Source organism: Streptomyces sp. NPDC056987 (assembly GCF_042673865.1).
Classification (GTDB): Bacteria; Actinomycetota; Actinomycetes; order Streptomycetales; family Streptomycetaceae; genus Streptomyces.
Window position 1 is genome coordinate 57,672 of record NZ_JBHURV010000017.1, and the last position, 115,343, is coordinate 173,014.

Sequence of the window (115,343 nt, forward strand, 5' to 3'; positions counted from 1 at the left end):
GGCACCTCGACCGGGCCGCGGACGTCTACGCCCTGGGCGCGGTTCTGCTGTACGCGGCCACCGGCCACTACCCGTACACCGGTACGAGCTGGCAGGCGATCGCGCGCCGGATCGAGGATCCGGCCGTTCCTCCGGACCTGGACAGCCTGCCGGCCGAGCTGGAACCGCTGATCTCCGCGATGCTGGCCCTTGATCCCGCCGTCCGGCCGACGTTGCCCCAGGTCACCGATGTGCTCGTACGCGTCATCGAGGGGCAGGGGCTGACCGCCGCACGGGCCCGGCGCCGGCTGGCGGCGCTGACCCCCGGGTCGGCCCTGCCCGAGCTGCCGCTGCCGCCCGAGCCTCCGGAGGCGCACGAGCCCCCGCCCGGATACACCCCGACCGTGGTGGACGTCGCCGTGCGCGCGGACGACGAGGTTCCGCCACCGCGGCAGGACGCTCCATGGGACGCGGAAGTGGACGAGGCCGGAGACGAGGCCGTAGAGAGGGAAGCCGAGCCGGAGGCGGCCCGGGACGAGGCCGGGGAGAGGCCTTCGGACGGCGATACCTCCCCGGGGGAGGACGGAGGGGTGCGGGCCGCGCCGGCCGGTTCCAGGAGTCCGGAGGGGAGCCGTCCCCCTCGGCCGGGTGTCCGGCTCTCGGCGCCGTTGCGGATCGCCGAGGAGCTGCGGGCGGCCTACGCGAGCGATGCCCGCTTCTGAGGAGCGGCCCTGTCCCCGTGCGTGACCCGCTACCCGTGCGCCGACCGTACCCGCGAGGCGCCCGTACCCGCGAGGCGCCCGCACCCGCCGGTGACCCGCACCCGACTCTCCGCGACGTCCGCCGGTCACCGGGATTCCCCGGTGACCGGCGGTCACCTCGTGAAAGACTCGGGGCGTACGGAGCAGACCACGTATTCCCGGCATGGACAACGCATGGACAACGGAGTGACCACGGGTGGCAGAGCAGGTGCGGAATCGATATCCAGCCGGGGCCCAGATCCTTGTCCGGGACGAGGAGTGGCTGGTCAGGAACGCGCGCTGGACCGAGCGTGAGGGCGACCGCATCGAGGCCATCGGTGTGTCGGAGTTCGTCCGTGACGAGGAGGCCGTGTTCTTCACCGGCATCGACACGGTCGAACTCCTGGAGCCGGAGAAGACGCGTCTGGTCGCCGACACCTCGTCCTATTTCCGGCGCGGGCGGCTCTTCCTCGAAGCGGTCCTGCGTAAGACGCCGCTGCCGCAGACCGAGCGCGGGCTCGCCCTCGCCGACCGCTTCCTCCTCGACCCGCTGCCCTACCAGCAGCGTCCTGCGGAGCTCGCCCTGTCGATGCGCAACCTCCGCCCCCGCATCCTGATCGCCGATGTCGTCGGCCTCGGCAAGACCCTCGAAATCGGTCTCACCCTCGCCGAGCTGATCCGCCGGGGCCGCGGCGAGCGCATTCTCGTCGTGACCCCGCAGAGTGTCCTGGAGCAGTTCCAGCACGAGTTGTGGACGAGGTTCTCGATTCCGCTGGTGCGGCTCGACTCACTGGGGATCCAGCGCATTCAGCGCGAGATCCCCGCGGGCCGCAATCCGTTCACCCACTACAAGCGCGTGATCATCTCCGTCGACACACTCAAGAACATCGGCCAGTACCGGCACCACCTGGAACGTATCCAATGGGACGCGGTCGTCATCGACGAGTCGCACAACCTGATCAACCAGGGCAGCCAGCGCCGCGCCCTCGCCGAGACGCTCACCCCGCGCACCGACGCCCTGCTCCTGGCCAGTGCCACCCCGCACAACGGTGACAAGCGCTCCTTCGCCGACCTGGTGTCCCTGCTGGACCCGGCCGCGATCGTGGACCGCGACCGCTACGACCCGGCCGAGGACCTCGGACACCTCTTCATCCGACGCACCAAGATCAGCCCCGAGGTCCGCAACGGTATCGGGACGGAGTGGGCCGACCGCGGCCCCACCCGCTCGCTGCGCTGCCCCGCCAACGAGGCGGAGGAACGGATCTTCGCGGAGCTCGCCGAGCACTGGCTGCCCACGCCCACCGCCAGTACCGAGTTCGGCACGGCGGACCACGAGCCGGTCTCGGTCAGCACCGACCCGCTCTTCGCCTACAACGTCCTCAAGACATTCCTCTCCTCCCACCAGGCACTCGGCGAACTGGTCGACCGGCGCGTCGCCTCCCTGGCCAAGCGGGTGCGGGACGCGCGGAGCGCCGGACGGGCGCACGACCCGGCGATCGACGGCGAGCAGACGGCCCTGGCCCGGCTGCGTGACCTCGTCGACTCGATGGGCGACGGGAGCGCGCCGGGCGACTCCACAAAACTGGACGCCCTCGTCGAGCAGTTGGAGCAGATCGGCGTCGGACCGCGCAGCGACACGCGGGCGGTGATCTTCTCCGAGCGGGTGGAGACCCTCAAGTGGCTGGCCGAGCGGGTGCCCGCCCGCCTCGGCTTCACCCCGGACAGGAACGGCGGCCACCAGGCCGTGCGGATCATGCACAGCGGGGTCGTCGAGGAGCAGCAGCGGGTGATCCGCGAGGAGTTCAGTCTCGCCGGCGCCCCGGTGCGGCTGCTGTTCGCCGGCGATGTCGCCTCCGAGGGCGTCAACCTGCACCGCCAGTGCCACCATCTGATCCACTACGACATTCCCTGGTCGCTGATCCGCATCGAGCAGCGCAACGGACGCATCGACCGGTACGGGCAGCGCCACGAGCCGGAGTTCCGGGCGCTGATCCTCACCTCCGCACAGCCGGGCGCCAAGGACGACCGGACCGTCGCCGAGAAGCTCCTCGTCCGCGAGGAGGAGGCCCACAAGCTGAGCGGCACGGCGGAGGCGGAGACCGGGTACTACCGCGCTGACGAGGAGGAGCGCCGGCTGATCAGGGAACTGATGGAGGGCGGCACGGTCGAGGAGTTCCTCGCCTCCGCGCCCGCCGCCGACGACGCCGACCTGGCGGGACTGTTCGGCCAGGTCGACACCATCACCGAGGAGGAGCTGCCGGACCGGGCCGAGGTCCCCTCGCTGTTCGACGGCGACACGGCGGCCTTCGTCGACACGGCGCTGGCGGAGCTGTACGAGGACCACGCGGAGGAGGCCATCGGCCTGTCCCGGGGCGAGGACGCCCATCAGCGCCCGTACTTCTCGCTCTCCCCGGACCTCGCCCCCGACCTGCTGCGCCGCCTCAAGGCCCTGCCGCCCTCCTATCTGAAGGAACAGGGCGTGGCCGAACGGATGATCCTCTCCTTCGACCGGGGCCTCGCCCAGGACAAGCTGACCGAGGCCCGGGAGGCGACCGACACCATCTGGCCCACGGTCTCCTACCTGAGCGACATCCACCCCGTCGTGGAGTGGCTCACCGACAAGGTGCTGGTGCAGTTCGGGCGCCAGGAGGCGCCGGTGATCACCTCCCCGTACGTGACGCACCCGACCTTCCTGATCCAGGGCATCTGCTCCAACGCGCTCGGCCGCCCCACGGTCGTACGGTGGATGGCCGTCAGCGCCGACCCCGACGCCCCGGTGGGGGAGATGACCGACGCCCTGCGCGCCGCGCAGGTCCGTCCCGACCTCGGCCGTACCGGCGACCCGCGCGACCTCGGGCATCTCCAGTCGCTGGTGCCCGCCGCCGTGGCGCGGGCCCGGGAGCACCTGGAGAAGTCCCGGGACGACTGGGCACGCCAGATCGGTGTGCCGCTCGCCGAGTACCGCGAGCGGCTGGCCGAGTGGCGCCAGGAATCCCTGGACTCGCTCTCCGGCGAGAGCGTCCGGCGCAGGCGGCAGGTCGAGAAGACCGCGGGCGACCAGGCTGATCTCCTCGACCAGCTGAACACCGTCGGGCTTCCCCTGCTGCGGGTCCTCGCCGTCCTGGACCGGCCCGCTCAGGACCACGCCCCGGACGGGGCCCCGCACGACACGCGGCACGGGACCCCGGACGGTGCCCCCGGGCACCTGACCGCATCCGACGACGCCTTCGACCCGGCGGAGAACTGACGTGACGTACGACTCGCTGATCAACCACGGCGACTACCTCTCGGCGCACTATCTCGCCGAAGTCCTCCCCAAGGATCTCAAGGCCAAGGACGGCCTGCTGGCCCGGTGGGCCGAGACCGAGGAGCGGGAACGGCGCGCCCACGCCGCCGCCCTCGCCCGGGCCGCCACGGAAGGGCGCGACCCCGCGACCGTGGCACCGCGTCCCCGCACGCCCCGCGAAGGGCTGCGGGCCCTGCACGGCCCCTACTTCGCCTCCCGGGCCGACTTCGCCCGGGACGCGGAAGCCCTCGCCGTACCGGACGCGCCGGTCCCCGCCGACTGGGCCAAGCGTCTTACCGGGCTGCACCTGGACACCCTGCGGGCACTCGGCTTCGGCGACGCCCACGAGCAGACCGTCACGGTGCACCGCTCGGGCCGTGACCACCCCGTCCAGGTCCTGCACACCGAGCCCGGTCTGACCGCCGTCTCGTGCGGCTGGACCGACGAGCCGGACGCGGCGCTCGACCCGGACGGCGCGGGCCGTCTGCTGCACCCGGTGGAGCTGGAGGCGTCGGCCCGCCTCACCGACGCGAAGGCCCTGGCGGACTTCCTCTTCGAGTGTGACGAGCCGCCCCGCTACGTCCTGATGGCGGCCGGCGGTGTCGTCGTCCTCGCCGACCGTCTCGCCTGGCACGAGGGCCGCTACCTCGCCGTCGGCCTGGACGCCGCGCTCAACCGGCGCGACGTCCGTAACGGCGGCGAACTCGACACTGTCGCCGCGCTGTTCGGCGCGGACTCGCTGCGCGTCCCGGAGGAGGGCGGCGCCGCGCCGCTGGCCGGTTTCGTCGACAAGTCCGGCAAACACGCGGTCGGCGTCTCCACGGAGCTGCGGGAGGGACTGCGGCTCTCCGTCGAGTGGATCGCCAACGAGGTCCTGGACCGGCTCCGCGACCAGGGCGTCCCCCCGGAACAGATCGACGAACCGGCCCGCCTCGCCAAGGAACTCGGCCGCGAGTCGCTGCGCTACCTCTACCGCGTCCTGTTCCTGCTGTACGCCGAGGCCCAGCCGGCGCTCGGGATCCTGCCGGCCGACGATCCCGAGTACGTCCGCGGCTACGGCCTCCAGCGCCTCGGTGACCTCGTCGTCCGCGACCTGGTCGGCGAACGGTCCCGGAGCGGTTTCCATCTGTACGAGTCGCTGGACCTGCTCTTCCAGCAGGTCCAGAAGGGGCACCGGGAGTTCGGCAGCGAGCCCGAGGACCTGGAGGCCCAGGCCGCCGACCGGGCGGCCGGCGCGGCCGAACGCGAGGCCGCCGCACTCCTCGCGGCCGGGACCATCACCCGGGACGAGTACACCGAGCGGGTCCGCGAGGCCGACCGCGCCCGCAAGGCAGCCGCCCGCAGCGCCGATGTCGGCCTGCGCTTCGAGCCGCTGCGCTCGGACCTGTTCAGGAAGGACGCGGTCCGCCTCATCTCGGCCGACCGGCTGGAGAACCCGGTGTACGAGGAGGGCTCGGGGCTGCCCGAGTTCCTGGACACCCGGCTGCGCAACGAGACCCTGCACAAGGTGCTGCGCCGGCTGATGCTCACCCAGGGCAAGGGGCGCGAACGGGGGGGCTTCATCTCGTACGCGCAGCTCGGCATCAACCAGCTGGGCGCGGTCTACGAGGGGCTGATGTCCTACACCGGTTTCATCGCCGGCGAGGACCTGTACGAGGTGGCCAAGGGCGGCGACGCGTCCGGCGGCAGCTGGATGATCCCCGCCGGGCGGGTCCAGGACTACCCGGACGACGTGTTCGTCGAGCGCCCCCACGAGGAGACCGGCCGCCCGCTGCGCGTCGTCCACCCCCGGGGCTCGTTCGTGTACCGCCTGGCGGGCCGCGACCGGCAGACGTCCGCCTCCTACTACACGCCGAAGTCCCTGACCGAGGTCACCGTCGAACTCGCCCTCAAGCACCGCCTCGACCAGGACGGCACCACGACCTCGGCCGAGGAACTCCTCGGCTGGAAGATCTGCGAGCCGGCCCTCGGCTCGGGCGCATTCCTCAACGAGGCCATCGACCAGGTGGCCGCCGAGTATCTGCGCCGCCGGGAGAGGGAGTTGGGCCGTCGGATCGACCCGGAGGCGCGGCCGGTCGAATTCCAGAAGGCCAAGGCGTACGTCGCCCTGCACAACGCGTACGGCGTCGACCTGAACGCCACGGCGGTGGAGCTGGCCGAGGTCTCCCTCTGGCTCAACTCCATGCACCCGGGCATGCGGGCCCCTTGGTTCGGCCTGCACCTCCGGCGCGGCAACTCCCTGATCGGCGCGGGCCGCAAGGTGTACGGGGCGGACGCGCTGCCCCACGGCCAGTGGCTGTCGAAGAAGCTACCCCTGGCGCCCACCGAACTCCCCTTCCGCGACGGCGACCTGCCCGAGGGCGCGGTGCACCACTTCCTCCTCCCGGCGCTCGGCTGGGGCGCGGTGGCGGGGGAGCCCGAGGCGAAGAAACTGGCGGAGGAGCAGGCGAAGGCGCTCGGCCAGTGGCGCAAGGGGGTGCAGAAGGCCCCCAAGTGCAAGCCGTTCGAGGAGAAGGACGGCGAACCCGAGGACAAGCGGCGGGCCCGCTACGACAAGTGGGCCAAGGCGGCGGCCGGCACCGAGCTGGGCCGGGTGGCGGCGGTGGCCCGGCGGGCGGAGTTCCTGTGGAGCCTGGTCGCCAAGCGCCTGGAGCTCTCCGAGCGGAAGGTGTCGCGCCGGATCGACGTCTGGGGCGCGGACTGGCTGACGGAGGCGACGGAGGCGGCGGACAAGCAGCGGATCCTGGACGACCTGACGGCGGCCGGCACGCCGTACTGGCGGCTGAAGACGGTCATGGACGCGTGGTGCGCGCTGTGGTTCTGGCCGCTGGACCGGGTGGGCCTGCTGGACGGCACGGACGCGGTGTACGCGACCGGCGCCGAGGTGGCCGGGGCCGTCTCTGTTCCGGCCGCACGGGAGGCGGAGTCGCGTGTACTGACCGTGCCGAGCGGTCCGGCGCCGGGTGATGTGGCCTGGCGGGCGGCCGGGCTGTTCGACGACCCGGACGGTGAGCAGGGGGAGTTGGAGGCCCAGGAGGAGAGCGGCAAGGGCCTGGAGATCAAGGGTCTGAAGATCAAGGGTCGCCGGGCGACCGGCCGACGGGCCGAGATCAACGAAGACGATCGGCGCTCGGTCATCCCGCTGAAGACATTCGCCGACTGGCTGGAGTTCCTGGAGCTGACCCTCGGCACGAAGGACGCGGACGCCGGTTCGTTCCTGGACGGCCTGGACGGCCTCCCGGTGGACGAGGCGCTGCCGGCTCTGGAGGCGTACGAGCGCAGCCTGGACGGTGTCCTCGGCATGAACTCACCCTTCAAGCTGGCGGAGCGCTTCCCGTGGCTGGACGTGGTCGAGGACCTCGCGGGCACGACGGAACGCGACATAAAGACGGAGGACGGGCACGGGTTCTTCCACTGGGAGCTGCACTTCGCGCACGTGTTCCTGGGCGAGCGGGGCGGGTTCGACTTGCAGGTAGGGAACCCGCCGTGGGTGCGGCCCCGGTGGGAGGAGAACCCGCTGCTCGCCGAGCACGAGCCGTGGTTCATGCTCACGGAGAAGCCGACGAAGGCGGAACGGACGCGTCGGCTGGACGCGCTGATGACGGCGGAGCCGGTGCGGAGGTCCTTGCTGAACGAGCTGGCGGCACACAGCGGAACGGGAGCGATGCTGGGCTCCGGGCTGCTGTACCCGCTGCTGCGGGGGACGCAGCCGGACCTGTACCGGGCGTTCATGTGCCGGACGTGGGAGCACACAGCGGCGGAGGGGGCGGTGGGGCTCGTCCACCCGGACTCCCACTTCAGCGGCGACAAGGAAGCGCGCCTGCGGGAGGCCGCGTACACCCGGCTCCGGGTGCACGGCGACTTCGTGAACGCCGGAAACCGCTTCTTTCCGCCGCCCGTGGGCCGGTCCAGTCACTTCGGCGTGCATATCTACGGGCAGGAAGGCGAGATCGGGTTCGACCACCTGTCGTGGCTGTTCTCGGTGGACGCGCTGCGCCTGTCGGCTCAGGACGACGGCACGGCGCCCGATCCCGGGGTCCGTTACGGGGACAGCTGGGACGAGCGCCCGCACAAGAAACGGATTGTGCGGGTGGACGAGGAGACGTTGGAGCGCTGGCAGCGTCTGACGGGCGACGAGGGACAGCCCGTACGGCAGGGGCGTTTGCTCTCCCCGGTGAGTACGGCCGAGGCGCAGGCGATCGAGGCGCTGGCCGACTACTCGCTGCGGCTTGCGGACTACGACCCACAGATCGCACGCGGGTACGACGAGAGCGGTGCCAAGGCGGCAGACCTCATCGACTACAACGTGCCCGACGCGACGGGTGCCGTGCGCCGGCCGGCCAACTGGTCCGAGGTGATCCTGAAAGGGCCGCAACTCGGTCTGGCGAACCCGATGTTCAAGCAGCCCAGTCAGGGCGCCGGTGAGGTGCTGGGGCTCAACCCGTTGACGCTGGCGGACGACGCGGTGCCGGAGTCCGAGTACGTGTATGTGGCGGAGCCCGCTGTCTATCGCGCCGCTCAGGATGTGTGGAGCGAACGCCGGACGCTGGATGAGTTGCGGGCTTCGGAGTACGAGGTGACGCGGGCGCGGGTTGCTGTGGCCGAGGCTCGGGAGATCGCGCCGGAGGAGGTCACGGCGGAGGAGGTGGACAGGCAACTAGTTGGACGCCTGCGGCGGCCGTACACCGATTTCTACCGGGTCGCGTGGCGAAGGCAGATTGCTCCTGATACAGAGCGGGCCCTTTATCCGGCGTTGGTGCCACCGGGCACGGCACACGTTGACCAGATTCAGACGATGGTTGCCAATGCCCCCCGAAGCACCTGCCTGGTAGCCGGATTCTGGTCAGCACTGCCTGTGGACTATTTTTTGCGTACGACGGGGCGTGGAGACCTCAGGGTGGCGGGTGCAAGAGTCATGCCCGCGCCAGCCGCCAACCACCCTCTGGCGTCGGCCCTGCTGCTCCGTACACTGCGACTCAACTGCCTGACCAGCGCCTACGCTGACCTGTGGCAGGACCTCTACGATCCCACGTGGCCTGGCTACGAGCCCTGGGCGCACAGTTGGTCCGGTCTTCAGCCCTTGCACAGCGTCACGTCCGACTGGAATTACGACACCCCATTGCGTACCGAGCGAGCTCGTCGTGCCGCGCTTGTGGAGATCGACGCGCTGGTAGCGGTCTGGGTGGGAGTCAGCGCTGATGCCTTGGCAGCCATGTACAAGTCTCGCTTCCCGATCATGCAGGACTTCGACGCGGTCACCTGGTTCGACGACAACGAGCGCAAGATCGCAGGAAACCGCTACACCTACGGCTTTGGCCAGACCAAGCAGGACTACGAGCAGTTCCTTGCCTACAAAAAGGGCGAGCGTCCCGAACCCCCCGAGGGCTACACCGCCCCCTTCTACAAGGCCAATCGTGAGGAGGAGATGCGGGCTGCACACGCCGTCTTCTCGGAGCGGCTGCGGAAGGCACGGGAGGGGCAGGTGTAATGAGAGCGCCCCGTGCGGGACATGCTTCCGGCGGGGCGCTCAGGGGGCCGTAACGGTGTCAGTTCTGGCTCGTGTACGAGATGAAGCTCTGCCACGGCCCCGGGGCGACCGCAAGCTGCGGGCTCTGCCGCAGCTTCGAGTCCCGTACGTGGACCGTCTCAGTCGGCTCCGCTGCCGCCCCGGACAGCGCCACCTCGACGCAACTGTCGCCGTCGGAGCCGCTGTAGCTGCTCTTGAACCAGGCCAGTTCGGACGTGTTCATAGCGCTCCTCGCATTCGCTTCAGCAGACCCTTGGAATCCTCGGGGGTGAGGGCCTGTGAGCGCAGTGTTGCATAGCGCTGGAGCATGATGCTGACCTCTTTGGGGTCTGTGATCAGCAGGCCTCCGCGCTGGCCTTCGGCGTAGCCGTACCACTTGTGCTCGGACGTCTCCAGCACCTGTAACGGCCCGTCGAACCCCGCATGGTCCGGCTGAACCAGCGGCATGATCTGCAACTCCACGTTGAACTGCCCGGCCCGGTCCAGCAGATGGTCGATCAGCTCCCGGGTCACCTCCGGGTTCCCGGTGCCGCGCTCGATCAGCGCCTGCTCGATGATGAAGCTGAAGGCGATCGGTGGCCGTCGCCGGAAGAGTTCCTGGCGTTCCAGGCGGGCCGCCACCTGCTGGTCGACCTGTTCCTCATCCTTGACCGGTGGGACGCTTACCGTCACCGCTCGCGCGTACGGCTCCGTCTGCAACAGGCCCGGAATGACTCGGCATTCGTAGGTCCACAGAGTGACCGCCTCCGCCTCGAACTTCGCCCACTGCCGGAACCAGCTCGCCAGCCCCGGCTGCCGCGAAAGATGCCGTGCCGCGCCCTTCAGCGTGCCGAACGCGTCCAGTGCCTCCTCCGCCCGCGCCACGAAGTCCGGTTGCGGAAAGCGGCGGCCCTGTTCGATCTTGGCTACCGTCTGGACCGAGTACGGGACCAGGTCCGCGAACTCCTCCTGGGTGAGGCCGGCCCGTCTGCGGAAGGCCTTGAGGACCTCGCCGAACGTCCTGAGACTGTCCGACACCTCCGGCTCGCTGCCACCCGGTGACCCGCCTGTACCGTCCGTGCCGCCCGTACCGTCCGTCATGCGAGGACTCCTCCCGTACGCCTGCCCCGCAAACCGCTTCCGACCCCGTCATGGTTACGGTCGACCACCACCCCTGTCCACTCTCCGTACTCGTACTCTCACGCAGAGTGCTAGTCGCCGATCTGGTGTCCGGCGCTCCGGGGCCGCCAATTTGGGGCCCATGACGCACAGTCCGACCCATCAAGCGCCGCCCACCGTACGTGTGTTCACCCAGCGCTTCAGTTCCACCCCGCGCGGGGCGCGCCTCGCCCGGCATCTCGCTCTGCACCGGCTGCACGAGTGGGGCATCCCGTACGGCTCCGACGCCTCCGACATCGCCTCGCTGCTCGTCGCCGAGCTCGCCGCGAACGCCGTCACCCATGGACGGGTGCCCGGCCGTGACTTCGAGCTGCGGCTCGGGCTCGACGCGGGCACCCTCCGGATCGACGTGTCGGACCCGCGCGGCGAGCGCCGTCCCGCCGGGCCCGGTACCGTCACCGCTCCGCCGGGCGAGGCGGTCGGCGGGCGGGGGCTGCTGCTCGTCGAGGCGCTGGCCGACCGGTGGGCCGTCCTCGACCGGGTGCCCGTCGGCAAGACGGTCCGCGCCGAGCTGGACCTTCCTCGCTGACGCGCCCCCTCGCCGTCTATAGGCTGGCGGGTGACCATGGTGGGCAGGGAACAACCCACGGTCATCAGCAGCGAGCCGGCGGAGGCGACGGGGAGTCATGGCAGGGCTTGAGGACAGTGGCAGCGGGCGGGCGACCGGGCGCGGGCGGGACGTGGGGTTCCGGCGCTACCAGTTCCCGCCGGAGGACATCGAACTGCTTCAGCCCGGACTCTTCCCCTCCCTGCACGCCCCCGTCGAGGTCGGCGGTGACGGGCTGCCGACCGGCGTGGAGCTGGAGCAGCCCGCCGACGAGGAGGGCGCGGAGGCGGGGGCGGGCACCGGCGACCCCGATGAGATCTCCGCGCCCTTCCGGCCCGAGAGCATCAAGATCGAGACCCAGACGACCACCGTCGATCTGCTCCTCTCCCGGCTGCGGGAGGGGATGATCGACCTCGCGCCCGACTTTCAGCGCCGGGCCGGCATCTGGACCGACGTACAGCAGAGCAGGCTCATCGAGTCGCTTCTGCTGCGCATCCCCATCTCGTCCTTCCACATGGCGCAGGACGCCGACGACGACTGGGCCGTCGTCGACGGCATCCAGCGGCTCACGGCCATCGCCCGGTTCATGGAGCCCGAGGCGGTGGGCATGCCGCCACTGACCCTGCGCGGCCTCGACTACCTGCGGGATTTCCACGGCATGGGCTACGCCGGGCTGACCGGGCGGCTGCGGATCAGGCTGCGGGAGACCCAGCTCGTCGTGCACATCATCCAGCAGGGCACGCCGGAGGCCGTGAAGTTCAACGTGTTCTCGCGGATCAACACCGGAGGGCTGCCGCTCACCCCGCAGGAGATCCGGCACGCCCTGGTCGACGGGCCGGTGCGCGGCTACCTCGCCGACCTCGCCGAGGACCCGGCCTTCGGGGACGCCACCGGGCACAGTGTGTCCAACGAGCGGATGGCCGACCGGGAGATGGTCCTGCGCTTCCTGGCGTTCCGGCTGAGCGACCCCGCCGAGCACACGCAGCGGGACTTCGACCAGTTTCTGGTCACCTCCATGCACTACGTCAACCGGCTCAGCGCGGAGCAACGGGAGCTGCTGGCCCTGGAGTTCCGCAAGGCGATGCGCTGCGCCTCCGACCTCTTCGGCGACCACGCGTTCCGGAAGTGGCGGGCCGGGAAGGGCAGCAAGTCCCCGATCAACAAAGCCCTGTTCGAGACGGTCGCGGTCAATCTCGCCACCCTCGACGATCACGAGCGTGAGAGACTGGTAACGTCGCGTGACAGGGTGCTCGAAGGGTTCTTCGGGCTGATGAAGGACTGGGACTTCGACCGCGCCATCTCCGTCGCGACCGGCGACACGAAGAAGGTGCGCAAGAGGTTCACCGCGATGGCGGAACTCTTCCGGGGGGTAGTGGGCCAGTGATCGACCAGCTGACGCTGACGAACTTCAAGGCGTTCCAGCACGTGGACCTCCCGCTCGGCCCCCTCACCCTCCTCACCGGTCTCAACTCCTCCGGCAAAAGCAGCGTCCTTCAGGCGCTCGGGCTGCTCCAGCAGTCGTACACCGCAGGCGACTTCGACGACGTACGGGACCTGGTGGAGGCGGCGGGATCCGGTGAGGTGACCACCGCCGACAACGGGTTTCTCCTCAACGGCGAGCTGGTGTCCCTCGGGACCGGCCACGACGTGCTGCACGAGGACTTCACCGGCGACGAGCCGGCGATCACCCTCGCCGTGAACGAGGGACCGTACCGCTACGCCTGGACCGTGGCCTACGACGCCGAGCAGAACCTGCTGCCCCTGATCCGTGTCGACCTTCCGCTCACGACGGAGGGTGGCACACCTCCGGCCAAGAACCCTGTCGTCGCGTCACGGACGCACAAGGTTGCGGCGACCGGGGACGCGGCTGTCGTTCCCGGCTGGCTCACCGCCGGATTCCAGTACCTGCACGCCGACCGCATCTCGCCCGCCGAGTTCTACCCGCGCGACCACCATGTGTCGATCGGCCGGGGATTCCTCGGTGTACGGGGCGAACACACCGTCAACTTCCTCCGGCACCACGCCAGGGAGGAGGTGCCGGCCGGTCCGCTGCGCCACCCGCGCGCGGCTTCCGCGCGGCTGCTCGACCAGGCCGCCGCGTGGATGGGCGAGCTGTGTCCTGGCGTCGACCTCACGGCCGAGCCCATCGACGGCACCGATTCCGTACGCCTCTCCTACGGCTTCGACGGCCCCCGCGGAACCCGGCGGCGCCCCACGAATGTCGGCTTCGGCCTGACGTACGCGCTGCCGGTCGTCGTGGCCTGCCTGACGGCCCGGCGCGGATCGCTGGTCCTTCTGGAGAACCCCGAGGCGCATCTGCACCCGCGCGGCCAGACCCGGATGGCCGCACTCGTATCGGCGGCGGCGGCCCACGGGGCACAGCTCGTCGTGGAGACGCACAGCGATCACGTGCTCAACGGGGTGCGCCTCGCCGTCAAGCGCGGGGTGCTGGCACCGGAGCGGGCCGTACTCCACTACTTCCGCGGCGGATCCATGGGCAGCGAGGTGACCAGCCCCCGTATCGACCGCGACGGCCTGCTCGACGAGTGGCCCGAGGGGTTCTTCGACGAGGTGGAGAACGCCTTGGACGAACTGCTGGCCTGAGAGCGCGTCGCTCCGCGCGCCGGGCCGGTCCCGGCTGCCGGGCGGGGACGACATCACGAGGGGGAAACGTGCCGCTGCTGTTCCTGAACGAGATCTCCTGTGCGACCAGATCCGATCCGGCGCGCGCGGAGCGGGCCATGACCGAGCTGGCCCGTGCGGTCCTCGCCGTGCTCCGGGCCGACCGGGCCGGCACCGTGCTGGTCAGCAAGGAACCGATCACCGGACTTCAGATCGCGGACGGGCACCCGATCGGCAAGTGGCACGGCAACCCCAGGAACCGTGACGCGTGGCGACGGCTCCTCCAGATGCAGAGCAAGTGGCCGCACCGCGCCGTCCTCCCCGACGGGCAGGACTTCTACGACGTCGAGTACCGGCACCGGGGCGAGCCGGCGGAAGGGCTCGGGACGGCCCACCTCATGGACGGGCTCGGCCTGTCCTTAGCCGTGGAGCCCTGCTGGGGTGCCGACCGGGTGTCGCTGGAACGTGAGCAGCTGGTCGAGGAAGCCGACGGCGGCCTCACGTCGCAGACCACCGCGGTCGAGCTGCGGCACGCGTCGAGCGGGGCGCACGTCGACGGGCATCTGCGATGGATCGCCCGGAAGGCCGAGCTCGCCCGCGGCGGCGGACTCGACGCCATCACCCGGGGGGCCGACCTCTGGGAACGGCGCGCGGCCCTCTTCCCCCGCCTGGAGTTCCTCCCCGGAGTGGAACACCAGCTACGGCACCTGCTCCAGGTCTGGGTACGCCCGGTCGGCAGGCGGCTGGCCGAACTCGACCGGGCCGTCGCCTCGTGGAACCCGGACACCGGACCCGGGGGACCCCGGTGGCACTCCTGGGTGACGGGCGAGGGCGAGCAGCGCGCCCGCGAACTGTGCGCGTTCACCGATCTCGACGGCCGGACGCGGATCTTCGACACGCATGCCCGCTTCACCCCGGGACCGGGGCGCGTGCACTTCCGGCTCGTACCGGAGAAAAGGGCCGTACGCGTCGCTCACGTCGGCCGCAAACTCGGCAGCTGACCCGCCGTAACGCGGCAGCTGACCGGGCGGACGCGTCTGCCCGGCCGGGCTTGTCGGACCCGCCCGTTACCGTGGGGCCCGGAGCCGCCGGCTGACGGCGCCCACGGACACAGGAACGCCACGGACAGAGGAACGAAGGAGAAGCGGTGCGACCGACCCTCGCCGCCGAGCAGGTACGCGACAGCCTGAGCCAGTACCTGTCGACGACGTACGCGCTGGCGGACGAAGGCACCCGCGGCGCTCTGGAACAGTTCCTCGGCGACGCCGACGACGGCATCTTCCGGGGCCCCTACCTGCGCATCCGTACGCCCTTCCGCTCCGCCGCGAACAAGGACTGGCAGCGGCACCTCACCTGGTGGCCGCGGACCAGGAACTTCACCCCCTACCGGCACCAGGAACGGGCCTGGGAGCGGCTGTCGACCCTGCACGGCCCGGCCAGGCCCACCCTGGTCACCACCGGCACCGGATCGGGCAAGACCGAGTCGTTCCTCGTCCCGCTCCTCGATCACTGCCGACGGGAGCGGGAGGCCGGAAGGGAAGGCGTCAAGGCCGTCCTCCTCTACCCGATGAACGCGCTCGCCACCGACCAGGCCCACCGCATCAACAACTACCTCGACAGCCCCCGCGACGCCCGGCTCCGGGACGCCGGGGTACGCGCGGCGCTCTACATCGGTGACAAGGCGTCCAAGGAGTTCAAACGGGCCAACCCGCGCGTCGCGGTCGACCGGGACGAGATCCGGCGCACCCGGCCCGACATCCTCATCACCAACTACAAGATGCTGGACCTGATGCTCCAGCGGCCCGAGGACCAGCGGCTGTGGCAGGAGCCGGGAGGCTCCGTGCTGGCCTACGTCGTCCTGGACGAGTTCCACACCTACGACGGAGCCCAGGGCACCGACGTGGCCATGCTGCTGCGCCGCCTCGGCGCCGTCGCCGGTCTGGCCGAGCCGGGCCGGCCCCTCGGCCGGGTCTGCCCCGTCGCCACCTCCGCCACCCTCGGCGAGGGCACCGCGGACCCGGCCGGCGGGTCGATGCTGGACGTGGCGGAGCAGGTGTTCGGCGTCCCCTTCCCGCCGGAAGCCGTCGTGGGGGAGGACCGGCGCAGCGCCCAGGACTTCGCGGGCGACAGTGATTTCACCCTTCCCTTCCCCTCCCCGCAGGAGGTGGTGGACCTCGGCGATCCCACCCGCGACCCCGGGGCGCTGGACCGGCTGGCCGCCGCCTTCACCGGGAAGAGCGGCCTGGACGCCGCACAGCTCGGCAGACATCTGCGCCGCCACCGGCTGACCGCCGCGGTCCTGGAAATCCTGGACGGCCGGCCGCGCACCATGGCGGAGATCATGGACATCCTGCCGCGCTACGCCTACCACTGGGGCGTGGCCGTTCAGCGGAGCCCGGCCGTCGCCGCCCAGGCACTCGCGCGCTACGTCGCCCTGCTGTCCACGGCCCGGGACCCCGAGCACCCCACCCGCCCCTTCCTCTCCGTCGAGGTGCACCACTGGGTGCGCTCCGTCTCCCGGGTACTGCGCGGCATCAGCGCGGCGAGGCCGGAGTTCCGGTGGGACGACGAAAGGATGACGCCGGGCGGCAGGCCGACCGCCCGGACGACCGCCCGGAGGGGCGCAGGCCGGGGCGCCGACGCTCTCGCCCCCGCCGGTGACGCCGGTCAGGCCCTCCCCGCGAACGACAGCGCGCCCCCACCCGCGCAGGTCTTCCTGCCCGCGGTCTTCTGCCGCGAATGCGGACGCTCCGGCTGGGCAGCGCTCTCCCCGGAGGTCGACCCGGCGGAACTCGACATGACCGCCACGAAGATCCGCCGGGCCTCCGTCGGCCGTGACAAGAGCCGCGTCCGCAACATGATCGCCGCGACCCCGCAACAGGCCTGCGACGCGGCCTTCGTGACCGGGAAACAGCGCGGCGGCCCCACCGTGATGGTGCTCGACGGGCTGAACGGACGGGTACGCCCGCTCTCGCCCGAGAAGGACTTCGACCCGCCGCGGAACGGCGAAGGCGCGGGCACCGCCAAGCTGCCGCACGACGCGGCGTTCGTCTGGGTGGACCTCGGCGACGACCGGGCCGCCCGGGGCGACCAGTGCCCCGCCTGCCGCACGTTCAACGCCATCCGCTACCTCGGGACCGGGCTCGCCGCGCTCGCCGCCGCCTCCATCACCCAGCTGTTCACCGGCGGTGAACTCGACGAGAACCTGAACGAGGACAAGACCCTCCTCTTCAACGACTCCGTCCAGGACGCCGCCCACCGCGCCGGATACGTGGCGAACCGCTCGTACACCTTCTCGCTGCGCTCCCTGCTCGCCAGCCGCATCGGCGAGGACGAGCCGATCGCACTGAGCGACCTGGCCGCCGACCTCATCGCCGACGTCGTGGACAGCGAGGCGGTCCGGGCCGCGGTGATCCCGCCCGACCTGCATGTCGTGCGCGGCGTCGACACCCTGCTCTCCGGACGGAGCCACGGATCCCGCGACACCTGGCAACTCATCGCCCAGCGGCTCGCCTTCGCCACGGTCATGGAGTTCGGGCTGAGGTCCCGGCGCGGCCGCACCCTGGAGCTGACCCGCACCATCGCCGCCGACGTACCGCTCCAGGACCCGGACGCGGTCGCCGAGATCGTCCGCGAACTCCTGCACACCACCCCGGGAGACATCGCGCTGCCGGACGGATCCCTGCCAGGACCGGACCACTGGACCGGGCACGTACGCGGCCTCCTGGAGCGGCTGCGCACGCGCGGCGCCGTCCGGCACGCCTGGCTCGACGGCTGGCTGGAGCAGGCGGGCGTCCGGCGCTGGCTGATCTGGGGCGGACGCGTGGCCGGCATGCCCGCGTTCCCGCCCGGCGTGTCCGCCCCGGCGTTCCTGCTCGGCAGCCCCAAACAGGGCAGCGACGACTTCGACGTCGTCACCGGCCGCCTCGGCTGGTACCAGGACTGGACCCGGCGCAGCCTCGGCCTGAGCCCCGACGCCGCCAACGCCTTCCTCGTCCGGCTGCTTCCCGCTCTGGTCGACGCGGGCGTGCTGTCCGCCCGCACCGCCAAGGACGGTTCCACGCGCGTCTACGGCCTCCAGCCCGGTCACGTACAGGTGCGCAAGCTGACCGACGGCCAGGTCGCCGAGGCCTCCGCGCACTGCCCGGTCTGCTCCTGGGAACAGACCGTCCACCCCGCCCTCGCCGACCAGTGGCACGGACAGCCCTGCCCCCGCTACCGCTGCGGCGGAGTGCTGCGCACCGGCCAGGACCTGGAGAGCGGTGTCCGGCGCAGGGACTTCACCCAGGACTTCTACCGCAGGATGTACCGCGACGCCGGCGTCTTCACCATCAACACCGCCGAGCACACCGGCACCCTCACCCGGCCCAAACGCGAAGCCGTGGAGAAGGCGTTCCGCGAGGGTGTCCGGACCCACTACGCCAACCCGCAGGTCCTGTCCTGCACCCCCACCCTCGAACTGGGCATCGACATCGGCGACCTGTCGGCCGTGGTCCTCGCCTCGCTGCCCAAGGGGCCCGCGAACTACGTGCAACGGGTGGGCCGGGCCGGCCGCGCCACCGGCAACGCCTATCTGCTGACGATGGTCGACCGGGGGCCCCGCGACCGCTACTACCTGGACGACCCCCGGCAGATGATCGCCGGGGACATCCAGCCGCCCGGCTGCTTCCTCTCCGCGAGCGAGATCCTGCGCCGCCAGTACCTCGCCCACCTCCTCGACCTGGCCGGCGCCGGACGCCTGCCCGCGCCGGACGGCGACGGGGACGCGCTCAGCCCGCTGCCCCGGCTGGCCACCGACCTGTTCGGGCCCTCGGCCTGGCTGTCCGAGTTCGAGCGGGCCGCACTGGCCGAGGGCGCCCGGCTCGCCACGGCCTTCCTCGGGCTGTTCCCGCCGTACGACGAGGTGAAGGGCACGGGCGTCTCGCCGCAGGCGGCCGAGGCGCTGCGCGCCTACGCGACGGGGGGTCTCGCCGACGTCCTGAAGGAGGCCCGCGACCAGTGGGAGGACCGGCGCGGCGAGATGCGGCGCCGCATCACGTCGATCGACGACGCCCTGAACGCACTGGTCGCCGGTGACCCCGAACACGACCGGCAGGGCAGGGAACTGCGGGCCGAACGACGAGCCGTCTCCCGGCACGCGGGCGAGATCAGCCGCACCACCGCACACGGCGCGCTCGTCGACCTCGGGCTGCTGCCCAACTACAGCCTCGTCGACGCGGCGACCGAACTCGAAGCCACCCTCACCTGGCGGGAGGACGGCAAGGACGGACGGCCCGAGCACCAGAGCAAGGTACTCAGGTACGAGCGGTCGGCGCGCCTCGCGCTCACGGACTTCGCGCCCGGCAACCACTACTACGTGCAGGGCTACAAGCACCGGGTCACCGGCCTCGACATCGGCAGCCCGAGCCGCCCCGCGTGGCTGTGGTGGCGCGTCTGCCCCGACTGCGGCCACATCCGCACCCGGCAGGCGCGGCAGGACGCCGGTCCCTGTCCGCGCTGCGGGTCCGCGGCCATCGGTGATGTCGGTTGTCTGCACAGGGTTCTGGTGCCCCACCGGGTGACGGCCCGCGACCAGCGGGACGACGTCCGGGTGCGCGACGACACCGACGAGCGGGAGCGGCGCCACTACACGGTGGTTCCCGCCGTGGACATCCCGCAGGAGCACATCGAGACGGGGTGGAAGCACAAGAAGGCCACCTTCGGCTGGGAGTTCACCCGGCAGGCGGTGATCCGCCACCTCAACGTCGGCGCCTCCCGGGTGGACACCGGGGCGGAGAGCGCCTTCGCGGGGCGCCAGGTACGGCTCAACCCCTTCTGGGCCTGCGACTCCTGCGGCTACGCCGACCCCGACGGCGGCCCCACCGCCGCACAGGCCGGACAGCAGAGTGCCTTCGGCGCGTTCCGCCCCTCGAAGTACCACCGGCCCTGGTGCCCCCGGCTGCGCGACGCGCCCGGCGAGACGCAGACAGCCCAGGCGGGCGTCAAACTGCTGCTCGCCCACGAGTTGCGCAGCGAGGCGCTGCGCATCCTCATCCCCGCGGTCACCGCCTACACCCAGGAGCGTCTCGCCTCCTTCAAGGCGCTGCTCCTCGCGGGCATCGCCCAGAGCTACGGCGGCGACCCCGATCACCTGGCCGTGGTCACCGACTCGATGCCCGAGCCCGGCACCGACATCCGCAGGCACTTCCTGGTCCTCTACGACTCCCTTCCCGGGGGTACCGGCTATCTGCACCGGCTCGCGGGACCGGACGGACTGCGTGATGTGCTGACCCGGGCCCGCCAGATCATCGAGCGCTGCCCGTGCGTCGGCGAGGAGCGGCCCGCCTGCCACCGCTGCCTGCTCCGGTACGTCTCCGACAGCGAGTACGAACTGGTCTCCCGGGAACACGCCCTCGACATGCTGGGCGAACTCCTGGGCAGCACCGGTGAGGCCTGGGCGACCGAGGAGACCGCGACGACCCGGGGCATCAGCCTCGACCAGCAGGTCGAGAGCGAGCTGGAAGCCCTGTTCCGGCGCGGGCTCCTCTCCTGGGCCGAAGGCGACGACGAGGTGAGCGTGCGCTCCGCGCAGACCCCCGACGGCGAGCGCGAGACGACACTGCGGTTCACCGCGCCCGACGGCAAGGTCAGCGGCTGGCGCATGGAGACGCAGACCGACCTGGGCTTCACCGTGCCCGATGTGGTCTTCCGCAGCCTCGACGACGACCGCAGGCGGGTCGCCGTCTACCTGGACGGCTACCGCTACCACGCGAGCCCCGACCACAACCGCGTCGCCTCCGACGCCGCCAAACGGACCCGGCTGCGCGCCCGGCACGGCTGGCAGGTCTTCCAGCTCACCTGGGACGACGTACGCGCCTGGACCGGAGACGCCAAACCCCCCACCGCTCCGGTGTGGGTGCCCTACCAGAACACGGCCCAGAAGACCGCGTCGGACATCCACCGGCGCCTGCACGGCGACGACCCACGTGATCTGCGGCGCTTCGTGTGGACCAACCCGGTCGAGACGCTGATCGGCTACCTGACCACCCCGGACCCGGCGGTGTGGCGGCGGCGTACCCAGAGCGCGCTGGCCGGCTTCGCCGCGGTGTCGGCGACCAGTCGCGCGCTGGCCGACGGCGCCGAGGTCGGACACCGTATCGCCGAGGCTCTGCACGGCAAACGGCTCGCCGGCGGCCAGGGAGCCGTTCAGGTCATGGCCACCCGGGACGGCAGCGGGTGCCCCCTGACCGTCGCCCTCGACCTGCGCGGGGGGCAGGCAGGAGCCGTATGGACCGCGCTCACCGTGCTCGACGACAGTCCGGACGTGGTGTCCCAGGACGAGAACGCCCACCGCCGGCGCTGGCAGGCCTGGCTGTACTGGACCAACCTGCTCCAGTTCCTCAACGACGGCGACGGCGACGGTGTCCAGTTGACGGCCGGTCAACTGGCCGGCTTCGACACGGCGGAGCTCGCCGTGACGGGCGGAGCCGGCTGGTTGGAGTCCTGTCGGGGGACGCCGTCCGGTCCGGCGGTGCCGGCGGTGCCCGTCACGGAAGAGGCCGGTCCGGCGACGGCCGCGGCGACCGATGGTCCGGCGCCGGCGACCGTGCGTGATCCCGCCTGGGACGAGGTCGTCGCCTACCTGGTGGAGGAACCCGGTCTCACCGAGCTTGTCGACGTACTGATCCGGTCCGCGGCGCCCGCACCCGAAGCCGGCTTCGAGCTCGGGAACGCGGCCTGGCCCGCCGAACTGGCCTGGCCCGGTCACCGCGTCGGCGTCGTTCTCGCTCCCGACCGGACGGACGAGGCCGCCGTCGCCGAGGCACGCGACCGCGACCGCGCCTACGCGGCGGCGGGGTGGACGGTGCGGACCGCGACGGAGTGGGACGCCCGTGAACTTGCCGCGGCCCTCACCCGGCCCACCGGGACGGACGGCCGCCCGGCCACGAACGACGACGAGGAGCACGACCGATGACCAGTACCGGCGCGCCGACCGCGGGCACCACCCTCCGCCTGCTCGACAAGGCGGACAAGGAGATCGTCAAGCTGGACCGGGCGATCGTCGGCGCGGTCTACAAGTTCCAGCACGAGTTCCGCAAGAACCCCGAAGCACCAGGGTTCGACCTCAAACAGCTCAAGGGGCACGAGCGGTTGTGGTCGGCGCGCGTCAACCGCGAGTACCGGGCACTGCTCGTGCGGCTCGGCGGCAACGACTGGCTGCTCGTGTCCGTCAAGCACCGCGGACACGTCCACCGCAACCTCGGCCGGCTCGCCTACGGCATCAACCACATCACCGGGGCGATCGAGTACGTGGACCTCCAGGTGGTGGAGGACGACATCCTCGGCCCGGAAGGCCCCCCGCTCCCCGCCGTGCCCGCCCCTCAGGAGCCCGTCGCCTCCGACCCCCCGCTGTTCGCCGCGTACTCTCCCCGGCAGCTGGCGGACCTGGGCGTGGCCGAACCGCTGATTCCGATCGTCCTCAAGCTCACCACGGACGACGAGTTGCTCGGACTCGCCGAATACGCCCCACGGCACACGGGCGAAGTCCTCCTGCGTCTGCGTGACGGCGTCCCGTACGAGCAGGTCATGGAGGAGGTGACCACACCGGTCGCCGTCGCGCCCGCGGAATCACCCGAGGGCGCCCACGGCGACGACTGGCGGGCGGCGGCCGACCGCTCGCAGGCCGTGGTGATCACTGATGACGAGTCGCTGCGGAGCATCATCGAGGAGGGCGACTTCGGCCGGTGGAAGGTGTTCCTCCACCCCACCCAGGAGAAACTGGTGGGACGCGCGTACTCCGGCCCGGCCCGCGTGGGCGGCGGCCCCGGAACGGGCAAGACGATCGTGGCCCTGCACCGGGTGAAACACCTTGTCGACACGTTGCCCCCGGGCCGGACCAAGCCGGTTCTCTTCACCACCTTCAACAAGAATCTCGCCGCCGACCTGCGGTCCCGGCTCCTCTCGCTCGGCGGTCCGCAGACACTCGCGCGCGTCGACATCCTGCATGTCGACCAATTGGCGACGCGTGTGGTGAGCGAGGCGGATCCGGGGAACACCAAGCGCAGGATCGACGACACACAGGTGCTGCGCGAGTGGCGCCACATGCTGGTGGAGGCAGACGAGACCCGCTGGGACGCCGAATTCCTCTGCGACGAGTGGAACCAGGTCATCCTCGGCCAGGCCGTGGGGTCACGCGCCGACTACTTCAAAGCCCGGCGAGCCGGCCGGGGCCGCAGCGTGAGCCGCACGGACCGGGCGGAGATCTGGCAGCTCGCGGAGCGGTTCACCCAGCGGCTTGAGGTGAAGGGGCTGGAGACCCACCGCCAAGTGGCCGAACGGGCGGCACAGCTGGAGATGGCCCGCTGCCACAAGATCGAGGAACGCCGGCGGCAGGAGGAGGAACGCGGCGGTCCGGGCAACATCCACGTGGAGTCGGGGACGGGCGCCTGGCTGCGCCACCGCTACCGGCATGTCGTCGTGGACGAGGCCCAGGACCTCGGAGCCGCCCATTGGAAGATGCTGCGGGCCATGGTGCCCCAGGAGGCCGACGACATCTTCCTCGTCGGTGACACACACCAGAGGATCTACGACAACCAGGTCACCCTGGGCAGCCTGGGCATCAACATCCGGGGCCGCTCGGCGAAACTGACCCTGAGCTATCGCACCACCCGCGAGATCCTGGGGACCGCGATCGGCATCCTCGAAGGGACCGACTACGACGACCTGGACGGCAGCACCGACGATCTCGGCGGATACCGGTCGGTCCTGCACGGCGGACGTCCGGCCCTGCGGAGCGCGGACAGCTGGGACGGTGAACTCGATCTTGTGGTCGAGCAGGTACAGGAATGGCACGACGTCCCGCGCGAGTCCGTCGCGGTCTGCGTCCCGACGAACGACATGGCCGACGAGGTCGTGGCCCGGCTCGGCAGACGCGGAATCATGGCCACGAAGATCACCGGTGACGGGGCGCGAGGCGTCGAGGGCGTGCACGTGGGCACCATGTACCGCTTCAAGGGACTTGAGTACCGTCGCATGATCATCGCCGGTGTGTCGGAGGGCTTGGTCCCCCGCTCGGCGGTGGACACCTGGGAACGGACCGACAAACCGCGCCACCGACGGGAACTGCAGCGGGCCCGCTCCCTCCTGTTCGTCGCCGCGACCCGGGCACGGGACGCGCTCACGATCTCGTGGAGCGGGGAACCGAGCCGTTTTCTTCGGCCGCTGGGGGCGCTGGGCCACTGAATCAGGGTCGGCCCCCGACGGGGCCGCGGTCAGCGGATCAAGCCGCGAGGACCTTGGCCTTGGCCCGTTCGAACTCTTCTGCCGTGATCTCACCGTGGTTCTTGAGATCGGCGAGCCGGGAGAGTTCCTCCGCCTGGTTGCCGACTCCGGCACTCTGGCGTACGTAGGAACGGAACTGCTCCTCGTTCCGGCGGGCCAGCTTCATCTCACGTTCGCCCATCCCTCGCCCGCGGGCGATCATGTAGACGAACACGCCGAGGAAGGGCAGCAGGATGACGAAGATGGTCCATCCCGACTTGCCCCAGCCGCTCAGCTCGTCGTCCCGGAAGATGTCGGCGATGACGCGGAAGAGCAGCATGAACCAGAGCACGCAGAGAAGGACCATCATCATGGTCCAGAACAGGTTCAGCAGCGGGTAGTCCACTGCCAGGTTCAGCATCGAGTCCTTCATGGTCGGCCTCCATGACAGTTCGCCTGCTGTACCGCCGTGCCGGTCGACGCCCGAATGCGGGCTCGGGACAGCAGGGAGCGGACGTGGTCCGCATCCGGCCCATCTCATTGTCGTCTCCTGCGCCGCGCATCGCCAGGCGGGTGAGGCACGCTCCGTGTCGCGGCCTGATTTCGCGGGCGTCCAGAACCTTGCCAGCCAGGCCAGGCCGCCCTATCCTCACCACCGGAAAGCGCTTTCTCCCTTCGTGATCCTCGTTCCGGTGAAAGTCAAGTCGCGGCAGACCACCGTGACTTCACGCACGAGCCGCCACCGGTCCGGCACGGGGCCGCGCCCAGGACGCCGACGCGTCGTGGAGCGAAGGGCGTACGCCATGACGAAGACGTATCGCGCCGTCCGGCACGGTTCAGTGGCGACGGCTTCCCGTGACGGGAGGCGGGTCGCGCAGGTTCGGGCCGTGGCTGAACGGCCGGCTTGATCGCACCGCAGAAAAGCATCCCGCAACTGGGCCGAGCAGGGCTTGACCGGAGAGGACCGGCAGCCCCGCCCGACGTGGATTTGGCATGAGCGTGTCACGTGTTCAGGCCCTGCTCCATGTCGTGCGCCGTGCCCGGTACGCCAAGACGAACGAGGAGAGCCGAGCATGAAGAAACCAGTCTCACTGCGCCTCTACGCGGCGCTGGCCACCGCGGCCCTCGCGGCCGCCACCGGTGTGGTGGTCTCGACGCCCACGGACGCGGTCGCGGTCGGCAGTGCCACCGGATACGCCACCCAGAACGGCGGGACGACCGGCGGGGCGGGCGGACAGACCGTACGGGCCACCACGGGCACCGCGATCCACCAGGCCCTGTGCGGCCGGGCCAGCAGCAGCACCCCGATCACCATCGAGGTCGAGGGGACCATCAACCACGGCAACACCACCAAGGTGTCGGGCAGCAGCTGCAACACCGCCGCCGGGGTGATCGAGCTCAAGGAGATCAGCAACGTCACGATCCTGGGCGTCGGTGGCGGAGCCGTCTTCGACCAACTCGGCATCCATGTCCGGGACTCCAGGAACATCATCATCCAGAACGTGACGGTGCGGAACGTCAAGAAGTCCGGCTCGCCCACCTCCAACGGAGGTGACGCCATCGGCATGGAGCGCAACGTCCGCAACATCTGGGTCGACCACACCACCCTGGAGGCGTCGGGCGGGGAGTCGGAGGGGTTCGACGGCCTCTTCGACATGAAGGACAACACCCAGTACGTGACCCTGTCCTACAGCATCCTGCGCAATTCCGGCCGCGGCGGGCTCGTCGGATCCAGTGAGACCGAGCTCTCGAACGGCTTCATCTCGTACCACCACAACCGGTACGAGAACATCGACTCCCGCGCGCCCCTGCTGCGGGGCGGCATCGCCCACATGTACAACAACCACTACGTGCGGCTCAACGATTCCGGCATCAACTCCCGTGCCGGGGCCCGGGCCAAGGTGGACAACAACTACTTCGAGGACTCCAAGGACGTCCTCGGCACCTTCTACACCGACACGGTCGGTTACTGGCAGGTCGCCGGCAACACCTTCGACAATGTGACCTGGTCCGCTCCCAGTAGCGAGAACAAGCCCGCCGGGCCCAACCCGCAGTCCAACACGACGATCAGCATCCCGTACTCCTACAGCCTCGACGCGACGGCCTGCGTGCCGAACATCGTGAGCCGGACGGCCGGAGCGGGCAAGGGGCTGCAGGTGTCGAACGGCAGTTGCTAGGACTCGGGCACCGCGTCGGGCTCGTCCGGGGTCGGGCTCGCGCGGTGTCGTCCGGTGACGCATTCGATGAGCGCCTGCCAGCTGTTGACGAGATGGCGGGCGGTGTCCGGGTCCGGTGGTGCGGTGGGTGCGGCCGCGGACACGTAGAGCAGCAGGGGGCCCTCCAGCGCCGCCGCGAGCTGGAGGGTGAGGCTGTCCAGCTCGGGCATGTCCCCGCGGGTCCGGCCGAGGAGCATACGGATGTGGAGCCGGGTCAGGTTGATCCCGCTCTCGGGCGTCGGCCCGCCCCGCTCCATCGCGGCCCGTGCCATGGCGTGGTGGTGCAGGAGGAAGGGGATACGGGCGCGGCCGTAGGCGATCAGACGGTCCTTGGGGTCGGCGCCCGGCCCGAGCGGCGGCGGGCCGGACATCACCTGCTCCTGAAAGCGCCGCTCGTCGTCCTCCAGCAGGGCGCGGAAGATTCCGGCGCGGGTGCCGAAGCGGCGGAAGACGGTGCCCTTGCCCAGCCCGGCGCGTTCGGCCAGGCCGTCCATGGTCAGCTTCTCCACGCCGTGCTCCGCGATCATCTCGCGCGCCGTCTCCAGCAGGTGCTCGCGATTGCGCACCGCGTCGGCACGTTCCCCACGCGGCTTCCCGAAGGGCACTACAGGCCGGTTCACATGGCCAATCTACCCTTCCGAAATATAACCGGGGTGAAGTCCGTTTATGCTGGCGAGTGTCGCACGGCGCCGGACGACAACCGGGCCGCCGTACCCCGCCATGCCCGCAGTCGCGGACCGCCGCCTCAAGGAGCCACGTACATGAACCTGTTCCGCCTGGACGCCAGCATCCTGCCCGGTGTCTCCCACAGCGCCCAGCTCGCCGACCTCGCCGAGGCCGAGTGGACCGCCGGGCACCCCCAGGGCACCATCACCCGGCGCCACCTGGGCACCGACCCGCTGCCCTCGGACGCCTGGGCCCACGCCACCACCGCCGGGTTCACCCCCGAGGCGGACCACACCCCGGGGCAGCGCGAGGCGCTCGCCCTCGCCGCCGAGCTGGCCGGGGAGCTGGAGAACGCGGACACCGTGATCCTGGCCGTGCCGCTCTACAACTACGGCGTCTCGCAGCACTTCAAGACCTGGGCCGACCTGGTCATCGCGGGCGCGGGTCCCACCACCCCGCTGCTGAAGGGCACCCCTACTCTTCTGGTCACCACCCTCGGCGGCGGCTACGGCCCCGGCACCCCGCGCGAGGGCTGGGACCACTCCACCCCGTACCTGGAGCGCGTGGTCGGCGACATCTGGCAGGCCGACCTCACCCTCGTCAAGCGTGAGCTGACCCTCGCGGCCACCAACCCGGCCATGGAGAGCCTGCGGGACCTCGCCGAGGAGCAGCACACCCAGGCCCGGGCCGCCGCCCGCGACGCCGGCCGGGCCCTCGCCGGCAACTAGTGCCGCGACCGGCAATGTTTGCCGGGAGGGGCAGTAGCCGTACCGGCAGGGTGGCCTGATCCAGCCTGCTCCTGACAGGGGCAGGCTGGATCAGGCGGGCAGCGGCAGACTCGGGCCTGCGAGCAGCGTCCACGAGCAGGGCACGCCCCGGCTCGTCCGGCGCATCCGCCCGGCCGCCGCCCCGCGCGGCGCGTCGGCGCCCGGGTGCCGACGGCGCTGCCAACCCGAACTCCCCCGGAAGGACAACCCATGCGGCAGGTATCACGACGGAGCATGGTCGGCGGCATGACCGCGCTCGCGCTCGGCGCGGCGACACGGGCGAACGCCGCCCCGCGTCCAGGCGGACCGGAAAAGGCCGCCCGCACCGTGCGTCACGTGGTCGAGAAGACCTGGCACACCAGGCAGCCGACCGTGATGTTCCCCGACCTGCCGCAGGAGTTCTGGGACGCGCACCCCGAGTTCTGGGACCCCGCCGAGGGCCGGCTGGTCACCCGGTCGCTGACCTGGGTCCTGCGCCGGAACAACCGGGTCGTCCTGGTCGACACGGGGATCGGCAACGACAAGGAGCGCCCCGGGTCCCCGGACTTCCACCAGCAGAAGTCCCGGTATCTCGAACTCCTGGGCATCCGCCCCGAGAAGGTGGACCTCGTGATCAACACCCACCTCCACACCGACCACGTCGGATGGAACACCCGGCTGGACAGGGGAAGGTGGGTGCCGACCTTCCCCAACGCCACGTACCTGTTCCCGGAGGCGGATTACGAGCACTTCCGCGACGACCCGGCCGTCGAGGACAGCGTCACGCCGGTGATCGCAGCCGGACAGGCGGTGCTGTGGCGCGGGAAGCGGCACCGTGTCGACCGCGACCTCGTCCTGGAGTCCGCGCCGGGCCACACCCCCGGCGCGTCCGTGCTGAAACTCCGCGACCGGGCCGTCTTCCTGGGAGACCTCCTGCACAACCCGGCCCAGCTGCTCGAACCGGCCACCAACAGCTTCTTCTGCCTCGACCCGGCGCAGGCCCGCGCCTCCCGCGCCCGCGTGCTTGACTGGGCCGCGGACACCGGCGCCGCCGTACACCCGACCCACTTCCCGGGCGGCCGTATCACCCGTACCGGCCACGGTTTCCGCCTCCTCGACTGAGGCACGGCCAGGAGAACCAAGGGAGCGGGCGCCGGGGCCGTAGCGGCCGGCGCCGTGCTCAGCTCAGGACGGCCGGCTCAGCTCAGGACGGCGGGCTCCCAGGCGCGGTCGACCACCCGGACCAGCCCCAGGTCCGTCAGTTTCACCTGCGGGGAGACCGGCAGCGTCATGGTCGAGAGGGACATGAACGCGTTCCGGTGCGCCCAGCCCCAGTCGTGCAGGGCGTCGCGGATCGCGGCCGCCCCCCGCGCGACCTCTTCGGCCGGGCGGTCGGAGAGGACCCCGGCCACCGGCAGCGGCAGATGCACCGGCTCCCGGCCCGCCGCGACCACACAGATCCCGCCGTGCGAGCCGATGACCCGGTTGGCGGCCTCACGCATTGCCGCGGCGGTCGTGGCGACCACCGTCAGGTTGTGGCTGTCGTGCGCGTACGTGGTGGCCGCCGCCCCGTCGGACAGGTCGAAGCCGACCACCGGCGCCGTCGCGCGCCGCCCGCTGCGGTGGTGGCGTTCGAAGACGGTGAGCACCGCCGTCCGGCCCTCCCAGCGCACGACGCCGTCGCGTACGGGCAGGACGACCTCGGCCGGTTCGGTGAAGGTGTCCACCGGATTGACCCGCAGGGCCCGGAAGGTGTGCTCGCCGTCCGGCAGGTCCACGGTCCACTCGTGGTCGTCCGCCGCCAGCGGGTCGAGGTGGACGGAGTCGGCGAACGGGTTGCCGGAGAGTTCGGCGGGGGCGCTCTCCTCGACCGGCTCACCGCCGCAGACGACCGTGACGGGGGTGAAGTCGGCCAGGTCGCGCAGGAGCACCAGGTCCGCGCGCCGGCCGGGCGCCACCACGCCCCGGTCGTCCAGGCCGAGGCGGCGGGCCGGGTGCAGGGTCAGCGCGCGCAGCGCCGTCATCGGGTCCATCCCGGCGCCGACGGCGACCCGCGCGATGTGGTCGAGGTGGCCGCGCCCGACGATGGCGTCGGCCGCGAGGTCATCGGTGACCAGGCAGAAGTCGGGCAGGACGGGCAGCGCGGCGAGGCTGCTCACCAGCTCCGGGGTGAGGCACTTCTCCTGGAGCATCAGCAGCATTCCGAGCCGGGCCTTCTCGACCGCGACCTCCGGGGAGTTCTTGGTGTGGTCGGAGTCGATGCCCGCCCACAGGTACTCGCCCAGGTCGTCACCGGACAGGTTCGGGCAGTGCCCGTCCAGCCGTACGCCCTTGGCGCGGGCCGCGGCGACGATCTCGCGCATCCGCTCGCCGCCGTCGACCACGGCCCGGTAGTCCATCACCTCGCCGAGCGTGGTGACTCCCTCCCAGTCCAGCATCTCGGCGATGTCGTCGGCGCCGAGCGCGGCCCCCGCCGTCTCGAACCCCTCCAGGGCCGGTACGCAGGAGGGCACCGCCCAGTGCATGGACTGCCGGGCGCCACGGCCCTGTTCGATCATCCACGCCATGGCCGCGCGCCCGGCGACGTTGACGATCTCGTGCGGGTCGGCGAGGACCGTCGTGGTGCCGCGGGGCAGCGTGATCCTGGCGAACTCGCGCGGGGCGAGCAGCGAGCTCTCGATGTGCATGTGCGCGTCGATGTAGCCGGGAGCCACCAGCAGCCCGTCGGCGTCGATGACGCGCGCGGCCTCGATCCGCGTGCCGGGACGGAGCAGGGCGCGGATCAGGTCGCCGGTGATCGCGACATCGGCGGCGGTCAGTTCCCCGGTGTGTACGGAGACCACGCGGGCTCCGCGGATCAGCAGGTCGCAGTGGCTGGGCGCAGGCATCGAGGGTTCTCTCGTTCGGTCGGCCGGCTTCGGTCGACAGCTTCGGTCGTCGGCTTCGGTGGGCGCGGGGGCATCGGCGCGGCGTGCGCAGGGGCATCGGCGCGGCGAGCCCGGGGCGTGCGCGGCGGATCAGGCCGGGGCGGCCGGCGGCCCGCTCCGGGGCGCGTCGGCCCCGTACGTACGCAGCAGCCGGGAGATCAGGAAGGCGCGGAAGGCGTCGGCGTCCACCCCGGTGGCCACCTTGGCGTTGGGCGCGAACCCGGTGCGGCCGTGCACATCGGCGATCAGCTTGCCGCGGGAGAACTCACCCCCGCACTCCACCGTCACCCATGCGTCGGTCCACTCGATCAGGTCCGGGCGTACGGCGGCGGCCACCGCCAGCGCGTCGTGGACCGCGCAGGCGTCGACGCCGTGGCGCCGCGCGTACCGCGTGGCCAGATGGTCGAGCATCCGGCCCGCCGCGCCGGTGACCGGCGCGCCGTCGGCCAGCAGCCGGTCGATGTCGGACCGCGTCGTCAGCGCCGCGCGGGTCACGTCGAGTCCGACGATCCGCAGCGGCACCCCGGCCTCGGTCACGAACCGGGCCGCCTCGGGATCGGCGAAGAAGTTGAACTCGGCCGACGGCGTGACATTGCCCGGGGCGAAGGCCGCCCCGCCCATCACCACGATCTCCTTGATCGCGGGGGCGGCCTCCGGGTGGGCGTGCAGCAGCGCCGCGACATTGGTGAGCGGCGCGGTGGCGATCAGCGTGAGGCCGCCGGGCGGACAGGCGCGCAACCGCGCCGCGAGCCAGGCGACGGCGTGGTCCGGGTGCGCCGTCCGCGCCGACGGGGGCAGCCGGACGCCGCCGAGCCCGCCCTCGCCGTGCACGGGTTCGTCCGGGACCCGGACGGCGCGGGCGAGGGGGCCCGCATGGCCGCGCGCCACCGGCAGGTCCGGCTCCGCGCCGATCAGATCACAGAGGCGCAGCGCGTTGTCGACGACCTGTCCGATGCCCACGTTCCCGGCGACGGTGGTGATGCCGGTGACGTCGAGTTCGGGCGAGGCGAAGGCCAGCAGCAGGGCGACGGCGTCGTCGATGCCGGGGTCGCAGTCGATGACGACGGGCTCCGGGCGCGTCGTCTCCGAGGTCTCCGGGAGGGCCGTCTCGGAGCGGTCCGTCTCGGAGCCGGACGTCTGCGGGTGGCTCATCCGGACACCTCGCGCTGGAAGCGGTCGACCCACTTGTCGTTGTTCTCGGCGGCCAGCTTCAGATCGGGGGTGGTGAAGCCGTTCGCCGCCGGGTCGGCGGCCGCCTCGCCCACCACCTCGGTGATCGCCGCCGGGATCGTGGCGTCCTTGTTGACCGGCTTGTCGTGGAAGGTGGCCGCGGCCTTCTCCTGGACCTCCTTCGACAGCAGGTAGTCGATGAACTTCTCCGCTCCCGCCTTGTTGCGGGCGCCCTTCACCAGCTGCGCGGTGTTGGAGACCACGTAACGCCCCTTGTCGAGGGGGGCCCAGGCGATCGGCTTGCCCGCCGTGACCGAGTCGATGGCGAAGAGGTCGAGGGCCGGGGCCATCTCCACCTCACCCCGGTCGAGCAGGCTGACGAGTTCGGTGCTGCGGTTGAAGTACTTCAGTACGTTGGGGGAGTTGGCGGCGAGCTTCTCGAACGCCGTGTCGGTGTCCCCGGGGCCGGAGCCGTAGGTCGCCGCGGTGCTGTAGAGGAAGGGCACCCCGGCGCTGGTCGAGATGTCGGGGAGGGCGATCCTGCCCTTGTTCCCGGCGTCCCACAGGTCCTTGACGCCGGGTGCCTTGTCGACCTTGTCGGTGCGGTAGAGCATGCCGAGCAACTGGTAGGTGTACGCGGGGGCGTAGCCGTCCTCGTCCTTCGCGAAGTCGTGGATCTTCGCCAGGTTGGGCAGGGCCGACGCGTCGACCTTGTCGAACAGCCCCTGCTCGCGGCCCATCCGGGCGAACAGGTCGGAGATCATGACGACGTCGACCGTCGGGTTGGAGCGGTTGATCCTGAGCTTGGTGAGCCGCTCGGCGTTGGCTCCGCTCTCGATCTCGACCTCGATGCCGGTCTCCTTCTCGAACGGTTTGACGATGTTCTTCTCGAACAGGTCGGCGCCGAAACCGAAGGTGGAGACGGTCAGCTTCTTGGGATCCTGCTCTCCGGCGGCGGAGCCGGCGCAGCCGGCCAGCGGCAGGATCAGCAGGGTGGCGGCGGTGGTGACGGCGAGTCGCCTCATGGCGTGGGAGTCTCCTGGCTCGGGGGGAGGTCCGCGGCGTGCGTCGCGGGAAGGTCCACGGCGTGCGTCGCGGGGACGTCCCCGGCGGGCTCGGCGGGGAGGTCTACGGCGTGTTCGGCGGGGAGGTGCAGGCGCACCCGGCGCCCGGCGCTCAGCCCGAAGTCGGTGCTGGTGGCCAGGACGGTGCGGCCCTGGGACTCGGCGGTGACGACACAGTCGGTGCCGCGGAACCGTACGGCGGTCAGGGTGGCGTCGACCGTGGTGCCCCCGGCGGGCGCGGGGGATTCGGGGGCGAGCACCTCGACGTGCTCCGGCCGGATGGTGACCGTACGGCCGTCCGGCAGCTCGACGAAGTTGTCGTAGCCGAGGAATTCGGCGACGAAGCGGCTCGCGGGGGCGCGGAACACCTCGCGCGGGGCGCCCTGCTGGGCGACGGTCCCCTGGTTGAGGATGACCATGCTGTCGGCCAGCTCCAGCGCCTCCTCCTGGTCATGGGTGACGAGGATCGCGGTGAGCCCGGTCTCCTGCTGGATACGGGCGAGCTCCTGGCGCATCTGGATCCGCAGCCGCGCGTCGAGGTTGGACAGCGGCTCGTCCAGGAGCAGGACGGAGGGGCGTACGGCGATGGCGCGGGCGAGCGCGATGCGCTGCTGCTGGCCGCCGGAGAGCTGCTTCGGCTTGCGGCCGGAGAGGTGGGAGAGGCCGACCATCTCCAGCGCCTCGCCCGTCCGGGTGCGCCGCTCGCCGTCCGGGACGCCCCGCATCTTCAGACCGAAGGCGACGTTCCTTTCCACGGTCATGTGCGGGAAGAGCGCGTACGACTGGAAGACCATGCCGATGTTGCGGCGCTCCGCCGGGAGCCGGGTGGCGTCCTCGCCCTCCAGCAGGATGCGGCCGGCGGTGGGCTCCAGGAACCCGGCGATCATGCGCAGGGTGGTGGTCTTGCCGCAGCCGCTGGGGCCGATGAGCGCGGTGAACTCACCGCGGCGCACGGTCAGATCGAGATCCCGGACCGCCGCGGTCCCGCCGAACTCCCGGTGGACCGATTCGAGTTGAACCACTGGCTTCATCGAAGTACTCCTGTCGCACCGGTCGCTCTGATCGCTCCGGTCGCTCCTGTTGTCGTCCGCCGCGCTCATCGGCCGAAGACCTTGTTGAAGCCGACGAGGCGTTCCGTCAGCAGGGCCGCGCCGACCGTGGCGGCGAGCAGCAGGGTGCTCACCGCGGCCACCACCGGGTCGTAGGAGAACTCGACGTAGTTGAGCATCTCGACGGGCAGGGTGGAGATTCCCGGTCCCTTGAGCAGCAGCGAGAGCGGGACGTTGTTGAACGAGGTGAGGAAGGACAGCACGGACGCCGAGACGATGCCCGGTGCCATCACGGGCAGGGTGATCGAGAAGAACGTCCGCAGCGGCCCGGCGCCGAGGCCGCGGGCCGCCTCCTCCAGGGCCGGGTCCGAGAGGGCCAGCGAGGCGCCGGTGACCCGGACCGCGTACGGCAGCAGCAGGACGGTGTGGCCGATCAGCAGCGCGCCGAGCGCGGTGATCCGCAGGGTCACCATGAGCTGCTGGAAGAGGGCGAAGCCCAGGACGAGTTCGGGGACGATCGCGGGGGAGAGGAAGAGGTTCTCCACCGCCTTGCGGCCGCGGAAGCGGTGGCGCTGCACGGCCAGGGCCACCGGGATGCCCAGCACCAGCGCGAGCAGGGTCGCCACCGCGGCCACCAGCAGACTGGTCAGCAGCCCCTGCTGGAAGGCGGCGTTGGAGAGCGCCTGCTCGAACCAGCGGGTGGAGAGCCCGGACGGCGGGAACTCGACGGTGTCCCCGGACGAGAAGCCGATGGCGACGACGAGCAGGATCGGCCCGAGCAGAAAGGCCATGGCCAGGGTGGCCAGGAGGGTGAGTACGGGGCGTCGGGGCTTCACGACGCGGCCACCTTGCTTCACGACGTGGCCACCTTCGCCGATATCCTGCCCGAGGCCCAGCCGACCACGAGCACCAGTACGGTCATGAGCAGGGCGACGGCGCCCGCCCCGTTCCAGTCGAGTTTCACGTTCGCGTAGTCGTACAGCAGGGTCGCCAGGGTCCGGTTACGGGAGCCGCCGAGCAGCAGCGGCGTGGTGAAGGCGGTGACCGCCCCGGCGAACACCAGCGTCGCCCCGACCAGGACGCCGGGCACCGCGAGCGGCAGCACGATCTGCCGGAAGGCCCGGCCGGGGCTCGCGCCGAGACCGCGGGCGGCGTCCTCCAGACCGGGATCGATGTGCGACAGCGAGCTGTACGAGGTCAGGATCATCAGCGGCATGAAGAGCTGGGTGAGACCGGCGACCAGGGCGAACTCCGTGTACAGCAGCTCCGGCGGGCTGTCGGTGAGCCCGGTCGCCAGGACGACATCGCTGATGATGCCGTTGCGGCCGAGGATGACCAGCCAGGAGAAGGTCCGTACGACCGTGCTGAGCAGCAGCGGGAAGACCGCGAGCGCGAGCAGCAGACCCTGGCGGCTCTTCGGGGCGCGGGAGATGAGATAGGCCGTCGGGAAGCCGAAGAGCAGACAGACGACGGTGACGGTGACGGCCACGCGCACGGTCCGGGCGAGGACGCCCAGGACGTAGCCGTCGGTGAGCAGCGAGCCCAGGGTGCCGACGACATCGGGGTCCTCGGCGGCGGGCGGCGCGAAGAGCGTGGTGACGAAGGGGAACGCGAAGCCGAAGGCCAGCAGGGCCAGGCCGGGCGCGAGCAGCAGCCCCAGGGTGGCCTTCCGGGACACGGCCACGCCTCCTCTCTGGATCTGTGTCGGATGTTTCTGCCGGATGTTTCTGTTCGGAGTTTCCTACAACCGGTTGCTGCAACCGGTTGCAGCAACCGGCAGTGGGGGACGATACTCACGCTGGAATCGAAGCGTCAACGCGCTCGTGTAAAGATCCCGTTACGCACACCCTGGGGGCGGAGATGGTGAGGCTGTCGGACGTGGCACGCGCGGCGGGGGTGTCCACGGCGACCGCGTCCCGCGCGCTGAGCAGGCCCGGCATGGTCGCGGCGGGTACGCGCGAGCGGGTACGGGCCGCCGCCGAGGCCATGGGGTTCGAGTTCAACGCCAGCGCCCGCGCGCTGACCACCGGCCGGACCGGCCTGACCGGCGTGCTCGTCCCGAGCCTCGCCAATCCCTACTTCGCCCCCATCGTGACCGGGGTGCAGCGGGCGCTGTCGCAGGACGGCGACAACATCCTGCTCGCCGTCTCGGAGGGCTCCCGGAGCAGCGAGGAGAAGCTGGCGGGGCAGCTCGCCTCCCGCGTCGACGGGCTCGTCTTCATAGCCCCTGTGAGCCCGGACCCGGTGATCAGGGCCTTCACCGCGAAGCTGCCGGCCGTCACCGTGGACCGTACGGTGCCCTCGGTGCCCGGCGTCCTGATCGACACCCCCGGCGGCGTCGCGGACATCGTGACGCACCTGGCGGGCCTCGGCCACCGTTCCATCGCTTATGTGGGCGGCCCGGAGGGCTCGTGGATGGCCGAACGCCGCACCACCGCCGTCGAGGAGGCGGCCGACCGGGGCGGCGTCGACCTCACGGTCCTCGGCCCCGTCGCCCCCCGGATCGACGCGGGACTGGCCGTCGCCGAACACATCGCCGCCGAACGGGCCGTCACCGCCGTGGTCGCGTACAGCAGTTACCTACTGATCGGCCTGCGCCTGGGGCTGCGCGACGCCGGGGTGCGGGTCCCCGGTGACATCAGTCTGGCCGCGTCGGACGATCTGACCGCGATCAGCACGGACCGGCCCGACACCACGGCGCTGCGGGTCCCGCTCGAAGAGGCGGGTACCGAGGCGGTACGCCTGCTCCAGGAGCCGAACCCGCCCAAGCGCGCCCGCCGGGTGCGCGTCGCCACCGAACTGATCGTCGGTGTCTCCACGGCACGGGTGGGCCTCTCCACGTGACCGGCCCGGTCAGCCGGCGGAGAGGCTCTGCTCCGCCCAGATCGTCTTGCCGGTGTACGTCTGGCGGGTGCCCCACCCCTGGGTGAGCTGCGCGACGAGGAGCAGTCCGCGGCCGCCCTCGTCGAAGGTGCGGGCCCGGCGCAGGTGGGGGGTGGTGCTGCTGCCGTCGGAGACCTCGATGACGAGGTCGCTGTCGCGGATCAGCCGGAGCCTGACGGGGGCGTCGCCGTACCGGACGGCGTTGGTGACCAGCTCGCTGACCACCAGCTCGGTCACGAACGCCGCCTCGTCCAGGCCCCAGGCGGCCAGTTGGCGGCAGGCGTTCTTCCGGGTCTCCGCGACGGCGGCGGCGTCGTGCGGAACCTCCCAGGTGGCGACATGGGCCGCGTCCAGGGCACGGGTACGGGCCATCAGCAGGGCCACGTCGTCGGCCGGGCGGTCCGGGAGGAGCGCGCGGAGCACGGCGTCGCAGGTGGCGTCCAGGGACGGGGCGGGACGGGCCAGCACCTCGCGCAGCGTGCCGAGGCTCTCGTCGAGGTCGCGGTCACGGGACGCGACGAGACCGTCGGTGTAGAGCACCAGGACGGATCCCTCGGGCAGCTCCAGCTCGGTGGTCTCGAAGGGCAGGCCGCCGAGGCCCAGCGGCGGGCCCGCCGGGACGTCGGGGAACTCCACGGCGCCCGCGGCGGTCACCAGCGCGGGTGGGAGATGGCCGGCGCGCGCCAGGGAGCAGCGCCGGGAGACCGGGTCGTAGACGGCGTACAGGCACGTCGCGCCGGTGTCGCCCGTATCGCCTGTGGCACCGGCGCCGTTGTCGCCGCCGGCCTCGGCGGAGAGGCGGATGACGAGGTCGTCCAGATGGGTCAGGAGTTCGTCGGGCGGGAGGTCGACGTCGGCCAGGGTGCGGACGGCGGTGCGCAGCCGGCCCATGGCGGCCGAGGCCCGGATGCCGTGGCCGACCACGTCACCGACGACGAGGGCGACCCGGGCGCCGGAGAGGGGGATCACGTCGAACCAGTCGCCGCCGACGCCCGCCTGGGTGCCGGCGGGCAGGTAGCGGGACGCGACCTCGACGGCGGCCTGCCGGGGCGGCCGGGCCGGCAGGAGGCTGCTCTGGAGGGTGAGGGAGGTCCGGCGCTCGCGGGCGTACCGGCGGGCGTTGTCGACGCACACCGCGGCCCTGGCGGTGATCTCCCCACCCAGGAGCAGGTCGTCCGGGGTGAAGGGCTCCGGGCGCCGGTGGCGGGTGAAGACGGCCACGCCGAGGGTGATGCCGCGGGCCCGCATCGGCACGGCCAGCACCGAGTGGATGCCGTACCGCCGCACCCGCGCGGCCCGCTCCGGGTCCTCGCGCTCCCACCCGGCCACCACGCGGTCGGTCAGCTCCCGGATCAGCGGCCGGCCCGTGGCCAGGCACTCCGCCACGGGTGAGCCGCCCGGGTATGTGGCCACCGCGCCGCGTGGGACCACGGCCTCGGGACAGCCCGCCAGTACGGAGCGGACGGCGACCCGGCGGAGCAGGACGGGGCCGCTCGGGGCACCGGCGCGCGGGTCGCCGCCGCCCTCGATGGAGGGGAGCAGGTCGACGGTGACGAAGTCGGCGAGCTGCGGGACGGCCACGTCGGCGAGCTCCTCCGCGGTGCGGGCGAGGTCCAGGGTGCTGCCGATCCGCAGGCTGGCGTCGTTGAGGAGCACCAGCCGCTCCCTGGCCAGGTGTTCCTCGGTCATGTCCCGCGCCGAGAGGAGCACGCCCCGCACCGTTCCCGCGGTGTCCCGCACCGGGACGAGGGAGAGCGCCCAGACGCTCTCCCGCTCGTGGCCCGCCAGCCGCAGCGCCACCTGCCCCTGCTGCGGCGCGCCGGTCGCCAGCACCCGGCGCATGAGCTGTTCCGTCCGGTCGCCCTGCGGATCCGCCACGATCTCCGAGACGCGCAGGCCCCGCATAGCCTCCTCGGGCAGACCCATCACGCGTTCCATGTCCTGGTTGGCCAGCCGCAGCAGCAGACCGGTGTCGTAGAGCGCCATCGTGGCCGGGGACTGGGTGAACGCCCACATCGCCAGCGCCTCGGCGGGCAGCGGCGCCGGCGGGCCGGCCGGCGCGGAGACCAGGAGCCATCCGCCGTCACGGCCGGAGCCTCCGCCCCTTCCGTCAGCCCCCTCGCCGCCCGCGCGGTCCGGCATCCGGTGGTGGGCCAGCAGGCTCACGGGGAGGGCGCGGCCGTCCCGGTGGCGGAGCGTCACCGTCCCGTTCCACCGCGGCAGCGCTCGCAGGGCGCGCACCGTCCCCGGGTGCGGTTCCGTGGCCAGCAGCCCGGCGGCGGCCCGTCCGACGACCTCTGAGGACCGGTAGCCGAGCAGCCGCCGCGCCGCCTCGTTCCAGCCGGTGACGATCCCGCGCGGATCCACGGTGACCCTCGCCGTGGCGGTTTCCGTGGCGGGATCCTCCGGCCACGCCGCCCGGTCGCCACCGGCGGCCTCCGATCGCGTCATCGTGCACAACCGCCCTCGCCTCGGTCCTTCCACCATGGGCCCGTGGGCCGGGCAGGAGCAACCGAGGGCGGCGGGAGCCGACGGGGATGGGCATCGACGGGGACGGGCGCCGAAGGTCAATCCGTCGCCGCAGACCCATTGACCCCGTGGGGCTCACCTCTCTAGCCTCTCTAGCCTCTGTTCTTGTACGTGGACGACGTCCTTATATAGAGACAAAGCACTGATCCCCGCTCCGCCGTGGGGCGCGGTCCGCCCGCGTTCACACCCCTTGCTCCACCGCACGGTTCATCCGCTTGCCCGGTGCACAGTTCGGCGCACAGTTCAAAGGGGAACTGACCCATGCCACTTGTCGTCGTAGGGATCAGCGTCCTGGTCCTGCTCTTCCTCATGACACGGCTCAAGCTGAACGGTTTCGCCGCCCTCCTGCTCGTCGCCGTCGGGGTCGCCGTCGTCCAGGGCATTCCCCTCACGGAGATCGCGGACGTCCTCTCCGAGGGCATCGGCGGACAGATCGGCGACACGATGCTCACCATCGGGCTCGGCGCGATGGTCGGCCGGGTGATGGGGGATTCCGGCGCCGCCCAGCGCATCGCCACCCGGCTCCTCGCCGTCTGCGGCACCCGCGGGGTGCAGGTGGCGATGGTGGCGACGGCCATGCTCATCGGCGTCACGATGTTCTACGAGGTGGCCTTCGTCATCATCGTGCCCGTCGTCTTCACGCTCGTACGCGTCACCCGGGCGAACCTCCTGTGGGTCGGGCTGCCGATGTCCATCGCCCTGTCCACCATGCACAGCTTCCTGCCGCCGCACCCGGGGCCGACCGCGGTGGCCTCGACCTTCCACGCCTCCGTCGGACTGACCCTGTTCTACGGTCTGTTCATCGCCGTGCCGATCGGCGCGGTCATCGCCCTGGTGTGGCCGCGGCTCGCGTTCGTCCGGGCCATGAACCCCTCCGTGCCCAAGGGCCTGGTGAGCGAACGCGTCTTCGAGGAAGAGGAGATGCCGGGCACGGCCTGGTCGCTGGCGGTCGCCCTGCTGCCCGTCGTGCTGATCGCGGGCGCCGCTGTCACCGACATGGCCACCTCGGCACAGACCCCGCTCACGCACTTCGTCGCCTTCATCGGCTCGGCCCCGATCGCCCTGCTGCTGACGTTGGTCGTGGCGATCTGGGCGTTCGGGCCGCGGATCGGCCGGAGCCTGTCGGAGGTCAGCGCCTCATGCCGGGGAGCGGCCCAGGCGATGGCGATGATCCTGCTGGTGATCGGCGCCGGCGGGGCCTTCAAGCAGGTCCTGGTCGACGGCGGCATATCGGACTACATCAAGGACGTCACCGACGGCTGGTCCATCTCGCCGGTCGTCCTCGCCTGGCTCGTGGCCGTGATCCTCCGGGTCGCCCTGGGCTCGGCGACCGTCGCCGTCGTCACGGCGTCCGGCGTGGTGCTGCCGCTGCTCGCGGGCAGCGGGGTGCCGCCCGAGGTCATGGTGCTGGCCGTCTCCTGCGGCTCGATCGCCTTCTCGCACGTCAACGACCCGGGCTTCTGGATGTTCAAGGAGTACTTCAACCTGTCGGTCGTCGAGGCGATCAAGGCACGGACCACCTATACGACCGTGCTCTCCGTCCTCGGACTCGGGGGCGTGCTCCTCCTGGAACGCGTCCTGGACATCCTCAACATCTGACATCCGCTGACATCCACTCTCCGGCATCTGCCCTCCGCCCCCTGCCCGTGCCCCTGCACCCCCGCTCTCGGAACCGCCCCGTACCATCCGGATCCTGGAAGGACTCGCCCCATGAGCCAGCCCGTCGTCACCGGCTTCTCCGTGTATCCGGTGGCAGGCCGTGACTCCATGGCACTCAACCTCTCCGGCGCGCACGCCCCGTACTTCACCCGCAACGTCCTGGTCGTCCAGGACTCCGAGGGCCGGACCGGTGTGGGCGAGGTGCCGGGCGGTGAGCGCATCACCCGTACCCTGCGCGAGGCCCAACCCCTCGTCGTCGGGAGCAGGTTGGGCGACCACAAGCGGGTACTGCGGGCCATGGGGGAGCGGTTCGGCGGCCGTGACGCGGGCGGGCGCGGGGAGCAGACCTTCGACCTGCGCACCGCGGTGCACGCCGTGACGGCCGTCGAATCGGCCCTCCTCGACCTGCTGGGCCAGCACCTGGAGGTGCCGGTGGCCGCGCTGCTCGGGGACGGCAAGCAGCGTGACGCGGTACGGGTCCTCGGCTACCTCTTCTACGTCGGCGACCCCGGCAGGACCGACCTGGAGTACGTCCGGGAACCCGGCGCGGACGTCGAGTGGTACCGCGTCCGCCGCGAGGAGGCGCTGACCCCGGAGTCGATCGTCCGGCAGGCGGAGGCGACGTACGAGCGGTACGGCTTCCGGGACTTCAAGCTCAAGGGCGGTGTCCTGCCGGGGGCGGAGGAGGTCAAGGCCGTACGCGCGCTGAAGGAACGCTTCCCCGGGGCGCGGATCACCCTTGACCCCAACGGGGCCTGGTCGCTGCGGGAAGCGGTCGAACTGTGCCGGCCCCTGCTCGGCACGCTCGCGTACGCCGAGGACCCGTGCGGAGCCGAGGACGGCTTCTCGGGCCGGGAGATCCTGGCGGAGTTCCGCCGGGCCACCGGCCTGCCCACCGCGACCAACATGGTCGCGACGGACTGGCGCCAGCTCACCCACGCGATGGCGCTCCAGTCGGTCTCCATCCCGCTCGCCGACCCGCACTTCTGGACCATGCAGGGGTCGGTGCGGGTGGCCCAGCTCTGCCATGCGACGGGGCTGACATGGGGCTGCCACTCCAACAACCACTTCGACATCTCGCTGGCCATGATGGCCCACTGCGGGGCCGCCGCCCCCGGCGAGTACAACGCCCTGGACACCCACTGGATCTGGCAGGAGGGCCTGGAGCGGCTGACCGTGGAGCCCCCGCGCATCGTCGCCGGCGAGGTCGCCGTCGACGACACCCCGGGGCTCGGCGTCGAACTCGACATGGACCGGCTCCTCGCCGCCCACGAGCTGTACCTGGAGAAGAACCTCTCCGGCCGGGACGACGCGGCGGCGATGCGATTTCTGGTGCGGGACTGGGAGTTCGACAGCAAGCGTCCCTGCTTGGTGAGATGAGGAATTGCCGCGCTCATGCCCCGCCTTTTGCAGCGGCGGAATGAGCATGCGGAGTGAACGAGGATGCGGTGCGAAGGCGTGCCGTGAGGCGACAGGCCGTCAGAAGAAAGAATCGCCCGGTGAATTCGGAGGCCTTCCGGTTCAATTCCCGCCGGGCGTTCCCAGTTGTCGGGGAGTCGGGTCGGAGGGCGATCGGATCCTCCCGCCCGACAGTGACCCATAAGGGCGTTTTGTCGGTATTTACCGTTAAGTGAAGTTGAGTGGCGTTAGGGGCACTTGTAGCCTCTGACGCCTTTTGCCTGTCCGATTATTCCGTTACGTTCGTGACCTGTGTCACCCCAGTGTCGATGGACGGGCGGGGCGAGGTGGCCGCTTTCTCTCCCGGGAGAGGAAAGTTGAGTTCCCGGGACGGCCTCGAAAGGGCTATTGACCCGAAAATTCGGAACTTGTGCCGTCCTGATATCTCGCTTACGTTCTCGTCCATCCGGATGGAACGCCCAATCCTGCCGCTGTCCGGAGACCCACACACCAATCCGTCACAAGGCAGGAGCGGGGGACCCAGGTAAGTCGCCGGTCCGGATTTCCGGAACGGCTCGGGGTGAAGCCGTACGCACCGCCGTACGGCCGGGCATCTCCAGCCCGAACCCGACAGCTCACCTCGCAGGCGACGGAGAGGAATTCGTCGTGCCCAGAAACGCCAAGCACCGCCGCCCCAGAACCGGCTCGCTCGCCCGTCGCCTCGTCGCGGTCGGCACCGGGGGCGCCGCTCTCGCGATTCCGCTGGTCACCGCGGCCACCGCCCAGGCGGCGCCCGCGACGGTGGAACACGTCCGTGCGGCCAAGGCCGCGGAGGCTCCCGCCGCCACGCCGAAGACCGCCGCCACGACCTATGTCGTGGTCGAGGGCGACTCCCTGTCGAAGATCGCGCAGGCCCACTCCGTCAGCGGCGGCTGGCAGAAGCTCTACGAGGACAACCGGAGCGCCGTCGGCGCCAACCCGTCGCTCGTGCACCCCGGCCTCAAGCTGACCGTCAACGGGAAGAAGGCGGCCGCCCCGGCGACCACCGCCACGGAGACGAGCACGAAGACGAGCACGGAGTCCGCCGGGACCGGCTCGGTCGAGCCGGCCGTCGCGAAGACGTACACCGACAACCTGGACGGCTGGATCCGCGAGGCGCTGGACGTCATGGCGCAGCACGGGATCCCCGGCAGCTACGAGGGCATCCACCGCAACATCATGCGGGAGTCCTCGGGCGACCCGAACGCCATCAACAACTGGGACATCAACGCCCAGAACGGCGTCCCGTCCAAGGGTCTTCTCCAGGTCATCGCCCCGACGTTCCAGGCGTACCACGTGCCCGGTACGGCGATGGACGCCTACGACCCGGTCGCCAACATCACGGCCGCGTGCAACTACGCCGCCGACCGGTACGGCTCGATCGACAACGTGAACGGTCCCTACTAGACCGGACCCGCGTCGCCCGACGGGTGACGAACGCACCGGGCCCCGGCCCCGCCGTCCTGCGACGGCGGGGCCGGGGCCCGTTCGCATACGTATCACCCGTGTCGTACGGTCACACCCGCCGCGCGCGCAGCTCCCGTACCCCCGCCACCGCCAGCACGAGCGCCGTCGCGCCCAGGGACCAGAGGAGCTGCGGGCGGGCCGCGTCGTCGAGGAGCATCAGCACGAACACCGTCGCCATCGCGGCGAGCGTCACCCAGGTCAGGCCGGGGAACAGCCACATCCGCAGGACCAGGCGCTCCGGCGCCTCCCGCTCGACGCGCGGGCGCAGCCTCAGCTGCGAGACGGCGATCATCGCCCAGACGAAGAGCAGCACCGCGCCGACCGCGTTGAGCATGTACAGGAAGACCGAGTCGGGCCACTTCAGATTGAGCAGGACGGAGACGAACCCGAACGCGACCGACGCCAGCACCGCCCGCCGGGGCACGCCCGACCCGCTCACCTTGAGCAGGGCCTTCGGCGCCTCGCCCCGCTCGGCCAGGGAGAAGACCATCCGGGAGGAGCCGTACAGGTTGGCGTTGAGCGCCGAGAGCAGCGCCACGAACACCACGATGTTCATGATCTGCCCGGCCGACGGGATACCGATCGCGTCGAGGACCGTGACGTACGGGCTGAGCCCCGCCTTCTGCGCCGTCCAGGGCAGCACGACCACGATGACCGCCATCGAGCCGACGTAGAAGAACAGGATCCGGTAGACCGCGCTGCGTACCGCGCGGGCCACCGAGCGCACCGGGTCGTCGGACTCGGCCGCCGCGATCGTGACGACCTCCAGTCCGCCGAAGGCGAAGATCACGGCGAGCACCCCAGAGGTCACGCCCTGCCAGCCGTGAGGGAGGAAGCCGCCCTGCCCGGTGAGGTTGGCGAGACCGGCCGGGCGGGTGTCGGGGAGCACACCGAAGACCGCGAGGAGCCCGAGGACCAGGAACGCGACGATCGCGAAGACCTTCAGGGCGGCGAAGTAGAACTCGAACTCGCCGAAGTTCTTCACGGCGGCGAGGTTCGCGCCCGTGAAGACGATCATGAAGACCAGGACCCACGCCCACTGCGGTACGGAGGGCAGCCAGCCGTTCGCGATCTGCGCCGCCCCCGTCGCCTCCACGGCGAGCACGACGACGAGCAGGAACCAGTACAGCCAGCCGACGCTGAAACCCGCCCACCGGCCGAGCGCGCGCTCGGCGTGCACGGAGAACGAGCCCGACGCGGGCAGCGCCGTCGACATCTCGCCCAGCATCCGCATCACGCACATCGCGAGCGCGCCCGCGATCAGGTACGAGACGACGATCCCGGGTCCGGCCAGCGCGATCCCGGCGCCGGAGCCGACGAAGAGCCCGGCGCCGATGACGCCGCCGAGCCCGAGCATGGTGAGATGGCGCTGCTTGAGCCCGCCGGCCAGCGGTTCGGCGGATTCGGTGGATCCGGCGGTCGGCGTGGCGGCGGGGCCGGAGGTGAGTCGGTCGTGCATGGGGAGGGCTCAGACTGCTTTCGGGGCCGGTGAGGGGGACGCGGTGGTGCGGTCCTCGCAGTCTCCCCGGACGCCCCCCGTCCAGGCAAAACGTTTCCGGACGCGACGACCGGCGCCGGCGCGCCCGCCCCGGTTCCCCGTCCGCCACCGGGCTCGGCGGCGGACGGGGCCGGACGGGCCTACGCGTCGAGCGGCGGCCGGTGGGTCGGGGAGCCGGCGATGCTGCCGCCGGTCCGGGTGACCGGGGCGTCGAACTCGGTGATCGTGAGCTGGAAGCCGACCGGGCGGCGGGCCGCGATCGGCTCCAGGTGCTTCTCCGCCGCCGCGAAGAGCTCGTCCGCTATCCGGCTCCTGAGCTCCTCGGGGCGGCCGGGCGCGATCGTCAGCCTGATCTGCACATGGCCGTTGGCGGGCCCGCTCCCCGGACGGTCGCCGACCCGGGCGGCGGTCGCCGGCATGGCGAGCGTGCGGGTGCCCCAGCGGGGGAAGACGCCCAGGCCGAGCGCGGTCTCGTGCAGGACGTCGAGGAGCGTCTCGACGTCCAGGTCCTCGGCCAGGTTCGGGGTGTACTCGACGATGATGTGCGGCACCTTCGGATCTCGCTTTCGTACGGCCGTACGGGAGACGCCGGGGCCCCGGCGCCACCGCGATTCTGCCCGGACCTCGTGCCGGACCGCCGCCCCGTCGCGTACCGGACCGCTCACCCGGCCGGAAACCGCACCGCTCAGGCGAACTTGTCGCTGACGGCGTCGTAGATCGCCTTCGCCCCCGGGCCCAGGTACGGACCCGCCAGCCAGGTCTGGGCGCTCGGGCCGATCGACGTGTTGCTCACCAGCGCGGGCCGCCCCTGCGCGTCCTCGATGAACCAGCCGCCGCCGGAGGAGCCCCCGGTCATGGTGCAGCCGACCCGGTACAGCGACGGCTGGTCGTCCCGGACCGAGAGCCGGCCGGGGCGGCCCAGGCAGGAGAACATCCGCTCCCCGTCGAACGGCGGCGCGGCCGGATACCCCCAGAGGCTCATCCCCGCGATCTTCGTCGCCGACGGCGCGTCGAACATGACGCGGGACGCCCCGCCGACCGTCTCCTCCAGCGAGGCGAAGTCGCTGCCCGCCGGCTTCTTCACATGCAGCACGGCGAAGTCGAACGGCGAACCGCTGCCGCCCGACGGGGTCCCCTCGGAGATCCACTGGGGCGAGGTCTGCGCCCAGTCCGCCCACCAGATGCCGAACGGCGAGAGCCGGCTCTTGCCCACCCCCACCAATTCCTCGCTCGACAGCCCCTTGTCGTTGTAGGACGGCACGAAGACGATGTTGCGGAACCAGCCGCCCTTCGCCCCCGCGTGCACACAGTGCCCCGCCGTCCACACCAGGTTGGAGGCGCCGGGGTTGGCCGGGTCGGACACCACCGTCGCGGAGCAGACCGAGGGACCCTCGGGGGTGTCGAAGAAGAGCTTGCCGACCACCGGGGCGCTGTCGCGGTACGAGACGGGCACCGGCCGCGCGGCGACAGGCTCCGGCTCCGGGTCGGAGACGCCCGCGTCCTCGAAGTTCCCGTCCACCGGCCGGTCCGGGCTGACGCCCTGGAGCATCCGGCCCGGGAGCCACAGCCCCTCGATGACCGGATTGAAGAACGCGGCGGCCTCCCGCGCCCAGTCCGAGGCGTCCCAGTCGCGCCAGCCGCCCTCACGCCACCCCTCCGGCGCGTCGGAGCCGACGGACCCGGCGGGCCCGGTGCCTCCCGCGGATCCGGCCGACCCGGCTGACCCGGCGGACCCGGCGCCCACGCTCCCGGTGGGCGCGGAGCAGGCGGTGGCGCTGATCGCCAGTAGGGCGAGCATGCAGGCCATGAGCATCACCGGGCGGTGCCTGGAGCGCATGGATCGTTCCTCCGGTCCTTCAAATGCGTCGAACGCTGTGCGCGCGGGGCCCGGGGAAGTACGGAGTCCGGCGACAACCTGTCTTGAGGAGGTAGTACGTGGGGGCGCCCGCCCCGGTTCAAGACACCGTGCCGCAGGCCCGCTTCAGGAGGCGGGCGGTTCCGTCGCCGGGGAGGACGCCGGGCGCGGGAACGAAGGACGGGACTCCTCCAGCCGTACGAACGCGATCCGCTCGCCGGCCGCCCGGTACGCCGCGAGGCGGGCGTCCGCGTCCGCGTCGGGTCCTGCGTCGGCCTCCGGGTCGAGGCCCAGGAACGCGCAGAGCGTCCTCGCCGCGCGGGGCCTGGCGCGCGCGTACCGCTCCATGATCAGGCCGCACTCCTCCGGGGCCGGGAAGCGGGCCGTGACCGCGTGGTAGCGGCGGCCGGTCTGGATGGTCACCTGGGGGGTGTGGCGCAGGTTCCGGTACCACTGCGCCGACGCGCCGGAGCCGGAGGTGACGGTCCAGCTCCGCGGCGCCCTTTCCTGCTCGACGACCCCGATCACGACCTGGCGCGACTGCCCCGTGAACCGGCCCGTGTGGATGAGCAGCAGCATCCGCCGGCCGAACAGCGGTCCGAGGCCCGCGCGGTAGAGGAGGATCGGCAGTCTGTCCACCTTCCGCCGCCATCCGGTGGGGGGCGTCACGCCCGGCGGCGGGGACGGCTGCTTCACAGCCCTGCACCTCCTGGCACCGCAGAGGCCGGATGACGGCGTCGATTCGATAACGACGGGACGTTCATGGAGCTTTCGCGATGCTTTGACAACAGAACCTTTGCATAGTCTAAACATGGGCGAGGCGGGAGCGGACATGCTGCGGGAGGACCGACCGGAAGGCCGGTCCGGCACGCGGCCCGGCGGGAAGCCGGGCACGGGACCCGGCGCGAGACCCGGCGGCGCCCCGGCCGCCGTGACCGCCGCGTTTCCGGGCGTGAACGCGGGCGCCCGCACCGGGGCGGGGGACGGCGCGCCGACCGGCCGCGGCACCCCGGGCGCGGATCTCTCCACCCCCGTTGTCCTGGGCGTTCTCCCGTTCGCGGCGCTCGCCGTCGTCGCGCTCGTGGAGCTGATCGCCGGGCCCAAGATCGGCTTCCTGCCGCTCTTCTCGCTCGGCCCCGCCTTCGCCGGACTCGTGGGCGGCTGGCGGCGCACCGCCTTCATCGGTGTCCTCGCCCTCGTGTGCTGTCTCACACTCGGGCTGTACGACGGGCTGCTGCAGAGCCGCCGCGGCTACACGGCGTTCGCCTCGGTCGCCGGGGTGACGGCGGCGAGCCTGGTCGCCGTCGGGATGCGGCAGCGCCGCGAGGCCGAACTCGCCAGCGTCCGCTCGATCGCGGAGGTGGCCCAGCGCGCGCTGCTCCGCCCCGTACCGGGCACGGCGGGGCCGCTGCGCGTCGCCGTCTCGTACACCTCGGCGGTGGCGGAGGCGCGGATCGGGGGCGACCTGTACGAGGTGGCCGTCGGCGCGGGGCGCGTCCGCGTGATCGTCGGAGATGTCCAGGGCAAGGGGCTCGAAGCGGTGGAGACCGTCGCGGTCGTCCTCGGTGCCTTCCGGGAGGCGGCGCACGACGAGCCAGGACTGACCGGCGTCGGCGCCCGGGTGGAGCGCGCCATGAGCAGGGAGCTGGACGGCGAGAAGTTCGTCACCGCGCTGATCGCCGAGATCGGCGAGGACGGTGGCGCCGTCTTCCTCAACTACGGGCATCCGCCGCCCATGGTGCTGCGCGCGGACGGCGCGGTGGAGTTCCCCGAGCCCGACCAGTACGCGCTGCCCCTCGGCCTGGAGGCGCACGGCACCGAGGGCCCCCGGCCCTTCCACGTGGCGTTCGCCCCCGGCGACCAACTCCTCCTCTACACCGACGGGGTGACGGAGGCGCGCGACGCGGCCGGGACCTTCTACCCGCTCGGCGAGCGGGCCGCGCTCCTCGCAGGACCCGATCCGGCGGCGGCGCTGGAGGCGCTGCGCAGGGATCTCGTACGCCATGTGGCGGGCCCGCTGCACGACGACGCCGCCACCCTGCTGCTCCGGTACGCACCGGAGCGGCAGGAGCCTCCGGAGCAGCGGGAGTTCAGCGGGCCAGCTCCTTCGTGACGCGGTCCAGCATCAGCGCGGACGACTCCCTCGCCCGCTCCTCCCACGCGAAGACGCAGACCGTCGCCACCCCGTCGAAGTTCATCTCCCGCAGGGTCGAGAAGAAGGTGTTCCAGTCCACCTCCCCCTGCCCGATGTCGAGATGCTGGTGGATCCGGGCGGCCGTGCCCGGCGGGTTGAGGATGTACCGCAGCCCGGACGAGCCCTTGTGGTCGAAGGTGTCCGCGAGGTGCAGGTGCCGCAGCTTGTCGCCCGCGTACCGCAGCATCCTCGCGATGTCCGCGCCCGGGGCCGCGCCGGAGAGGTGGAAGGTGTGCGGGGCGCAGTACAGGTAGTTCACATACGGTTTGTTGATCGCCCGGACGAGATCGACCGCCGGGTCGTTCTCCTCGCAGAAGTCGTCCGGGTGGGCCTCCAGGTTGAGCGCGATGCCCTCGCGTTCGAAGACCGGCAGCAGCTCCTCCATCGACCGCCAGAACGCCGCCTCGCTCTGCGCGGCGGCCTCCGGGCGGCCGTTGAACTCGGAGTTCATCAGCGGGCAGCCGAGCTGGGCGGTGATCTCGATCATCCGTTTCCAGTAGCGGACGGCGCTCTGCCGCTCCGTCTCGTCCGGGCTGGACCACTTGTAGAGCGGCAGCACGCTGGAGAGCTGCACCCCCGTCTCGTCCAGCGCGCTCCTCAGCTCGGCGACCCGCTCGTCGTCGGCGCGCGGGTGACGGAAGAAGGGCATGAAGTCGTCGCGCGGGGACAGCTCGATGTAGGCGTAACCCAGGTCGGCGACGGTGCGCACCATCTCCCTGATGGGCAGGGCGCGGAGCATGTACGGGTCGAGGGCGATCTTCACCGGGTGTCCCCTCCGTAGAAGGCGGGCCGCTTCTCCAGGGCGTCCACCCGGACGATCCCGCCGGACTCCAGGGCCTGGACGAGCGCGCCGGTGATGACGGTCGCGGCGTAGCCGTCCCACGCCGAGGGGCCGGTGGGCTCGGCGCCGTTCGCGACGGACTCGGCCCACTCGCGGAACTCGGTGTCGAAGGCGTTCTCGAAGCGGCCCTGCCAGTCCTGGAGGATTCCGGTGGAGGCGCGCCCCGCCGTGCGTACGGAGACGGCCGCCGGGTCGGGGAGGCGGACGAGCCCGTCCTCGCCGACGGTCTCGCACTGGATGTCGTACCCGTACTGGCAGTTGACGAAGACCTCCAGATCGATTCGGACGCCCTCGGCGGTCTCGAAGAGCATGATCTGCGGGTCCTGGAGGTGCGCGTGCCGCTTGCCGGTCCGGCGCGGCGTCACCACCTGTACGGAGCGGATCTCGTCGTCCAGCAGCCAGCGCAGCACGTCGATCTCGTGAACGGCGGTGTCCTGCGCGGCCATCGCCGAGGTGTAGGAGGCCGGGACGGTCGCGTTGCGGTGGGCGCAGTGCACCATCAGCGGGACACCGATGGCGCCCGACTCGATGACCTTCTTCATCTCGCGGTAGCCGGCGTCGTAGCGGCGCATGAAGCCGACCTGGACGAGCCGGGAGCCATGGGCGGTCTCCGCCTCGATGATCTCCAGACAGTCCTCGGCCTCCGTGGCGAGCGGCTTCTCGCAGAAGACCGGCTTGCCCGCGCCGATGGCGCCGAGGACGTGCTCGGCGTGGGTCGGGCCCCACGAGGTGACGACGACGGCGTCCACGTCGGGCGCGTCGATGACCTCGCGCCCGGTGGCCAGTGCGCGGGCGCCGACGGTGGCGGCGACCTCCTCGGCCCGCGCCGTGTCGATGTCGAACACCGCCGTGACCCGGGTGCCGGTGATCACATGGGTGAGCCGGCGGATGTGGTCCTGGCCGATCATGCCGGTGCCGATCACACCGATGCGCACAGTCATGGGGGGTTGCCCTTTCACAGGAAGCGGGAGGCGGGAGGCGGGAGGCAGGGGGACAGGAGGCGTCAGAGGTAGTGGCGCTGGGAGCGCTTCGCGTCGCGGTACGTCCCGTACGCGCGCCGGGTCGACTCCAGCTCGGAGACCTCGCCGACCGGGACGTCCCACCAGGCGCTGCCGGGCGGGTTCGGCCCGTACAGGTCCGTCTCGACATGGACGACGGTCGTCCGGTCCGCGTCCCGGGCCTTGGCCATCGCCCGGCCGAACTCCTCGGCGGTGGTGGCGGAGAGGACGTCCGCGCCGAGCGAGGCGGCGTTGGCGGCCAGGTCGACCGGCAGGACCTCGCCGTCGAGCTGCCCGCTCCCGGCGTCCCGGTAGCGGTAGCGCGTACCGAAGCGCTGCGAGCCCAGCGACTCCGAGAGCGCGCCGATCGAGGCGAATCCGTGGTTCTGGACGATCACGATGATGACCTTGACCCGCTCGGAGACCATGGTGACGATCTCCTGGGCCATCATCAGATACGAGCCGTCACCGACCAGGACGACGACCTCACGGCTCGGATCGGCCATCTTCGCGCCGAGCCCGGCCGCCACCTCGTACCCCATGCAGGAGTACGCGTACTCGACGTGGTACGCCTTCGGGTCGCGGGCGCGCCACAGCATCTGGAGGTCGCCGGGCAGCGAGCCCGCCGCGTTGATCACCACGTCCCGGTCGTCGAGCGACCGGCGCAGCGCGCCCAGGATCGCGGTCTGCGCGGGCAGCGGCCCGTGGTCGGCGGAGAGGCACTCCTCCGCCGTACGCCGCCACTCCCCGGCCAGCTCCGCCACCCGCTGCCGGTAGGCGTCGTCGGTCCCCCAGCCGGCCAGCTCCCGCTCCAGCGCCTGGAGTCCGAGCCGGGCGTCGGCGACCAGCGGCTCGGCGGAGTGCTTCACCGCGTCGAGCCGGGCCACGTTCAGGTTGACGAACCGCACGTCCGGGTCGCCGAACACGGTGTGGCTCGCGGTGGTGAAGTCGCTGTAGCGCGTGCCCACGCCGAGGACGACATCCGCCTCGGCCGCCAGCGCGTTGGCCGCCGTCGTCCCGGTCGAGCCGAGGCCGCCGACCGCGCCCGGATGGTCCCAGGGCAGCGCGCCCTTGCCCGCGTGGGTGTCCGCGACCGGGATGCCGGTGGCCTCGGCGAAGTCGCGCAGCGCGCCCTCGGCGCCGGAGTACACCACCCCGCCGCCCGCGACGAGCAGCGGCCTGCGCGCGGTGCGCAGCAGTGCGGCGGCGCGCGCCAGCGCGGCGGGCTCCGGCACGGGCCGGCCGATGTGCCAGACGCGGCGCCGGAAGAACCCCACCGGCCAGTCGTACGCCTCGGCCTGCACGTCCTGCGGCAGACAGAGCGTCACCGCGCCGGTCTCCACCGGGTCGGTGAGCACCCGCATCGCGGCGAGCGCGGCGGGCACGAGCTGTTCGGGCCGGCTGATCCGGTCGAAGTACTTGGACACCGGGCGGAAGGCGTCGTTGACGGAGACGTCGCCGCCCCGGGTGTCCTCCAGCTGCTGGAGGACGGGGTCGGCGGCGCGGGTGGCGAACATGTCGCTGGGCAGCAGCAGCACCGGCAACCGGTTGGTGGTGGCCAGGGCCGCGCCCGTGATCATGTTGGTGGAGCCGGGTCCGGTGGACGCGGTGCAGGCGTACGCGGAGAGCCGGTCGCGCATCTTCGCGAAGGCCACCGCGGCGTGCACCATGCCCTGTTCGTTGCGGGCCAGGTGGTAGGGGAGGTCCGCCTCGCCGGTACGGTCCGCCTGGAGCAGCGCCTGCCCGAGCCCCGCCACGTTGCCGTGCCCGAAGATGCCCCAGACACCGGGGATCAGCCGCTGCTCCTCGCCGTCGCGCTCGCTGTACTGGTTCGCCAGGAACCGTACGAGCGCCTGCGCGGTGGTGAGCCGTACGGTCTCCGTCGCCATCACAGCTCCTCGGGGGTGCCGGTGCCGGTGCCGAACGGCAGCCGGGGGTCGGTGGCCTGGTCCTCCCAGGTGGCGCGGACCCAGCCGTGGGCCGGATCGTCGCAGATCAGCCACGCGCGGTCCGGGCCGGGGCCCGCCATGACGTTCAGGTAGTAGAGGTCGTAGCCGGGGGCGGCGATCGAGGGGCCGTGCCAGCCGTGCGGGATCAGCACCGTGTCCCCGCTGCGCACCTCGGCGAGGACGTCGAGGGGCCGCTCGGCCGTCCCGTACACCCGCTGGTAGCCGAGGCCGGGGCCGGCCGGGCCCGGTGCCACCTCGAAGTAGTAGATCTCCTCCAGCTCGCTCTCGACCGGGGTGCCGTGCTCGTCGTGGCGGGCCTCGTCGTGCTTGTGGGGCGGGTACGACGACCAGTTGCCGCCGGGGGTGAGCACCTCGCAGACGAGGAGCTGGTCCGCCTCGAACGTGCCGGGCAGACAGTAGTTGTTGACCTGGCGCGAGCAGTTCCCGGCGCCGCGCAGCTCGGCCGGTACGTCCTGGGCGGGCCCGTACCGTACGGTCAGCCGGCGCTCGCAGCGCGCCGAGGGGAGGGCGAAGCGCCCGCCGCGCTCGCTGCGGATCACGGCGTCGGTGTCGCGGGGGAGGTACGCGAAGTCGCTGACCGCGTCGAAGACGCCGTCCCGGCCGGCGAGGAGAAGGGTCCTGCCGTCGGCGACGACCGTGCAGGACCCGCCGAGCGGCAGCACCAGGTACTCGCTGTCGCCGGTGCCGAGGGAGACCTGTTCGCCCGGGGCGAGTTCGACGACGCGCAGCCCGGAGTGGCCCCAGCGCGCCGACTCGGGGGTGACGACGGTGGTGTACGGTCCCTCGGCGGTGGAACCGGCGGGCAGATGCAGGGAGTGGTCACTCACCACGGACTCCTCGCGCTCCTTCGGTCGACTGGTGCGGGTGCGGGTGCTGGTGCTGGTGGTGCTGGTGGTGCGGGTGGCGGGTGGCGGGGTCGGCACCCGCGGGGTACACGATGTACGCGTCGGCGGCGGGGCGGCCGGTCACAGCAGGCTCACCGCGCGGTCCACGGCCCCGGCGACATCGCCGTCCGCGGGGTAGAGCAGCGACCGGCCGACGATCAGGCCCTGCACGGTCGGCAGGGCGAGCGCCTTCTGCCAGGCGGTGAACGCCGCCTCCGCGTCCTTGACCTCGCCGCCGAGCAGCAGCACGGGCAGCGTGGAGGAGGCGAGGACCCGCTCCATCTCCTCGACGACCGGCAGCTTCAGCCAGGTGTAGGCGCTGCGGCGGCCGAGTCCGGACGCGATGGTGATCGACGTGATCACCGCGTCGGGGGAGAGGTCGTTGCGGATCTTCCCGTCCACCCAGCGGGAGAGGAACGGCTCGATCATGGCGATCAGCGCCCGGTCGTTCAGCTCGTCCACGGCGTGCGCGGTCTGCTCCAGCACGGAGGGGGTGGCCGGGTCGTCCAGGCAGATACGGGTGAGCGTCTTGCCCCCGTCGAAGCGCATGGCGGCGATGGTCTCGGCGTCGTACCCGGTGAACCGGTCGTCGATCTCGAAGGCCGAACCGGCCAGCCCCGCGCGGTTCATGGAGCCGAAGACGCTCTTGCCGTCGAGCACGCCGAGCAGCAGCAGGTCCTCCAGGATGTCGGCGGTGGCGAGGACCCCGGTCACCCCGGGGCGCTCCAGCGCGGTGCACATCCGGTCCAGGAGCTGCCGGCGGTCGGCCATCGCGGTGGGGTCGGAGCCGACCGCGTTGGCGCCGCGCGCGGGGTGGTCGGCGGCGATGATCATCGCCCGGCCGTTCCCGCCGAGCGGCGAGGCGGCCCTGACCCGCCGGGCGGCGGCCTCGGCGATGGCGCCGGGGTTGGTGACCCGTGTCTCGACGATCCGCCGGATCCGGTCGGACAGGATCCGGTCAGACACCCTGGACTCCCTCGACACCCGTGCTCTCCTCCTCGATCGTGTTCCCGCCGAGCCGCGCCTCGACCGCCGCCGCGTCGGGCATGGCGTCCGAGCAGGCCAGCTCCCCGGCGACGATCGCGCCCGCGGCGTTGGCGAAGCGCATCGTCCGCGCCAGGTCCCAGCCGGCCAGCAGCCCGTGGCAGAGCGCGCCGCCGAACGCGTCGCCCGCGCCGAGGCCGTTGACGACCTCGACCGGTACGGGCGGCACCTCGACCGCGGTGCCGGACCGGTCCATCGCCAGCACGCCCTTGGGGCCCTGCTTGACGACGGCGGTCCCGACGCCGAGTGCGAGCAGCGCGCGGGCGGCGGCGTACGGTTCGGTCTCGCCGGTGGCGATCTCGCACTCGTCGCGGTTGCCGACGGCGACGGTGGCGTGGGCGAGTGCCTCGCGGTAGTACGCGCGGGCCTCCGCGACGGCCTCGCCGGGACGGACCTCGCGGCCGCCCGCGTACGCGCCCTCCCAGAACATCGGCCGCCAGTCGAGGTCGAAGACGGTGATGCCCGCCCGGTTCCGGTGCCGGAGCGCCGCGAGCGTCGCCGACCGGCTCGGCTCGGCGCTCAGCCCGGTGCCGGTCATCCAGAAGATCCGGGCCGACGCGACGGCGCCGAGATCCAGATCGGCGGGGCGGATGTCCAGGTCGGGGGCGAGCGGCAGCCGGTAGAAGTAGAGCGGGAAGTCGTCCGGCGGGAAGATCTCGCAGAACGTCACCGGGGTCGGCGCGACCGCGGAGACCCCGACGTGGCTGGGGTCGACGCCGTACTCGGCGAGCGCGCGCCGCACGTACCGGCCGAAGGGATCGTCGCCGGTCTTGGTGATCACCGCCGCGGTCCTGCCGTAACGCGCCGACGCGACCGCGACGTTGGTGGGGCTGCCTCCCAGGTACTTGCCGAACGAGGTGACATCCGCCAGACCGACGCCGGTCTGCAGCGGATAGATGTCGACTCCGACCCGTCCCATGGTCAGGACGTCCAGGACTGCCATGTAAGGGGACCTCCAGCACCTGGCACGCTCTACTAGCGCGCTCTAGTTGCTCGTACGATGCTCGATGTCCATATGTCCTGTCAATAGCTTGTTACGTGCGGCTTTCCGTGAGGAGACGGGGAAGGGAGCGAGGTGGTGGACGGCCTTCCGGGGCGTCCCTCACGCCCCGGAAGGCCGCCCTCGGCCCGCAGTTGGCGGCACGGCGAACGAGCGCGGCCCCGCCGACCGGGGTCTGATGGAACGGCAGGACCGGGAAGGCCGCGGCGGTGCTCAGGGCCCCACGCCGGCCGCCGTCCCCTTCGGCCGGCCTGCCTTGCCCTTCGCCTTCCGCTTCCGCGGGGTCCTCCCCTCGCCCTTCGCCCCGCGCTCCTTCTCCGCCGCGGCCTCGCGCATCCGTTCGCCGTGTTCACGCGCCCGGGTGATCAGCGCCCGCGCGTCGCACCCGGGCCGGAGCGCGGTCAGGAGCAGCAGCCACAGATCGTGCAGCCCCTCCTCGATCTGGCGGCGCCCCTCCAGCGCGTCCGAGACGGTGTGCAGCCCGAAGAAGGCGCAGACCAGTCCGTGCGCGGCCATCTCCGGGGCGATCCCCTCGGCGAGCGCCCCCTCCTCACGCGCCTCTTCGAGCAGTCCGGTGACCGTCTCCAGCCACCCCACGAAGGGGCGCGGCAGGGTGACGTCGATGGCGGAGCGCTCCGCCCAGAGCCGGGAGCCGGCGCGGATCACCACGTCGTCGCGGAAGGCTCTGGCCACGTCGAAGCTCAGGGCCACCAGTCGTTCGAGCGCCGGGAATCCGGCCGTCCGGTAGCGGCCGATCAGTTCGGGCCAGGCCGCGAAATGCTCCTCGACAATGGCCAGCGCCAGATTCTCCTTGCTGGCGTAATGGAAATAAATAGCACCACTGGTACGACCTGATTGTGTGCTGATATCACTGATGCTGGTTCCGACATAACCCCGTTCGTCGAACAGATGTGCCGCCGCCTCCAGCAGAAACCTCCGCGTCGCTTTCGCCCGTACCTGCTCCGCCCGTACCTGCACGTACACTCCGGATTGCCGTTCCGATAAATGACAGTACGCAATCTAGCGTCTTTGCCGGACGCCCCGTCGGTGCTCCGCGCGGGCCGGGAGAGGGTGCGTATGCAGAAGAATTAAGATGTTCTGGTCGCATGAACACATCGGGTGGTGTCGGCCGGTACGACGGATACGACCGACCGCTGTCCTGGTCGCGTACGGTGGCCCGCGAGCTCGTGCACCGCGCCTCCGTCGCGGAGGTGCTGCTCACCGACGTACGGCGGGCGAGGGGCGGCGGATTCGAGGCCGCGGCCTCCTGGCCGCGCTCCCACCCGACCTTCCCGCGCGGCGGCGGTGAACTGCACAGCCCGCTGATGATCGTCGAGACGCTGCGCCAGCTCGGCATCTACATCCCCCTGCGGTACTTCGCGGTCCGGCCGTCGGCGAACCTGGTCATCACCGACCTGTTCTACGAGATCGACCCGGCCGCCGAACCGCGGCTGGTCTCCGGGGCCACCTGCGTCCGCTGCCGCGTCGGCGTGAGCGGCCTGCGCCATGACGCGGAAGGGGAGGTCAGCGGCATCCGGCTGGAGGTCGACTACCTGGCCGGCGGGGTGTGCTTCGCCCGGGCCGGGGGTGGCGCCCGGTTCTTCCGGCCCGAGCAGTACGACGCCGTACGGGAGGGCCGTACGGCGGTCACCGCGCCCGCCGGAGCGGCGGACCGGACGCGCCCCGACCCGGCCGGGGTCGGGGTGAGCGGCGCGCACGACGTGGTGCTCGGCACCGACGGCGCCACCCTCCTGGTGGAACCCGCGGACATGAGGCATCCGTACTTCTTCGACCACGCGACCGACCATCTGCCGGGGATGATCGTTCTGGAGGCGGCGCGTCAGGCGGCGGCCTTCGTGAGCCGCGGCAGACTGCTCCGCCCTACCGCCGGTCGGCTGAAAACGGCGCGCTTCATCGAATACGACCCGCCCGCCCGCGTGTTGTGCGTTCCGCACCACGCGACCTGCGTTTTCCGCTTTTTCCAGGACGGTCTGCAGAAGGCTTTCGGGGTGCTGCGGTACCAATAAGCAGATAGCGATACTAAATGCGATCGCTTGACTGCTCAATGTTTCTCTCTCTAGCGTAGCGATCGTTATGTTCTTCGGTGGTCGCTGGATCCGGCCTCCATTCCGAGGCCGCGCCCGCCTGGAACCGCACCCGCTTCTCTTCGCGGGTGACCCTCGCGCCCGCGGTGTATTCACATCGATGCGGTGGCCAGCGCTACCGCTGTCAGGGCTCTCCTGAAACGGAAACAATCGGATGACAGCTCAACGCATCCTTTCCTGGACACCTGCCGCCATCGTCTTCGACTGTGACGGCACTCTCATGGACACCGAATGCCACTGGCAGGACGCACGCCTCCGCGCCCTGCGCGAGTTCGGATTCACCCCCGCGCCGGGCTTCACCGAGCGGGCCAAGGGGCTGCACTACACGGAGTGCGGCGTTCTCATGGCCGAGGAGGCGGGCCACCCGGAGCTGGGCGCGGATCTGACGGACCGGTTGCTCGGGCACTTCGGCGCCCTGGTCGCCGACCGGCCCCTGACCATGCCCGGCGCGCGCCAACTCGTCGAACAGGCGGCCCGGTTCGCCCCGCTGGCCGTCGCCAGCAACTGCCCGAAGGAGGTGGTGGAGTCCTCGCTCGGCACGGCCGGCCTGCTCGACCGCTTCGACCATGTCGTCGTACCCGACGACGACAACGGCATCAGACCCAAGCCGCACCCGGACGTCTATCTCACCGCGGCCCGGCTCTGCGGCACGGACCCGGCCGACACCCTCGCGGTCGAGGACTCCCACTGCGGGATCGAGGCCGCGGAACGGGCCGGGATGCGCATCCTGGGCGTCGGCCCGTGGCCGGCCGAACGGACCATGGCACTGGTCGACCTGTGGGTCCGTTCGCTGGACGAGCCGGAACTGCGGGGGTGGGCGGGCGACCGGGTGCCCGCCCAGATCCCGGGGAATCGTCCTACCATGAAGCCGTAGGGACATAACCCTGCAAAAGTCGCCCACAGGTCACCGCACGGGGAGATGGCCATCAGATGGATGAGGAACGTGCCGGCCGTCTCGTGACGTCGCTGCGGGCCCGGGGTGTGCCGGCCCATCTGGCGCATCTGGGCGTGTACCAATGCGGTGTACGGGTGGTCCTGTACGACGGCGGTGAGGCCGTCTGGGACATCGACGGGGAGCTGGGACTGCGGGCCGAGGTCGTCGAGGACGGGGTGCTCGTCGGCTTCGTCCCGCACGTACGGGACTCGGAGAGCTTCGACGAGGAGCGGCTCGTGGAGGTGATCGCGGCGACCCGGTACGACAAGGAAGGGCTGCGCCTGCCGGCCGACGTCGACAGCGGGCCCCTGCCTCCCCGCACAGGCCCCGTGCTGCCGCCGCCCCGCCCCCGGCGCGGCCCCCGCTGGCTGCGCCCCCGCTGGCTCCGGCGCCGGTGACCCCGGCGCCGGGACCCCGTCCGGAGGAACGGGCGGGGCCGGTCTCACACGGTGTCAGCAGCGCTCGTCGACATGGCCCGGCTCGCCCGCAGGGACGACGTCGAGGTCCCGCAGGACGATCGACAGCCGGTCGCCCCACTCCTCGCACGCGGCGGTGAAGTCCGGCCGCCGGTACTCCACCACCAGCACCTTGTCGTCGTACGCCTCGGCGTACTCCCCGCACTCGTCGTACCGCCCGCACTCCTCGGCGACCGCGAAGTCGAAGCCGATGGCGTCCCGCGCCCCGCTCATCTCCACCGCGTTCTTCTGGCCGATCGACAGCCCCGCCCGGTGGGCGCGCGCGGCCAGCAGCCGGGCGAAGGCGGTCGCCTGCTCGCGGTCGAGCAGGGAGTCCGACCGCAGGTACGAGTCGAGGTTGTCCGCCTCGACGGCGTCGAACCCGTCCCGCGCGCAGCCGTCGATCCACCCGCCGACGATGCCCGCCAGCCGCTCGCGGCGATCGGCGGTGGAGATGTCCAGCAGCGGCTCGTCCCAGTCCTCGTCGATGACGGTGTCGCCGTCCGCGTCCCGCAGCAGCAGGTCCGGATGGTTCTTCTGCCACCACCCCACGGCGTCCGGCTGCGTCTGGTAGGCGTTGATGTAACAGATGTTGAACACCCCGGGCGCGGGCTTCGCCGTACGGTCCCTGATGACCGTACGCACCCCGGCGGGCGGGTCGTACGCCCCGCCGAGCTGGTAGTCGAAGGGGTCGTTCGCCTTCGGCTGCCCGACCCGCTCCGGCGGGGCGGTGGAACTCCCGCTCCTGGCAGGGGCGTTGCCGGAGGATCCGCCGGGGGATTCCTGACCCGTGCCGCAGCCGGTCAGGGCGAGGACGAGCGCCAGGGAGAGGGCGAGCAAGGGGGCCGCCGATGCGCGGGCGGCCGGGACGAACGGCAAGGTGGTGCCTCGATCTCGGTGTGGTGCGGTGGGACCGCCCCAGTCTCCCACCGCCCCGGCTCACACCGTCAGGAGGCTCGGCTTCGCCGCCTTGTCGACCGGCAGGAACGCGTCCGGCACGGGGTATTCCCCCAGCACGAAACGGAGGATCGCCGCGTGCATCGCCTCCACGGGCGCGATCGTCGCCGCCGTCTCGATCCCCGACGCGCTCTTCACGCTGTACGTCGACAGCAGATACGTCTGCGCCGCCTGATCCTCCAGCCGCAGGGCGAGCGCGGCCACGTCGCCCGCGTTCCGGGCCTTGCCCAGCGCGGTCGTGACCTCCTCGCGGTCGGTGAGCGGCACCCCCGTGATCGCGGGGGTGCCCGCCCCGGTCAGCACCGAGTTCCACACCTTCGCGTGGTCGGTGTGCTGGGCCTTCGCCGTCGTGACGAAGGACGACACCGCGGGCGGTACGGTGCCCAGCCGGCCCGCCTTCGCCGCCGCCAGGGTCGCCCGGTACGCGTCGACCGCCTGGTTCTCCAGGGCCACCGCCAGCGCGACGTACCGCAGATCCCCGGTGTACGTGACCGTCTCCGCGACCGGGTTCGCCGGGCCGTCGGAGGACCCGCCCGAGCAGGCCGCCAGGGCGAACGCCGCCCCGGCGCCGCCCGCGCCCCGCAGGAACCGCCGGCGCCCGGGGTCCACGGGCCCCTCCCGCCCCGTACGGCCGGCACCCAGGCGCGCCGCCAGCGCGGCGGCCCGCGCCCGCATCAGGGGCAGGGTCTCCCGGTGCGCCTCGGTCATCTCCCGCGTGAGGCGGCCCAGCCCGTCCTCGCCGACGGGCAGTTCCCAGCCGCCGCGCGTGCCACCCGTACCTGTACCCGTGCTCGTACCCGTACGCGTGGTCATCGGATCGCCCCTTCCGAGACCGGCGACGCGTCTGCCGTCGGGTAGAACGCGTCGGGGAAGCCCACCGATCCGACCGCCGGGGGCAGCTTCGCGACATCGGTGGGGAGCGCGATCAGGCTCTCGTCCCCGGCGCTGAGCAGCGCCTGCACCGCCAGCAGCGTCGCGCGGTGCTGTGCCTCCACCGGCGCCACGGAGCCGAAGAGCCGGCGCAGCGGCCCACTGCTGACCTGGCCGACGTTCTTGGTGTACGTCTGCGCGGCCACGTCCTCCAGGGAGATGGCCAGCTTGACCACGTCCGCCGGGGTCTTCACGGTCGGCAGCGTCTTCCTGACCACGGCCGCGTACTTCGGGTCGGTCCCGGTCTGGGCCCGGCCGCCGGCCCGGGTGACCGCGGCGTTGAACGCCTTGGCGTGCTCCTCGTGCTGCCGCGTGGTCGTCGAGATGAACGTCACGAGCGTCTTGTTGCCGCTCCTGATGAACGGCAGACGGGCGGCGGTGCGGTAGACGCCGACCGCCAGATTCTCCAGTGACGCTGCCGTCTGCAGCGCCATGACGTCCTCCTCGGACGCGGTCGGCGCCATGGCCCGGCCCGTGATCCTCAGCGCGTCGCTGTGCAGGTCCTGGGACTGCTCGGTGAGCTGTGCCAGCTGCCGGGTGTCGATGTGCTCCCTGCCCATCGCGCCCCCTCTCTCCTCGGGGCCCGCACGGCCGCGGGCACGCCCCCGACACCTTCGCGAGCGGGACGCGGACGGGGCGGGGGACGGCACCGGAGGGCGGGGGTGTTTCACCGGATCAGCCGATCCCGCGACCCCGCCCCGCCGCCGTACGTCCCCCGCCCCGCTGTCCCCGGGACGCCGCGCTACTCCTTGACGGCCCCCGAGTTGGCGCCGTTGACGAAGTACCGCTGGAAGCAGAAGAACAGCGCGGCCACCGGCAGGGTGGAGAGCAGCGCCGCCGCCAGCTTCAGCGGGTACTGGGTGCCGCCGCCGAGCCCGCCGGAGGTGAAGCGCGCCAGACCCGTGGTGAGCGTCTCGTACTGCGCGGACTGCGTGGAGACGAGGAAGTGGGTGAACTCGTTCCACGACCCCTGGAACGACAGGATCGTCAGGGTGATCAGCGCCGGCCGTGCCATCGGCAGGACGACGGACCAGAAGATCCGGAACACCCCCGCCCCGTCGACCCGCGCCGCCTCCTCCACCTCACGCGGCACCGACTCGAAGAACTGCTTCATGATGAAGATGCCCGCCGCGTCCACCAGCAGCGGCAGGATCATGCCGGTGTACGTGTCGAAGATGCCGAAGGTGTTGAGCACCAGGAACTTCGGGATGAGCAGCGTCACCCCGGGCACCGCGATCAGCGCGACGACGAAGCCGAACAGCAGCGAGCGGCCCCGGAAGCGCAGCCGCGCCAGCGCGTACCCGGCCATCGAGTCGAAGAACACCCGCCCCGCCGTCACCAGCACCGCCACCAGCGCGGAGTTGGAGAGCCAGCGCAGGAACGGCACCCCGTCCTCCCCCTGCCCCAGCCCGAACAGCCGCTGATAGGCGGCGGTCGTCGGCGTCGTGGGCAGCAGCGACAGCGGATTGGCCGCGGCATCCGCGTCGGTCTTGAACCCGGTCACCAGCTGGAGCGCGAACGGCAGCAGATAGAGCAGCCCCATGCCCACCACCAGCACGTATCCCGCGGTGCGCAGCGGCAGCGGGAACCGGGGCAGTACGGGGCGGACCCGGTCGCGTACCCGCGTACCCGAGGCGGTCATCGGTTCCTCCTGGTACGTCGGTTCCCTTTGCTCCCCGTGCCGCGCTCGCGCAGCACCCAGCGCTGGAAGGCGGTGAAGAAGAGGATCAGGGCGAGCAGGATGAACGCGATCGCCGAGCCCTGGCCGAAGTCCGCGTTGTCGAAGCCCGCGGAGTACGAGAGGAACGCGGGCGTCAGCGTCGTGTTGCCCGGGGCGCCCTGGCCCATCACGTACACCTGGTCGAAGACCTGCCAGGTGGAGATCAGCCCCAGGGTGAGGACCAGGAAGAGCACGGGACGCAGCGCGGGGAGCGTCACGTACCGCAGGAGCTGGCGGCGGTTGACGCCTTCGAGCGCCGCGGCCTCCTCCAGCTCCCGCGGGATGTCCTGGAGCGCCGCGAGGAAGATCAGCATGAAGGTGCCGGACGTGGTCCACACCGAGAGCAGGATGATCGTGCACATCGCGACCGAGGGGCCCGACAGCCACTCGAACCACGAGAGCCCCATGGTGGTGTGCTCGGCCAGCATCCCGGTGGGCCGCTCCGGGTCGACGACGCCCAGGGCGCCGAGGAGCAGGGAGAGCACACCACGTGGATCGGAGAACCAGTTCGGCCCCTTGACCCCGATCCACGACAGCACGGAGTTGACGGCCCCGCTGCCCTGGAAGAGGAAGAGGAAGATGGTGGAGACGGCGATGGCGCTGGTGACCGACGGGAAGAAGAACGCGGTGCGCAGCGCACCGCGCCCGCGCAGCAGCTTCTGGTTGACGAGCAGAGCCATTCCCAGCGCCAGACCGGTCTGGAGCGGCACCGTCAGTACCACGTAATAGGCGTTGTTGCGCAGGGCGGTCGCGAAGAGCGTGCGGTCCAGGCCGTCCTGGGTGAGCAGTGCCCGGTAGTTGTCGAGACCGACGAAGTCGGCCTGGCCGGAGAACGGGTTGGACTGCCCGTCCCAGTTCAGCAGGCTGACCCAGAGCGCCATCAGGATCGGCAGGACCAGGAAGCAGCCGAGGCCGAGCAGCATGGGGCTGACGAACAGCCAGCCCCAGGCGCCCTCCCCGCGAAGGGCCCCCCGCCGGGCGCGGCCCGTCGCGGTCGAACCCGCCCCGCCCGGGGGGGGGCGGTGGGCCCGCGCGGCGGCGGGGCGGGGGGCGCGCCCCGCGCGCGCCGGGGGGGGGGGCGGGGGCCCCGCGTGGGGGGGGGGGGGGGGGGGGTCGCGATCGCCTGTTCGCCGTTGCGCTGGAGGTCGGCGAGAATCTTCTTCGGGTCGGCGGTGCGCAGCGACTGGAGGTCGGTGTTGAACTGGCTGAGGACCTTGTCGAACCCGGCGATGGTCACCGGACCCTGCGCGTAGGCGCTGCCGTCCACCCACGCCTTGGCGTGCGGCTCCTGCGCGGCGTACGTCTTCAGCGCGCTGGTGCGCGTGGGCATGACGCCGAACGCGTCGGCGAAGGCGAGCTGCTGGTCGGCGGAGGTGAGGTACTTCACCAGGTCGACGCCGGCCGCGCGGTGCGTGCTCTCGGCGGCGACGCCCCAGCAGTTGCTGAACGCGAGCGTGCCCTGCCCGGCCGGGCCCTCGGGCAGCGGGGCGACGGCGTACTTCACGTCCGGGTAGTCGAGCTTCATCCCGCCGTCGAGCCAGTTGCCCTCGATGGTCATGGCGGCCTTGCCCTTGCCGAGCGCCTCGCCGCCCCAGCTCGTGTCCACCTGCTTGGCGAACTTCATCGAGCCGGACTTGAGCAGCGACTGCACGTAGGAGAGCGCCTCGGCGTTCTCCTCGGAGTCGGCCGTCATCTTCGTCTGGCCCGGGTCGGTGATCCAGCCGCCCGACTGCCGCATGAAGACGCCGAGGCGCTGGAACTCGTCGCTGGTGACCAGGCCGGTGACGCCGTCGCCGGTGAGCTTGTCCGCGACGGTCTTCAGCTCCGCCCAGCTCTTCGGGTAGTCCTTCTCCGTCAGCCCGGCCTTCTTCCACAGCTCGGTGTTGATGGTGAGCGCGAGCGTGGAGGTGTCCTTGGGCAGGCAGACCAGCTTCCCGTCGTACGAGAAGGACGTGCGGAGCTGCTCCGAGAAGTCGTCCGCGTCGGATATCTGGTCCCCGTACGCGTACAGCGAACCGCCCTTGGCGTAGTTCGCGAACTGGTCCGAGTTGACGTAGAAGACGTCCGGCGGCTTGTGCCCGGCGAACGACTGGGCCAGCTGCTGGTTCATGTCCTTGGCGACCTGGACGTCGACCGTGTTGCCGGACTTCTTCGCGTACGCCGCGGCGGCCTTCTTGACGGCCTGGGTCTCGGCGTCCCCGGACGTGGCGATCAGAACGGTCAGGTTCTGCTTGGCGGTGGTGTCCTGGGCCGTTGCGTCGTTGTCGGCCTTGTCGAAACTGGACGAGCAGCCGGTGGCGGCCAGCAGCGCCGCGCAGGTGGCGAGGGCGGCGACGGCCGTACGGGTGACCATGTATTCCTCCAGAAAAGATGAGAATGCGGCTCGGGTTCGGGTACGGGCCCCGGCCGCCCGGTGGGGGCGGATGGCCGGGGCGTACGGGGAGAAGGACCCGGGGCGGTGACGGGGCGGGCCCGCCCCGGGGGTTCAGGGGCCGGGGGCTCAGCCGCCCGGCGGGGGCGTGCTGTCCCGGATGACGAGGGACGGTTCGAGCAGGACGCGCTCGGGCGGCGCGTCCGGGGCCGCCATCCGGGCCAGCAGCAGCCGGACGCACTCGTGCCCGACGGCCTTCAGCGGCTGGGCGACCGTGGAGAGCCCGGGGGAGAGGAGCGCGGCGGCCGGCGAGTCGTCGAAGCCGATGACGGCGACGTCCCGGCCGGGCACGGCGTCGCGGTCGCGCAGCGCCTGGTAGCAGCCGAGCGCGAGCATGTCGCTGGCGGCGACCACGGCGGTCACGCCCGTGTCGAGCAGGGGGCCCACGGCGGCGCGCGCGGCGGCCAGGTCGTCCAGGCTCTGGGCGCGCCGGCCGCGTACCGGCAGCCGGTTCCGGCGCATGGCGCGCCGCCACCCTTCGGCGCGGTCGTCGCCGACGCCGGAGCCGCGCGGCCAGCCCAGGAACCCGATCTTCCGGTGGCCCTGGGCCACCAGATGGTCGACGGCTGCGTCGGTGCCCGAGGCGCCGTCGACGTCCGCCCAGTCACCGATCTGCCGGCCCGACCACATCCGGCCGAACCCCACGAACGGCACGCCGCGCCCGGCCAGCCACGCCTGGCGGGGGTCGCCGCGGTCGGTGCCGCTGAGCACGAAGCCGTCCACGCTGTGCAGGTCGAGGAGTTCCTCGTGGCCGTCGAGCCCCGGGCTGCCGGGCGGCGAGGCGAAGAGCAGGATCCGGTAACCGGCCTCGTCCGCGGCCTGCGAGAGGGCGTGCAGGAAGCGGTCCATGACGGGGGCGGTGGCGCCGGGGGCGGTGGGGCGGATGCCGTACCCGATGAGCTTGCTGGAGCGGGTGCGCAGCGTCTGCGCGGCCCGGTGCGGGCGGTACCCCATGGCGTCCACGGTGGCGCGGACCCGTTCCAAGGTCTCGGGTCTGAGCAGCCCCGGGGCGTTGAGGGCGTTCGAGACGGTCTGCGGGGAGACACCGGCCCGCCGCGCCACCATGGCCAGGGTCACGGGACCCGGCTTGGACGAAGGGGGCCTGGTGGAGCGGGGCATGACTGTCTCCGGAACCGTTCTCACGCGTCGACGGGTGAACCTGGCGGATGGATCTTCTGATGATTTTACGAGTTTATTGGAGCGTTCAAATGCCATTGTCAACGAGCTGAAGTCGTCGTTAGGGTTCTTGGAACGCTCCAATGACTGAGAGGTTCTGCTCTGTTGTCCACCACTGTCAAGACCCACGACACTATGAACTCCGTCGCAGAGGCCGTCCCGGCGGCCGAGGCACTGCAGCCGTTCCTGCATGACGCCAGCGTCACGCTGTACGCGCCGAGCTTCGCGATATCCCACGCGGACGGGCAGTTCGACGGCGGTGCCGACGGCTTCTACCACGGCGACAGCAGAGCCCTCGCCCGGCTGACCGTCGAGGCCGACGGCGTCGGGATCGCGCCGGTGCGGGGCGCCCTCGAAGGAGCCGACCGGGCGTCCTTCCGCGGGGTGCTGCGCGGCCTGGGCGAGTCGACCCCGGACCCCGCCGTCACCCTGTGGCGCCGCCGCCGGGTCACCCCCGGATGCCTGGAGGAGACCCTCGAACTCGGCAACGCGGGGCGCAAACACGTCCGGGTCACGCTGATCGTCACCGCCGCCACCGACCTCGCCCTGATGGAGCGCGTCAAGCAGGGCGACGCACGGCCCGCCGTCGCCGCCACCGCCACGGGCGCCGGGCTCGACTGGGCCAAGGAGTCCTTCTCCGTACGGCTGACCAGCGCCCCGGAGCCCGCCGCCGTCGACGCCGCGTCCGGACGGCTGACGTACGACGTCGAACTGGCGCCCGGCACCGAGTGGACCGCCGTACTGCGCTGCGTCGCGGCCCACGAGGACGGCGACCAGTTCCCGGCGCCGCCGGCCCAGAGCGTGCCGTGGCGCACGCCGGTGCTGCGCAGCGCCGACCGCCGCTTCGACCAGTGGCTCGGCCAGTCCGCCGCCGACCTCGACCGGCTGCGGCTCAGCGACCCGGTGGCGCCGGGCGGGGCCGGGGCGCTCACGGCACCCGGCCGCCCCGCCGACCAGTTCCTGGCCGCCGGAGCCCCCTGGTTCCTCACGCTCTTCGGCCGCGACTCGCTGTGGGCGGCCCGGATGCTGCTGCCCCTGGGCACCGGACTCGCGGCGGGCACCCTCCGTACGCTCGCCCGCCGCCAGGGCCTGCGGAACGACCCGGAGACCGAGGAGCAGCCCGGCAAGATCCTGCACGAAGTGCGCCGCGCCGCCCAGTCGTTCCACGACAGCTTCGCCCTGCCGCCCAGCTACTACGGCACCGTCGACGCCACCCCGCTGTGGATCACGCTGCTGCACGACTCCTGGCGCTGGGGGCTCGCCCCCGAGGAGGTCGAGGAACTGCTGCCGCACGCGGAGGCGGCCCTCGGCTGGATGCACGACCAGAGCGCGGCCGACGGCGACGGCTTCCTGAAGTACATCGACGGCACCGGCCGCGGCCTGGCCAACCAGGGCTGGAAGGACTCCGGCGACGCCATCCGGCACCGCGACGGACGCCTCGCCACCTCGCCGATCGCGCTCTGCGAGGTGCAGGCGTACGCGTACGAGGCGGCCCGCGGGGGCGCCGCCCTGCTGCGCGCCTTCGGCCGGCCCGGCGCCGACCGCTGGGAGGAGTGGGCCGAGCGGCTGAGCGACCGGTTCCGCGACCGCTTCTGGGTGGAGGACGAGCGCGGCGCGTACCCGGCCGTCGCGCTGGACCGGGACGGCAGGCCGGTGGACTCCGTCACCTCCGGCTTCGGCCACCTGCTCGGTACCGGGCTGCTCGACCACGAGGAGAGCGCGCTGCTCGCGGCTCGCATCAGCGCGCCCGACCTGGACTCCGGGCACGGGCTGCGCACGCTGAGCAGCGACTCCGTGGGGTACAACCCGTTCGGCTACCACATCGGGTCCATCTGGCCGCACGACACGGCGATCGCGGTCCACGGGCTGGTCAGGGCCGGTTTCCCGGACGCGGCGGCGCCGCTCGCGGCCGGGCTGCTCACCGCGTCCGCGGGCTTCGACGCGCGGCTGCCCGAACTGTTCGCGGGGCACGGCACCGCGACCGACCCGGTGCCCTCGCCGTATCCGGCGTCCTGCCGGCCGCAGGCGTGGGCGGCGGCCTCGTCCGTGCTGGTCCTCCAGTCCGCGCTGGGGCTCTCCGCCGATGTGCCGGGCGGCACGCTGACCGTCGCGCCCACCTTCACGGAGGCGTACCGGCCGCTGAAGGCCGAGGGGTTCGACGTGGCCGGCGGTCGGCTCGACATCACCGTCGACGCGGACGGCACGGCGTACATCGAGGCGCCCGCCGGACTGGAGGTGAAGCGGGAGCACGGCGGCCCCTGTTGAGACGTGGGCGCGCGTGATGTGAGGATGGGGTCCCGGAGGGGCACGGGGCCCCGTCCCTCCGGTCACGTCCGGCGGAGAACCGGCGCGTCCGTCCGGCTCCTCCGGTCACGTCCGGAAGAGCCGGCCGTCACACAGCCGGAGACCGTCACACATGCGGGACCCTCACACATGCGAGACCGTCACGCAGCCGGACAAGAGCCGCACACAACCGTGTCGCTGATGGGCCGAACGGGTGAGGCGCGGGAGGATGACCTGATGCAGACAGAGCGTGCGGGCCGGGTGGTCCGGTGAGCAGGTACGGCCGTTACGACGGGTATGACGCCACCGACGAGCAGTGGGAGGGCCTGGCCCAGGTCGTTCCGCTGCGGGGCCGCAACGAGTGGCCCTCGCGGGTGGACCACAGGACCGTCCCCAGGGAACCCGTCGAGGAGAACCGGCGCTTCATCGTGCTGCGGGTCCAGGTGTTCGCGGACGCGCGGGAGGTCGCCGACCACCTGATCGCGCGGATCCCGGTGCTGCTGGACCTGACCGGCGCCGAGACCGATGTGGCCAAGCGCATCCTGGACTTCAGCAGCGGGGTGGTCTTCGGGCTGGGCAGCGGGATGCACCGGGTCGACAAGAACGTCTTCCTGCTCGCCCCGATCGGCACGGAGGTCGAGGGGATCGCGGCGGACACCATCCCCCGATCGTAGGAAGGTCCCGCGGGAGGAACGGTTCGCCACCCGGGCCGCCGCATACGGTCCGGCCATGGAAGCCTTCCGCCCTCCGCGCCGGCGCCCCGCCGCCCGGCCCTGGCCCGCCGTCACCGAGCTGCGGCTCTCCGCCTTCACCTCGCACCGCGGGGCCGCCTTCCCGATCGGTCCCGTGACGCTCTTCACGGGCGCGAGCGGCAGCGGCAAGTCGACGGCACTGGCGGCGTACGAGTCGCTGGGCCGGCTCGGCGCGGGCGCCACGCTCGGCGAGGTCTTCCCCGACCCTGTGGCCTGCGTCCCCGAGCGGGCCGCGGCCGACGCCCAGGGGCGGCGCGGCTTCCGGATCGGCTGTACGGTCGACGGCCCGGCCGGCCCCGTCCAGCTCGACCTCGCCGTCCAGGCCGAACCCGAACTCCGGATCGTCGGCGAGCGGCTGACCGGCGGCGGACAGACCCTGCTGACCACGGCGCTGCGGGACCCGGGCCGCCCCTCGGTGCAGGCGGCCTGGCACACGGCGGGCGCGGTGCCGGTGACCCGCGCCCCGCTCCCCGACGACCGGCTGGGCACGGCGCTGCTGCCGCTGCGCGTCGCGGGGCGTACGGAGGGGCAGTTACGGGTCCTCGCCGCCGCCGAGCAGACCGTGCTCGCGCTGCGGTCGGTCTTCGCCTGCGACCCGCAGCCGCAGTTCATGCGCCTGCCGGTGCCCCGCGGGCAGGGGCGGCTGCGGCGGGGGTGCGGCAATCTCGCGGCGGTGCTCGACCGGACCCTGGAGCACCGGCGGGACCGGTGCGCCGGACGGCTCGCCGCGGCGGCGCGGGCGGGGTGCGCGGGCCCGGTGACGGAGCTGGCCGTGGAGCGGTTTGCGGACGGCACGGTGCGGGCGCTGCTGGCCAGGGACGCCTCGGGGGCCCGTCCCGCCACCCCCGTCGACCGGCTCGGCGAGGGCGAACTGCGCTATCTGGCGCTCGCGCTCGTCCTGCTGGCGGGCCCCGGCGTGCTGGCGGCGGACCGGCCGGCCGGGAGGGACCCGGCGCTGCGCTCCCTCACCGTCCTCGCGGACGGGTTCGACCGGGCCCTGGACCGGCGGCAGACCGGCGAACTGCTCTCCCTGGCCGCGTCGGTCTGCGCGGAGGGCCGGCTCGGACTGGTGGGGGCCGTCACGGACGCCTCGTACGCGCGCGGGGCGGCCGGTGTGACGGTGGTAGACCTGGACCCGTGACCGAACTTGATGTGGCGCAACTGCAGCGGAGACTGGCCGCGTTCGCGGCGGCGCGGGAGTGGGAGCCGTACCACACCCCCAAGAACCTGGCGGCGGCGCTGAGCGTCGAGGCGTCGGAGCTGCTGGAGATCTTCCAGTGGCTGACCCCCGAGGAGTCGGCCCGGGTGATGGCGGACCCGGAGTCGGCCCACCGGGTGCGCGACGAGGTCGCGGATGTGCTCGCGTATCTCCTCCAGTTCTGCGCGGTGCTCGATGTCGACCCGCTCGCGGCGCTCGCCGCGAAGGTGGAGCGGAATGAGCTCCGCTTCCCGCCCAAGAGGCCCGCCGATCACGACGATTGAGCGCGATTGTCACTCTCCGGAGTGGCCGAGTTATGCACAACGAGCCTGCTGTCCACAGATTTCCGCAATGCTCTAGCTTTTCTGCGCCGATGCGCTCACTCTGGGTAGTGGAGTTCTTGGGCAGGATTCTCGTGGGAGTGGGGAGTGCGGATGGATGCGGAACGGCTCATCGCTGTGAGCCGGCATGCCCTGGCGGCGAGCGCGGAGGAAATGGACGTCGTCGCGGAGGCATGGCAGGCACAGGCCCTCGCTCAGGCGATCGGGCATCAGCTGGCGTTGAGAGGGCCGAAGGAGCTGCGCGGGGAGGCGCGGGATCTGCGCGATCTCCCGGATCTGTACGGGGCGGGCGGGGGCGGCGGTGTTCCGCCGGACATACCGGGGCTCGGCGCCGGAGCGATACGGGCGCTGCAGCTGTCCGGGGTGCGGGACGTGCGGGAGACGCTGACCGGACTCGGCGCGTTATTGGGCGACGTGGGCATCGCGCTGGTCGCGGTGGCGTGTGCGACGGACGAGGAGGGGCTGTACTGGCAGTGCATAGAGGCGATCGACGCGGCGGACGAGTCGAACGACCGGGTGGGTGGGATGCTGCGGCGCCTCCTCACGCAGGAGCGTGAGAGGGAACGGGAAAGGGAGCGGGAGCGGGACCGGGAGGAGGAGCGGGTGTGGCCGAGCGAATGGCGGCGCGAGCGGGGGTGGGACGGGATGCCGGTCGGCGGCCGTGACCGGGGCCGGGCCGCCGGGGACCGCCTTCCCGAACGGGTCGGGGACCATCTGCCGGACCGGGTCGGGGAGCGTGGCGCGGATCACGGCGGCGATCACCGGCGGGAGCGCGGCAGAGGGCGCGGCAGGGAGGAGGCGGCCGACTCACCGGTGGGACCCCTCTGACCGGGCGGTTCGACAGGGCGGGTCGGAGCGGCACCCGCGCGAAGGTGCAGGATGGAGCCATGGATCTGCGCATCTTCACCGAGCCCCAGCAAGGGGCGAGCTACGACACACTGCTGACCGTGGCCAAGGCCACCGAAGATCTCGGCTTTGACGCGTTCTTCCGGTCCGATCATTTTCTGCGGATGGGTTCCGTGGACGGTCTCCCCGGGCCGACGGACGCCTGGATCACCTTGGCGGGGCTGGCCCGGGAGACCAAGCGGATCCGGCTGGGCACCCTGATGACCGCCGGGACGTTCCGCCTCCCGGGCGTGCTGGCCATCCAGGTCGCCCAGGTCGACCAGATGTCCGGCGGCCGGGTCGAACTGGGCCTGGGCGCGGGCTGGTTCGAGGAGGAGCACAAGGCGTACGGAATCCCGTTCCCGAAGGAGAAGTTCGCCCGGCTGGAGGAGCAGCTGGCCATCGTCACGGGGCTGTGGGCCACCGAGACCGGCAAGACCTTCTCGTACGACGGCACGTTTTACCAGCTCACCGACTCGCCCGCGCTGCCCAAGCCCGCGCAGCGCAAGGTGCCGGTGCTGATCGGCGGACTCGGCGCGACGCGCACCCCGCGGCTCGCCGCGCAGTACGCCGACGAGTTCAACATGCCGTTCGCCTCGATCGAGGACACCGAGCGGCAGTTCGGCCGGGTGCGGGACGCGGCCGAGCAGGCCGGGCGCGCGGCGGACGAGCTCGTGTACTCCAACGCACTGATCGTCTGCGTGGGCAAGGACGACGCGGAGGTGGCCCGCCGGGCCGCCGCTATCGGCCGGGAGGTGGAGGAGCTGAAGGCGAACGGGCTGGCGGGCTCGCCCGCCGAGGTGGTCGACAAGATCGGACGGTACGCCGCCGTCGGATCCTCGCGGATCTACCTCCAGGTGATGGATCTCGACGATCTCGACCACCTGGAGCTGATCTCCTCGCAGATCCAGTCGCAGCTGAGCTGAACCGTCCGGGAACCGGAGTACGGGAGCCACCGTGAAGCCCGCCCGCGCACTCGCCGCCGCCCTCGCCGAGGGGACCGTCGTCCTCGACGGAGGTCTCTCCAACCAGCTCACGGCGCAGGGGTGCGATCTGTCCGGCGAGCTGTGGTCGGCGAGGCTCCTCGCCGAGGCCCCCGAACAGATCGAGGCCGCCCACACGGCGTATGTGCGCGCGGGCGCCCAGGTGCTCATCACGGCGAGCTACCAGGCGACGTACGAGGGGTTCGCCCGCCGCGGGGTGGGCCGGGACGAGGCGGGCGCGCTGCTGGCCCGCAGCGTGGAGCTGGCGCGCGCCGCGGCCGGGACGGGGCCGCGGGAGGTGTGGGTGGCCGCCTCGGTCGGCCCGTACGGCGCGATGCTCGCGGACGGCAGCGAATACCGCGGGCGGTACGGGCTCTCCGTGGCGGAGCTGGAGCGCTTCCACCGGCCGAGGATCGAGGCCCTCGCCGCGGCCGGTCCCGATGTGCTCGCGCTGGAGACCGTGCCGGACTCCGACGAGGCGGCGGCACTGCTGCGCGCCGTCGACGGATGCGGGGTGCCGGTGTGGCTCTCGTACTCCGTCGCGGGTGAGCGCACCCGGGCGGGCGAACCGCTGGCCGACGCCTTCACCCTGGCGGCGGGGAACGCCTCGGTGATCGCGGTCGGCGTCAACTGCTGCGATCCCGGGGACGCGGACCGTGCCGTGGAGATCGCCGCGGAGGTGACGGGCAAGCCCGTCGTCGTCTACCCGAACAGCGGTGAGGAGTGGGACGCGGTGGCGCGGGACTGGCGCGGGGAGCCCACGTTCGACCCGTCCCGGGTGCGTTCCTGGCGGGCGGCGGGCGCGCGGCTGGTGGGCGGCTGCTGCCGGGTCGGCCCGGCCGAGATCACCGGACTCGCCGCTCTCGTCGGCCGCTGACGGCGTCCGGGTGGGGACGGCGTCCGGGCGGCGCGCCGGCAGGACGGGGCGCCGGTAGGACGGGGGCTTCGGCCGGGCGGGGCGCCGGTCGGGAAAACCCGTCGTGACGAGGGGCCGGGCGGGCCATACTCGACCAGGTGTTCCTGACGATCAGTACCACCGGTACCCCAGAGCGCCCCGCGACCGACCTCGGGTTTCTGCTGCACAAACATCCCGACCGGGCGCAGTCGTTCTCCACGTCCCACGGCACCGCCCAGGTGCTCTACCCCGAGGCGTCCGCCGAGCGCTGCACGGCGGCGCTGCTGCTGGAGGTCGATCCGGTGGCCCTGGTCCGGCGCGGCAAGGGGAAGGGCCGGGGCGGCGCCCCCGACACGGCGCTCGCCCAGTACGTCAACGACCGCCCCTACGCGGCCTCCTCACTGCTGGCGGTCGCGCTGTCCACGGTGTTCAGGAGCGCGCTGCGCGGCGTCTGCGCCGCGCGGCCCGAGCGCGCCGCGAGCCCGCTGCCGCTGCGGATCGAGATCCCCGCGGTGCCCGCGCGGGGCGGCGCCGAACTGGTCGGCAAGCTCTTCGGACCGCTGGGCTGGGCCTCGGTGGAGGCACACCCCGTGGCGCTGGACGAGCGGTTCCCGCAGTGGGGCGACTCCCGTTACGTACAGCTCGTCCTGGAGGGCGAACTGCGGCTCGCCGACGCGCTGCGCCAGCTCTATGTGCTGCTGCCCGTGCTCGACGACGCCAAGCACTACTGGGTCGCGCCCGACGAGGTGGACAAGCTCCTGCGGGCGGGCGAGGGGTGGCTGGCCGACCACCCGGAGCAGAAGCTGATCACCAGCCGCTACCTCTCCCGCCGCTGGGGTCTGACCCGGGAGGCCATGAACCGGCTCGAACTGGTCAGGCTCGCCGAGGCCGACGACATCGAGGTCGAGGCGCTCGACAACGCGGTCGAGGCGGAGGCCCCCGCCGACACCGTCGACGAGACGGGGAAGCCGCCCTCGCTCGCCGAGCTGCGGTGCGCCGCGATCCTGGCCGCCCTGCGCGACGCGGGCGCGAGCACGGTGCTCGACCTCGGCTGCGGACAGGGCCGGCTCGTCCAGGCGCTGCTGAAGGACGCGCGGTTCACCCGGATCGTGGGCGTGGACGTCTCCGTACGGGCGCTGACGGTGGCCGCGCGCCGGCTCAAGCTGGACCGGATGGGGGAGCGCCAGGCCGAGCGCGTCTCGCTGGTCCAGGGCGCGCTCACGTACACCGACAAGCGGCTCACGGGCTACGACGCGGCCGTGCTGAGCGAGGTCGTGGAGCATGTCGACCCGCCGCGGCTGCCCGCCCTGGAGTACGCGGTGTTCGGCGCGGCCCGGCCGCGCACGGTCGTCGTCACCACCCCCAACGCCGAGTACAACGTGCGCTGGGAGACCCTTCCCGCCGGGCAGGTGCGCCACAGCGACCACCGCTTCGAGTGGACGCGGGCGGAGTTCCACGCCTGGGCCGGGGAAGTGGCGCGGCGCCATGGCTACGGGGTGACGTACACGGCGGTCGGGGACGACGACCCGGAGGTGGGACCGCCCACGCAGATGGCGGTCTTCGTCGAGCAGGCGAAGGACGAGAGGGACGAGAGGGAGGGGAAGGGCCGATGACCCGCGACCAGGAGAACGCGGTCGACCGCGCGAACGCGGCTGGGAACGAGAACGCGGGTGAGTACGGGAACGCGGGCGACCGCGTGAGGGCGGGCGCGGACGAGAACATGAGCGGCGGTGGGAGCGTGACCGGTTCCGAGGCCCGCGCGGCCCGGCGCCTCCCCGTGCCCGACCTCTCCCTCGTGGTGCTGATCGGGGCGAGCGGATCCGGCAAGTCCACCTTCGCCCGTACCCGGTTCAAGCCCACCGAGGTCGTCTCCTCGGACTTCTGCCGTGGCCTGGTCGCCGACGACGAGAACGACCAGAGCGCGAGCGGCGACGCCTTCGACGTGCTCCACTACATCGTCGGCAAGCGCCTCGCGGCCGGCCGGCTCACCGTCGTCGACGCCACGAACGTGCAGACGGAGAGCCGCAGGGAGCTGGTACGGCTCGCCCGCGAGCACGACGTGCTGCCCGTCGCGATCGTTCTCGACCTGCCCGAAGAGGTGTGCGCCACGCGCAACGCCGCCCGCCCCGAGCGGGCCTCGATGCCCCGCCGGGTGATCAGGCGCCACCGCGGCGAGCTGCGCCGCTCGCTGCGCGGCCTGGAGCGCGAGGGCTTCCGCAAGGTGCACGTCCTGCGCGGCGAACGGGAGGTGGAGGCGGCCCAGATCGTCCTCGAACGCCGGTACAACGACCTCCGCCACCTCACCGGCCCCTTCGACATCATCGGGGACGTCCACGGCTGCCGCTCGGAGCTGGAGACCCTGCTCGGCCGGCTCGGTTACGTCGACGGGGTCCACCCACGCGGGCGTACGGCGGTCTTCGTCGGCGACCTCGTCGACCGGGGCCCGGACAGCCCCGGAGTGCTGCGCCGGGTGATGGGCATGGTCGAGGCGGGCAGCGCCCTGTGCGTCGCCGGCAATCACGAGAACAAGCTCGGACGCCTGCTCAAGGGCAGAAAGGTCCAGCTCACCCACGGACTCGCCGAGACGGCCGAGCAACTGGACCGGGAGGACGACGCCTTCCGCGCGAAGGTCGGGGAGTTCATCGACGGGCTCATCAGCCACTACGTGCTGGACGGCGGAAAGCTGGTGGTCTGCCACGCCGGGCTGCCCGAGAAGTACCACGGGCGCACCTCGGGCCGGGTCCGCTCGCACGCCCTGTACGGCGACACCACGGGCGAGACCGACGCGTTCGGGCTGCCGGTGCGCTACCCGTGGGCCGAGGACTACCGGGGCCGCGCGGCCGTCGTCTACGGCCACACCCCCGTACCGAACACCTCGTGGCTCAACAACACCCTCTGCCTGGACACCGGAGCGGTCTTCGGCGGCAGGATGACCGCGCTGCGCTGGCCCGAGCGCGAACTGGTCGACGTACCGGCCGAGCGGGTCTGGTACGAGCCGGCCAAGCCGCTCACCACCGAGGCGCCCGGCGGCCGGGAGGGCCGCCCCCTGGACCTCGCCGACGTGCACGGCCGGCGGATCGTGGAGACACGCCACATGGCGCGCCTCGCGGTGCGCGAGGAGAACGCGGCGGCGGCCCTGGAGGTCATGAGCCGCTTCGCGATCGACCCGCGGCTGCTCGCCTATCTGCCGCCCACCATGGCGCCGACCGCCGTCTCGCACGAGGAGGGCTTCCTGGAACACCCGGCCGAGGCGTTCGCGCAGTACGCGGCGGACGGCGTCGCGCGGGTCGTGTGCGAGGAGAAGCACATGGGTTCCCGCGCGGTGGCGCTGGTCTGTGCGAGCGAGGCGGTGGCCGAGGCGCGGTTCGGGGTGCGCGGAGCCACGGGCGCGCTGCACACCCGTACCGGACGACCGTTCTTCGACGACCCCGCGGTCACCGAGGAGATCCTCGGACGGCTGCGGACCGCCGTGACCGCCGCGGGACTCTGGCGGGAACTGGACACGGACTGGCTCCTGCTGGACGCCGAACTGATGCCCTGGTCGCTGAAGGCGACCGGCCTGCTGCGCACCCAGTACGCGGCCGTGGGCGCCGCGGCGGGCGCGGCGTTCCCCGCGGTCACCCGCGCCCTCGAAGCCGCCGTGTCCCGGGGCGTACCGGCGGCCGGTCTGCTGGCCGCGCAGCGCGAACGGGCGGCCGACGCCGCCGCGTTCACCGAGGCGTACCGGCGGTACTGCTGGACGACGGAGGGTCTGGACGGTGTGCGTCTGGCGCCGTTCCAGCTGCTCGCCGCGCGGGGCCGCAACCTCGCCGGTGTTCCGCACGACCGTCAGCTGGCCTGGCTGGACCGGCTGGTCGAGCACGACCCGGCCGGGCTGCTCCAGGTCACCCGGCGGCTGCTGGTCGACACGGGCGACGCGGACTCGGTGCGCGCCGGGGTGGACTGGTGGCTGGAGATGACGGAACGGGGCGGCGAGGGCATGGTCGTCAAGCCGCTCCAGGCGCTGGTGAAGGACGCGAAGGGGCGGCTGCTGCAGCCGGGGATCAAGGTCCGCGGCCGTGAGTACCTGCGGATCATCTACGGTCCCGAGTACACCCGGCCGGAGAATCTGGCGCGGCTGCGCGGCCGGTACCTCGGCCACAAGCGCTCGCTGGCGCTCCGGGAGTACGCCCTCGGCCTGGAGGCGCTCGACCGGCTGGCCGACGGCGAACCGCTGTGGCGGATCCACGAAGCGGTCTTCGCGGTCCTGGCCCTGGAGTCGGAACCGGTGGACCCAAGGCTCTGACCTGCCGAGGAGCAGGTTTTCCACAGGTGCGGGGAGGCGCTGTCAGTGCCTCCCCGTACGGTGTTTTCCAGGCACGGGGACGAACGTGTGTACCACGTCCGCCGTCGTCCTGAAATCGATCCTGCCATTTCGCACGTAACAGGAGGTTCCGAGGAGCATCATGGTCGAGTTGACGGCGCTGTGACGAGGTCCTAACGTTTCGTCACCACCCGTTGACCGGCAGTCAAAAGTTTTACCAGCACGGCTGGTTGGCGCATAACCGGCGCACGGGGCGAACGGCTGTGTCCAGTGTGACGGCTGTTCGGAACGCGCACATTCTCACGGGGGTGAGTATGAGTCTTATCGAGCGCAACCGTTCCTTTCTCGACGCCCTCACTCCTCAGGACCGTGCCGCCCTGCTCGCCCTCGGCACGCACCGGGCCTACGCCCCGGGCGAGGTGATGCTCAGGGAGCGGGACACGACGACCTTCGTACTCGCCCTGCGCTCGGGCTGGTCCGTGGTCTCCGTCGACACCGACCGGGGAGCCCGGCTCATCCTCGCGCTGCGCGGGGCGGGTGAAGTGGTCGGCGACATGGCCGCGTTCGACCAGGGGCCGCGCAGCGCGACCGTCACCGCGCTCGGCCGCGTGGAGGCCACGGCCGTCTCCGGCGAGCGGTTCCGCAGCTTCCTCGCCGCGCGCCCGCACGCCACCTCACTGATCATGCGTCAGCTCAGCGCCCGGCTGCGCAGCGCCGACGTCGAACGCCGCTCGCTGGCCTCCGGCTCCGTCCTGCAACGCCTCGCGGCCCGACTGGTCGAGCTGACCGAGCGGGTAGGACGCCCCGGCGGCGACGGCACCGTGGTCGAACTGCCGCTGCCCCAGCACGACCTGGCGGCGGCGATCGGCGCCACCAGGGAGGCCGTCGCCAAGGCGCTGCGCCTGCTGCGGGAGCAGGACGTCGTACGGACGGGCACCCGGCGGCTCACGGTCACGGACATACAGGTGCTGCGGCTGCTCGCCGACGGGCGGCAGTCGCAGCGGCCTCGGGCGGAACGGCCGGAGAAAACTCCTCCGGCTGTGTAAACGGCTACATCGCCCGCCGCGTTTCGCGGCGAGGCTTGTTCTGTCACCACGGCACAGGGGGAGCAGTGAGCAGTGTGGGAGCGGTCAGCAGACTGGTGGTCTTCGGCGACGCCTGCGGTTCGGGCCGGCTGGGGATGGCGGCCAAGAAGCGGATGCGGAACGCCCTGTACGGCGCGTTCGACGAGGCGTTCGCCGCAGTGGACATCGACCCCCGCGGTCTGCACCAGGAGGACCGCGGGGACGGCATCCTCACCGCGCTCGACCCGGGCACCCCGTCGTCCCTGATGGTCGGGGGCTGGCTCGAAACGCTGTACCAGTACCTGCGCGAGCACAACGAGGGCAGCGCGCAGCGGCTGCGGCTGCGGATCGGGATGAACGCGGGGCCCGTGCTCGACGACGGCAGGGGGCTGGTGGGCCGTGCCGTGGACCTGGCCTGCCGGCTCTGCGACAGCCCGACGGCGAAGCGGGTCATGGAGGATGCCCCGGGCTCCGACCTGCTGCTGATCGTCTCCGACTGGCTGTACGTGAACGTGGTGGCGGAAGGCGGGCGCCAGGTGGAGCCCGAGCACTACGTACGCTCACGCGTCCGTTTCAAGGAGACGGACGAGACCGCCTGGTTACACATCCCGCGGTTATCCGCGTCCGCGCTCTCCGGCCTGGCCGGGACGTCCGGAGGGCCCGGCCAGGGCCCGCACCCGGACGACGACGGGGGCGCGGCGCCGCAACAGACCGGCGGTGGGCCGACACCGGGGGACGGCCCACCGCCTCCTTCCGCGGGGAGGAGCATCTCCGTCCAGGGGGACTTCCAGCACTTCGAGAACAACGTGATCCACGGCTTCACCGGATTCGACAAGCGGCGGGGACCGGCCTCCGGGCCGGGTGAGCCCGCGTGAGCGACCAGGACGAGACGCCGGACGCACCGGATCCCCAGGACGCCGCCGAGGACCGGTCGCCCGAGAAGAACGCGGCCGACCAGAAGAAGGCCGACAGGCCCGAGAAGGGCGCGGACCGGCGGGCCCCGGGCGACGGCCAGGAGCCTCCCGAGTCCAACCCCTTCGACCAGGCGGGCCGTAATCCGCTCGGCGCCTCGGGCGGTACGGGCGGCTCCGGTACGGCGCACGCCGCCCTCCAGACCTTCGCGGCCGGCAAGACGGGGCGCGCCATCGGCTTCGGCGCGGACGGCCAGTACTACGAAGGCAACACCTTCATCAACCAGCTCGGCGTCGGCGGCGGACACGCCATGGTCCAGGGCCCCGTCCCGGCCGAGGAGCTGACCCGCCTCGCCGGTGTGTACTGCGAGGCTCCGGGCTACGAGGAGATGGCGCAGCGGCTCCGCGAGCGCGGCCTGCTGGTCCTCTGCGGAGAACACAACAGCGGCCGTACGGCGACGGGGCTCTCCCTGCTCGCGGGCGTCGCCGACGACAAGGTGACCCGGCTCGACCCCGGGGTCAAGGTCCATGAGATCGAGGAGATCCGGCCGGGCCACGGCCATCTCCTGAAGATCGAGTCCGAGGACACCGGGTGGCAGGAGCCGGAGCGGGCCGACGGCCGGAGCAGGCCCCGTGTCCGGCGGGCCGGACCGACCGAGCTCCACCTCGACGGCCTGCGCAGCAAACTCGTCAAGGCGGGCGCCTTCGCCGTGCTCCTCGTCGAGAACGGCGAGCTGGCCGACCGGCTGCTGCGCGGCCGGTACGGAGTGGCCTGCCCGGCACCGCCCTGGGAGACGGTCCTCCGCCAGCACCTCCGGGTGCTTCTGGCGGACGCGCCCGACGGCGCCCTGGACGAGGCCCTGGCGCTGGCCGACGGCGACGACGTCATCGAAACCCTCGGCCTGGACGAGCTGCGGCCGGGCGAGAGCGCGCGGCTCGCCGGCCATCTCGCCCGCCGCCAGAGCGGCGAGCTGACGCACCGCCGGCTGCTCGCCGCCTGCTCGACCTTCGTCGACGCGCAGGCCAGGGACTGGTTCGCGGGCGCGGACCGGCCCGGCACCCTGCCCGAGGCGCTGCCCACCCTGAGCGCCGCCGCCTTCCGTATCGCCGTCGCCGTGTTCAACGGCTCGCCGTACAGCCTCACCGCGGAGGCGGGCGAACAGCTCGCCTGGGAGCTGGCGGTCACGCTCGACCCCGAGACCCCCGTGGGCCGCAGGCTCTTCGGCACCCACGCGGAGGCCCGGCCGGTCGCAGCCCGGGCCGTGCTCCAGGACGGCGAGCTGGACCTCGGCGACGCCCAGGTGCCGGTACAGGCCGTCCGCTTCCAGGGCGAGGCCCTCGCGACGGCGGTCCTGAGGGAGGTCTGGCACGGCTACCACAATGTGCGCGGCCCTCTCGTTCGCTGGCTGCGCGCCCTGTGCGACGACCCCCGGCCCGTCCTGTGGGTCCGGGCCTCCATCGCGGCCGGAGTGCTCTGCTCCTGGGACCTGCCCTACGGCTCCGGCGAGCTGCTCGTGCCCATGGCCGCCTCCGACAGCCCCGTGCAGCGGATGTCGGCGGCGACCGCGCTGGCGGAGGCCGCGCGCGAGCCGTCCGTACAGCCCGCGGTGGCCGCCCTGCTCAAGGAGTGGGCGAAGAGCAGCCACGAGGAACTGCTGACCACCGCGGTCCTCGCGCACGGCTACGGAATGGCGGCCGGTTCCGTCGCGGCGTCGCTCGACGCCCTCGCCAAGGTGGCGGTCCGCGCCCACGACGACACCGACGCCGCCCATGACACGGACGTCCTGTCCAACGCGTCGTTCAGCGTGACCCGGCTGCTGGCGGGACCCGAGCCGGCGGCCGTCGTCCACCGTCTCGACGCGTGGCTCCGCGACACCCGGCGGGGCCCCGCCGACCTCGCCCTGCTCACCGTGATCGGCGCCCTGCGCACCCGCACGACCTTCCTGTGGGGCCTCCAGGACATGCCCGAACTCCAGGCACGCGGCAAGAGGATGCTGCTCTCCGCCCTGCTGGAGACCGAGCCCGGACTGACCGGGCGGCTGGCCTCGCTGGTCCGGCGCACCCTGGCCACGCCGCGCGCCGGCGCCGCGGCCCAGGACTCCCTCGCCCTGCTGCTGCGCCAGGCCGCCGGGGACGCGCAGCAGCTGGAGGCCGTCTGCGCCTTCCTGGTCCGGCTGGCCGAGGGGCGCAGGGACCGCGACCGGCTGCGCCACCTGCTGGCGCGGCTGGTCAAGGACCCCGACGAACCGTTGGACAAGACCGCGGCGCGCACGATGTGGGACGCGGTGGGAGAGGGGGCCGCGGCATGAGCCCGTCACCGTACGAGGAGCGACCCGCACAGGGGAACCGGGAACAGCAGTACGCGCAGTGGCTGCACGAGGAGCGGCCGCGCCCACCCGAGGGCGAACAACGCGCGGGCGGACAACGCGCAGGCGAGCAGCGGTACGGCGAACGGCGCGACGGCGGACAGCGGCAGGGAGAGCAGCGGTACGGCGAGCAACGCGACGGCGGACAGCGGTACGGCGAGCGGCGGTACGGGGAGCGGCGTCCCGAGCACGGGGCACCGGAGCGGGGAGGTGCGGTGGTGACGAGCCGGCCGGCGGACGACGACGAGACGGTGGAGCAGTACAAGGACGGCGCCGTGGGCCCGCTGCTGCGTGAGCGCAGGCCGCCCTACCGGCAGGAGAGCGGCCAGATCGCCGCCGTACTCCTGTACCGGAACGGCGGGTACAGCGTGGTGTGGCCCGACCGCCCCCGTGACGACCACGACAGACCCAGACTCCGCACCCCGTACACCGTGTTCGAGGTCCTGCTCGGCCGGAACGTGACCTCGTTCGAACTGGCGCTGCCCGCCGCGGGCGACGCCCAGTTCTTCGACGCGCGCGCCGAGGTGCACTGGGAGGTCGAGGAGCCGTACGCGGTCGTCATGAAGCGCGTGTGGGACGTCGGCGAACTGCTCCACGGCGAACTCCTCGCCATGCTACGCCAGGTCTCCCGCCGCTTCCGGCTCACGGACGCGCAGCGCGTCGACGAGGCGGTCCAGGAGGAACTGGCCAGGGGGCGCATCGATCTGGGCCGCGATCTCGGACTGCGGCTGCGCATCCATGTGTTCATCGACCTGAGCGACCCGGTCAGGCAGCGCAAGGGCGAGCGCGACGACATCGACTTCGACATGTCGAGGGACGAGATGCGGGCCGAGGCCGACCGCCGCAAGGAGGCGAGGGAGCGCCGGCTCGTCAGCGAGCGCGCCGCCGAACTCGAAGCGGTGCTCCGCCGCGGCCAGGAGGCCGAGATCATTCACTTCATGGCGCGCAACCCCGCCAAGGAGTGGGAGATCCGCGAGGCCATCCGGCAGGAGAAGCGCGAGGGACAGACCGACCTCATCAACCTCTTCAACCGGCTGCTCGACACCGGGCATCTCGAACGCCACGACATCGGCGACCAGATGTTCGAAACGCTGCGGCTGCTCCGCGAGAGCGGGGGAGCGGTGATCGGAGGTGTCTCGGACCAACTGCTGCTCGGACAAGGGCCGAGGCGGGAGCTGGAGGAGGGCCGGAGCGCCCGCCGCCGGCGCGAGGAGCCGCCCAACGGCCGGGTGGACGACTGGGACGCCTTCGACGACGACGGACGCGGCGACGGGCGGAGCGAGGGGCCGAGGGACGGACGCGACACCGGGCCGAGGGACGGACGCGGCACCGGGCCGAGGGACGGACGCGACGACGGGCGGAACGGCGGACGCGGCGGTCGTCGCGACGACCGGGAGTACGACCACGGGGACGACCGCGGCGAGCCGGAGCGGCCCCCGTGGGACGACGAACCGCGGGTCTACCGGCCGACCAGGGTCGAGTCGTCCGCGGAACGCGACCGCGACGCGCGCCGGGAGCGCGCCGACCGGGAGGACGAGCGCGGCAGCGCGCGGCGCGGCTCCAGGCCCAGCGCCGACTTCGACGACTGGGGGGACGAATGAGCAGCGGAGTCCCGGCCGCACGGCCGGAGGGCCCCGACACCACCGAGGTCAGGTATCTGGCCGAGCGCCTGGTCGTGTCGGTCCGCGAGGACATCGCCAGGGCCGACACGAAAGCCGCGATCCTGCTCTCCGGGGCCATCGCCTTCTGCGCGGTCGCCTTCACCAAGGACGGCTTGCACCAGCCCCTCTCCCCGCTGAGGCTCGCCCTGCTCACCGCGGGCGGAGTCCTCTGCGTGGCCGGACTGCTGATGCTCATAGCGGTCGTTCTGCCCCGCACCCGGATAGGGGCGCGGGACACCTTTCTGAACGACCTCCTCGCCGGTACCCCCTCCGACGAACTGCTGGCCAGGCTGAACACGACAGGCGAGGACGTCGTGGGCTGGCTGCTGAGCCAGGCGACCGTGCACGCCGCGGTCCTGGCCGCCAAGTACCGCTGGCTGCGCATGGGGGGCTGCTCCCTGATGCTCGGCGCGGTGCTGGTCCTACTGAGTGAGCTGGGGTGAGGGACGGTGCACATGAGAATCACATCGCGTGCGACGCGAGAGGCCGGAGCGAGACGCCTGGCCGGAGTCCTGCTGGCCCTGGCCGGCCTGATCGCCGTCACCGGCGCGGCCCCGGGCCATGCCACCGGCGCGCCCGGCCGGACCGGTGCGGTGACCGAAGGGGCTGACCCGATCGACTTCGCCGTCGTCGTCGACCAGTCGGACAGCCTCTCCCAAGAGGACCTGGACCGCGAGGTGGAGGCCGCGGCGCTGATCGCCCAAGGCGAGATCTCGGACCGCTCACGCGCCACGGTCATCGGCTTCGGCAGCTCCGAGAAGCACGGTCAGACCCCGGTCACCGAGGTGTGCCCGCCGACCGTCGTCGACTCCTCGGGGCGCTCGTATCTGAACGGCTGCGTCAAGAAGCTCTCCCGCCGCGACGCCCGCATGGGCCCGGGCACCGACTTCCCGGCCGCGCTGCGCCAGGCGCTGACCCGGCTCACCCAGGACGACAGGACCGGCACCCCGAAGGTGATCTTCCTGCTCACCGACGGCAAGCTCGACGTCCGCGACAGCCCGGAGTACGGCGCCGACGCGGCGAGCCGCCAGTCCGACGCCGCCCGCCAGCTCGGCGAACAGCTCGCCCGCGCCCGCGAGGAGTCCGTGCAGATCTGGCCGCTCGGCTTCGGCGACGCCATCGACCGGGACGCCCTCAAGGAGATGGCCGAGGGCGGCTTCCGCAACGGCTGCGCGGAACTGCCCTCGGCCGCACCCCGGATGAGGGTGGTCGGCAGCGCCGCCGGGATCGACAAGGCACTCCAGGAGACCTTCGCCGCCGCCCGCTGCGCCCAGGTCGTCCAGGGCACGGAGGGCAAGCCGCCCGCCGACCTGTACGTGACCATCCCCAAGATCGCCACGGACGGGTCGATCACCGTCAGCAAGCACGACCCGAAGGTCAGCGCGACCTACTACGACCCGCGCGGCCGGAAGGTCCGCACCGACGGCTCGTTCGACGGCTCGACCTTCGAGATCACCGGTCAGAGCGGCCCGGTCGAGGCGTTGCGGGTGAAGAATCCGCGCCCCGGCCGCTGGCGGGTCCATCTGGAGGCGCCGGAAGGACACCGGGAGCGGGTCGTCGCCGTACGGGCCATCTGGCAGGGCCGGCTGCGCTCCTCCGTCATCCTCGACCCCGCCTCCCCCCGCCCCGGCGAGAAGACGACCGTCGAGGTGCGGATGCAGACCCGGCGGGGTGTCGTCATCGACGATCCGGACGAGGTGAAGGGCATCACGGTCGCGGCCCGGCTCACGGGCAGCGGCTTCGAACCCGTTTCCGTGCCGCTCAAGGACGACGGCAGGGCACCGGACACGAAGGCGGCGGACGTCCGGTTCACCGGGACGCTGACCGTGCCGTCCACCGCCGACGGCGATCTCGCCCTGACCGCCGAGATGTCGGCGCCGGGCGTCACGAGTGACCACCGGCCGTTCAACGCGCGGATCACCTCGGGCCCCCCGCCGGTGACCGCCGCGCTGACCGTCGAGCGGGCCACCGTGCACCCGGGCGGGAGCGTCACGGGCCTGCTGAAGGTGGACAACAAGAGCAAGGAGACGCGCACCTTGCAGCTGGCCCTCGCCGATCAGCCGCCCGGCGCGGAGCTGACGGTCAGCCCCGCCCAGGTGGAGGTCGCGGCGGGGGAAGGAAGGAGCGTTCCCTTCCGGGTCGGCATCGGATCCGGTACCGCGCCCGGCGAGATCGCCGCCCGGGTCACGGTCACCGACACCGTTGACGGCGGCCGGGTCCTGGACAACACGTTCCTGGAGATCGGCGTCGACCCCGTACCCACCTGGTGGGACCGCTGGTGGTGGGCGGTCGCCGCAGCGGGCGCGCTGGCGCTGGCCCTCGCCGTGTTCGCGGCGGTGCGGTACGTGGCGCAGCGCCGCCGCCGCGATCTCGCGGGCGTGAAGCTGGAGCTGCGCGGCGAGGGCGTCCGCCCGGACGAGCTGACCGTGCGGGCGGGGCAGAGTCCCGGCGGGGAGTTCCACTTCGTGGTGGACCGAGCCCGGGGCGCGGCGCCTTCGCTCCAGCGCTGCGGCCCGGGCACGGCGTCCTCGTACCGGCTGCGGCGCACCCCTTCGGGGGAGTTCCTGCTCAAGCCGCCGCAGGGCCGGGAGCGCGCCCTGCGGCCCGAGGAGGCCGCCGCGCTGGGTGACGGATTCGAAGTCGTCGTCCACGACCGGCGGGCGGCCACCGGCCACGGACGTGGCGCCCGGGACCGGAACGGGCCGCGCACGAGGAGCGAGCGGGACCGCGCGCGAGGCCGTACGCGGGACAGGCGGGACAGGCGGGATGCGAGGGATACGAGGGATACGCGTGACCGGAGCGGTGACGGCGACCGGGACGGGGCCCGGGTCAGACCGCCCCGCCCCTCCTCGGGGGGAGAGGGCGGAGCGCCGGGCGACGGCGGAGGCTCACCCTCCGGGGGTGGCGAACGGAGGGCGGGCGCGAGCCGGTTCGACCCGAATTTCTGAGTTCTGAGTGACGACGGGCCGTCGTCGTGACCCGGCGACGGCCCTACGGGAGACGACATGAAGATCTATCAGCCCATGCTGTTCGTCGGTCTGGGTGGCACCGGCGGCAGAATCGGCGCCGAGCTGGAACGCGGCCTGCGCCGGGAGCTGTGCGGCCCCGACGGTACGAAACTGGTGTCGGACGGCCGGCGTGCCCCGTTCCAGCTTCCGGACTGCCTCCAGTTCGTGTACGCCGACTTCAGCGAGTCCGAGCTGAACCGGCTGCCGCATCTCAGCGCGAAGGGCACCGAGGCGGGCGCGTACGCGCGTACCGCGCGGGTGGTCCACGACCTGCTGCCGGCCAACTACGACAGTTCGCCCGAGGTGACCCGCATGCTGCGGGTCGCCCTGCACGACGAGACCCACGACTGGCTGCCGCCCCAGGACCGGCAGCCGCGCGTGGCGCCGCTGCACAACGGCGCGGGACAGCTCCCCACGGTGGGCCGGGCCGCGCTCTTCGCGACCCTGCGCAGCGGCCTGGAGCCGGTCCTGCGTCAGCTGCGCGCCGCCATCGGCACGATCTCCGGCTCGGCGGGCGATCTGCGGGAGATGGGGGGCCGGCAGATCCGCGGCTGCGACGTGTTCGTGGCGTTCTCCGTGGCGGGCGGTACCGGCGCGGGGATCTTCTACGACTTCCTCCACCTCATCGGGCACGAGTTCCGCAAGTCCAAGGTGCCGGGGGTGAAGATCTATCCGCTGGTGGTCATGCCGTCCGCGTTCCCGCCGGAGGCGGGCGGCGGCCGGGAGGCGGAGCTGAACTCGGCCCGCGCGCTGGTGGACCTCTCCCGGCTGGTCGACGACCAGAACGTACCCAACGCGCAGGCCGACTTCGGCGACGTCGAACAGCGCGGCACGCTCAGCGTCCGCTACCCCGGCGACGGCCACGTCGCCCTGCGCCCCTCGACCGTACAGACCGCGTTCCTCTTCAGCCGTCCTTCCGGCATCCGGCCCGAGGACCTGCGCCGGTCGATCACCGCCATGGTGCTGTCACTCATCGGCACGGAGCTGGGCGACGACACCACCCAGGGGCGCACGGAGGGCGATCACCAGTCGTTCGCCGCCGGGTTCGTCAACAAGAGCGTGGAGCGCTCCACCCCGTCCCGCTCCGGAATCGGCTACCGGGGCATGTCCACGAGCCTGGCCGCCTCCCTCACCGTCCCCGTCGACGACCTCGCGGAGATCGTGGCGGGACGGCTGCTGGCCCAGGCCGTACGCGGCATGGCCGAGGACGCCCGGCGCCCCGACGAGGACGGCACCCAGCTCGTCAGGGACCTCTTCGACCGGTCCGGCATCGGACGGCTCTGGACCCGTGAGGCGCCCGAGGTGCCCGCGCCCGACCCGCTGCCCAAGGGCAGCAAGGCGATCGCCCAGGCGCTGCGGGACCGGATCGGCGACATGGAGGACGGCCTCGGCCGCCTCGACCGGGAGCTGGACCGGGAGATTCCGCGGCTGGTGGAGGACTTCAAACCGGGCACCGGGGCCCGCGAACTGCTCGGCCTGCTCGGCCCGTTCCGGCTGGAGCGGGTGCTGTCCGGGCTGCCGGGCCACCCGCAGCGGCCGGCCGAGGCGGGTTTCGCCGGGATGCTGGACAACCGCAAGAACGACCCGGAGCGCCCCGAGGGCGTCGAGCCCTCCGCGCCGCCGATTCCCCGGATCAAGGGCTCCGTGGCCGGTATGGTCCCGGCCCGCTGGGGCGACCCCGACGTGCAGGACGCGCTGGAGGAGCAGGACGCGTGGTACCGCTGGCGGGCCAACCGGCAGTGGCACCGCGGCTGGAAGGAGCACGAGTCCCGCTGGCGCCCGCCGCTGATGCGCTCCATGAAGGAGGTCACCGAGCTGGTCCGGGCGCTGCGCGCGCACGAGGAGGACGAGCGCAAGCTGTTCGCGGAACGCCGCAAGGAGCTGTACCGCGACGACCGGACGGGCGTGTCGTACCTGCTGCCCCCGCAGAACAATCTCCGGGCCTTCTACGACGACGTCTTCGACCGGCTGGCCCAGCACGAGAGCCTGCCGGAGAACGCGGACGCGGCCGGGCTGCTGAGCAGGCTGGTCCAGCCCGAGGACTGGCAGCGCGCCCTGGACGCGGTACGCCGCTCCCCGCGTGCCGCGGTCAAGGAGGTCAAGCAGGTCGTGGAGCGGCGCGTCAAGGCGCTGTTCGGCGAGGCGAGCGTGCTCGACGACCGCCCGCTGCTGCCCTCCCTCGGCGTACTGCTGCGCGCGGCGGCGGGCGACGAGGACGCGGTGGCCACGGTCGACGGCCGCTGGCTGGAGCAGTTCAAGTCACAGCTCGCCGGGCTGCTGCCGGTCGGCTTCACCCCGGACGGCAGCGGCCCGCTGAAGGTGCTCATCGTGCACCCGCAGAGCGAGGCGGACGGGCGGGCCGCGCGCTACCTCCAGCAGGAGCTGAACCTGCCGAGGGACCCCGGCACCGCACCGGAGTTCCGGGCCGTGGAGGCGGAGGCCATCACGGTGGTGCTCTTCCGCAGCGGCATGAGCCTCACCGACGTCTCCGAGGTCCGGCACTCGCTGCGGCTGTGGGCGGAGGCGCGTGACGCGACCGGCGGGGACGACTTCCTGCACTGGAGACAGCGCCTCGGCTACCGCGACGACTGGCTGGCCAGTACGGAGGAGGACCGCCGGCGCATCCTGCACCGGCTGCTCTGCGCGATGTGGAACGACCGCGTCGACATCGAGGGGGACCCCGCCTCGCCCGACCTGATCCGTATCCGGCTCCAGGACGGCGACTCCGCGACGATGACGCTGCGGCTGGACTCCTTCGACGGAAACGTGTCGAGCTGGGCGGGGCTGCTGCGCGCGTACGAGCAGTGGGCCCTGCTGGACGAGGGGCAGATCATCGAGGACTTCTGCGACCGGCTGATGCGGACCCAGCCCACCGGCCTCTCGACCACGCCCGTCCCGCCCTCCCGCCTCTTCCGCAAGCTGGTCCACGAGGTGGCGCCCCGCCAACTGGCGCTGCTGAACGAGCTGTCGGGGCGGTTCGCGGCGGAGGACGAGGAGTGGCTCGTACCGCTGCGGGACTTCTGGGAGCACACTTTCGCCGGCGCGCTCGATCTGCGCTTCCCGGGCGCGCAGCGGCCGATCAAGCCCACGCTGCGCGCGCTGGACCAGCGCCACACCCAGGGCCCGGGGGCCGGCCGGGCAACCCCCGCCAGGGCCAACGGCCACCGCCGCGAGGAGGACCCGAGGATCGTCCGGCCGCGCCGCGAGGAGCCACCGCGCCGAGAGGAACCCCCGCGTCGCGAGGAGCCGACCCGGCACGACGGTGACTCCCGGTACGACGGCGAATCGCGGTACGACGACGATCCGCGGTACGACGACAGGCGGAGCGAGCCGCCGCGGTACGACGACCCGCCGTACGGGGAGCCTCGTTACGAACGGCCCCGGCGCCCGGAATCCCGGTACGAGGAGCCGCGGTACGAAGAGCCGCGGTACGAGGAGCCCGGAGATTCGCGGTACGACGAGCCCGAAGAGAAGGAGTCCCGGTACGAGGAGCCCCGGTACGAGGAGACCTCCCGGTACCGGGGGCGGGAGCCGAGGTCCGACGAGCGCGGGGGACCGGCGGACGCGGGGCGCGGGGCCGACCCGTGGGACGACGGCGAGTGGGGGGACGGCGCCCCCGACGACACCGACGCCCCCGACCGGAGCGATGTGGGACGGGGCATGTCGCGCCGGCGCGACGACGGACAGGAGGGGACCCGGCTGTGATCACGGACCGACTCCAGGACGGGGTGGTCTGCCTCGACCTGCGCCACCGCGGCGACCCGGCCGACGCCCCCGACGCCCTCCACGGCGAGGTGGACGACGCTCTGGCGCGCACGCGGCAGTCGGACGTACGGCGCTTCCTCGTCCTCGACGACGCCGCCGAACTCGTCGCGCACCAGCTCCTCTACGAACGGCTCTACGCGTACGGCCCGGCCCAGGTGCTCTGTCTGGCGCAGGGCGGCGGGGGCGACCGCGCCCTGCGCCGCCCGCACGCCCTGAGCCCGCCGTCCGCCGGGGTGCTGTGGATCCCCGACGTGTTCGCCGGGGCGGGCGGCCGGGACGGCGGGCCCGTACCGCTCCCCGAGGAGGCCGACGAGGCGCTGCGCCCCCTGGTCGAACTGCTGGCGGACGCCTCCCTCTTCGACACCGTCCTCGGCGAACTGGGCGAGGTGCTGCACAGCGTCGCGGTGCCCGCCGCCCAGGTTCTTGAGCACGACCTGACGGAGGAGGCCAGGACCCGCGCCTGGCGGCGGACGCTGGAGAACCTGGCGGGCCAGGACATCCCGGCGCCCGTCCTCGTCACCGAGGGCTCTCCGGGCGCGGGTGCGGCCACCCGGTCGGGCACGCGTCCGGGGACGGCCTCGAAGGGGCCGGGCTCCGGCGGGAGCGACTCCGTCCCCGCCGGGCTGGCCCGCTTCCTCGGCGACATGCCGGCCGGGACCCTGGCCGACGGCTCCTGTCTGGTGCCCGGCGGACCGGCCGAGGAGGCGCGGCGCGCCTGCGACCGGGCGTTACGCGACGCCGAGGACGGATACGAACTGGTGCGCCGCCCCACCTCCCTGTTCACCCCGCCGGCCCGCGCCGTGGATCTGCCCGAGCGGCTCGAAGCGCTCTCCGACGCGCTCGGCACGTACCGCGACACCGTGGCGGGCGCCCTCACCGACGGCGGCGGTGACCGGCTGCGGCCCGATCAGCGCGCCCGTCTCCTCAAGCGGGGCATCCAGCTGCCCGAACTCCCCGAGGCGCCCCGCGCCGACGTCGGACCCGGCCTGCGTACGTACACCGAGCGGCTGCTGGCGTACGGGCTGCCGCTGCGCTCCGTCGCCGCCCGGCTCGCCGCGCTCTCCGACCTGTCCGCCCCGGCGGGCAGCGCGGCGCGGCTGGCCCGGCTCGACGAGATCTGTCCCGGCCGCCGCGTGGCGGAGCTGGCCGTGCCGCCTCCGTTCACCCTGCGGGGCTCGCGCTTCGCCCACGCGGCGCCGGTGTTCCTGCTGGCGTTCGCCGCCGGGCTGTGGCCGCTGCTCGGCTGGGCGCTGGGCCCGCCGGCGGGGTTCGCCGCGGCGGCCCTGACCCTGCTCATGGTGCGGCGCAGGCCCAGCCGCTCCTACGACGGCCGGCTCGACGGCGGCGGCAGCACCCGCTCCGGGAGCCGGCTGGTCGCGGGCCTGGTGGGCGGCGGCGCCGGCGCGCTGACCGGGCAGTTGCTCGATCTGCCGCGCTGGGCGGGGGCGGCCGGGCTGGTCGTGGCCCTCCTCGCGCTCGGGCTGCTCGTGGCCCGGGACTGGACGGCGGCCGTCGACGCGTGGTGGCGGGACACGGAGACGGAGTTCGCGGCGGACGCCCTCGACGCCGTCGACGCGCTGCTCACCGAGACCGTGGTGCAGGACTGGCTCTTCGCCGAGGCCCGCTACCACTGCTCGGACGGGGCGCGCGCGGTCTCCCTGATGGTGCGGAGCCTCGCCGAGACGGTCGAGGACCGGCTGATGACCGCCGCGTCCCCGGCCGCCCGGGACCGGGCCGGGCACGCGGGCGGTTCCCCGGCGTACCCCACGGCCCACGGCGCCACCGCCGACGGCGCCCGGGCCCGTACCGGACACGACCGCACCGGACAGGCCCCATCCGGACAGGAGCGCTCCGGACACGACCGTTCCGGCCCGCAGCCGGGCGACGCCTGGAACTGGGACAGCTGGGGCGACAGTTCGGCCGACGACGGCTGGTCGGGCAGCCTGACGGGGACGCAGCCGGCGGCCCCGCCGGAGTACGAACTCCCCGAGGACCCCTGGCAGCCCGCCGCCCCGGCCGACCCGCCCTGGCTGGAGCGGGAGTGGGGCGATGGCGGGCCCGCCCTCGTCGACACGCTCCTCGACGACCTCGCCCACGGTGTCCGGGGGATCCTCGCCGGACGGTGGGCCGCCGTCGAGCGCGACCCGGCCGAGGCGGGCCGGATCTCCCTGCGCGCCCCGCTCCTCGACGTGCTCGACGAGGAGCACACCGTCCTGCGGCGCGACGGCGCCACCTCCGCGCCGCACTTCGCCCGCGACCCCGAACTGCGCCCGGGGGCCGCGGAACTGCTGGGTGTGGCCGCCGACCACGCGGCCCGGCTGGTCGCCACCGCCGACGGGACGGACGACGCGGTGCCGCTCTGCGCCGCCGCGGACCGCCGGATGCTCTCCAAGGACCCGGCGGGGGTACGGCAGGTCAGATTCGCCCCCGAGGCGATGCGCCGGGGCACCGAAGCGGACCCCGCGCAGGACGGCGGGGCCGGGGCGGGCGAGGACGTGGTGTGGACACCGGGCGGGCGGCACGCGGGCGTGCTGCGGCTCGTTCCGCTGCGCGGAGAGATCGTCAGGACCGTCCGGGCCGAGCAGGGGGACGCGCCATGATCACCGGCAACGACGGCACGAGGAAGGACCACGACCCCACCACGGGCCACCCCGGCCGGGCACCCCGCGACCACGGAGCCAACTCCGCCGGTAGCGGGGCCGACGGCGGTACGGGGGCGGACGCCGACTCCGTGGAGCTGGACTTCCTCACCCACAGCGGTGAGCCGGTCCGCTTCGCCGCCCGGTTCCACGCCGACCTCAGGACGCCCGGGGCCGCGCCCCTGTTGGCCCGTCCCGTCACCCTCGGCGAGGGGTGGCGCGTCCTCCAGTACCGGCTGCCGCTCGGCGCGCAGAGCGACCCCGCCGCGTACAGCGCGCTGGAGCGGCAGGTGAGCGCCGGGGTCGCGATGGAGCGGCGGTACGGCTCCGAGCGGTATGGCGAGGTCTTCACCCGCATGGTCGGCTTCGACCTGGAGGCGTCGGAGCCCTTCGTCCTCTACCGCGTCCCGGACGGCGAGCCGATCGCCCGCCGCCAGGGCATGCTCACGGTCGAGGAGCAGGGCAAGGTGATCGCGCAACTCGTCCTCGCCGTACACCTGCTGGAGGAGGTGGGACTGGTCCACCGGGCCATCACCCCGTACACCGTCCGCTGGGACGGGACGCATGTCCGGCTCGCCGAGCCGGGCGCGGCCCTCCGCGCAGACGAGCCCCGGGAGGCCTACGGCGCCGCGCCCTGGGCCTCGCCCGAACAGCGCGAGGGCACCGGCAGGGCCGACTCCAGGGACGACCTGTGGTCCGTCGCCCAGCTCGTCTACTTCCTGCTGTCCGGGCGCCAGGGACCGGGCTCCGGACCCCCCGCCGACCTCGGGGAGTTCCGCAGACTCGCGGCGCTCCACCAGGGCGGGGCGTTCGCCCCCCGCGCCGACCAGCGCCCCGCGGCGGGCGAGCTGATGCGGCTCCTGAACGTCCCCGACCCGCTCGCCCACGCACCCGGCGGCCCCGACGTACTCAGCAGGGCCCGCGCCGAGTTCGACGTCCAGCGCGCCAAGAAGCGCCAGGAGACCGGGCGGGACGACCCGCCGGCGGAACTGGCCGAGGACCGCACGTACTACGAGTCGCCGCCGCCGCGCCGCACCCTGCGCTCCTGGCTGACCGGCACCGCCCCGGTCCCGCCGCCCCGCCCCGCCGAAGAGGCGCCGCGCCCCGCGCAGCCGCTGCGCCGCCCCACGCTCTGCCCGCACTGCCTGCTCCCGGTCTCCTTCGACCAGAGCCGGCTCGTCACCCTCGACTCCAAGAAGGTGGCCAAGCCGCTGGACCTCAGCGCGGAGCGGCGCCCCATGCACTACCAGGACGCGCTGCGCCAGGCGTACCAGGCCTGCCCGCACGCCCCGGCGGGTGCGCCGCACTACCTGCCCGTCCCCTACCTCAACAGCGGCGAACCGCTCACCATCGCCCTCGTGGGCAGCTCCGCTGCGGGCAAGACCCATCTGCTCGCCGCGATGCTCGGCGAGATCGAGCAGGGCGGCCTCGAACCGTACGGACTGAAGTGCCTGCCCCTCAACCCGGACACCCACCGGGAGTTCCTCCAGGAACGGGTCCAGCGGCTGCACCGCGGAAAGGTGCTCGAATCCACCGGGCACGCCTCCTTCGCGCACTTCACCGACGGACTGCTGGTCACCGGAGCCGACGGCACCCGGCCCGTCGTCTTCTTCGACCTCGCGGGCGAGGACCTCGCGCAGAACGGCGAGGTGACCAGCTTCCTCATGGGGGTGGGCGCCTTCATCTTCGTCCTCGATCCGCTGCGCGCCCTGCGGCTGCCGTCGCTCGACCCGGTCCGCGCGCGCACCAGGCTCCAGCAGCGCGACCTGGGCGACGAGGCGTTCACCACCGTCCTCAACCGGATCCCGCGGCTCGGCTCCTACATCGAGGCGCCCGCGGCCGTCGCCCTCAACAAGAGCGACCTGATCCGCTTCGACCCGTCCGCCGACCGCTGGCTGAGCCGGGCCCTGCCGGCCGAACTGGACGAGGAGACCCTGCGCGCGGAGAGCCGTGACGCCTACGCGTTCGTCGCCCACCACGGCAGCCCCGCCTGGCTGAAGCCGTTCGACGACTGCGCGCGCTGCACGCTCCACTTCGTGGCGGCGACCGGGGCGCAGGAACGCGGTGACGTCTACCCCCACGGCGTCCGACCGCGACGCGTCCTGGCACCGCTGTTGTCGATCTTCGCCATGTGCGGGCTCCTCCCCGGAGCGGAACTGAGAGAGGTGGGCACCTGATGGCCCTGATCGCCCGTCAGGAGGATCTGGTGGACCAGATCGTCTTCCGCTGGGACACCGAGAACAGCCTCGGTACGACCGGATTCGGCCCGGTGGCCTGGTCCTGCGACCGGGACACCGCCGAGACCCTGTTCAACAGCGCCGCGCCGCTGCTGCGCACCACGGCCTCGGAGACGGTCCCGGCCCTGGTCAGGCTGGAGCGGCGGGGACAGGCACTGCTCGTCCGCCGGGCCCCCGTGCTCGACCCCGACGGACACTCGGGCGCCGTGTGCCACGCGCTGTACGGGTCGGCCGACACCCTCGACCCCGAGACCTGTCTCGGGCTGCACCACTGGGCGTGGGAGGGCGGCGGACTGCCGCTGGGCGAGGTCAGGGGAGCGCTGGAGCAGGTGCGCGTGGCGGAGCTGCTGGCGTCGGCCGAGGACGGCCGGCGCGTACTGCTCGCCGGGTTACCGGAGCTGGCGGAGCCCCTGACCACGATGGCCGCGGAGCTGCTCCGCCACCGGGACCAGGGGTTCACGGTGCTGGACCGGCAGGGCGGCGACGGCCCCTGCCGGATGCTGTGGGGGCTGTACGGCATCTTCAGCGGGGTGTTCGATGGGTGGACGTTCGCGACGCACGACACGGTCGAGACCCCGGCGACCCGCTTCGTCTTCGTCCGGCGCTGGCCGGGCCCGGCCCCGCAGTCCACCGAGCGGCTGCGTACGGATCCCGGGGAGCGGACCGACGACCGGGCCCAGGCGCTGGCCGCCGGGCTGGTCGACCAGTACCTGCGCCGCGTCGGGCGGGGCGAGGGCGAGGAGTACGAGGTGGCCGCGGCGCTGGCGGCGGCCTCGGGCCCGCGACAGCCGGGCGCCCGCGGCTCGCTCCTCGACACGGCGGAGGAAGCGCTCGTACGGCTGACGGAACGACAGCCGCGCGGGAGAGAGCGGGATCTGAGGGAACGGGACTCCAGGGAAAGGGACCCGAGGGAACGGGACCCCGGGGAGGGGGACCCCGGGGAGCGGGACCTGAGGGAGCGGGACCCGTACGCGGAGCGCCCGCCGTCCCCGCCACGGGTGCCGTACGACCGGCACCACCCCGACCGGTACGGCGACGGCGCCCGTCACGGCGACCCGTACGGGGACCCGTACGGTGACCGGCGCGGCGCCCACTCCGACGACCGTTACGCGCCGCCCGTACGCCAGGCGCCCGAGCCACGACGGCAGGGACGCCGGATGTTCCGGCCCGTTCCCCCGGAGTGGCCGGTCGCGCCGGAATCGGCCGGGTTCTTCACGTCCCGCCGGAGCCGGAAGATCACCGTCCAACTCGACCATCTCCTGGCCGTGCTGCACACCTTCCACGAGCCGAACGCCTCGTCGCGCAATGTCAGGGACGCCCTGCGCGGCAGCGGCAACAAGAGTCTGGTGGCCGCCATGGAGGAGGAGGGCCTGCACTACGCGGCGGTCACGGTCCTGGTGAAGGAGATCGCCACCCGGTACGGCGACTGGCCCAGGGACAGACGCCACGAACTGTGCCAGGCCGTGCTCAGGAGGGAGCTGTTCGTGGGCGGCCGGCCGTGGCCGGCCGCCGTGGGCCTGCCGTCCCGCGAGACCCGCGCGGCCAACGCCGCCGCGCTGTACGGCTGGGCGGTCGGACCGTTCGCGGGCCTGAACCCGGTGCGGGTCCGGCTCCTCGAACTGCTGCCCCGGCTGAGCTGTGACGCCGGCGGCGCGGGCCGGGCCGCGGTCGAACAGATCCTGGAGGGCGAGAAGGCCCCGGGACTGGGCAAGGAGGTCTGGCTGGCGATCGTCCGGGCCGGCTGGCGCGACGGCGGCCCCTCCCCGGCGGCGCCGTCACCGCCCACGCCGCCCGGTACACCCGCGTTACCCACCCCGCGACCGCCGTACGGGACCGCCCCCGGATCCGGGCCCGGTCCCGCCACCGGATCCGTCACCACGGCCGGCCCCGGCCGTGGACCCGGCCCTGTCCCTGGCTCGTCGGCGACCCCGCACCGGACCTCGACCCCACCCCCATCACCCTCCCCACCACCATCACCCTTCCCGCCGCCACCACCACCGGCAGCACCGCCACCAGCACCGCCACCAGGGGCGCCCCCGCTCCCTCCGCTCCCGCCGCGCCAGGAGAGCTCCCCCGGCGCCCCCCGAAGCGGCGGCGCTCCCCTCCTCCGCTCCCTCGGCCGCTTCTTCGGGATCGGGGCGGACGCCGCGGCGGACGGCGGCGGGCGCGAGTCCGGGCGGAGACCGTCGGACGGCAGGATCTTCGTGGCCGCCCTGGTTGTCTTCCTTGTCGTGGTCGTGCCGTATCTGGTGATAGAGATGTCCAGCTGATCGCGCCAGGATGGGGGTATGGGATTCCATGTCGACTCCGAGACCGGGCGGCTGCGCCGCGTCATCCTGCACCGCCCCGATCTGGAGCTGAAGCGCCTCACCCCCGAGAACAAGGACGCGCTGCTCTTCGACGACGTGCTCTGGGTGCGCCGGGCCCAGGAGGAGCACGACGCGTTCGCGGCGGTCCTGCGTGACCGGGGGGTCCAGGTCCATCTCTTCGGGGATCTCCTCGGCGACTGCCTCGCCCTGCCCGAGGCGCGCCGTCTCGTCCTGGACCGGGTCTTCGACGAGAAGGAGTACGGTCCGCTCGCCACCGGCCACCTCCGGGAGATCTTCGACGGGCTGCCGACGCCCGAGCTGGTGGAGGCGCTGGTCGGCGGGTTGACGAAGCGGGAGTTCCTGGAGCGGCACGAGGAGCCGACCTCGGTCCGGTTCCATGTGATGGCACTGGACGACTTCCTGCTCGACCCGCTGCCCAACCACCTCTTCACCCGTGACACTTCCGCCTGGATCTACGACGGCGTCTCCATCAACGCCATGCGCTGGCCGGCCCGGCAGCGCGAGACCGTGCACTTCGAGGCGATCTACCGGCACCACCCGCTCTTCGGGGTGGAGTCCGCCGGGGCGTTCCACCACTGGTCGGAGGGGCAGGACGACTACCCCTCCACCATCGAGGGCGGCGATGTCCTGGTCATCGGCGAGGGCGCCGTACTGATCGGGATGAGCGAGCGCACCACCCCGCAGGCGGTCGAGATGCTGGCCCGGGGGATGTTCGCGGCCGGTTCCGCCACCACGATCGTGGCGCTGGACATGCCCAAGCGGCGGGCGTTCATGCACCTGGACACGGTGATGACGATGGTCGACCACGAGACGTTCACCCAGTACGCGGGGCTCGGCATGCTCCGCTCGTACACCATCGAACCGGGCGGTGACGGTACGGAGCTGAAGGTCACCGATCATCCGCCGGAGCACATGCACCGGGCGATCGCGGCGGCGCTGGGGCTGCCGGAGATCCGGGTGCTCACCGCGACCCAGGACGTGCACTCGGCCGCCCGTGAGCAGTGGGACGACGGCTGCAACGTGCTCGCCGTGGAGCCGGGTGTCGTGGTGGCCTACGAACGCAACGTCACCACCAACACCCATCTGCGCAAGCAGGGCATCCAGGTGATCGAGATCCCGGGCAGCGAGTTGGGCCGGGGACGGGGCGGCCCGCGCTGCATGAGCTGCCCCGTCGAGCGGGACGCGGTCTAGAGCCATGGGCCCCTTACGGCGCTGCCCGCGCGTCAGTCTGTATAGCAATGCAGATCATCGTATATAGTTCCAATCTCGGCTTATTTTCCCACTCATGATTCGCGCCACAGGAGCAGCCACCATGGCCATACACCTCGAAGGCCGCCATTTCCTCAAGGAGCTGGACTTCACGGCCGAGGAGTTCCGCGGCCTGATCGATCTGGCCGCCGAGCTGAAGGCGGCGAAGAAGGCGGGCACCGAGGTGCGGCGGCTCGGCGGCCGGAACATCGCGCTGATCTTCGAGAAGTCCTCGACCCGCACGCGCTGCGCGTTCGAGGTGGCGGCGGCCGACCAGGGCGCGTCGACCACGTACATCGACCCGGCGGGCTCACACATCGGCTCGAAGGAGTCCGCGAAGGACACGGCCCGTGTCCTCGGCCGCATGTTCGACGGCATCGAGTACCGCGGGGCGGGTCAGGCGACGGTCGAGGAGTTGGCCGCGTACGCCGGGGTCCCCGTCTTCAACGGTCTGACGGACGACTGGCACCCCACGCAGATGCTCGCGGACATGCTCACGATGACCGAGCACAGCCCCAAGCCGCTGCCGGAGATCGCCTACGCCTATCTCGGCGACGCCCGGTTCAACACGGGCAACTCGTATCTCGTCACCGGCGCCCTGCTCGGTATGGACGTACGGATCGTCGCGCCGCGCGCCTACTGGCCCGCCGACGAGATCCTGACCCTGGCCCGCGAGGCGGCCGAGGTCAGCGGTGCGCGGCTCACCCTCACCGAGAACGTCACGGAGGGTGTGGCCGGCGCGGACTTCGTGGTCACGGACGTCTGGGTGTCGATGGGGGAGCCCAAGGAGGTCTGGGACGAGCGGATCACGGCGCTCGGCCCGTACGCCGTGACCATGGACGTGCTGCGCGCGACCGGCAATCCGGACGTGAAGTTCCTGCACTGCCTGCCCGCCTTCCACGATCTGGGAACGGCGGTCGGCCGTGAGATCCACGCCCGGCACGGGCTGACCGAGCTGGAGGTCACCGACGAGGTCTTCGAGTCGGCGCATTCGGTCGTCTTCGACGAGGCCGAGAACCGGATGCACACGATCAAGGCGGTGCTGGTCGCGACGCTGGCGAAGGGCGAGTCCGGGAGCGTCGCGCTCTAGAGTCCGAGCCGGCCGATCCGGCCCGAGCCTGCTCGATCCGGTCCGGGCCGGACGGCACTCCTAGACGGCGGGCAGGGTGAACCAGACCGCCTTGCCCTGGTCCGTGGTGCGGTGGCCGCAGGCCGAGCTGAGCGTGCTGATCAGCAGCAGGCCGCGGCCGTCCTCCTGCCAGGGGTCCGGCATCGACCCGGGGTGCGTCAGATTGCCCGGGGGTGCCGGGTCACCGTCGTGGACCTCGACCTGACAGCCGGTCGGCAGCAGCTCCACGACCAGCTCGATGGGGTGGTCCCCGGTGGTGTGCTGGATGGCGTTGGCGACCAGCTCCGCCGTGAGCAGTTCCGCCGTCTCGCTGTGGGTGGGCTCGTCCAGATGGGCCAGCGCCGAGCGGACCAGGGCACGCGCGAGCGGTACGGCTTCGGCGCTGTGCGGCAGCGTGACTCTCCAAGGAGAGGCATCGGCGGCTTCTGGCATGGGGGGCGGTCCGATCGGGGCACGGTCGCGGCCGTGGTGGGGGACGGGGGCGATGGGAGAAATCGCTGGCGCGTTCAACCATACGGAGGGTGAGCGGGCTGACAAGGGGCGGCGGCCTGCCGGACTTGGGACCTATGTCCTGTGCCGGGCGGGACCTTTGTCAGCCTACGGGAGGCATGTCGCGACCATGTCACAGGTCTATCGCGCCCTCGTGACGGCGGTCACGTACGAGTGATACCGTTCCGTGGCGAGCCTGTGACAAGGGCCGTACATCGGTGGTGGCCGCCACCGCGGCCCACGGCGCTCGCCGAAGGAGGCCGCTCCATGAGCCCGTTCTCCGGTTCCGCGCCCCGCACCCAGGACTGGCGCCATCTACGGCTCGTACGAGGTGACGACGGAGTCGCCACCGTCACCCTCACCCGCCCCGACAAGCTCAACGCGCTCACCTTCGGCGCCTACGCCGATCTGCGCGACCTCCTCGCCGAGCTGTCCCGGGAGCGTTCCGTACGGGCCCTGGTGCTGGCCGGTGAGGGGCGCGGCTTCTGCTCGGGCGGCGATGTCGACGAGATCATCGGCGCGACGCTCGGCATGGACACCGCGCGGCTGCTCGACTTCAACCGGATGACCGGTCAGGTCGTCCGGGCGATCCGTGAGTCTCCCTTCCCGGTGATCGCCGCCGTGCACGGGGTGGCGGCCGGCGCGGGCGCCGTCCTCGCGCTCGCCGCCGACTTCCGGATCGCGGATCCCTCCGCCCGGTTCGCCTTTCTCTTCACCCGCGTCGGACTCTCCGGCGGCGACATGGGCGCGGCCTACTTACTGCCCCGCGTGGTCGGCCTCGGCCACGCGACCCGGCTGCTGATGCTCGGTGAACCCGTCCACGCGCCCGAGGCCGAACGGATCGGCCTGATCAGCGAGTTGACCGAGGACGGACGGGCCGACGGGTGCGCCGCGGAGCTGGCGCGGCGGCTGGCCTCCGGCCCCTCGCTGGCGTATGCGCAGACCAAGGCGCTGCTCACCGCCGAACTGGACATGCCGCTCGCCGCGGCCGTCGAACTCGACGCCGCCACCCAGGCGTTGCTGATGCACGGCGAGGACTACGCCGAATTCCACGCCGCGTTCACCGAGCGGCGGCCCCCCAAGTGGCAGGGGAGCTGACGATGGCGGCAACGGCGGACCCCGTACCCCACACCGCACCCCGTGTACCGGCTCCGGCAGCGGACACCGCGCACGGTGTGCGGCGGGTCGCCGTCATCGGCGGCGGGCCCGGCGGGCTGTACGCGGCGGCCCTGCTCAAACGGCTCGACCCCGCCCGCGAGATCACCGTCTGGGAACGGAGCGCCCCCGACGACACCTTCGGCTTCGGCGTCGTCCTCTCCGACGAGACCCTCGGCGGTATCGAGGACGCCGACCCCGTCGTGCACCGCGCGCTCCAGGCCGAGTTCGTCCGCTGGGACGCCATCGACATCGTGCACCGCGGCCGTACGCTCACCTCCCGCGGCCACGGCTTCGCCGCCCTCGGCCGGCGCCGGCTGCTGGAGATCCTGCACCAACGGTGCGCGTCCCTCGGCGTACGGCTCCTCTTCCGTGCGGAGGCCCCGCCCGCCGAGCGGCTGGCCGCCACCCACGACCTGGTGATCGCCGCGGACGGGGTGCACAGCCGTACCCGTGAGGCCCACGCCGAAGTCTTCGCCCCCACCGTCACCACCCACCGCTGCCGCTACATCTGGCTCGCCGCCGACTTCGCCTTCGACGCGTTCCGCTTCGAGACCGCCGAGACCCCGCACGGGGTGATGCAGCTGCACGGCTACCCGTACTCCCCGCACCACAGCACCGTCATCGTCGAGATGCGCGAAGAGGTCTGGCGGGCCGCCGGCTTCGCCGCCCTGGACGAGCGGCGGTCCACCGAACGGTGCGCCCGGATCTTCGCGGACGCGCTCGGCGGACGCCCGCTGCGCTCCCACGCCTCCGCCTGGACCGCGTTCCGTACCGTGACCAACGGCCGCTGGAGCCACGGCCGTACGGTACTGATCGGCGACGCGGCGCACACCGCCCACTTCTCCATCGGCTCCGGCACGAAGCTCGCCGTCGAGGACGCCCTCGCCCTCGCCGCGTGTATCGAGGAGCGGCCCGACCTGCCGGCCGCGCTCGCCGCGTACGAGAGCGAACGCCGCCCCGTCGTCGAGTCCACCCAGCGCGCGGCGGCGGCCAGCCTGCGCTGGTTCGAGGAACTGGCCACCTACACCGACCAGCCGCCGCGCCGGTTCGCCTTCGGGCTGCTCACCCGCAGCCGCCGCGTCACCCATGACAACCTGCGGCTGCGCGACCCGGAGTTCACCCGGGCCGTGGAGCGGGACTTCGGCTGCCCGCCCGGCACCCCGCCGATGTTCACGCCCTTCCGGCTGCGCGGACTGACCCTGCGCAACCGGATCGTCGTCTCGCCCATGGACATGTACGCGGCGCGCGACGGGATGCCCGGGGACTTCCACCTCGTCCACCTCGGCGCCCGCGCGCTCGGCGGCGCCGGCCTCGTCATGACCGAGATGGTGTGCGTCAGCCCCGTGGGCCGGATCACCCCCGGCTGCACCGGGCTCTACACCCTGGAGCAGGGCGATGCCTGGCGCCGCGTCACCGACTTCGTCCACACCTCCTCGCCCGGCACCGCCATCGGCGTCCAGCTCGGCCACGCGGGCCGCAAGGGCTCCACCCGGCCGATGTGGGAAGGCACGGACGAGCCGCTGCCCACGGGCAACTGGCAGGTGTGGGCCGCCTCGGCGCTGCCGTACCGACCCGGAATCAGTCAGCTGCCGAAAGAGCTGACGATCCGTCAACTCGACACGATACGGGAGCAGTTCGCATCCTCTGCCCGGCGGGCCCGGCGCAGCGGCTTCGACCTGCTCGAACTCCACTGCGCCCACGGCTATCTGCTCTCCGGCTTCCTCTCGCCCCTGACCAACCGGCGGACCGACGCCTACGGCGGATCGCTGGCGGGCCGGCTGCGCTTCCCGCTCGAAGTCTTCGACGCGATCCGCGCGGACTGGCCCGACGACCTGCCCATGACGGTCCGGATCTCCGCCACCGACTGGGCCCCCGGCGGCACCACCGCCGAGGAGGCCGTCGAGATCGCCCGCGCCTTCACCGCGCACGGCGCCGACGCCATCGACGTCTCGACCGGCCAGGTCGTCGCCGATGAACGCCCGGAGTTCGGCCGCTCCTACCAGACGCCGTTCGCCGACCGGATACGCAACACCCTGCACGTCCCGGTGGTGGCGGTCGGCGCGATCTCCTCCTGGGACGACGTCAACTCGCTGCTTCTGGCGGGCCGTACGGACCTGTGCGCCCTCGCCCGGCCCCATCTCCACGACCCGCAGTGGACCCTGCACGCGGCGGCGGCCCAGGGGTACGAGGGTCCGGGCGCCCCCTGGCCGCTCCCGTACCGGGCGGGCAGCCGCCCACCGCCGGCGGGTCGCGCCGACGCGCCGAAGCCGCGGCTCACCCTGCGCTGACCGGCGGCGTCACGAACGCGAGGCCCGCGTCCCGCAGCTGGGCGTGCAGCCGGGCGAACACCTCGGCGGAACGTTCCCCCGGCCAGTCGCCCGGCAGGAGTTCGGCGGGCAGCCCCGGGTCCGCGTACGGCAGCTGCCGCCAGGAGTCCAGGGCCAGCAGATAGTCCCGGTAGGCGTCCCGCGGCGCGCCCCCGGCCGCCGCGGGGCCCGCGCCCTCCCAGCGGCGCAGCACCGGCTCGTGCGCGGCGAGGAACGCCTCGTGCCGGCCGGCGATCGCCGGCAGGTCCCACCAGCGTGCCACCGCCTCGGCGGTCGCCTCGAAGCCGAGATGCCGGCCGCCGAACAGGTCGACGTACGAGTCGAGTTGGAGCCGCCGCAAGGTGTGGCTGGTCTCCTCGTGCAGCCGCCCCGGGGCGATCCAGACGCCGGGCGCGGCGGTGCCGAAGCCGAGCCTGCCCAGCCGGGAGCGGAGCAGATGGCGCTTGTGGCGCTCCGCCTCCGGGACGGTGAAGACCGCGAGCACCCAGCCGTCGGTGAGCAGCGGCGCGGGACGGGCGTAGATCCTGCGGTCCCCGTCGTCGAGGAGCTGGCGCGCTTCGCCCGACAGCAGGTATCCGGCCGCGCCCGCCGCCGTACGCGCCGGGACCAGCAGTCCGCGCCGCTTGAGCCGGGAGACCGCCGAGCGCACCGAGGGCGCGTCCACGCCGACCGCGTCGAGCAGCCGGATCAGCTCCGCGACGGGGAGCGGCGCGCCGTCCGGGGCCCGGCCGTACGCGCCGTACAGGGTGACGATCAGGGATCGGGGGGTGTGCTGCTCTGCCACGTGATCACTTTAGGTGCCCCGCCTCCGCTCCGGCGGCCGGCGGGTCGGCCGGGTCGGCCGGGTCCTGGGCGCGCAGCAGGTAGCGCTGGAGTTTGCCGGTGGCGGTACGGGGGAGCGCGTCCAGGAAGACGAAGACACGCGGGCACTTGTACGGCACCAGCCGGGCGGTGACGAACTCCCGCAGCGCGGCGGCCATCACGCCCTCCCCGTCCGCGGCGGCGCCGTGCCGCAGGACGACGTACGCGGCGACGAGCTGGCCGCGCAGCGCGTCCGGACGGCCGACGACCGCCGCCTCCACCACATCGGGGTGGGCCAGCAGAACCTCCTCGACCTGCGGCCCGGGGATGTTGTACCCGGCAGAGATGATCATGTCGTCGGCGCGGGCGACATAGCGGAAGTAGCCGTCGGGCTCGCGCACATAGGTGTCGCCGGTCAGATTCCAGCCGTCCCGCACATACTCCGACTGGCGCGGATCGGCGAGATACCGGCACCCCACCGGGCCCCGTACGGCCAGCAGCCCCGGCTCCCCGTCGGGCACCGGCGCCCCCGCCCCGTCCACCACGCGCGCCTGCCACCCGGGCACCGGCACGCCCGTGGTGCCGGGTCTGATGGCCTCGTCCGCCGCCGAGATGAAGATGTGGAGCAGCTCGGTCGCCCCGATGCCGTTGATGATGCGCACTCCGGTGCGCCGGTGCCAGGCGTGCCAGGTCGCGGCGGGCAGATTCTCACCGGCCGAGACACACCGGCGCAGACTGGACACGTCCGGCGCCCGCGATCCGGCCTCCTCAAGTGCGTCGAGCATCACCCGGTAGGCGGTCGGCGCGGTGAACAGGACCGACACCCCGTGCTCACCGATCGCCGCCAACAGCCGCCTCGGCTGCGCCTGTTCGAGCAGCAGCGCACACGCCCCGGCCCGCATCGGGAAGATCACCAGCCCGCCGAGCCCGAAGGTGAAACCGAGCGGCGGGCTGCCCGCGAAGAGATCCCCGGGCCCGGGACGGAGCACCTCGCGCGAGAACGTGTCCGCCACCGCCAGCACATCGCGGTGGAAGTGCGCGCACCCCTTGGGCCGCCCCGTCGTCCCCGAGGTGAACGCGATCAGCGCCACATCGTCCGCCGCGGTCTCCACCGCCGCGTACCGCTCCGGCTTGGCGCTCGCCCGGCGCAGCAGATCCTCCGGCCCGTCCCCGCCGTACGCCGTGATCCGCAGCCCCGGCACGTCCGCCCCGGTCAGATCCCCCAACGCCCGTACGTCACACAGGGCGTGGCGGATCCGGGCGATCTCGCACATGGCGGTGAGCTCGGGCGCCCGGTGCTGCGCCAGAACCGTGACGGCCACCGCGCCCGCCTTCAGCACCGCGAGCCAGCACGCCGCCAGCCAGGTCGTGGTGGGCCCGCGTAACAGCACCCGGTTGCCGGGCACCACCCCCAGATCCTCCGTGAGCACATGGGCGATCCGGTCGACGTGGCCGCGCAGTTCACCGTACGACCAGACCTCGCCCACCGCCGTACGGAAGACGGGCCGGTCGGGGCCGAACCGCTCGGCCGTACGGTCCAGCAACTCGACCGCGCAGTTGAGGCGTTCGGGAGGACGCGCCCCGCGCGGGAGCGGAAGGAGCCGGGGCCACTGCTCCACCGGCGGCAGCTGGTCGCGCGGGAAGGTGTCGACGTGGGCGGTGTGAGTCGGCTCCATCGTTCGCCCCCTGACGGTGTGTGGGGTCGCTCATCGAGCGTATCGTGAAGTTGACGACAGTCAACGGTCCGCCATAGACGTGCTGGAAGTGGGGCCCGGATGCCCGTATTCTCGCTCGATCCGGTACAGACCGCGTGGTGCGCGGAGCTGCGCGCCCTGGCCGCGCGGCGGCTGCGCCCGCTCGCCGACCGGGGCGACCCCGGCCGGGTGAACCGCCCCCTTCTCGCGGAGCTGGGCCGACTGGGCCTGCTGGAGCGGGTGTTCACCTCCTCCGCGCTGGACCTCTGTCTGCTGAGGGAATCCCTCGCCCAGGGGTGCACGGAGGCCGAGACGGCGCTGGCGCTCCAGGGGCTCGGCACCTGCCCCGTCGTCCTGACCGGTACGGAGTCCCAGCGCGCCCGGTGGCTGCCGGAGGTGTCCGCCGGGCGCGCGGTCGCCGCGTTCGCGCTGAGCGAGCCGGGCGCGGGGTCGGACGCGGCGGCGCTCACCCTGCGCGCCGAGCCGGACGGCCACGGCTGGCGGCTGACAGGGGAGAAGCGCTGGATCTCCAACGCGCCCGAGGCGGACTTCTACACGGTCTTCGCCCGGACGTCCGAGGGAGCGGCCCGGGACCCGGTCCCGGTCCCGGCCTCGGATCCGGCTCCGCGTTCGCGCCCCGGTTCGCGGGGGGTGACGGCATTCCTCGTCCCCGCGGGCCGCCCGGGGCTGACCGGGTCCCCCATCGAGATGCTCTCCCCGCACCCCGTCGGCGCCCTGGTCTTCGACGCGGTGCCCGTGACCCGCGAGGACGTCCTCGGCGAGGTGGGCCGGGGCTTCCGTACCGCGATGACCACCCTGAACCGGTTCCGGCCCAGTGTCGGCGCGTTCGCCGTCGGCATGGCGCAGGCGGCGCTGGACGCGACGCTGGAACACACCGCCACGCGCACCGCGTTCGGAGGCCCGCTCAAGGACCTCCAGAGCGTCGCGCACCAGGTCGCGGAGATGGCGACCAGGACCGAGGCGGCGCGCCTGCTGGTGTACGCGGCGGCCTGCGCGTACGACACCGGCGCCCCGGAGGTGCCCGCGCGCTCGGCGATGGCGAAGCTGTACGCCACCGAGGCCGCGCAGTACGTCGTCGACGCGGCCGTCCAGCTCCACGGCGCCCGCGCGCTCCAGCGCGGCCATCCGCTGGAACACCTCTACCGGGAGGTCCGCGCGCCACGGATCTACGAGGGCGCGACCGAGGTCCAGCGCACGATCATCGCGAAGGAGCTGTACGGATGAGCCCCGAGCGCGTCAACCCCGCCGGGCTCGCGCCCGCCACCGGCTTCTCGCACGCCGTGGTCGCCACGGGCGGCCGGCTCGTGCTGCTGGCCGGGCAGACCGCTCTCGACGCCGACGGGAAGCTCGTCGGTGCCGCTCTGCCCGAGCAGTTCGCCACCGCCCTCGGTAACTTGCTGACCGCGCTCGCGGCGGCCGGTGGCGCGCCGGGCGATCTGGCCCGGGTCACGGTCTACGCCACCGATGTCGCGGAGTACCGCGCGCACGCGGCGGAACTCGGCCGGATCTGGCGCGGGCTGGCGGGCCGCGACTACCCGGCGATGGCGGTGGTCGGTGTCGTACGCCTGTGGGACGAGCGGGCCTTGGTGGAACTGGACGGCATCGCGGTCCTGCCCTGAGGGCGGGCCGCGCGGATCGGCGGACGCGCGGGGGCGGTCCGAGCCCGGCGCGCCGTCCGGTTCACGGGCTCGGGCGGAGGTGGTCTCGTACGCCGTTATGGTCGCGTACGCCGTTGTGGTCGCGTTCGCCGTTGTGGTCGAGGATGCACAGGACCTCGGCGGGCCCGCGGTCGGAGCGCAGGGTGTGCGGGGTCAGGGTGGAGAAGGAGGCGGCCTGCCCCGCCTCGACGCGTACGACGCGTTCGCCGAGGTAGAGGACGACCGTGCCGGACAGCACGGTGAGCCAGTCCCGGCCCGGGTGGACTCCGAGGTCGCCCGGCGCGACGGCGCCCGCCGGGTCGGTGACGCGCAGCTTGGCGACGGTCCGGCGCTGGGGGCCGTTGTCGCCGCCGAGGAGCCAGGTGGTCAGGCCCCGTTCCTCGTCGCGGTCGGGACGGATGACGACGCCGGAGTCGTCGGGGGACTCGACGAGCTGGTCGAGGGACGTGCCCAGGGCGCTCGCGATGGCGGTGAGCTGGTCGAGGCTGATGCGGCGGTGGCCGGTCTCGATCCGGCTGAGCTGGGAGGGGCTGATGCCGACGCGTTCGGCGAGGTTGTCCAGTGACCAGCCGCGTGCTGTGCGCAGGGACCGGATCCGCATCCTGACGAGGGTGTCGAGCGTCGATTCTTGCTTCACCGGCAAGAGCATATGACCGGCCGATGCTGATCGTCATACCGTCGGGGCATGAGCGAACACCCCACCGATCACGGTCATATCGGGCACGAGCATGCGAGCGGCTCCGACATCGCGATGGCGGAGATGCTGGAGCTGGACGCCGAGGTTCTCCAGCCGTACCTCAGGGAGCTGACCGGCTGGATCGCGCGTCTCGCCGACTCCGTCCCGGCGCGGATCATGGACATGGGCAGTGGTCCAGGCACCGGCAGTCTCGCACTCGCCGACCGGTTCCCCACCGCGTCGGTGACGGCCGTGGACCTCTCGCCCCAGATGCTGCACCGGCTGCGGAAGCAGGCGGCCGCGCGCGGCGTCGCGGCACGCGTCCGTACCCTGGAGGCGAACCTGGACGAGCCATGGCCCCTGCCGGACAAGGACGAGCCGTACGACCTGATGTGGGCCGCCGCCTTCCTTCACCACCTGCGCGATCCGGCCCGGACGCTGACCCGGGCGTACGGGCGGCTGCGGCCGGGCGGTCTGCTGGCGGTCACCGAGATGGACTTCTTCCCGCGCTTCCTGCCCGCGGACACCGGCGTCGGTAGCCCCGGGCTGGAGGCGCGGCTGCACGCCGTGACGAACACCGAGCCGCCGCACGCGTGGGACGGGACTCTCAGGGGCGCCGGCTTCACCGTGGACGAGCGCCGCCCCTTCGAGATCCGCCTCACCGCCTCCCAGGCCGGTCCGGCGTTGGGCCGCTACGCGCAGGTCTGCCTGACCAGGCTGCGCTCCCACGTCGGCGACGCCCTGGAAGCCGATGACCTGGCAGCCCTCGACACCCTCCTGGACCAGACCCATCCTCTCGGTATCGTGCGCCGCGGTGACCTGAGCGTCCGCACCACACGCACCACCTGGATCGCCCGCCGTCGGTAGGGCCTCTCGTCCGGATCGTGCTGGGCTCGCAGGGGCGTCACGAGGTGATCGGCGTGGTCTTCGTGCAGTTGGTGAACGGGACCCAGGGGCGCCCGCCGCCGCTCTGCGGGCCCGTCGCGTAGGTCGGGTTCCCGGTGATCTTCTGATTGCGCTCCTCGTGCGTGATGTCGATGCCGAAGAGCTTGAACCCGAGGTTGAACTGCCCGGCGGAGACACCGAATCCGATGCCGAGCGAGGCGTTCCACCAGTCGGTGTTGGCCTCGTAGTCCAGCCGCGTCAGCTTCCCCTTGTCGTGCAGCAGCCGCTCGATCGGGCCCGCCTCGTCGGTCAGCGGCTCGGCCGCCGAGGTGGGGGAGGGGATGGACCCGGTGGCCGGGTTGTCGCCGCGCCCGCGCAGCCAGTCCTCCACGGCCGTGCTGTCCGCGTCGTTGTCGAGCTTGACCTCGGCCGACTCGGTGTGGATGTTCGACTTGATGGTGCCGCCCCCGCCGCCGACGTCGATCGTCACCGGACCGGCGTTGGCGCCCCCGCCGACCTGGATGCCTGGCCCGTCCCCGTTCTCCTGGCTGGAGGTGATCACCAGCTTCTCGGGGTGGTGCGGCTGGTCGTCCTCCTCCTCCTGGTCGTAGGCGGCCGCGTCGTACGTGACGGCCACCTGCTGCATCCGGCTGCCCTTGGCCTGCGCGACCGCGCCGACCGTGCCGTTGAGGGAGAAGGTGTAGATGAAGGTGATCTTCCCGGCGTCGGGCCCGGTCTTGGCGCGCAGCACCACCACGTCCTTGCTCATCGCCCCGGCCAGCCCGTCGGCGGAGACATTGCCGACGTCCTTGGTGTCCTTGGCCTCGGCGATGACACTCTTGCTCTGGGCCTCCTTGACGAGCTTGTCCAGCGCCTCACCCTTCACCTTCGGGTTGTTCTTGGCGACCTCCTTGGCGATGGTGTCCTTGAGGGCCTTGACCGCCTTGTCGTCCTTGGCGAACGACTTGCCGAAACTCACCCCGCCGGCCAGCTCCGTGGTGGTCTTGGTGATGTCGACGTCGGGTGCCTTCTCCGGGTCGATGTCCGGCTTCTTCTTGCCGGCGTGGTAGCCGCATATCATGCCCAGTTCGGACGAACGCGGCCCGGCGGGACGGCTGTTGCACTTCTCAGAGGCCTTGAGGAATTCGGCGAACTGCTTGGCGTCCTCAAGGTTCGCCTCCAGATCGGCCTGCGGGTCGTCACTCTTGTTCCCGTTGAACAGCCACTGCCCGCCGCTGCCGCTGCCCTTCGTGTAACTGCCGCTCAGCGCGGCGCCACCGCCCCAGTCCTTCAGACCCGGGATGCCCGCGTCGATGCTCGCCGTGACGCCGCCGCCGACCTCGGTGACGCGCTCCAGGGTGACGGTGCCGTCCGACCACTGTTTGACCTTGACCTGCTCCGAGCTGCTGATCTTGATGAAGAGGATCTGCACCACGACCGTGGTCTTGGTCGAGTCCTCGGCGATCAGACACTTCGCGGGCTGGAACGGGTCGTTCTCGGGGACGACCGGATCGTCGTCCTCGCCGTCCCCGTCGTCCCCGTTCTCCCCGTCCCCGTCGTCGCCGTCCGCGGTGTCGACCTTCTCGCAGGACTCGGCCCCGCCCCACGGATTCATGGCACGGCACGCCGCGTACTGGAGCCCCGCGTTCTCGGCCCGGGACAGGGCGGTGACCGAGATGCCCCCGATGAGCAGGACCACCACACCGAGCAGGGCGAGGTACTCGATCCCCGTCTGGCCCCTGCTGTCGCGGGGGAGGAGGGACGGCCAACGCCTCGGACGTCCGCCGTGCCCGTGCTTCTCCCGCACGGGCACGGGCCCGTGCTTCTCGCGCACCCCATGGGAACGCCTCATCCGTACTCCTCACCCGTGCCGTCGCCGTTCACCCCGAGCGCGGGAAGCCTAAAGATGAACGTGGGCCCAACGGCAGGGTCCAAGGGCCCAGTTCAGGGCCCAGGTACAGACCTATGGCGGGGTGTCACGTGGGCCCCCGGGATGTCGGTGTGTTCGTCGGCGGCCCGTGCGGCGCGCGGGAGGATTTCTCGGATTCGAGCACCGGGTGAATGAACCGGTCGGTCTTTCCCACCGTCTTCAGAGCCGATCCGGGGGTTTGACCAATCTTTACTCCATCATTGGGGGAGAGTTGCACAGAAGCACACGCCGAGCGGGCGCGGCCATGGTCGCCGCACTGCTCACGGCGGGACTGACGACAGGCGCCGCCGCGGTCGGCCGTGACACGGCGGGGACCACCGCCGGGGACGCCGCCGCCATCCAGGCCTTCGAGGCCAAGGCGCGCCAGGCACAGAGCAGTTCGTCCGCCGTCACCCTCATCACCGGGGACCGGGTGCACGTGGACGCGAAGGGCCGGGTGTCCCGCGTCGAGCCCGCGGCGGGCCGTGAGGGCATCCGGATATCCGTGCGGCGGGTCGGTGACGCCACGTACGTCGTACCGTCCGACGCGGCGAAGCTGGTGGCCGAGGGCAGGCTGGACCGGCGGCTGTTCAATGTGACGGGGCTGATCAGGGACAAGTACGACGACGCGCACCGCTCGACGCTGCCGCTGATCGTCTCGTACGCGACGGACACGCGGGACAGGGCGCGGGCGAAGTCGGCGATCTCGGCCGCGGAGGTCTCGGTCCGGCGGAGCCTCCCGTCCGTCAGGGGCGAGGCGCTGACCGCGCCCAAGGACGATTCCGCCGAGGTCTGGAGCGCCTTCACGGCACCCTCCGCGGGGCGTGGCGAGGACCGTACGGTGGCGACCGGCATCGCCCGGGTATGGCTCGACGGCAAGCGCAAGGCCGGCCTGGACAGGAGTGTCGCGCAGATCGGCGCGCCGACCGCGTGGGGGGCCGGGTTCGACGGCAAGGGTGTGAAGATCGCGGTGCTGGACACCGGGGTCGACCAGACGCATCCGGACCTGAAGGGTGTCGAGGTCGCGCAGAAGGACTTCTCCGGGTCGGGCAACACCGTCGACCACGTCGGGCACGGCACGCATGTCGCGTCGACCGCCGCGGGCTCCGGCGCCAAGTCCGGCGGGAAGTACAAGGGCGTCGCGCCCGGCGCGAAGATCCTCGACGGCAAGGTGCTCGACGACAGCGGGTTCGGCGACGACTCCGGCATCATCGCGGGCATGCAGTGGGCGGCCGACCAGGGCGCGAGGATCGCCAACCTCAGCCTCGGCGGCGAGGACACCGTCGAGCACGACCCGCTGGAGGCGGCGGTCGACCGGCTCTCCGCGGAGAAGAACATCCTCTTCGTCATCGCCGCGGGCAACGAGGGCCCCGGAGCCGGCACGATCGGCTCGCCGGGCAGCGCGGCCTCCGCGCTCACGGTCGGGGCGGTCGACCGCGACGACGCGATCGCCGACTTCTCCAGTGTGGGTCCGACGGCGGACGGGTCGCTCAAGCCCGACATCACGGCGCCCGGTGTGGACATCGTCGCCGCGAAGGCCGCCCAGGGCCAGCTCGGCGATCCGGCCGCCGACGGCTATGTCTCCATGTCGGGTACGTCGATGGCGACGCCGCATGTGGCGGGGGCCGCCGCGATCCTCGCCCAGCAGCACCCCGACTGGAGCGGGCAGCGGATCAAGCAGACGCTGACCGCCTCCGCGAAGCCGGGCACCGGCCTGACGCCGTTCCAACAGGGCACCGGGCGCGCGGATCTCACCAAGGCGATCACCCAGAGCGTGGTGAGCGAGCAGACCTCGGTGAACTTCGGGCTCCAGCAGTGGCCGCACACCGACGACAAGCCGGTGACCAAGCAGGTCACCTACCGCAACACCGGCACCAAGGCGGTCACCCTCGACCTGTCGCTGGAGACCACCGGCCCCCGGGGCAAGCCCGCCCCCGCCGGCTTCTTCACGGCCGACACCAACCGCGTCACCGTCCCCGCGGGCGGCACCGCGAGCGTCGGTATCACCTCGAACACGCGGACCGGCAGTGTGGACGGCGCGTTCTCCGGCACCCTGGTCGCCAAGGCCACCGCGGGCGGTCAGAGCGTACGGACCTCCTTCGGTGTGATCCGTGAGGTCGAGTCGTACGACCTCACGATGAAGTTCATCGACACCAAGGGCAAGCCCGGCAACGCGCTGGCCACCGTCTACGGGCACGACGGCGACTTCTGGAAGAACGTCTCCGGCACCGGCAGCGCCAAGATCCGGGTCCCGAAGGGCACCTACCTTCTCGAAGCCCCCATTGACATCCCGAAGCCGGGCGGCGGCGACCCGGACGTGGCCCTGATGGTCCAGCCCGGGATCTCGGTCACGAAGAACGCGACGGTGACCTTCGACGCCCGCAAGACGAAGCCGGTCTCCATCACCGCCCCGGAGTCCGCGAAGGTGGGCGACGCCTACCTCAACTACCTGCTGGACACCCCGTCCACCGCGCTCGCCAGCACCTATTTCCTGGGCTCCTTCAAGGGCCTCAGGACCGCGCAGGTCGGCGCCGCGCTGCCCGCCGGGCAGTTCTCCACCCAGCTCAGCGGCTTGTGGCAGAAGGGCAGCACCAGCTACAACCTGCTCTACAACCGTCCCGGTTCGATGTACACCGGCTTCACTCACAAGACGGCCAAGAGCGAACTGGCCCAGGTGAACCTGAAGATCGGCGCCTCCGCCAAGAACCGCTACGGCACCGTCAACGCCTTCTGGTCCACCCCGTCGATGGGCCTCGGCACGGTCACCGCCCCGTTCCCGCTGCCCGGCACGGCGAAGACGTACGTCACCGCGCCCAAGGGATTC

General features: G+C 72.3%; 80 protein-coding genes, 2 pseudogenes and 1 riboswitch (2 of these 83 cut by a window edge). Of the genes and pseudogenes, 47 read left to right on the forward strand and 35 right to left on the reverse strand.

Annotation, left to right across the window (positions count from 1 at the left end; translation table 11 throughout):
* From ACFTZC_RS20660 to ACFTZC_RS20670, 3 genes are all read left to right on the forward strand, one after another.
* On the forward strand, positions 1–701 hold the 3' portion of the coding sequence (locus ACFTZC_RS20660; protein WP_382891715.1) for a serine/threonine-protein kinase. It extends 562 nt beyond the left edge of the window; 701 of the gene's 1,263 nt are visible here — the last part of the coding sequence; the start codon falls outside the window, past its left edge; the stop codon is at positions 699–701.
* Positions 702–936: 235 nt separating this feature from the next.
* A complete protein-coding gene (locus ACFTZC_RS20665; RefSeq protein WP_382891717.1) occupies positions 937–3,966 on the forward strand; it encodes an SNF2-related protein in 3,030 nt (1,009 codons plus the stop codon).
* A 1-nt stretch (position 3,967) separates the two neighbouring features.
* A complete protein-coding gene (locus ACFTZC_RS20670) occupies positions 3,968–9,493 on the forward strand; it encodes a hypothetical protein (protein ID WP_382891719.1) in 5,526 nt (1,841 codons plus the stop codon).
* Between the two features lie 58 nt (positions 9,494–9,551).
* On the opposite strand, the gene ACFTZC_RS20675 is transcribed toward ACFTZC_RS20670, so the two are convergent.
* Positions 9,552–9,755, reverse strand: coding sequence for a DUF397 domain-containing protein (locus tag ACFTZC_RS20675; RefSeq protein ID WP_382891721.1), 204 nt, complete (start codon positions 9,753–9,755; stop codon positions 9,552–9,554).
* On the reverse strand, positions 9,752–10,612 hold the full coding sequence (locus tag ACFTZC_RS20680; RefSeq protein WP_382891723.1) for a helix-turn-helix domain-containing protein: 861 nt from the start codon (positions 10,610–10,612) through the stop codon (positions 9,752–9,754). The genes ACFTZC_RS20675 and ACFTZC_RS20680 overlap by 4 nt, the downstream gene beginning before the upstream one ends.
* 160 nt (positions 10,613–10,772) lie before the next feature.
* On the opposite strand from ACFTZC_RS20680, the gene ACFTZC_RS20685 reads away from it, so the two are divergent.
* The 6 genes from ACFTZC_RS20685 to ACFTZC_RS20710 all read left to right on the forward strand — a co-directional run bounded on the left by ACFTZC_RS20685 (position 10,773) and on the right by ACFTZC_RS20710 (position 24,080).
* Positions 10,773–11,219: an ATP-binding protein gene (locus tag ACFTZC_RS20685; RefSeq protein ID WP_382891725.1), complete on the forward strand. Its 447-nt coding sequence runs from the start codon at positions 10,773–10,775 to the stop codon at positions 11,217–11,219.
* Between the two features lie 97 nt (positions 11,220–11,316).
* On the forward strand, positions 11,317–12,621 hold the full coding sequence (locus ACFTZC_RS20690) for a DUF262 domain-containing protein (RefSeq protein ID WP_382891727.1): 1,305 nt from the start codon (positions 11,317–11,319) through the stop codon (positions 12,619–12,621).
* Entirely contained in the window at positions 12,618–13,841 is a 1,224-nt protein-coding gene (locus ACFTZC_RS20695; protein WP_382891729.1) for a DUF3696 domain-containing protein, read from the forward strand. Before ACFTZC_RS20690 ends, ACFTZC_RS20695 begins: the two co-directional genes overlap by 4 nt.
* 68 nt (positions 13,842–13,909) lie before the next feature.
* On the forward strand, positions 13,910–14,860 hold the full coding sequence (locus ACFTZC_RS20700) for a hypothetical protein (RefSeq protein WP_382891731.1): 951 nt from the start codon (positions 13,910–13,912) through the stop codon (positions 14,858–14,860).
* 146 nt (positions 14,861–15,006) lie between these two features.
* Complete coding sequence (locus ACFTZC_RS20705) at positions 15,007–21,813, forward strand: DEAD/DEAH box helicase (RefSeq protein ID WP_382891733.1); 6,807 nt, start codon at positions 15,007–15,009, stop codon at positions 21,811–21,813.
* Positions 21,810–24,080: a UvrD-helicase domain-containing protein gene (locus ACFTZC_RS20710; protein WP_382891735.1), complete on the forward strand. Its 2,271-nt coding sequence runs from the start codon at positions 21,810–21,812 to the stop codon at positions 24,078–24,080. Before ACFTZC_RS20705 ends, ACFTZC_RS20710 begins: the two co-directional genes overlap by 4 nt.
* A gap of 37 nt (positions 24,081–24,117) precedes the next feature.
* Here the strand turns inward: ACFTZC_RS20710 and ACFTZC_RS20715 are convergent, their stop codons facing one another.
* Positions 24,118–24,531 (reverse strand): SHOCT domain-containing protein, encoded by a 414-nt coding sequence (locus tag ACFTZC_RS20715; protein WP_382891737.1) that lies wholly within the window; start codon positions 24,529–24,531, stop codon positions 24,118–24,120.
* 640 nt (positions 24,532–25,171) lie between these two features.
* Here ACFTZC_RS20715 and ACFTZC_RS20720 point away from each other — a divergent pair.
* A pseudogene (locus tag ACFTZC_RS20720) lies at positions 25,172–26,272 on the forward strand (polysaccharide lyase family 1 protein); the annotation flags it as partial.
* Here ACFTZC_RS20720 and ACFTZC_RS20725 read toward each other — a convergent pair.
* The gene (locus ACFTZC_RS20725; protein WP_382891739.1) at positions 26,272–26,934 is read right to left on the reverse strand and encodes a TetR/AcrR family transcriptional regulator; all 663 of its coding nucleotides are present in this window, start codon (positions 26,932–26,934) and stop codon (positions 26,272–26,274) included. The pseudogene ACFTZC_RS20720 and the gene ACFTZC_RS20725 sit on opposite strands and share 1 nt — an antisense overlap.
* Before the next feature lie 141 nt (positions 26,935–27,075).
* Between ACFTZC_RS20725 and ACFTZC_RS20730 the strand changes: the two genes are divergently transcribed.
* On the forward strand, positions 27,076–27,708 hold the full coding sequence (locus ACFTZC_RS20730) for an FMN-dependent NADH-azoreductase (protein WP_382891741.1): 633 nt from the start codon (positions 27,076–27,078) through the stop codon (positions 27,706–27,708).
* Positions 27,709–27,957: 249 nt separating this feature from the next.
* Positions 27,958–28,848 carry an MBL fold metallo-hydrolase gene (locus tag ACFTZC_RS20735; RefSeq protein WP_382891743.1) on the forward strand — a complete coding sequence of 297 codons (891 nt, stop codon included), beginning with the start codon at positions 27,958–27,960 and terminating at the stop codon, positions 28,846–28,848.
* A 77-nt stretch (positions 28,849–28,925) separates the two neighbouring features.
* Here the strand turns inward: ACFTZC_RS20735 and ACFTZC_RS20740 are convergent, their stop codons facing one another.
* The 6 genes from ACFTZC_RS20740 to ACFTZC_RS20765 form a co-directional block, all read right to left on the reverse strand.
* On the reverse strand, positions 28,926–30,614 hold the full coding sequence (locus tag ACFTZC_RS20740; protein ID WP_382891745.1) for an adenine deaminase: 1,689 nt from the start codon (positions 30,612–30,614) through the stop codon (positions 28,926–28,928).
* A gap of 129 nt (positions 30,615–30,743) precedes the next feature.
* The gene (locus ACFTZC_RS20745; protein ID WP_382891747.1) at positions 30,744–31,805 is read right to left on the reverse strand and encodes a nucleoside hydrolase; all 1,062 of its coding nucleotides are present in this window, start codon (positions 31,803–31,805) and stop codon (positions 30,744–30,746) included.
* Positions 31,802–32,848 (reverse strand): ABC transporter substrate-binding protein, encoded by a 1,047-nt coding sequence (locus tag ACFTZC_RS20750; protein ID WP_382891749.1) that lies wholly within the window; start codon positions 32,846–32,848, stop codon positions 31,802–31,804. The genes ACFTZC_RS20745 and ACFTZC_RS20750 overlap by 4 nt, the downstream gene beginning before the upstream one ends.
* Positions 32,845–33,918 carry an ABC transporter ATP-binding protein gene (locus tag ACFTZC_RS20755; RefSeq protein WP_382891750.1) on the reverse strand — a complete coding sequence of 358 codons (1,074 nt, stop codon included), beginning with the start codon at positions 33,916–33,918 and terminating at the stop codon, positions 32,845–32,847. Before ACFTZC_RS20755 ends, ACFTZC_RS20750 begins: the two co-directional genes overlap by 4 nt.
* A gap of 65 nt (positions 33,919–33,983) precedes the next feature.
* Positions 33,984–34,772 carry an ABC transporter permease gene (locus ACFTZC_RS20760; RefSeq protein ID WP_382891752.1) on the reverse strand — a complete coding sequence of 263 codons (789 nt, stop codon included), beginning with the start codon at positions 34,770–34,772 and terminating at the stop codon, positions 33,984–33,986.
* Between the two features lie 17 nt (positions 34,773–34,789).
* On the reverse strand, positions 34,790–35,614 hold the full coding sequence (locus ACFTZC_RS20765; RefSeq protein WP_382891754.1) for an ABC transporter permease: 825 nt from the start codon (positions 35,612–35,614) through the stop codon (positions 34,790–34,792).
* A 200-nt stretch (positions 35,615–35,814) separates the two neighbouring features.
* On the opposite strand from ACFTZC_RS20765, the gene ACFTZC_RS20770 reads away from it, so the two are divergent.
* Positions 35,815–36,780, forward strand: coding sequence for a LacI family DNA-binding transcriptional regulator (locus ACFTZC_RS20770; protein ID WP_382891756.1), 966 nt, complete (start codon positions 35,815–35,817; stop codon positions 36,778–36,780).
* 9 nt (positions 36,781–36,789) lie between these two features.
* Here the strand turns inward: ACFTZC_RS20770 and ACFTZC_RS20775 are convergent, their stop codons facing one another.
* Positions 36,790–39,270: a SpoIIE family protein phosphatase gene (locus tag ACFTZC_RS20775; protein WP_382891758.1), complete on the reverse strand. Its 2,481-nt coding sequence runs from the start codon at positions 39,268–39,270 to the stop codon at positions 36,790–36,792.
* A gap of 339 nt (positions 39,271–39,609) precedes the next feature.
* On the opposite strand from ACFTZC_RS20775, the gene ACFTZC_RS20780 reads away from it, so the two are divergent.
* The 3 genes from ACFTZC_RS20780 (at position 39,610) to ACFTZC_RS20790 (ending at position 43,851) form a co-directional block, all read left to right on the forward strand.
* Positions 39,610–40,947: a gluconate:H+ symporter gene (locus tag ACFTZC_RS20780; protein ID WP_382891760.1), complete on the forward strand. Its 1,338-nt coding sequence runs from the start codon at positions 39,610–39,612 to the stop codon at positions 40,945–40,947.
* Positions 40,948–41,058: 111 nt separating this feature from the next.
* Complete coding sequence (locus tag ACFTZC_RS20785) at positions 41,059–42,387, forward strand: enolase C-terminal domain-like protein (RefSeq protein WP_382891762.1); 1,329 nt, start codon at positions 41,059–41,061, stop codon at positions 42,385–42,387.
* A 516-nt stretch (positions 42,388–42,903) separates the two neighbouring features.
* Positions 42,904–43,067, forward strand: a riboswitch (cyclic di-AMP (ydaO/yuaA leader).
* A gap of 4 nt (positions 43,068–43,071) precedes the next feature.
* Positions 43,072–43,851, forward strand: coding sequence for a transglycosylase SLT domain-containing protein (locus ACFTZC_RS20790; RefSeq protein ID WP_382891764.1), 780 nt, complete (start codon positions 43,072–43,074; stop codon positions 43,849–43,851).
* A gap of 109 nt (positions 43,852–43,960) precedes the next feature.
* On the opposite strand, the gene ACFTZC_RS20795 is transcribed toward ACFTZC_RS20790, so the two are convergent.
* The 4 genes from ACFTZC_RS20795 to ACFTZC_RS20810 all read right to left on the reverse strand — a co-directional run bounded on the left by ACFTZC_RS20795 (position 43,961) and on the right by ACFTZC_RS20810 (position 47,960).
* The gene (locus ACFTZC_RS20795) at positions 43,961–45,370 is read right to left on the reverse strand and encodes an amino acid permease (protein WP_382891766.1); all 1,410 of its coding nucleotides are present in this window, start codon (positions 45,368–45,370) and stop codon (positions 43,961–43,963) included.
* 179 nt (positions 45,371–45,549) lie between these two features.
* Positions 45,550–45,960 carry a hypothetical protein gene (locus ACFTZC_RS20800; protein WP_382891768.1) on the reverse strand — a complete coding sequence of 137 codons (411 nt, stop codon included), beginning with the start codon at positions 45,958–45,960 and terminating at the stop codon, positions 45,550–45,552.
* 134 nt (positions 45,961–46,094) lie between these two features.
* Positions 46,095–47,246 carry a trypsin-like serine peptidase gene (locus ACFTZC_RS20805; RefSeq protein WP_382891770.1) on the reverse strand — a complete coding sequence of 384 codons (1,152 nt, stop codon included), beginning with the start codon at positions 47,244–47,246 and terminating at the stop codon, positions 46,095–46,097.
* 144 nt (positions 47,247–47,390) lie between these two features.
* Positions 47,391–47,960, reverse strand: coding sequence for a nitroreductase family deazaflavin-dependent oxidoreductase (locus ACFTZC_RS20810; protein ID WP_382891772.1), 570 nt, complete (start codon positions 47,958–47,960; stop codon positions 47,391–47,393).
* Between the two features lie 115 nt (positions 47,961–48,075).
* Between ACFTZC_RS20810 and ACFTZC_RS20815 the strand changes: the two genes are divergently transcribed.
* Complete coding sequence (locus ACFTZC_RS20815; RefSeq protein ID WP_382891774.1) at positions 48,076–49,377, forward strand: PP2C family protein-serine/threonine phosphatase; 1,302 nt, start codon at positions 48,076–48,078, stop codon at positions 49,375–49,377.
* Here the strand turns inward: ACFTZC_RS20815 and ACFTZC_RS20820 are convergent.
* From ACFTZC_RS20820 to ACFTZC_RS20850, 7 genes are all read right to left on the reverse strand, one after another.
* Positions 49,355–50,221 (reverse strand): sugar phosphate isomerase/epimerase family protein, encoded by an 867-nt coding sequence (locus ACFTZC_RS20820; protein WP_382891776.1) that lies wholly within the window; start codon positions 50,219–50,221, stop codon positions 49,355–49,357. The two genes, ACFTZC_RS20815 and ACFTZC_RS20820, sit on opposite strands and share 23 nt — an antisense overlap.
* Positions 50,218–51,240, reverse strand: coding sequence for a Gfo/Idh/MocA family protein (locus ACFTZC_RS20825; protein WP_382891778.1), 1,023 nt, complete (start codon positions 51,238–51,240; stop codon positions 50,218–50,220). Before ACFTZC_RS20825 ends, ACFTZC_RS20820 begins: the two co-directional genes overlap by 4 nt.
* A 62-nt stretch (positions 51,241–51,302) precedes the next feature.
* Positions 51,303–53,186, reverse strand: coding sequence for a 3D-(3,5/4)-trihydroxycyclohexane-1,2-dione acylhydrolase (decyclizing) (gene iolD / locus ACFTZC_RS20830; protein ID WP_382891780.1), 1,884 nt, complete (start codon positions 53,184–53,186; stop codon positions 51,303–51,305).
* Positions 53,186–54,097 (reverse strand): 5-deoxy-glucuronate isomerase, encoded by a 912-nt coding sequence (gene iolB / locus ACFTZC_RS20835; RefSeq protein ID WP_382891862.1) that lies wholly within the window; start codon positions 54,095–54,097, stop codon positions 53,186–53,188. Before iolB ends, iolD begins: the two co-directional genes overlap by 1 nt.
* A 135-nt stretch (positions 54,098–54,232) precedes the next feature.
* On the reverse strand, positions 54,233–55,105 hold the full coding sequence (locus ACFTZC_RS20840; protein WP_382891864.1) for an aldolase: 873 nt from the start codon (positions 55,103–55,105) through the stop codon (positions 54,233–54,235).
* Positions 55,106–55,109: 4 nt separating this feature from the next.
* Complete coding sequence (iolC, locus tag ACFTZC_RS20845) at positions 55,110–56,138, reverse strand: 5-dehydro-2-deoxygluconokinase (protein WP_382891782.1); 1,029 nt, start codon at positions 56,136–56,138, stop codon at positions 55,110–55,112.
* Positions 56,139–56,408: 270 nt separating this feature from the next.
* Complete coding sequence (locus ACFTZC_RS20850; RefSeq protein WP_382891783.1) at positions 56,409–57,173, reverse strand: ScbR family autoregulator-binding transcription factor; 765 nt, start codon at positions 57,171–57,173, stop codon at positions 56,409–56,411.
* Positions 57,174–57,301: 128 nt separating this feature from the next.
* Here ACFTZC_RS20850 and ACFTZC_RS20855 point away from each other — a divergent pair, with 128 nt between their 5' ends.
* From ACFTZC_RS20855 to ACFTZC_RS20865, 3 genes are all read left to right on the forward strand, one after another.
* A complete protein-coding gene (locus ACFTZC_RS20855) occupies positions 57,302–58,222 on the forward strand; it encodes a ScbA/BarX family gamma-butyrolactone biosynthesis protein (protein WP_382891786.1) in 921 nt (306 codons plus the stop codon).
* A 232-nt stretch (positions 58,223–58,454) separates the two neighbouring features.
* On the forward strand, positions 58,455–59,174 hold the full coding sequence (locus tag ACFTZC_RS20860) for an HAD family hydrolase (protein ID WP_382891788.1): 720 nt from the start codon (positions 58,455–58,457) through the stop codon (positions 59,172–59,174).
* A gap of 56 nt (positions 59,175–59,230) precedes the next feature.
* Positions 59,231–59,632: a hypothetical protein gene (locus ACFTZC_RS20865; protein WP_382891790.1), complete on the forward strand. Its 402-nt coding sequence runs from the start codon at positions 59,231–59,233 to the stop codon at positions 59,630–59,632.
* A gap of 54 nt (positions 59,633–59,686) precedes the next feature.
* On the opposite strand, the gene ACFTZC_RS20870 is transcribed toward ACFTZC_RS20865, so the two are convergent.
* The 7 genes from ACFTZC_RS20870 to ACFTZC_RS20900 form a co-directional block, all read right to left on the reverse strand.
* Entirely contained in the window at positions 59,687–60,568 is an 882-nt protein-coding gene (locus ACFTZC_RS20870) for an endo alpha-1,4 polygalactosaminidase (protein ID WP_382891792.1), read from the reverse strand.
* Between the two features lie 60 nt (positions 60,569–60,628).
* Positions 60,629–61,459: a ferritin-like domain-containing protein gene (locus ACFTZC_RS20875; RefSeq protein WP_382891795.1), complete on the reverse strand. Its 831-nt coding sequence runs from the start codon at positions 61,457–61,459 to the stop codon at positions 60,629–60,631.
* Positions 61,456–62,136, reverse strand: coding sequence for a ferritin-like domain-containing protein (locus ACFTZC_RS20880; protein WP_382891797.1), 681 nt, complete (start codon positions 62,134–62,136; stop codon positions 61,456–61,458). Before ACFTZC_RS20880 ends, ACFTZC_RS20875 begins: the two co-directional genes overlap by 4 nt.
* A gap of 182 nt (positions 62,137–62,318) precedes the next feature.
* On the reverse strand, positions 62,319–63,218 hold the full coding sequence (locus ACFTZC_RS20885) for a carbohydrate ABC transporter permease (protein WP_382891799.1): 900 nt from the start codon (positions 63,216–63,218) through the stop codon (positions 62,319–62,321).
* The gene (locus ACFTZC_RS20890; protein WP_382891801.1) at positions 63,215–64,219 is read right to left on the reverse strand and encodes a carbohydrate ABC transporter permease; all 1,005 of its coding nucleotides are present in this window, start codon (positions 64,217–64,219) and stop codon (positions 63,215–63,217) included. Before ACFTZC_RS20890 ends, ACFTZC_RS20885 begins: the two co-directional genes overlap by 4 nt.
* On the reverse strand, positions 64,177–65,649 hold the full coding sequence (locus tag ACFTZC_RS20895) for an extracellular solute-binding protein (RefSeq protein WP_382891803.1): 1,473 nt from the start codon (positions 65,647–65,649) through the stop codon (positions 64,177–64,179). The genes ACFTZC_RS20890 and ACFTZC_RS20895 overlap by 43 nt, the downstream gene beginning before the upstream one ends.
* Before the next feature lie 147 nt (positions 65,650–65,796).
* Positions 65,797–66,846 (reverse strand): LacI family DNA-binding transcriptional regulator, encoded by a 1,050-nt coding sequence (locus ACFTZC_RS20900; RefSeq protein ID WP_382891805.1) that lies wholly within the window; start codon positions 66,844–66,846, stop codon positions 65,797–65,799.
* A gap of 192 nt (positions 66,847–67,038) precedes the next feature.
* On the opposite strand from ACFTZC_RS20900, the gene ACFTZC_RS20905 reads away from it, so the two are divergent.
* The 12 genes and pseudogenes from ACFTZC_RS20905 to ACFTZC_RS20960 all read left to right on the forward strand — a co-directional run bounded on the left by ACFTZC_RS20905 (position 67,039) and on the right by ACFTZC_RS20960 (position 82,827).
* The gene (locus ACFTZC_RS20905) at positions 67,039–69,168 is read left to right on the forward strand and encodes a glycogen debranching N-terminal domain-containing protein (RefSeq protein ID WP_382891806.1); all 2,130 of its coding nucleotides are present in this window, start codon (positions 67,039–67,041) and stop codon (positions 69,166–69,168) included.
* A gap of 287 nt (positions 69,169–69,455) precedes the next feature.
* Positions 69,456–69,860 (forward strand): cell division protein SepF, encoded by a 405-nt coding sequence (locus tag ACFTZC_RS20910; RefSeq protein WP_382891808.1) that lies wholly within the window; start codon positions 69,456–69,458, stop codon positions 69,858–69,860.
* 55 nt (positions 69,861–69,915) lie between these two features.
* The gene (locus ACFTZC_RS20915) at positions 69,916–71,079 is read left to right on the forward strand and encodes an ATP-binding protein (RefSeq protein ID WP_382891809.1); all 1,164 of its coding nucleotides are present in this window, start codon (positions 69,916–69,918) and stop codon (positions 71,077–71,079) included.
* Positions 71,076–71,420, forward strand: a complete 345-nt coding sequence (locus ACFTZC_RS20920) for a nucleotide pyrophosphohydrolase (RefSeq protein WP_382891811.1) — start codon at positions 71,076–71,078, stop codon at positions 71,418–71,420. Before ACFTZC_RS20915 ends, ACFTZC_RS20920 begins: the two co-directional genes overlap by 4 nt.
* Positions 71,421–71,570: 150 nt before the next feature.
* Positions 71,571–72,068 (forward strand): annotated as a pseudogene (locus ACFTZC_RS20925) (DUF6099 family protein); the annotation flags it as partial.
* A gap of 296 nt (positions 72,069–72,364) precedes the next feature.
* Positions 72,365–73,288 carry an LLM class F420-dependent oxidoreductase gene (locus ACFTZC_RS20930; RefSeq protein WP_382891813.1) on the forward strand — a complete coding sequence of 308 codons (924 nt, stop codon included), beginning with the start codon at positions 72,365–72,367 and terminating at the stop codon, positions 73,286–73,288.
* 31 nt (positions 73,289–73,319) lie between these two features.
* Positions 73,320–74,222, forward strand: coding sequence for a homocysteine S-methyltransferase (mmuM, locus tag ACFTZC_RS20935; protein WP_382891815.1), 903 nt, complete (start codon positions 73,320–73,322; stop codon positions 74,220–74,222).
* 137 nt (positions 74,223–74,359) lie between these two features.
* Positions 74,360–75,853 carry a 3' terminal RNA ribose 2'-O-methyltransferase Hen1 gene (locus ACFTZC_RS20940; protein WP_382891817.1) on the forward strand — a complete coding sequence of 498 codons (1,494 nt, stop codon included), beginning with the start codon at positions 74,360–74,362 and terminating at the stop codon, positions 75,851–75,853.
* Positions 75,854–75,960: 107 nt separating this feature from the next.
* Positions 75,961–78,525 (forward strand): polynucleotide kinase-phosphatase, encoded by a 2,565-nt coding sequence (locus ACFTZC_RS20945; protein ID WP_382891865.1) that lies wholly within the window; start codon positions 75,961–75,963, stop codon positions 78,523–78,525.
* Positions 78,526–78,857: 332 nt separating this feature from the next.
* The gene (locus ACFTZC_RS20950; RefSeq protein WP_382891867.1) at positions 78,858–79,589 is read left to right on the forward strand and encodes a Crp/Fnr family transcriptional regulator; all 732 of its coding nucleotides are present in this window, start codon (positions 78,858–78,860) and stop codon (positions 79,587–79,589) included.
* A gap of 65 nt (positions 79,590–79,654) precedes the next feature.
* Positions 79,655–80,482 (forward strand): hypothetical protein, encoded by an 828-nt coding sequence (locus ACFTZC_RS20955; RefSeq protein WP_382891819.1) that lies wholly within the window; start codon positions 79,655–79,657, stop codon positions 80,480–80,482.
* Positions 80,479–82,827 carry a hypothetical protein gene (locus tag ACFTZC_RS20960; RefSeq protein WP_382891821.1) on the forward strand — a complete coding sequence of 783 codons (2,349 nt, stop codon included), beginning with the start codon at positions 80,479–80,481 and terminating at the stop codon, positions 82,825–82,827. Before ACFTZC_RS20955 ends, ACFTZC_RS20960 begins: the two co-directional genes overlap by 4 nt.
* 5 nt (positions 82,828–82,832) lie before the next feature.
* On the opposite strand, the gene ACFTZC_RS20965 is transcribed toward ACFTZC_RS20960, so the two are convergent.
* Positions 82,833–83,075, reverse strand: a complete 243-nt coding sequence (locus ACFTZC_RS20965; protein ID WP_382891823.1) for a hypothetical protein — start codon at positions 83,073–83,075, stop codon at positions 82,833–82,835.
* A gap of 27 nt (positions 83,076–83,102) precedes the next feature.
* Between ACFTZC_RS20965 and ACFTZC_RS20970 the strand changes: the two genes are divergently transcribed.
* From ACFTZC_RS20970 to argF, 9 genes are all read left to right on the forward strand, one after another.
* Complete coding sequence (locus tag ACFTZC_RS20970) at positions 83,103–84,485, forward strand: hypothetical protein (protein WP_382891825.1); 1,383 nt, start codon at positions 83,103–83,105, stop codon at positions 84,483–84,485.
* On the forward strand, positions 84,482–84,988 hold the full coding sequence (locus ACFTZC_RS20975; RefSeq protein ID WP_382891827.1) for a Pycsar system effector family protein: 507 nt from the start codon (positions 84,482–84,484) through the stop codon (positions 84,986–84,988). Before ACFTZC_RS20970 ends, ACFTZC_RS20975 begins: the two co-directional genes overlap by 4 nt.
* A 12-nt stretch (positions 84,989–85,000) precedes the next feature.
* A complete protein-coding gene (locus ACFTZC_RS20980; protein ID WP_382891829.1) occupies positions 85,001–87,493 on the forward strand; it encodes a VWA domain-containing protein in 2,493 nt (830 codons plus the stop codon).
* 57 nt (positions 87,494–87,550) lie between these two features.
* Positions 87,551–91,258, forward strand: a complete 3,708-nt coding sequence (locus tag ACFTZC_RS20985; protein ID WP_382891831.1) for a tubulin-like doman-containing protein — start codon at positions 87,551–87,553, stop codon at positions 91,256–91,258.
* Positions 91,255–93,918, forward strand: coding sequence for a hypothetical protein (locus tag ACFTZC_RS20990; protein WP_382891832.1), 2,664 nt, complete (start codon positions 91,255–91,257; stop codon positions 93,916–93,918). The genes ACFTZC_RS20985 and ACFTZC_RS20990 overlap by 4 nt, the downstream gene beginning before the upstream one ends.
* The gene (locus ACFTZC_RS20995; protein WP_382891834.1) at positions 93,915–96,134 is read left to right on the forward strand and encodes a hypothetical protein; all 2,220 of its coding nucleotides are present in this window, start codon (positions 93,915–93,917) and stop codon (positions 96,132–96,134) included. The genes ACFTZC_RS20990 and ACFTZC_RS20995 overlap by 4 nt, the downstream gene beginning before the upstream one ends.
* Positions 96,134–98,464: a hypothetical protein gene (locus ACFTZC_RS21000; RefSeq protein ID WP_382891836.1), complete on the forward strand. Its 2,331-nt coding sequence runs from the start codon at positions 96,134–96,136 to the stop codon at positions 98,462–98,464. The genes ACFTZC_RS20995 and ACFTZC_RS21000 overlap by 1 nt, the downstream gene beginning before the upstream one ends.
* 18 nt (positions 98,465–98,482) lie before the next feature.
* The gene (locus ACFTZC_RS21005; RefSeq protein ID WP_382891838.1) at positions 98,483–99,715 is read left to right on the forward strand and encodes an arginine deiminase; all 1,233 of its coding nucleotides are present in this window, start codon (positions 98,483–98,485) and stop codon (positions 99,713–99,715) included.
* A gap of 121 nt (positions 99,716–99,836) precedes the next feature.
* Complete coding sequence (argF, locus tag ACFTZC_RS21010; protein WP_382891840.1) at positions 99,837–100,862, forward strand: ornithine carbamoyltransferase; 1,026 nt, start codon at positions 99,837–99,839, stop codon at positions 100,860–100,862.
* Between the two features lie 60 nt (positions 100,863–100,922).
* Here the strand turns inward: argF and ACFTZC_RS21015 are convergent, their stop codons facing one another.
* The gene (locus ACFTZC_RS21015) at positions 100,923–101,333 is read right to left on the reverse strand and encodes an ATP-binding protein (protein WP_365809476.1); all 411 of its coding nucleotides are present in this window, start codon (positions 101,331–101,333) and stop codon (positions 100,923–100,925) included.
* Between the two features lie 324 nt (positions 101,334–101,657).
* On the opposite strand from ACFTZC_RS21015, the gene ACFTZC_RS21020 reads away from it, so the two are divergent.
* The gene (locus ACFTZC_RS21020) at positions 101,658–102,488 is read left to right on the forward strand and encodes an enoyl-CoA hydratase family protein (RefSeq protein ID WP_382891842.1); all 831 of its coding nucleotides are present in this window, start codon (positions 101,658–101,660) and stop codon (positions 102,486–102,488) included.
* 2 nt (positions 102,489–102,490) lie between these two features.
* Complete coding sequence (locus ACFTZC_RS21025) at positions 102,491–104,836, forward strand: bifunctional salicylyl-CoA 5-hydroxylase/oxidoreductase (RefSeq protein ID WP_382891844.1); 2,346 nt, start codon at positions 102,491–102,493, stop codon at positions 104,834–104,836.
* Here the strand turns inward: ACFTZC_RS21025 and ACFTZC_RS21030 are convergent.
* Positions 104,823–105,659: a PaaX family transcriptional regulator C-terminal domain-containing protein gene (locus tag ACFTZC_RS21030; protein WP_382891846.1), complete on the reverse strand. Its 837-nt coding sequence runs from the start codon at positions 105,657–105,659 to the stop codon at positions 104,823–104,825. The two genes, ACFTZC_RS21025 and ACFTZC_RS21030, sit on opposite strands and share 14 nt — an antisense overlap.
* 4 nt (positions 105,660–105,663) lie before the next feature.
* Positions 105,664–107,352 (reverse strand): AMP-binding protein, encoded by a 1,689-nt coding sequence (locus ACFTZC_RS21035; RefSeq protein WP_382891847.1) that lies wholly within the window; start codon positions 107,350–107,352, stop codon positions 105,664–105,666.
* Between the two features lie 99 nt (positions 107,353–107,451).
* Between ACFTZC_RS21035 and ACFTZC_RS21040 the strand changes: the two genes are divergently transcribed.
* Together ACFTZC_RS21040 and ACFTZC_RS21045 are read left to right on the forward strand one after the other, a co-directional pair.
* The gene (locus tag ACFTZC_RS21040) at positions 107,452–108,615 is read left to right on the forward strand and encodes an acyl-CoA dehydrogenase family protein (protein WP_382891848.1); all 1,164 of its coding nucleotides are present in this window, start codon (positions 107,452–107,454) and stop codon (positions 108,613–108,615) included.
* Complete coding sequence (locus ACFTZC_RS21045; protein ID WP_382891850.1) at positions 108,612–109,010, forward strand: RidA family protein; 399 nt, start codon at positions 108,612–108,614, stop codon at positions 109,008–109,010. The genes ACFTZC_RS21040 and ACFTZC_RS21045 overlap by 4 nt, the downstream gene beginning before the upstream one ends.
* Before the next feature lie 61 nt (positions 109,011–109,071).
* Here the strand turns inward: ACFTZC_RS21045 and ACFTZC_RS21050 are convergent, their stop codons facing one another.
* Positions 109,072–109,650, reverse strand: a complete 579-nt coding sequence (locus ACFTZC_RS21050; RefSeq protein WP_382891869.1) for a helix-turn-helix domain-containing protein — start codon at positions 109,648–109,650, stop codon at positions 109,072–109,074.
* Positions 109,651–109,734: 84 nt separating this feature from the next.
* Here ACFTZC_RS21050 and ACFTZC_RS21055 point away from each other — a divergent pair, with 84 nt between their 5' ends.
* The gene (locus ACFTZC_RS21055; RefSeq protein WP_382891853.1) at positions 109,735–110,592 is read left to right on the forward strand and encodes a class I SAM-dependent methyltransferase; all 858 of its coding nucleotides are present in this window, start codon (positions 109,735–109,737) and stop codon (positions 110,590–110,592) included.
* A 37-nt stretch (positions 110,593–110,629) separates the two neighbouring features.
* Here the strand turns inward: ACFTZC_RS21055 and ACFTZC_RS21060 are convergent, their stop codons facing one another.
* The gene (locus ACFTZC_RS21060; protein ID WP_382891855.1) at positions 110,630–112,462 is read right to left on the reverse strand and encodes a hypothetical protein; all 1,833 of its coding nucleotides are present in this window, start codon (positions 112,460–112,462) and stop codon (positions 110,630–110,632) included.
* Positions 112,463–112,751: 289 nt separating this feature from the next.
* Between ACFTZC_RS21060 and ACFTZC_RS21065 the strand changes: the two genes are divergently transcribed.
* Positions 112,752–115,343 carry the 5' portion of a S8 family peptidase gene (locus ACFTZC_RS21065; RefSeq protein ID WP_382891857.1) on the forward strand. The gene runs 774 nt beyond the window's last position, so the window shows 2,592 of its 3,366 coding nt (coding positions 1–2,592); it begins with the start codon at positions 112,752–112,754; its stop codon lies beyond the right edge, outside the window.

Coding starts and splice junctions, on each gene's coding strand:
- ACFTZC_RS20675 (WP_382891721.1), bottom strand. CDS start 9,755: ATGAACACGTCCGAACTGGCCTGGTTCAAGAGCAGCTACAGCGGCTCC.
- ACFTZC_RS20680 (WP_382891723.1), bottom strand. CDS start 10,612: ATGACGGACGGTACGGGCGGCACGGACGGTACAGGCGGGTCACCGGGT.
- ACFTZC_RS20685 (WP_382891725.1), top strand. CDS start 10,773: ATGACGCACAGTCCGACCCATCAAGCGCCGCCCACCGTACGTGTGTTC.
- ACFTZC_RS20690 (WP_382891727.1), top strand. CDS start 11,317: ATGGCAGGGCTTGAGGACAGTGGCAGCGGGCGGGCGACCGGGCGCGGG.
- ACFTZC_RS20710 (WP_382891735.1), top strand. CDS start 21,810: ATGACCAGTACCGGCGCGCCGACCGCGGGCACCACCCTCCGCCTGCTC.
- ACFTZC_RS20715 (WP_382891737.1), bottom strand. CDS start 24,531: ATGAAGGACTCGATGCTGAACCTGGCAGTGGACTACCCGCTGCTGAAC.
- ACFTZC_RS20730 (WP_382891741.1), top strand. CDS start 27,076: ATGAACCTGTTCCGCCTGGACGCCAGCATCCTGCCCGGTGTCTCCCAC.
- ACFTZC_RS20735 (WP_382891743.1), top strand. CDS start 27,958: ATGCGGCAGGTATCACGACGGAGCATGGTCGGCGGCATGACCGCGCTC.
- ACFTZC_RS20740 (WP_382891745.1), bottom strand. CDS start 30,614: ATGCCTGCGCCCAGCCACTGCGACCTGCTGATCCGCGGAGCCCGCGTG.
- ACFTZC_RS20745 (WP_382891747.1), bottom strand. CDS start 31,805: ATGAGCCACCCGCAGACGTCCGGCTCCGAGACGGACCGCTCCGAGACG.
- ACFTZC_RS20750 (WP_382891749.1), bottom strand. CDS start 32,848: ATGAGGCGACTCGCCGTCACCACCGCCGCCACCCTGCTGATCCTGCCG.
- ACFTZC_RS20755 (WP_382891750.1), bottom strand. CDS start 33,918: ATGAAGCCAGTGGTTCAACTCGAATCGGTCCACCGGGAGTTCGGCGGG.
- ACFTZC_RS20775 (WP_382891758.1), bottom strand. CDS start 39,270: ATGACGCGATCGGAGGCCGCCGGTGGCGACCGGGCGGCGTGGCCGGAG.
- ACFTZC_RS20780 (WP_382891760.1), top strand. CDS start 39,610: ATGCCACTTGTCGTCGTAGGGATCAGCGTCCTGGTCCTGCTCTTCCTC.
- ACFTZC_RS20785 (WP_382891762.1), top strand. CDS start 41,059: ATGAGCCAGCCCGTCGTCACCGGCTTCTCCGTGTATCCGGTGGCAGGC.
- ACFTZC_RS20795 (WP_382891766.1), bottom strand. CDS start 45,370: ATGCACGACCGACTCACCTCCGGCCCCGCCGCCACGCCGACCGCCGGA.
- ACFTZC_RS20805 (WP_382891770.1), bottom strand. CDS start 47,246: ATGCGCTCCAGGCACCGCCCGGTGATGCTCATGGCCTGCATGCTCGCC.
- ACFTZC_RS20815 (WP_382891774.1), top strand. CDS start 48,076: ATGGGCGAGGCGGGAGCGGACATGCTGCGGGAGGACCGACCGGAAGGC.
- ACFTZC_RS20825 (WP_382891778.1), bottom strand. CDS start 51,240: ATGACTGTGCGCATCGGTGTGATCGGCACCGGCATGATCGGCCAGGAC.
- iolD (WP_382891780.1), bottom strand. CDS start 53,186: ATGGCGACGGAGACCGTACGGCTCACCACCGCGCAGGCGCTCGTACGG.
- iolC (WP_382891782.1), bottom strand. CDS start 56,138: ATGGCAGTCCTGGACGTCCTGACCATGGGACGGGTCGGAGTCGACATC.
- ACFTZC_RS20855 (WP_382891786.1), top strand. CDS start 57,302: ATGAACACATCGGGTGGTGTCGGCCGGTACGACGGATACGACCGACCG.
- ACFTZC_RS20860 (WP_382891788.1), top strand. CDS start 58,455: ATGACAGCTCAACGCATCCTTTCCTGGACACCTGCCGCCATCGTCTTC.
- ACFTZC_RS20865 (WP_382891790.1), top strand. CDS start 59,231: ATGGATGAGGAACGTGCCGGCCGTCTCGTGACGTCGCTGCGGGCCCGG.
- ACFTZC_RS20875 (WP_382891795.1), bottom strand. CDS start 61,459: ATGACCACGCGTACGGGTACGAGCACGGGTACAGGTACGGGTGGCACG.
- ACFTZC_RS20880 (WP_382891797.1), bottom strand. CDS start 62,136: ATGGGCAGGGAGCACATCGACACCCGGCAGCTGGCACAGCTCACCGAG.
- ACFTZC_RS20885 (WP_382891799.1), bottom strand. CDS start 63,218: ATGACCGCCTCGGGTACGCGGGTACGCGACCGGGTCCGCCCCGTACTG.
- ACFTZC_RS20890 (WP_382891801.1), bottom strand. CDS start 64,219: ATGCTGCTCGGCCTCGGCTGCTTCCTGGTCCTGCCGATCCTGATGGCG.
- ACFTZC_RS20895 (WP_382891803.1), bottom strand. CDS start 65,649: ATGGTCACCCGTACGGCCGTCGCCGCCCTCGCCACCTGCGCGGCGCTG.
- ACFTZC_RS20900 (WP_382891805.1), bottom strand. CDS start 66,846: ATGCCCCGCTCCACCAGGCCCCCTTCGTCCAAGCCGGGTCCCGTGACC.
- ACFTZC_RS20905 (WP_382891806.1), top strand. CDS start 67,039: ATGAACTCCGTCGCAGAGGCCGTCCCGGCGGCCGAGGCACTGCAGCCG.
- ACFTZC_RS20915 (WP_382891809.1), top strand. CDS start 69,916: ATGGAAGCCTTCCGCCCTCCGCGCCGGCGCCCCGCCGCCCGGCCCTGG.
- ACFTZC_RS20930 (WP_382891813.1), top strand. CDS start 72,365: ATGGATCTGCGCATCTTCACCGAGCCCCAGCAAGGGGCGAGCTACGAC.
- ACFTZC_RS20945 (WP_382891865.1), top strand. CDS start 75,961: ATGAGCGGCGGTGGGAGCGTGACCGGTTCCGAGGCCCGCGCGGCCCGG.
- ACFTZC_RS20950 (WP_382891867.1), top strand. CDS start 78,858: ATGAGTCTTATCGAGCGCAACCGTTCCTTTCTCGACGCCCTCACTCCT.
- ACFTZC_RS20975 (WP_382891827.1), top strand. CDS start 84,482: ATGAGCAGCGGAGTCCCGGCCGCACGGCCGGAGGGCCCCGACACCACC.
- ACFTZC_RS20980 (WP_382891829.1), top strand. CDS start 85,001: ATGAGAATCACATCGCGTGCGACGCGAGAGGCCGGAGCGAGACGCCTG.
- ACFTZC_RS20985 (WP_382891831.1), top strand. CDS start 87,551: ATGAAGATCTATCAGCCCATGCTGTTCGTCGGTCTGGGTGGCACCGGC.
- ACFTZC_RS20995 (WP_382891834.1), top strand. CDS start 93,915: ATGATCACCGGCAACGACGGCACGAGGAAGGACCACGACCCCACCACG.
- ACFTZC_RS21000 (WP_382891836.1), top strand. CDS start 96,134: ATGGCCCTGATCGCCCGTCAGGAGGATCTGGTGGACCAGATCGTCTTC.
- ACFTZC_RS21005 (WP_382891838.1), top strand. CDS start 98,483: ATGGGATTCCATGTCGACTCCGAGACCGGGCGGCTGCGCCGCGTCATC.
- argF (WP_382891840.1), top strand. CDS start 99,837: ATGGCCATACACCTCGAAGGCCGCCATTTCCTCAAGGAGCTGGACTTC.
- ACFTZC_RS21015 (WP_365809476.1), bottom strand. CDS start 101,333: ATGCCAGAAGCCGCCGATGCCTCTCCTTGGAGAGTCACGCTGCCGCAC.
- ACFTZC_RS21020 (WP_382891842.1), top strand. CDS start 101,658: ATGAGCCCGTTCTCCGGTTCCGCGCCCCGCACCCAGGACTGGCGCCAT.
- ACFTZC_RS21025 (WP_382891844.1), top strand. CDS start 102,491: ATGGCGGCAACGGCGGACCCCGTACCCCACACCGCACCCCGTGTACCG.
- ACFTZC_RS21035 (WP_382891847.1), bottom strand. CDS start 107,352: ATGGAGCCGACTCACACCGCCCACGTCGACACCTTCCCGCGCGACCAG.
- ACFTZC_RS21040 (WP_382891848.1), top strand. CDS start 107,452: ATGCCCGTATTCTCGCTCGATCCGGTACAGACCGCGTGGTGCGCGGAG.
- ACFTZC_RS21045 (WP_382891850.1), top strand. CDS start 108,612: ATGAGCCCCGAGCGCGTCAACCCCGCCGGGCTCGCGCCCGCCACCGGC.
- ACFTZC_RS21050 (WP_382891869.1), bottom strand. CDS start 109,650: ATGCGGATCCGGTCCCTGCGCACAGCACGCGGCTGGTCACTGGACAAC.
- ACFTZC_RS21055 (WP_382891853.1), top strand. CDS start 109,735: ATGAGCGAACACCCCACCGATCACGGTCATATCGGGCACGAGCATGCG.
- ACFTZC_RS21060 (WP_382891855.1), bottom strand. CDS start 112,462: ATGAGGCGTTCCCATGGGGTGCGCGAGAAGCACGGGCCCGTGCCCGTG.